Source organism: Mycolicibacterium sp. 624, from assembly GCF_040548615.1.
In the GTDB taxonomy this organism is placed as follows: Bacteria; Actinomycetota; Actinomycetes; order Mycobacteriales; family Mycobacteriaceae; genus Mycobacterium.
On sequence record NZ_JBEPRZ010000001.1, the window covers coordinates 629,309 to 744,651 of the forward strand.

Annotated in this window: 99 protein-coding genes (2 of these 99 running past the window's edge); 42 read left to right on the forward strand and 57 right to left on the reverse strand. The window is 64.9% G+C overall.

The window, feature by feature from the left end:
• The 21 genes from ABIA65_RS02815 to ABIA65_RS02915 form a co-directional block, all read right to left on the reverse strand.
• Positions 1 to 1,051, reverse strand: the start of a protein-coding gene (locus ABIA65_RS02815; protein ID WP_354522540.1) for a LuxR C-terminal-related transcriptional regulator. The gene continues 1,310 nt to the left of window position 1, outside the view; only the first 1,051 of its 2,361 coding nucleotides appear in the window; its start codon is at positions 1,049 to 1,051; the stop codon falls past the left edge of the window.
• Between the two features lie 100 nt (positions 1,052 to 1,151).
• On the reverse strand, positions 1,152 to 1,616 hold the full coding sequence (locus ABIA65_RS02820) for a CAP domain-containing protein (protein WP_241405925.1): 465 nt from the start codon (positions 1,614 to 1,616) through the stop codon (positions 1,152 to 1,154).
• A gap of 60 nt (positions 1,617 to 1,676) precedes the next feature.
• Complete coding sequence (locus ABIA65_RS02825; RefSeq protein WP_354522541.1) at positions 1,677 to 2,075, reverse strand: DUF732 domain-containing protein; 399 nt, start codon at positions 2,073 to 2,075, stop codon at positions 1,677 to 1,679.
• Entirely contained in the window at positions 2,072 to 2,629 is a 558-nt protein-coding gene (locus ABIA65_RS02830) for a hypothetical protein (RefSeq protein WP_354522543.1), read from the reverse strand. The genes ABIA65_RS02825 and ABIA65_RS02830 overlap by 4 nt, the downstream gene beginning before the upstream one ends.
• Positions 2,626 to 3,189, reverse strand: a complete 564-nt coding sequence (locus ABIA65_RS02835) for an Rv1363c family protein (RefSeq protein ID WP_354522545.1) — start codon at positions 3,187 to 3,189, stop codon at positions 2,626 to 2,628. The genes ABIA65_RS02830 and ABIA65_RS02835 overlap by 4 nt, the downstream gene beginning before the upstream one ends.
• A 4-nt stretch (positions 3,190 to 3,193) precedes the next feature.
• Positions 3,194 to 4,660, reverse strand: a complete 1,467-nt coding sequence (locus tag ABIA65_RS02840; RefSeq protein WP_354522546.1) for an MCE family protein — start codon at positions 4,658 to 4,660, stop codon at positions 3,194 to 3,196.
• A gap of 2 nt (positions 4,661 to 4,662) precedes the next feature.
• Positions 4,663 to 5,802: a virulence factor Mce family protein gene (locus ABIA65_RS02845; RefSeq protein WP_241401982.1), complete on the reverse strand. Its 1,140-nt coding sequence runs from the start codon at positions 5,800 to 5,802 to the stop codon at positions 4,663 to 4,665.
• Positions 5,799 to 7,115 carry an MCE family protein gene (locus ABIA65_RS02850; RefSeq protein ID WP_354522547.1) on the reverse strand — a complete coding sequence of 439 codons (1,317 nt, stop codon included), beginning with the start codon at positions 7,113 to 7,115 and terminating at the stop codon, positions 5,799 to 5,801. Before ABIA65_RS02850 ends, ABIA65_RS02845 begins: the two co-directional genes overlap by 4 nt.
• On the reverse strand, positions 7,112 to 8,455 hold the full coding sequence (locus ABIA65_RS02855) for an MCE family protein (RefSeq protein WP_354522548.1): 1,344 nt from the start codon (positions 8,453 to 8,455) through the stop codon (positions 7,112 to 7,114). The genes ABIA65_RS02850 and ABIA65_RS02855 overlap by 4 nt, the downstream gene beginning before the upstream one ends.
• Entirely contained in the window at positions 8,452 to 9,480 is a 1,029-nt protein-coding gene (locus ABIA65_RS02860; RefSeq protein ID WP_354522549.1) for an MCE family protein, read from the reverse strand. Before ABIA65_RS02860 ends, ABIA65_RS02855 begins: the two co-directional genes overlap by 4 nt.
• Positions 9,481 to 9,523: 43 nt before the next feature.
• Positions 9,524 to 10,984 (reverse strand): MCE family protein, encoded by a 1,461-nt coding sequence (locus ABIA65_RS02865; RefSeq protein WP_354522550.1) that lies wholly within the window; start codon positions 10,982 to 10,984, stop codon positions 9,524 to 9,526.
• 5 nt (positions 10,985 to 10,989) lie between these two features.
• Entirely contained in the window at positions 10,990 to 11,847 is an 858-nt protein-coding gene (locus ABIA65_RS02870) for an ABC transporter permease (protein ID WP_241401987.1), read from the reverse strand.
• Positions 11,844 to 12,629: an MlaE family ABC transporter permease gene (locus ABIA65_RS02875; RefSeq protein ID WP_241401988.1), complete on the reverse strand. Its 786-nt coding sequence runs from the start codon at positions 12,627 to 12,629 to the stop codon at positions 11,844 to 11,846. Before ABIA65_RS02875 ends, ABIA65_RS02870 begins: the two co-directional genes overlap by 4 nt.
• Positions 12,630 to 13,028: 399 nt before the next feature.
• On the reverse strand, positions 13,029 to 14,453 hold the full coding sequence (locus tag ABIA65_RS02880) for an aldehyde dehydrogenase family protein (protein ID WP_354522551.1): 1,425 nt from the start codon (positions 14,451 to 14,453) through the stop codon (positions 13,029 to 13,031).
• A gap of 63 nt (positions 14,454 to 14,516) precedes the next feature.
• Entirely contained in the window at positions 14,517 to 15,656 is a 1,140-nt protein-coding gene (locus tag ABIA65_RS02885; RefSeq protein ID WP_354522552.1) for a M20 family metallopeptidase, read from the reverse strand.
• Entirely contained in the window at positions 15,653 to 16,090 is a 438-nt protein-coding gene (locus ABIA65_RS02890; RefSeq protein ID WP_354522553.1) for a hypothetical protein, read from the reverse strand. The genes ABIA65_RS02885 and ABIA65_RS02890 overlap by 4 nt, the downstream gene beginning before the upstream one ends.
• 37 nt (positions 16,091 to 16,127) lie before the next feature.
• Positions 16,128 to 16,952 carry a flavin reductase family protein gene (locus ABIA65_RS02895; protein WP_241401992.1) on the reverse strand — a complete coding sequence of 275 codons (825 nt, stop codon included), beginning with the start codon at positions 16,950 to 16,952 and terminating at the stop codon, positions 16,128 to 16,130.
• A gap of 13 nt (positions 16,953 to 16,965) precedes the next feature.
• Entirely contained in the window at positions 16,966 to 18,408 is a 1,443-nt protein-coding gene (locus ABIA65_RS02900) for an amidase (RefSeq protein ID WP_354522554.1), read from the reverse strand.
• Positions 18,409 to 18,482: 74 nt separating this feature from the next.
• A complete protein-coding gene (locus tag ABIA65_RS02905; RefSeq protein ID WP_354522555.1) occupies positions 18,483 to 18,929 on the reverse strand; it encodes a YybH family protein in 447 nt (148 codons plus the stop codon).
• The gene (locus tag ABIA65_RS02910) at positions 18,926 to 20,089 is read right to left on the reverse strand and encodes an LLM class flavin-dependent oxidoreductase (RefSeq protein WP_241401995.1); all 1,164 of its coding nucleotides are present in this window, start codon (positions 20,087 to 20,089) and stop codon (positions 18,926 to 18,928) included. Before ABIA65_RS02910 ends, ABIA65_RS02905 begins: the two co-directional genes overlap by 4 nt.
• A 377-nt stretch (positions 20,090 to 20,466) precedes the next feature.
• Positions 20,467 to 20,982, reverse strand: coding sequence for an Lrp/AsnC family transcriptional regulator (locus tag ABIA65_RS02915; RefSeq protein WP_241401996.1), 516 nt, complete (start codon positions 20,980 to 20,982; stop codon positions 20,467 to 20,469).
• 173 nt (positions 20,983 to 21,155) lie between these two features.
• On the opposite strand from ABIA65_RS02915, the gene ABIA65_RS02920 reads away from it, so the two are divergent.
• Together ABIA65_RS02920 and ABIA65_RS02925 are read left to right on the forward strand one after the other, a co-directional pair.
• A complete protein-coding gene (locus ABIA65_RS02920) occupies positions 21,156 to 24,587 on the forward strand; it encodes an indolepyruvate ferredoxin oxidoreductase family protein (RefSeq protein WP_502919507.1) in 3,432 nt (1,143 codons plus the stop codon).
• 19 nt (positions 24,588 to 24,606) lie between these two features.
• Positions 24,607 to 25,704, forward strand: coding sequence for a Glu/Leu/Phe/Val dehydrogenase dimerization domain-containing protein (locus ABIA65_RS02925; protein WP_241401998.1), 1,098 nt, complete (start codon positions 24,607 to 24,609; stop codon positions 25,702 to 25,704).
• A 134-nt stretch (positions 25,705 to 25,838) separates the two neighbouring features.
• Here ABIA65_RS02925 and ABIA65_RS02930 read toward each other — a convergent pair whose 3' ends face one another.
• The 4 genes from ABIA65_RS02930 to ABIA65_RS02945 all read right to left on the reverse strand — a co-directional run bounded on the left by ABIA65_RS02930 (position 25,839) and on the right by ABIA65_RS02945 (position 30,294).
• Entirely contained in the window at positions 25,839 to 26,534 is a 696-nt protein-coding gene (locus tag ABIA65_RS02930) for a GntR family transcriptional regulator (protein WP_241401999.1), read from the reverse strand.
• A 96-nt stretch (positions 26,535 to 26,630) separates the two neighbouring features.
• Positions 26,631 to 28,346, reverse strand: coding sequence for a dihydroxy-acid dehydratase (locus tag ABIA65_RS02935; RefSeq protein ID WP_241402000.1), 1,716 nt, complete (start codon positions 28,344 to 28,346; stop codon positions 26,631 to 26,633).
• Between the two features lie 69 nt (positions 28,347 to 28,415).
• On the reverse strand, positions 28,416 to 29,390 hold the full coding sequence (locus tag ABIA65_RS02940; protein ID WP_241402001.1) for a cyclase family protein: 975 nt from the start codon (positions 29,388 to 29,390) through the stop codon (positions 28,416 to 28,418).
• A gap of 16 nt (positions 29,391 to 29,406) precedes the next feature.
• Positions 29,407 to 30,294: a carbon-nitrogen hydrolase family protein gene (locus tag ABIA65_RS02945; RefSeq protein ID WP_241402002.1), complete on the reverse strand. Its 888-nt coding sequence runs from the start codon at positions 30,292 to 30,294 to the stop codon at positions 29,407 to 29,409.
• Between the two features lie 120 nt (positions 30,295 to 30,414).
• Between ABIA65_RS02945 and ABIA65_RS02950 the strand changes: the two genes are divergently transcribed.
• From ABIA65_RS02950 to ABIA65_RS02975, 6 genes are all read left to right on the forward strand, one after another.
• On the forward strand, positions 30,415 to 31,200 hold the full coding sequence (locus tag ABIA65_RS02950; RefSeq protein ID WP_241402003.1) for an SDR family NAD(P)-dependent oxidoreductase: 786 nt from the start codon (positions 30,415 to 30,417) through the stop codon (positions 31,198 to 31,200).
• Positions 31,201 to 31,232: 32 nt separating this feature from the next.
• On the forward strand, positions 31,233 to 32,258 hold the full coding sequence (locus tag ABIA65_RS02955) for an ABC transporter permease (RefSeq protein WP_241402004.1): 1,026 nt from the start codon (positions 31,233 to 31,235) through the stop codon (positions 32,256 to 32,258).
• A 25-nt stretch (positions 32,259 to 32,283) separates the two neighbouring features.
• Positions 32,284 to 33,432: a substrate-binding domain-containing protein gene (locus ABIA65_RS02960; RefSeq protein WP_241402005.1), complete on the forward strand. Its 1,149-nt coding sequence runs from the start codon at positions 32,284 to 32,286 to the stop codon at positions 33,430 to 33,432.
• Positions 33,429 to 35,972 carry an ATP-binding cassette domain-containing protein gene (locus ABIA65_RS02965; protein WP_241402006.1) on the forward strand — a complete coding sequence of 848 codons (2,544 nt, stop codon included), beginning with the start codon at positions 33,429 to 33,431 and terminating at the stop codon, positions 35,970 to 35,972. Before ABIA65_RS02960 ends, ABIA65_RS02965 begins: the two co-directional genes overlap by 4 nt.
• Positions 35,973 to 35,989: 17 nt before the next feature.
• On the forward strand, positions 35,990 to 36,277 hold the full coding sequence (locus ABIA65_RS02970; protein ID WP_305853318.1) for a WhiB family transcriptional regulator: 288 nt from the start codon (positions 35,990 to 35,992) through the stop codon (positions 36,275 to 36,277).
• Positions 36,278 to 36,525: 248 nt separating this feature from the next.
• The gene (locus tag ABIA65_RS02975) at positions 36,526 to 37,413 is read left to right on the forward strand and encodes an LLM class flavin-dependent oxidoreductase (protein ID WP_241402007.1); all 888 of its coding nucleotides are present in this window, start codon (positions 36,526 to 36,528) and stop codon (positions 37,411 to 37,413) included.
• Here the strand turns inward: ABIA65_RS02975 and ABIA65_RS02980 are convergent.
• The gene (locus ABIA65_RS02980; RefSeq protein WP_241402008.1) at positions 37,391 to 39,223 is read right to left on the reverse strand and encodes a putative nucleotidyltransferase substrate binding domain-containing protein; all 1,833 of its coding nucleotides are present in this window, start codon (positions 39,221 to 39,223) and stop codon (positions 37,391 to 37,393) included. The genes ABIA65_RS02975 and ABIA65_RS02980 overlap by 23 nt on opposite strands.
• 199 nt (positions 39,224 to 39,422) lie before the next feature.
• Here ABIA65_RS02980 and ABIA65_RS02985 point away from each other — a divergent pair, with 199 nt between their 5' ends.
• The 9 genes from ABIA65_RS02985 (at position 39,423) to ABIA65_RS03025 (ending at position 49,246) form a co-directional block, all read left to right on the forward strand.
• Positions 39,423 to 40,313, forward strand: coding sequence for a dihydrodipicolinate synthase family protein (locus tag ABIA65_RS02985; RefSeq protein ID WP_241402009.1), 891 nt, complete (start codon positions 39,423 to 39,425; stop codon positions 40,311 to 40,313).
• A 95-nt stretch (positions 40,314 to 40,408) separates the two neighbouring features.
• A complete protein-coding gene (locus tag ABIA65_RS02990; RefSeq protein ID WP_241402010.1) occupies positions 40,409 to 41,461 on the forward strand; it encodes a proline racemase family protein in 1,053 nt (350 codons plus the stop codon).
• An 84-nt stretch (positions 41,462 to 41,545) separates the two neighbouring features.
• Positions 41,546 to 42,238, forward strand: coding sequence for a GntR family transcriptional regulator (locus ABIA65_RS02995; RefSeq protein WP_354522557.1), 693 nt, complete (start codon positions 41,546 to 41,548; stop codon positions 42,236 to 42,238).
• A gap of 235 nt (positions 42,239 to 42,473) precedes the next feature.
• The gene (locus tag ABIA65_RS03000) at positions 42,474 to 43,952 is read left to right on the forward strand and encodes an APC family permease (RefSeq protein ID WP_241402012.1); all 1,479 of its coding nucleotides are present in this window, start codon (positions 42,474 to 42,476) and stop codon (positions 43,950 to 43,952) included.
• Positions 43,953 to 44,039: 87 nt separating this feature from the next.
• Entirely contained in the window at positions 44,040 to 45,488 is a 1,449-nt protein-coding gene (locus ABIA65_RS03005; RefSeq protein ID WP_354522558.1) for an aldehyde dehydrogenase family protein, read from the forward strand.
• A gap of 75 nt (positions 45,489 to 45,563) precedes the next feature.
• The gene (locus ABIA65_RS03010; RefSeq protein ID WP_354522559.1) at positions 45,564 to 47,090 is read left to right on the forward strand and encodes an aldehyde dehydrogenase (NADP(+)); all 1,527 of its coding nucleotides are present in this window, start codon (positions 45,564 to 45,566) and stop codon (positions 47,088 to 47,090) included.
• 3 nt (positions 47,091 to 47,093) lie between these two features.
• Positions 47,094 to 47,624, forward strand: coding sequence for an acyl-CoA thioesterase (locus ABIA65_RS03015; RefSeq protein WP_502919508.1), 531 nt, complete (start codon positions 47,094 to 47,096; stop codon positions 47,622 to 47,624).
• Positions 47,625 to 47,639: 15 nt separating this feature from the next.
• The gene (locus ABIA65_RS03020; RefSeq protein ID WP_354522560.1) at positions 47,640 to 48,413 is read left to right on the forward strand and encodes an SDR family NAD(P)-dependent oxidoreductase; all 774 of its coding nucleotides are present in this window, start codon (positions 47,640 to 47,642) and stop codon (positions 48,411 to 48,413) included.
• A gap of 23 nt (positions 48,414 to 48,436) precedes the next feature.
• Positions 48,437 to 49,246, forward strand: a complete 810-nt coding sequence (locus ABIA65_RS03025) for an LLM class flavin-dependent oxidoreductase (RefSeq protein ID WP_354522561.1) — start codon at positions 48,437 to 48,439, stop codon at positions 49,244 to 49,246.
• Positions 49,247 to 49,346: 100 nt separating this feature from the next.
• Here the strand turns inward: ABIA65_RS03025 and ABIA65_RS03030 are convergent, their stop codons facing one another.
• Together ABIA65_RS03030 and ABIA65_RS03035 are read right to left on the reverse strand one after the other, a co-directional pair.
• On the reverse strand, positions 49,347 to 49,850 hold the full coding sequence (locus ABIA65_RS03030) for a hypothetical protein (RefSeq protein WP_354522562.1): 504 nt from the start codon (positions 49,848 to 49,850) through the stop codon (positions 49,347 to 49,349).
• Positions 49,847 to 51,484 (reverse strand): GMC family oxidoreductase, encoded by a 1,638-nt coding sequence (locus ABIA65_RS03035; RefSeq protein WP_241402018.1) that lies wholly within the window; start codon positions 51,482 to 51,484, stop codon positions 49,847 to 49,849. Before ABIA65_RS03035 ends, ABIA65_RS03030 begins: the two co-directional genes overlap by 4 nt.
• Positions 51,485 to 51,869: 385 nt before the next feature.
• Here ABIA65_RS03035 and ABIA65_RS03040 point away from each other — a divergent pair, with 385 nt between their 5' ends.
• The 4 genes from ABIA65_RS03040 (at position 51,870) to ABIA65_RS03055 (ending at position 55,520) form a co-directional block, all read left to right on the forward strand.
• The gene (locus ABIA65_RS03040; protein WP_354522563.1) at positions 51,870 to 53,696 is read left to right on the forward strand and encodes a putative nucleotidyltransferase substrate binding domain-containing protein; all 1,827 of its coding nucleotides are present in this window, start codon (positions 51,870 to 51,872) and stop codon (positions 53,694 to 53,696) included.
• A 53-nt stretch (positions 53,697 to 53,749) separates the two neighbouring features.
• Positions 53,750 to 54,334 (forward strand): 3'-5' exonuclease, encoded by a 585-nt coding sequence (locus ABIA65_RS03045; protein WP_354522564.1) that lies wholly within the window; start codon positions 53,750 to 53,752, stop codon positions 54,332 to 54,334.
• A gap of 155 nt (positions 54,335 to 54,489) precedes the next feature.
• Positions 54,490 to 54,960, forward strand: coding sequence for a hypothetical protein (locus ABIA65_RS03050; protein WP_354522565.1), 471 nt, complete (start codon positions 54,490 to 54,492; stop codon positions 54,958 to 54,960).
• A gap of 77 nt (positions 54,961 to 55,037) precedes the next feature.
• On the forward strand, positions 55,038 to 55,520 hold the full coding sequence (locus ABIA65_RS03055; protein WP_354522566.1) for a heme-binding protein: 483 nt from the start codon (positions 55,038 to 55,040) through the stop codon (positions 55,518 to 55,520).
• Between the two features lie 83 nt (positions 55,521 to 55,603).
• Here the strand turns inward: ABIA65_RS03055 and ABIA65_RS03060 are convergent, their stop codons facing one another.
• From ABIA65_RS03060 to ABIA65_RS03100, 9 genes are all read right to left on the reverse strand, one after another.
• On the reverse strand, positions 55,604 to 56,626 hold the full coding sequence (locus tag ABIA65_RS03060) for a hypothetical protein (protein ID WP_354522567.1): 1,023 nt from the start codon (positions 56,624 to 56,626) through the stop codon (positions 55,604 to 55,606).
• Positions 56,627 to 56,628: 2 nt separating this feature from the next.
• Positions 56,629 to 58,044: a glutamine synthetase family protein gene (locus ABIA65_RS03065; protein ID WP_241402024.1), complete on the reverse strand. Its 1,416-nt coding sequence runs from the start codon at positions 58,042 to 58,044 to the stop codon at positions 56,629 to 56,631.
• Between the two features lie 128 nt (positions 58,045 to 58,172).
• The gene (locus ABIA65_RS03070) at positions 58,173 to 59,333 is read right to left on the reverse strand and encodes an acyl-CoA dehydrogenase family protein (protein ID WP_354522568.1); all 1,161 of its coding nucleotides are present in this window, start codon (positions 59,331 to 59,333) and stop codon (positions 58,173 to 58,175) included.
• Between the two features lie 98 nt (positions 59,334 to 59,431).
• Entirely contained in the window at positions 59,432 to 60,910 is a 1,479-nt protein-coding gene (locus ABIA65_RS03075) for a flavin-containing monooxygenase (RefSeq protein WP_354522569.1), read from the reverse strand.
• A 125-nt stretch (positions 60,911 to 61,035) separates the two neighbouring features.
• Positions 61,036 to 61,773 carry an SDR family NAD(P)-dependent oxidoreductase gene (locus ABIA65_RS03080; protein WP_354522570.1) on the reverse strand — a complete coding sequence of 246 codons (738 nt, stop codon included), beginning with the start codon at positions 61,771 to 61,773 and terminating at the stop codon, positions 61,036 to 61,038.
• A complete protein-coding gene (locus ABIA65_RS03085; RefSeq protein WP_241402028.1) occupies positions 61,773 to 62,714 on the reverse strand; it encodes an alpha/beta hydrolase in 942 nt (313 codons plus the stop codon). Before ABIA65_RS03085 ends, ABIA65_RS03080 begins: the two co-directional genes overlap by 1 nt.
• A 61-nt stretch (positions 62,715 to 62,775) precedes the next feature.
• The gene (locus ABIA65_RS03090; protein ID WP_354522571.1) at positions 62,776 to 63,537 is read right to left on the reverse strand and encodes an SDR family NAD(P)-dependent oxidoreductase; all 762 of its coding nucleotides are present in this window, start codon (positions 63,535 to 63,537) and stop codon (positions 62,776 to 62,778) included.
• A gap of 5 nt (positions 63,538 to 63,542) precedes the next feature.
• Positions 63,543 to 64,823, reverse strand: coding sequence for a YlbE family protein (locus ABIA65_RS03095; RefSeq protein WP_354522572.1), 1,281 nt, complete (start codon positions 64,821 to 64,823; stop codon positions 63,543 to 63,545).
• Positions 64,820 to 65,551 carry an SDR family NAD(P)-dependent oxidoreductase gene (locus tag ABIA65_RS03100; RefSeq protein ID WP_354522573.1) on the reverse strand — a complete coding sequence of 244 codons (732 nt, stop codon included), beginning with the start codon at positions 65,549 to 65,551 and terminating at the stop codon, positions 64,820 to 64,822. The genes ABIA65_RS03095 and ABIA65_RS03100 overlap by 4 nt, the downstream gene beginning before the upstream one ends.
• 226 nt (positions 65,552 to 65,777) lie before the next feature.
• Between ABIA65_RS03100 and ABIA65_RS03105 the strand changes: the two genes are divergently transcribed.
• Positions 65,778 to 66,521, forward strand: a complete 744-nt coding sequence (locus ABIA65_RS03105) for a FadR/GntR family transcriptional regulator (RefSeq protein ID WP_241402032.1) — start codon at positions 65,778 to 65,780, stop codon at positions 66,519 to 66,521.
• Positions 66,522 to 66,598: 77 nt separating this feature from the next.
• Here the strand turns inward: ABIA65_RS03105 and ABIA65_RS03110 are convergent, their stop codons facing one another.
• Positions 66,599 to 68,170, reverse strand: a complete 1,572-nt coding sequence (locus ABIA65_RS03110; protein ID WP_241402033.1) for an APC family permease — start codon at positions 68,168 to 68,170, stop codon at positions 66,599 to 66,601.
• 322 nt (positions 68,171 to 68,492) lie between these two features.
• Between ABIA65_RS03110 and ABIA65_RS03115 the strand changes: the two genes are divergently transcribed.
• The 5 genes from ABIA65_RS03115 to ABIA65_RS03135 all read left to right on the forward strand — a co-directional run bounded on the left by ABIA65_RS03115 (position 68,493) and on the right by ABIA65_RS03135 (position 75,111).
• The gene (locus tag ABIA65_RS03115; RefSeq protein ID WP_354522574.1) at positions 68,493 to 69,239 is read left to right on the forward strand and encodes a gamma-glutamyl-gamma-aminobutyrate hydrolase family protein; all 747 of its coding nucleotides are present in this window, start codon (positions 68,493 to 68,495) and stop codon (positions 69,237 to 69,239) included.
• Positions 69,240 to 69,261: 22 nt separating this feature from the next.
• Complete coding sequence (locus tag ABIA65_RS03120) at positions 69,262 to 70,884, forward strand: AMP-binding protein (RefSeq protein WP_241402035.1); 1,623 nt, start codon at positions 69,262 to 69,264, stop codon at positions 70,882 to 70,884.
• A gap of 56 nt (positions 70,885 to 70,940) precedes the next feature.
• Positions 70,941 to 72,020, forward strand: a complete 1,080-nt coding sequence (locus ABIA65_RS03125) for an NADP-dependent oxidoreductase (RefSeq protein WP_241402036.1) — start codon at positions 70,941 to 70,943, stop codon at positions 72,018 to 72,020.
• An 84-nt stretch (positions 72,021 to 72,104) separates the two neighbouring features.
• Positions 72,105 to 72,857, forward strand: a complete 753-nt coding sequence (locus ABIA65_RS03130; RefSeq protein WP_354522576.1) for an SDR family NAD(P)-dependent oxidoreductase — start codon at positions 72,105 to 72,107, stop codon at positions 72,855 to 72,857.
• Positions 72,858 to 72,906: 49 nt separating this feature from the next.
• Positions 72,907 to 75,111: a N,N-dimethylformamidase beta subunit family domain-containing protein gene (locus tag ABIA65_RS03135; RefSeq protein WP_354522577.1), complete on the forward strand. Its 2,205-nt coding sequence runs from the start codon at positions 72,907 to 72,909 to the stop codon at positions 75,109 to 75,111.
• A 216-nt stretch (positions 75,112 to 75,327) separates the two neighbouring features.
• Here the strand turns inward: ABIA65_RS03135 and ABIA65_RS03140 are convergent, their stop codons facing one another.
• The gene (locus tag ABIA65_RS03140) at positions 75,328 to 76,203 is read right to left on the reverse strand and encodes an NmrA family NAD(P)-binding protein (protein WP_354522578.1); all 876 of its coding nucleotides are present in this window, start codon (positions 76,201 to 76,203) and stop codon (positions 75,328 to 75,330) included.
• 128 nt (positions 76,204 to 76,331) lie between these two features.
• Between ABIA65_RS03140 and ABIA65_RS03145 the strand changes: the two genes are divergently transcribed.
• A complete protein-coding gene (locus tag ABIA65_RS03145) occupies positions 76,332 to 76,598 on the forward strand; it encodes an ArsR/SmtB family transcription factor (protein WP_241402040.1) in 267 nt (88 codons plus the stop codon).
• Positions 76,599 to 76,606: 8 nt separating this feature from the next.
• Here the strand turns inward: ABIA65_RS03145 and ABIA65_RS03150 are convergent, their stop codons facing one another.
• Entirely contained in the window at positions 76,607 to 78,043 is a 1,437-nt protein-coding gene (locus ABIA65_RS03150) for a short-chain fatty acid transporter (protein ID WP_354522579.1), read from the reverse strand.
• Between the two features lie 205 nt (positions 78,044 to 78,248).
• A complete protein-coding gene (locus tag ABIA65_RS03155; protein ID WP_354522580.1) occupies positions 78,249 to 79,499 on the reverse strand; it encodes a PucR family transcriptional regulator in 1,251 nt (416 codons plus the stop codon).
• 144 nt (positions 79,500 to 79,643) lie between these two features.
• Between ABIA65_RS03155 and ABIA65_RS03160 the strand changes: the two genes are divergently transcribed.
• The 7 genes from ABIA65_RS03160 (at position 79,644) to ABIA65_RS03190 (ending at position 89,323) form a co-directional block, all read left to right on the forward strand.
• Entirely contained in the window at positions 79,644 to 81,662 is a 2,019-nt protein-coding gene (locus ABIA65_RS03160) for a fatty acid desaturase (RefSeq protein WP_354522582.1), read from the forward strand.
• 30 nt (positions 81,663 to 81,692) lie between these two features.
• Positions 81,693 to 82,406, forward strand: coding sequence for a DNA alkylation repair protein (locus ABIA65_RS03165; RefSeq protein ID WP_354522583.1), 714 nt, complete (start codon positions 81,693 to 81,695; stop codon positions 82,404 to 82,406).
• An 88-nt stretch (positions 82,407 to 82,494) separates the two neighbouring features.
• Complete coding sequence (locus tag ABIA65_RS03170; protein WP_354522584.1) at positions 82,495 to 84,528, forward strand: toprim domain-containing protein; 2,034 nt, start codon at positions 82,495 to 82,497, stop codon at positions 84,526 to 84,528.
• Between the two features lie 15 nt (positions 84,529 to 84,543).
• Positions 84,544 to 86,685: a DNA gyrase subunit A gene (locus ABIA65_RS03175; protein WP_354522586.1), complete on the forward strand. Its 2,142-nt coding sequence runs from the start codon at positions 84,544 to 84,546 to the stop codon at positions 86,683 to 86,685.
• Positions 86,686 to 86,716: 31 nt separating this feature from the next.
• Positions 86,717 to 87,424, forward strand: coding sequence for an NADPH-dependent F420 reductase (locus ABIA65_RS03180; protein ID WP_354522587.1), 708 nt, complete (start codon positions 86,717 to 86,719; stop codon positions 87,422 to 87,424).
• An 82-nt stretch (positions 87,425 to 87,506) separates the two neighbouring features.
• Positions 87,507 to 88,547, forward strand: coding sequence for an alpha/beta fold hydrolase (locus tag ABIA65_RS03185; protein WP_354522588.1), 1,041 nt, complete (start codon positions 87,507 to 87,509; stop codon positions 88,545 to 88,547).
• Positions 88,548 to 88,627: 80 nt separating this feature from the next.
• On the forward strand, positions 88,628 to 89,323 hold the full coding sequence (locus ABIA65_RS03190) for a class I SAM-dependent methyltransferase (RefSeq protein ID WP_354522589.1): 696 nt from the start codon (positions 88,628 to 88,630) through the stop codon (positions 89,321 to 89,323).
• Here the strand turns inward: ABIA65_RS03190 and ABIA65_RS03195 are convergent.
• A complete protein-coding gene (locus ABIA65_RS03195; RefSeq protein ID WP_502919532.1) occupies positions 89,274 to 89,639 on the reverse strand; it encodes a DoxX family protein in 366 nt (121 codons plus the stop codon). The two genes, ABIA65_RS03190 and ABIA65_RS03195, sit on opposite strands and share 50 nt — an antisense overlap.
• Positions 89,640 to 89,818: 179 nt before the next feature.
• Here ABIA65_RS03195 and ABIA65_RS03200 point away from each other — a divergent pair, with 179 nt between their 5' ends.
• Entirely contained in the window at positions 89,819 to 90,547 is a 729-nt protein-coding gene (locus tag ABIA65_RS03200; RefSeq protein ID WP_241405928.1) for a DUF1906 domain-containing protein, read from the forward strand.
• 30 nt (positions 90,548 to 90,577) lie between these two features.
• Here ABIA65_RS03200 and ABIA65_RS03205 read toward each other — a convergent pair whose 3' ends face one another.
• From ABIA65_RS03205 to ABIA65_RS03215, 3 genes are read right to left on the reverse strand one after another with little or no spacing between them, the layout of a single operon-like run.
• Positions 90,578 to 91,762: a M24 family metallopeptidase gene (locus tag ABIA65_RS03205; RefSeq protein ID WP_241402051.1), complete on the reverse strand. Its 1,185-nt coding sequence runs from the start codon at positions 91,760 to 91,762 to the stop codon at positions 90,578 to 90,580.
• Positions 91,763 to 91,773: 11 nt separating this feature from the next.
• Positions 91,774 to 93,243, reverse strand: a complete 1,470-nt coding sequence (locus tag ABIA65_RS03210) for an amino acid permease (protein ID WP_354522591.1) — start codon at positions 93,241 to 93,243, stop codon at positions 91,774 to 91,776.
• Positions 93,240 to 94,907, reverse strand: a complete 1,668-nt coding sequence (locus tag ABIA65_RS03215; protein WP_354522592.1) for an amidohydrolase — start codon at positions 94,905 to 94,907, stop codon at positions 93,240 to 93,242. The genes ABIA65_RS03210 and ABIA65_RS03215 overlap by 4 nt, the downstream gene beginning before the upstream one ends.
• A 127-nt stretch (positions 94,908 to 95,034) precedes the next feature.
• Between ABIA65_RS03215 and ABIA65_RS03220 the strand changes: the two genes are divergently transcribed.
• Entirely contained in the window at positions 95,035 to 95,691 is a 657-nt protein-coding gene (locus tag ABIA65_RS03220) for a TetR/AcrR family transcriptional regulator C-terminal domain-containing protein (RefSeq protein ID WP_241402054.1), read from the forward strand.
• Here ABIA65_RS03220 and ABIA65_RS03225 read toward each other — a convergent pair.
• Positions 95,688 to 96,752, reverse strand: coding sequence for a VldE C-terminal domain-containing protein (locus ABIA65_RS03225; RefSeq protein ID WP_354522593.1), 1,065 nt, complete (start codon positions 96,750 to 96,752; stop codon positions 95,688 to 95,690). The two genes, ABIA65_RS03220 and ABIA65_RS03225, sit on opposite strands and share 4 nt — an antisense overlap.
• 267 nt (positions 96,753 to 97,019) lie before the next feature.
• Between ABIA65_RS03225 and ABIA65_RS03230 the strand changes: the two genes are divergently transcribed.
• Both ABIA65_RS03230 and ABIA65_RS03235 read left to right on the forward strand, forming a co-directional pair.
• Positions 97,020 to 97,958, forward strand: a complete 939-nt coding sequence (locus tag ABIA65_RS03230) for a serine hydrolase (RefSeq protein ID WP_354522594.1) — start codon at positions 97,020 to 97,022, stop codon at positions 97,956 to 97,958.
• 1,165 nt (positions 97,959 to 99,123) lie between these two features.
• On the forward strand, positions 99,124 to 100,092 hold the full coding sequence (locus ABIA65_RS03235; protein WP_354522595.1) for an MvdC/MvdD family ATP grasp protein: 969 nt from the start codon (positions 99,124 to 99,126) through the stop codon (positions 100,090 to 100,092).
• A gap of 613 nt (positions 100,093 to 100,705) precedes the next feature.
• Here ABIA65_RS03235 and ABIA65_RS03240 read toward each other — a convergent pair.
• The 9 genes from ABIA65_RS03240 to ABIA65_RS03280 form a co-directional block, all read right to left on the reverse strand.
• On the reverse strand, positions 100,706 to 100,933 hold the full coding sequence (locus ABIA65_RS03240; RefSeq protein WP_354522596.1) for a hypothetical protein: 228 nt from the start codon (positions 100,931 to 100,933) through the stop codon (positions 100,706 to 100,708).
• 452 nt (positions 100,934 to 101,385) lie between these two features.
• Entirely contained in the window at positions 101,386 to 102,171 is a 786-nt protein-coding gene (locus ABIA65_RS03245; RefSeq protein WP_354522597.1) for a hypothetical protein, read from the reverse strand.
• A 127-nt stretch (positions 102,172 to 102,298) separates the two neighbouring features.
• On the reverse strand, positions 102,299 to 102,895 hold the full coding sequence (locus ABIA65_RS03250) for a TetR/AcrR family transcriptional regulator (protein ID WP_354522598.1): 597 nt from the start codon (positions 102,893 to 102,895) through the stop codon (positions 102,299 to 102,301).
• A 77-nt stretch (positions 102,896 to 102,972) separates the two neighbouring features.
• Positions 102,973 to 106,170: an arabinosyltransferase domain-containing protein gene (locus tag ABIA65_RS03255; protein ID WP_354522599.1), complete on the reverse strand. Its 3,198-nt coding sequence runs from the start codon at positions 106,168 to 106,170 to the stop codon at positions 102,973 to 102,975.
• A 163-nt stretch (positions 106,171 to 106,333) separates the two neighbouring features.
• Entirely contained in the window at positions 106,334 to 107,137 is an 804-nt protein-coding gene (locus tag ABIA65_RS03260) for a class I SAM-dependent methyltransferase (RefSeq protein ID WP_354522600.1), read from the reverse strand.
• 120 nt (positions 107,138 to 107,257) lie between these two features.
• Complete coding sequence (locus ABIA65_RS03265) at positions 107,258 to 107,911, reverse strand: nucleoside/nucleotide kinase family protein (RefSeq protein WP_354522601.1); 654 nt, start codon at positions 107,909 to 107,911, stop codon at positions 107,258 to 107,260.
• Positions 107,911 to 109,125 carry a nucleotidyltransferase domain-containing protein gene (locus tag ABIA65_RS03270; RefSeq protein ID WP_354522603.1) on the reverse strand — a complete coding sequence of 405 codons (1,215 nt, stop codon included), beginning with the start codon at positions 109,123 to 109,125 and terminating at the stop codon, positions 107,911 to 107,913. The genes ABIA65_RS03265 and ABIA65_RS03270 overlap by 1 nt, the downstream gene beginning before the upstream one ends.
• Before the next feature lie 374 nt (positions 109,126 to 109,499).
• A complete protein-coding gene (locus ABIA65_RS03275) occupies positions 109,500 to 110,603 on the reverse strand; it encodes a sensor histidine kinase (protein ID WP_354522604.1) in 1,104 nt (367 codons plus the stop codon).
• Positions 110,596 to 111,291, reverse strand: coding sequence for a response regulator transcription factor (locus ABIA65_RS03280; RefSeq protein WP_354522605.1), 696 nt, complete (start codon positions 111,289 to 111,291; stop codon positions 110,596 to 110,598). Before ABIA65_RS03280 ends, ABIA65_RS03275 begins: the two co-directional genes overlap by 8 nt.
• 87 nt (positions 111,292 to 111,378) lie before the next feature.
• On the opposite strand from ABIA65_RS03280, the gene ABIA65_RS03285 reads away from it, so the two are divergent.
• The 3 genes from ABIA65_RS03285 to ABIA65_RS03295 all read left to right on the forward strand — a co-directional run bounded on the left by ABIA65_RS03285 (position 111,379) and on the right by ABIA65_RS03295 (position 112,912).
• Positions 111,379 to 111,936, forward strand: coding sequence for a hypothetical protein (locus ABIA65_RS03285; protein WP_354522607.1), 558 nt, complete (start codon positions 111,379 to 111,381; stop codon positions 111,934 to 111,936).
• Positions 111,937 to 111,974: 38 nt separating this feature from the next.
• Positions 111,975 to 112,376, forward strand: coding sequence for a pyridoxamine 5'-phosphate oxidase family protein (locus ABIA65_RS03290; protein WP_354522609.1), 402 nt, complete (start codon positions 111,975 to 111,977; stop codon positions 112,374 to 112,376).
• A 116-nt stretch (positions 112,377 to 112,492) separates the two neighbouring features.
• Positions 112,493 to 112,912: a nitroreductase family deazaflavin-dependent oxidoreductase gene (locus tag ABIA65_RS03295; protein WP_241402068.1), complete on the forward strand. Its 420-nt coding sequence runs from the start codon at positions 112,493 to 112,495 to the stop codon at positions 112,910 to 112,912.
• A 297-nt stretch (positions 112,913 to 113,209) separates the two neighbouring features.
• Here the strand turns inward: ABIA65_RS03295 and argH are convergent, their stop codons facing one another.
• Together argH and ABIA65_RS03305 are read right to left on the reverse strand one after the other, a co-directional pair.
• Positions 113,210 to 114,646 (reverse strand): argininosuccinate lyase, encoded by a 1,437-nt coding sequence (argH, locus tag ABIA65_RS03300; protein ID WP_354522611.1) that lies wholly within the window; start codon positions 114,644 to 114,646, stop codon positions 113,210 to 113,212.
• Positions 114,643 to 115,343, reverse strand: the 3' portion of a protein-coding gene (locus tag ABIA65_RS03305; RefSeq protein WP_354522612.1) for an NAD(P)/FAD-dependent oxidoreductase. The gene runs 565 nt beyond the window's last position; 701 of the gene's 1,266 nt are visible here — the last part of the coding sequence; its start codon lies off the right edge, out of view — the gene reads right to left on this strand; the stop codon is at positions 114,643 to 114,645. The genes argH and ABIA65_RS03305 overlap by 4 nt, the downstream gene beginning before the upstream one ends.

The following is a 115,343-nucleotide window of genomic DNA, read 5'->3' on the forward strand; positions in this document are numbered from 1 at the left end:
AGTCGAGATGCCGGTCCCGCATCTGAGTGACCACCTCGTCACCGAGCACGATCTGCGCCTTCAACGATCCGAAGGTGCTGACTGTGTCCAAGAGCCGATACCGGGTCGCCGAGGTCTGCTCACTGATCAGAATCGACTTCGCCGTGAGCCGATCCACCGTCTTGAGAAGGTCCGCGTCCACGGTGACGCCCTGGACGGCCGCGATCACATCGGCGGCGACGGCGCCACGAAACACCGACATGGACATCCAGAGCTCTTGTTCGGCCGGCGTGCACCGCTCCCAGGTCCAGACCAGCACGGATTCCAGGCTGGCCTGGTGCGACGCGCCTCCCGGGGCATCGCTCAGAATCTCAAACCGCTGATCCAGATGCGTACGGATTTCGAGCGCGGTCATTGAGCGACTGCGCCCCGCAGCCAGTTCGATAGCCAGCGGAATCCCATCGAGGTGACGGCACAGGGCGTCGATGTCGTGGAAACTCGCCTGGGACACTGGACGCCCGGTGAGTGCCTGTGACCTCGCCATGAAGAGTTCCGCGGCGTCGCTGATCCCATCGCCGTCAGGCGACTCCGTGGACATCGGGGGCACGACGTAGATGTTCTCCCCTGCCACACCGAGTTCCGTGCGAGTAGTGACCAGAATCTTCACCCCGGGACACCACGCGATCAACTCGTCGACGATCGGCGCGAGTGCCGCGACCACGCCTTCACAGCGATCCAGGACCAGCAGGCACGCCTCCTCTTCGAGGAGGTTTCGCAGCGAGGCAGCGGGAGAGCTATCCAGGCCCAGGGCATTGAGGATGGCGTGCTCAACCAACTGGTCACTGCTGGCTACCGACAGGTCAGCGAAGTGGACACCGTCTTCGTAGTCTTCCGCCGAGCGTTTGGCGACCGCCTTCGCCAGTCTGGTCTTGCCGATCCCTCCGATTCCCACAAACGAGACGAGCCGGGCTGTGCGCAACTTGTCGGCAGCGATGGCAACTTCCGTGGAACGTCCGACAAACGGGGTGGGATCTTCGGGAAGCCGACCGTTGGCAAAGTTGCCGCCACGCATCTAGCACCTTCCGTTGGTGTCCGAGACAGTGATGATAGTCACTTCGACTCGCTTCGGACACCCGTCGCTGAAAGCCGTCTCGTTGGCGCCGAGCGGCTCCCTACGTCGCCGGTTGACCGTAGACCGCGACGACGACGGTGCGGTCGAGGCTATTCTCTGACCAGACACCGATTTCGGTGTTGGCGCAGTTGGACATGATGGCCATGTAGTCGGGCCGGTGGTACCAGCTGTTCATGATCTCGATGCCGCTGATGGCCAGCGCCGAGTTAATCGCCACGGTCTCGGAGGCGGTCCCCTTGAAACCGGCCGCACGGGCACGGTCTTGCGGGGTGGACCCGTCGGATCCGAGGTCCGCGTCGAGACGCCGATTGTTCAGTACGTCGTTGGTATGCCATTGGGCGGCCAACTGAAGTTGTGGGTTGACGCGAATATCGTTGGTACAACCCGCCTGGTGTTGGATGGTGTAGACGTTGGCAACGACGCTGTTGTTGAGTCGTTTGTTGTTCGCAGACGCCGGTGCCGCCTGCAGGACCCCGCCGACTGCGAGCATCAACACCGACGCCATCAGCCCAGTTGTTCGCGGACGCGCATTCATGTAGTCCCCTTCAGTGTGTCACCGTGAAAGTCAAAGTGGGGGCGGCTGATATCCGGCCGCAGAGGTGCGTAGCTGCCAGATCTGGGCCGGACAGATCTCATTGGCCGCCTGGCTCACCAGGTAGGAGGCTTGGAACTCGTCGGTGTTGGCGAAGTGGGCCTTGACATCGCTGATGAGATCCCCGTAGGCGGTCCCGCCGGCGATCCTCTCGCAGATTCCATGACCGTATGCCAGGGCGTCGCCGGCACTGGCGAAGTTGTAGCCAGGCCGCACGGTGACGTTGAGCAGATAGGCCACCTCGTCGGCGTGCACCGGCGCTGCACGGAGGGTCGCACCGATAGCCAAGAATCCCACGGCGCTGAGGACGGCGCCGGTGAGCGCTGCCGTGATGCCAGCAGTGGGTCGCCTGCGGCTTCGTGACGATCTCATTTGGGATCGAAACCCGATATGAGCCAACGGTCGCCAATCTTGTCGAGGGTGACTTGCACCGCCGACGATGTGGCCGATGGTGCGTCGTCACCGACGATGACGGCCTGGTCGACGAAGACCAGGACGACCGCATGATTCGCGGTCGCTGAAACCGATGCCGCGGCTGGCACGGTCGCGGTGGCCGAGATGTTTCGCTCCTTCGCCCCGGGGATGACCACCTCGTTGGTCAACGACGTGTACGAGTCCCGAAACGGGCCTGTCAGAAGGTCACTGGCGTCCGCAAGGGTTGTCTCAGCGGTGTCAGGCCGATATGACAGGAGTGCGATGGCGCCGTCAGTGGCGGCGGCCACGGAGGAGAGAGCCGCGGCTTGTGCGACCTGATCCGAGCCGTCTAGATACCTGAGGTATCCCGCCCCCGCGGCCAGGCTCATAACCACCAGCGGCAGAACGATATTGACGGAGCGATCGCGCCATCTCGAGCGCCGTGGCGGTGTCGCTGGATCGACCGCTTCGATGTCCGGGTACACCGGGTCATCGACCAACGACTCGGTCACGACACGAACTCCACGTTGGATACCAACACGTCGTCACCCACGTTCTGTACCGAGATGCGCATGCGCCATGCGCGCAATGCCGGTTCGGGCGCCTCGTTGGTGATGGTCTCGACGTTCACAGCGACGAGCACCCGCGCCTCGGTGTCGGTTGAGGACTCCAGTCCTGCTGCGGCGACGGTTCCGGTGGAGATGGACTGCACCTTCTTGACCACATCGACGAAAGGTTGTGATCGCCGGGAGAAGTCGTCGTGGAACGGGCCGGTTGCTGTGCTGAGGATGCGTTGTACGTCAACATCGGCGTGTTGCCAGTCGATGGTGGTGAGGTTGACTGCACCTTGGCGTCCGACCTGCAGGTACACCGCGCGAAGCTGCGCGTCCTCATGCGCGTGGTAGGCGCGCACCCCCAACACGCCGATGAGAACCGCGAGGCCCAGCGCCATCGTCAGACCGACCAGAAGCGCCAGTCTCAGCGGCGTGATCCGTCGCCACAAGCGTTTGGCCCGATGATCCCCTTCCGGGGGTTCGGTGGGCTCAGCGGAGTCCTGCGCTACGTCCGGCAACGGGTCACGATCCCTTCGGCGGCAGGATCATGTCCTGCCACGATTGACGCTTGTCTGTGTTCGAGCCCAGGTCGGTCTGGGTGTAGCGATGACCATCGGGTCCGATGTAGCTCCCGGTGCTGGGGTCGTACTCGGCGATAGCGATCGGCGGCTGCTGCGGCGCCGCCGCCGCCGGGAGCGTGCCGGGATCCGGTGTGCTGCCATAGGACTGGGGAATCGGTTGTCCGGACAACGTGGCGTTGGGGTCGCCCTTCCAGTTGTAGCCATCGTTGAGCGGCACATAGTTCTCGTCGCCCTCGCACATCGCCGCGGTGGGTGCGCGCTTCCCGGGTTTGGTTTCACAGGGGATGTTGCGGGCACCGCGAACGTTGAACGGCGAGTCCTGTGGCACCCGGCAGTACAGGTTGCCATCCGGTCGCGCCGGATAGTCCACGTCGGTGGGCACCCGTTGCTGTTGTGGAGGCAGGAATCCAGTGAGGCAGGCCGGTGGCAGGTTGAGGTTGAGGTTGAACGACAGAAAGGCACCCTCATAGGCCTGTTTGGTGTCTCGGTTGGCGAGGCCGGCACCCTGCAGAATCGAGATCCCCTGCGGCAGCAGCACCAGGAGCTGCTCGAGATCGGCCCGGTAGGAGAGGGCTACGTCGTTGAGGCTCACCAGGTTGTTCAGCAAGACCGGCAGCGACGGTTGGAACCGGTCGAGCAGTGCACGGCTGGCATCGACGGCACTGGGCCCCTCGTCCAACAGCTTGGACACCGCGGGATCTTGCGCCTTCAACTCCCCGGTGACGGTGGCGATGTTGGCCGCCCAGGCCGCAATCGAGTTCGACGTGTTGGTTTGGGAGTCCAGCACGGGTTGGGACCGATCGGTCAGGGCGATCAGGGCATCGAGGTTCTTGCGCGCGTCGATCGCCAGTGCGGTGGTGCCCTTGACCAACCGGGAGAGCTCGGGGCCGAGGCCGCCGACAGCGGTGTAGCCCTCATCGATGACGGTCTTGAGGTCGTCGTGCGGAATCGCCTCAATACCCCGGTTGGTGGCATCGAGCAGCGAGTTGATGTCGGGCGGGACGGAGGTCCGGTCGACGGGAATGACATCACCGTTCTGGAGCAGCGGACCGTTGTCGCTTCGCGGCCGCAAGGCGACGAACTGCTCCCCGATCGCGGACTGGCTGTGCACTTCGGCGTCCAGGTCGGCGGGAATGTCCACACCGGACTCCAACGACAGAGTCGCGTTAACACCCGTCCCGGTCAGTGCGACACTTTCGACTCGACCGACTTCGGTCCCGCGGTAGGTCACGTTGCCGCTGGGGTACAGGCCACCGGTTGTGGGCAGGTTCAGGGTGACTCGGTAGTGGCCGACTCCGAAGAGAAAATTGGGCAGCCCCATGTAGTGGAAGGCCATCACGGAGAGGGCCACCAGGGTGCCGGTGGTGAAGATCGCCATCTGAACGACGACGCGCCTGGGCAGATACATAATTAGGGTCCTTCATCGGCACGATAGGGAACGACCAACGGATTCCCAGCGGTGTAGGGGCTGGGCAGCTGCCCGATAGTGCGGCCCCACTGCAGTTCCAGCTCGGTGAGACTGCCCTCGAACCGGGTGCCGGTGAGGAACGACGAGTCCAGCCGGCTCAACGTCAGGTCGATGATTGCGGTCAGATTGGCGTAGTCGCCGCGCGCCCAGTTGGTGAGCGTCTCCTTGGGGAACGGGTAGGTGGGCAGCACGCTCAGGGCGCGGGTCAGCGCTGGGCCGGCGTCGGCCAAGGACTTCAGCACGGGGGCGAGGTCGGTCAGTTCACGGACCAGCGCAGCCTTGGTCTGGTTGATCGAATCGCCGGCCAGCGCGGCGAATTTGCCCAGCTGGGTGACGGCGTCGGCGATGGCCTGGCGTTGGTCGTTGAGCACGGCCAACGCTTCGGGAATGGTCTTGAGGGCTCTGTCGACGACCGGTTTCTGCTCGGCGATCTGGCCGATCAGGTTGTTGAGACTCTCTGCCGCGGCGATGATGTCGTGCTTCTGGTCATTGAGGTGTCCGACGTAGGTGTCGAGTTGATTGACCAGGCTACGCAGATCACCGGAGCGTCCGGCGAACGCCGAGCTGAGCGCTTCGGTGATGTCCTGGACTTGACCAACTCCCCCGCCGTTGAGTACCAGCGACACCGCCGCCAGCGTCTGCTCGGTGCTTGGGTAGGTCCCCGCGGCCGATAGGGGGATCAGCGATCCGCTGCGCAGTCTGCCTTCTGGCGGAGCGTCCGTGGGGGGCGCCAGCTCGATGTGCAGAGAACCGAACAGGCTGGTTTGGCCCAGTTTTGCTGTGCTGTTGGCCGGCAGGTCGACGTCACTGTCGAGTGAAATCGTCAGCAGCGCGTGCCAACCCTGCATGTCAATCTTCGTGACGTTGCCGACGGTGACGTCACCCACGCGAACGCGGGAATTCGGTTGCAGGTTGGTGACGTTGGGCAACTGGGCCTGGATGGTGAACGCGTCATTCCCGCCGCCGGCGGTGCCCGGTAGCGGCAGTGAGTTCAGTCCCTGCCAAGCGCAGCCCGAGGACCCCGTCACTGCGATCGCGATGGCACAACCGGCGACTATCCTGCGTGAGCGCGGAACAGTCATTGGCCACCTCCGGATGGGACCATCATTCCGGCGAGGCCGCCGGATGGATTCGTCGGCGTGGACTGCGACGGCATCGGCGCCTCGGCGGCCAACGGCGCCTGCGCATCAGTCGATGAGGCAGCAACGGCCGGCGGCTGCGGCGGCACGTAGTCCGGGCGCATCCAATCCTCGCTGTAGGTCAGTTCATTGGGCCGGGCAGTGGCACCGACGATCGGGTTGAGTCCCAGCGGCGGAAAGTTGAGCTGTCGGTTCTTGACGATCGGCGCGAGATACTGCGCGCACAATTTGGCCGATTGTTCTGCACCCATGCGAGAGGCCGCCTGGATTGCGCCGCATAGGAACGTGATCGGGTTCTGGAGGTTGTTAACGGACAACGCACCCGTCAGCGTGCCCTGGGCGGGCTGATAGATGTTGACGAAGTTCTGCAGGGTGTTGGGGGCAACGTGCAGCACTTCCTTGAGGTCGGGGATGCTCTCGTGCAATGCCTGCGACACCGAGGCGAGTTTGTCTGCCGTGATGCCCAACGACTCGCGGTTCTCGTTCACGAATCCGGCGAGATCCCCAGCGAGATCACCGAGATCACGCACGGCGTTGCCGACCTCGTTGGGATCGTTGGCCACCAGGTGCGTGACGGACGCGAGGTTCACGTTCAGCTGGGCGAGCACGTCGGAGGAGCCCTCCAGGGCAGACACCAGCAACGAGAGATTCCTCAGCGTGCCGAAGAGATCGGTGCTGTGGTCGCCTAGCGCCGAGATCGCTTGCGAGAGTTTGATAATCGCATCTCGGATGGATGCGCCTTGGCCGCGCACGTTGTTGGCGGTGGTCTTGACCAACTCGCCGAGCGGGCTGACGCCTCCCGGCTGCGTCGGCTGTAGGGCGTCGTTGAGCTTTTGGAGTTGTTGACGGAAGTCGTCGAACTCCACTGGTACGGCGGTGCGGTCACGGTCGATGACGGTGTTATCGGCCATCACCGGCCCGGAGGTGTAGGCGGGGGTCAGCTGGATGGCGCGTGAGGTCACCAACGACGGCGAGAGGATCACCGCCTTGGCGTCAGCCGGCACCTTGTACCGATCGTCGAGCCAGAAGCTGATCCTGACCTGCATCGGTTGCGGTTCGATCCTGTCGATCCTGCCGACCGGCACGCCCACGATGCGCACCTCGTCGCCCACGAAGATCCCGTTGCTGTTGTCGAAGTAGGCGACCAGGTGAGTTCGTCCGACGCCAGACCCGTCGCGCTGGATGACGAGAAATCCGGCGACGAGAACGAACACCAGCACGCCGGCCAATCCGAGCCGCCATTTACGTGAGCTCATTGGCTTGCCTCTGGGCTAGTCGGGGCCGCCGGATCGGTGGCTGCGGCAGGCACCTCATCGGGTGCCAGCTGCAAGACGGGTGTGGGTATGGGGGCGGGGGCGACGTTGGCGGGCGGCCCGGGGGGCGGACCTCCCGGTGGAGGCGCTGGCGGCGGTTCCCGGTAGGGGTAACAGCCGGGGCCGGACCCCAGGCACGGCTGGTCGCCCGGGTTGCCGGTGATCGCGTCGGGCAGCGTCACCCTCGGCTCGCCGCCCTGACCGGTCCGCGGGAACGGTATCGGCAACGCGGGGGTGCCGGGTTGTCCGATCTGCGGGTCGACGCGCTGCGAGGGAAGTAGCACGTTCGGGTCCAGACCGAGGTCAGAGAACGCGGCATCGACGAAGGGCTGCACGAGTTGGCCCGGCAGCAGGTTGGCCAGATACGCCTTGAAGAACGGGCCCGACGACACCGATTCGCCCAGTGACGTCGCGTAGTCACGCAGACCCTTGAGTGCCTCCTGCACCTTGGCCTTGCGGTTGTCGACGATGGTGAGCACACCGTTGAGCCGGTCCAGCGCGGGTTTGAGCGTCGCGCGGTTGTCGTCGATCAATGCGGTCAGCTGGTGGCTGAGGGCCGAGAAGTTGTGCGAGAGCTCATCGAGGGCGCTGCTCTGGCCCTCCAGCTGAACCAGCAGTGCGTTGGTGTTGGAGACCAGGCTGACAATGTCGTCGCTGCGTTGAGCCAGAATTTCGGTCGCTCTATTGGCGTTGCTCAGCAGCGATCGCAGGTGGGCATCGCGTTCGTTGAGGGTCGCGGAGAAGCGCGCGACGCCGGCTACGGCGGCTTGGATCTGGGGCGGGGTGTCGGCGAAGGTCTGCGCCAGCACCGACAGCGAGTCGGACAGCTGGTCGGTGTTGAGTCCGCTGATGGTCGCCGAGAGGTCACCGAGTGCGTCAGGAAGCTGATAGGGCGACGTGGTGCGTTCCAACGGAATCGTGTTGCTCTGCGAGCCGTCGCCACGTGGCGTCACCTCAAGCACCTTGGAACCGAGCAGCGCCTTGGTTTTGATCGCGGCCTCGGAGCGATCACCCACACGGATGTCGTCGTCGACGTTGAATGTGATCAAAGCCTGCGAGTCCACCAACGCGATGGACTTGACCTCCCCGACCTGGTAGCCCGCAACCTGGACCGCGGCACCGGTTTTCAGTCCGCCCGCGTCGGCGAAGTACGCCGAGTAGGTGTGTGCCCTCGTCATGGAGAGCAGGCCCCTGAACTGAAGTGCGCCAATCGCCACCGCGGCGAGTACCACCGCACCGATGACGCCGAGCACCACCGGGTTGCGTTCGGAGATGGGTTTCATCGCGGCGTGCACCTGCCCGAGTCCTGTCCGGCCAGCCTGACGTACACGGGTTGCCCACCCTTTCCGTTGAGTTTGAGCACCAGGTCGCAGAGATAGAAGCTGAAGTAGTCGCCGGTCAGCGCCTGGCGGCCGAGCACCTTGTAGGCGTCGGGCAGCGTGTTGAGGAAGTCGTCGAAGAAGTCCTTGTCGTTGAGCACCGTCGTTGCCACTCGATCGGTCTGGGTCACCGTTTCCTTCAGTGGCACGCGGGCCTGGGCAAGTAGGTCGCTGATGGACGCCGACGCTGCGTTGGCGTGCGCCAGTCCGTCGCTGAGGTCCTGTTTGCGTTCCGCCAGACCGGCCACCAGCGACGACAAGGAGTCGACCGCCTTGGCGAACTGGTCACCCTGACCGGCGAGCGAGCCGAGCACGGTGTTCAGGTTGATCACGACCTGCCCGATGAGTTCATCGCGGTCGGCCAGCGTGCTGGTCAGCGCTGCGGTCTGGGTGAGAAACGATCCGACAGAAGCGCCTTGACCCTGAAACGCCGAGATCAGTTCACCGGACAGGGCGTTGACCTTGTCGGGATCCAACGCACTGAACAGCGGCCGAAAGCCGCCGATGAGCGCGTCGAGGTCTAGAGCGGGAGTGGTGCGGTCCAACCCGATGGTGGCATTCGGCGCGAGTTGTCTGGTGCCACCTGCTCCTTCGAGCAGTTCAAGGTATCGATCGCCGATCAAGTTGTCGTAGCGGATGGCCGCGCGACTGCCCTCGGTCAGGATGACGGCGTCGTTGGCGTTGAACTGGACCGACGCCGTGTTGTCCTGGTTGACCGAGATGCGGGTGACCTTGCCGACCTCGACGCCCGCGACGCGGACGAAGTTCCCGTCGGCGAGCCCGCTGACGTTGGTGAAGACAGCCGTGTAGGTCTTGCCCGCTTGGAAGCGGAACTGCGCATATATGGCGAGGAGGGCAAAACACCCCAGCAGGCACACCGTGACGAAGACGGCGAGTCGCGCGGCGACACCAAACAGGTTGTCTTTCAAAGTGTCCTTCCTCGGTCCGAGTTGGCGGGGGACTTCAGCGCGCTCATGGAGACGGTGCCGCCGGCACCGGAGGCGGTGTCGCTGGCGGGTTCGGCTGCACTTCAGCCGGATTGGGGACCACGAAGGGCTCCGTTCCCGGTGGCGGCGGGCCAGGCTCGGGCGCCGACATGGGTGGCGGCGCTGGAGGTAGGCCGGGGTAGAGCGGGGTGCCGTCCGGGGCGTACATCGGCGCACCGTAGGCGGGAGCACCCGGATAGGGAATCGGGCCCGGCGCGGGACCTCGATCCTGACCACGCAACGTCGGGGGTTCGGGATTGCCGCGGGTGGTCGGGAGGAAGTTGTTGTAGAACGGCCGGCCGATCCCGGGGTTGGGTCGGTTGTCGACTCCGGTGCCCCATCCGGTGTTGGTGACGAGGCTGCGGACGGGGAAGTTCTTGGCGACGTCAGGTAGCGAACCGCAGCCCGGCTTTCCGCTTGGGCCACCCTTGGCGCCAATGATGGGCAGATTGTCGGGGTACCGGTACGGGTCGTCGCCGAATAGCAGTGCGGCATCGACGATCAGCGATTTTCCGTTGTCTCCGCCGGCGACTCCGTAGTAGCCGGTGTCGAGCAGGGTCTTGGCGCCGACCAGCAGGCAGGTGTAGGCAGGGTTGTACTTCGCCAGTAGGGCTGTCGTCGGCTCTAGGCTGTTGATCGCCTGGATGAAGTTGTCCCGGTTGGGCGCAAGCAGGTTCACGCCACTGTCGGAGAAGCCGATGAGGTTGATCAGCAAGGCGTCCAGCTCCTTGGCCTGCTTCGTGACGGTCTCACTGGTGGTGCTCGCCGCATCCAGAGCAGTCAGGATGTTCTGGGCCGCCGCACTGTACGTGTCGGCGAATCCCTTGAGCGAGCGGAAGTCTCCGCGGATGGTCTCCGCTCGCGGGTTGATCTCCAACAGCACTTGATTGAGCCCGGTGGTGGCCTCCCCGATACGCTCACCCTGTCCCCGCACTCCCTGTGCCAGTGCCGACAGGATTGCGTTGAGCTTCGCGGGGTCGATCCGGTCGAGCACTTCCACCAGATTCTCGAAAACCGTGTTGACTTCGGTGCTCACGTTGTCTGATCGCAGCACGGCGCCTGGGGCCAGTCGATTCGCACTGGGGCCGCTGGGATAGACAAGTTCCACGTACTTCGCACCGAAGATGGTGGTGGCTTGAATACGAGCCTCGACATTGGCCGGAACGAACTTGACTTGATCGGGGAACAACTTCAGTTGCAGGCTGACTGAGTTCTTGCCTCCGGTGACGGCGCCGACCTCACCCACTGGCACACCGCGCAACTTGACCTTGGCGCCCGTCTCCATGACCAACCCGGAGCGGTCAGACACCAGGGTCACCGGGATGTACGCGTTGAACTTGTTGGTGAACATGCCCATCGTCGTGTAGATGAACGCGGCTATCACCGTGAACAGCGCGACCGCCCACCACCTGCGGTGTGCGCGACCCTCCTCCGATTTCGTGGCCATCGCGCTCAACCCGCCAAGGTGAAGTTGCCGGACTGACCGTAGATGGCCAGTGACATGAACAGGACTACCACCGAGGCGGTGATCAGTGAGGTCCGCACCGCGCGGCCGACGGCTTCTCCGACCCCAGCAGGACCGCCTGACGCGGTATAGCCGTAATAGGTGTGCACCATCATGATCACCAATGCCATCACCAGCGCTATTGCGAACGACCACAACAGGTCCGAAGGAGAGAGGAAGGTGTAGAAGTAGTGATCGTAGACACCGGTCGACTGCCCGTACAAGAAGGTCGTGCCAAAGCGGGCGGCGAAGAACGACGCCATCACGGCAACGCAGTACACCGGGATCACCACCATGACACCGGCCACGACCCTGGTCGACGCCAGGTATGCCACCGAGCGGATGCCCATCACCTCCAGCGCATCGATCTCCTCACTGATCCGCATCGCCCCCATCTGTGCGGTCGCCCCAGCCCCGATCGTCGCCGCCATCGCCACGCCCGCAGTCAACGGTGCGATCAATCGCACGTTGAAGAACGCCGAGGCGAATCCGACTAGTGCCTCGACCCCCACTTGGGAGAACTGGTTGTATCCCTGGACTGCGACGAGGGCGCCGGTCGACAACGTCAGAAATCCGACGATCGCCGTGGTGCCGCCGATCATTACGAGTGCACCCGTGCCCAGACTCATCGCGGCCACCAGGCGGATGGTCTCAGCGGTGTATCGCGTGATCGCATCACCGATGGAGGTGACTGTCTTGAAGTAGAACTGAGCCTGCGCACCGATTCGATCCGCAGCGTCGTCGACCGCCCGAACCCACCTGCCGATCCGCGAAACCCGCGGTATACGAGCCGAACTAGCGGTCATGACGTCGCCTGGAAGGCCACGGCGGTGACGATCACGTTGATCACGAACAGCGCAACGAAGGAGAACACCACGGTCTCGTTCACGGCGTTGCCAACCCCGGCGGGACCGCCCCCCACGGAAATGCCCTTATAACAGGCGATCAACCCGGCGGTCAGCCCGAACAGGGCTGCCTTGATCAGCGCCACCACGACGTCGCTCACTCCCGTTATCAGCGTCATCCCCGCCACGAACGCACCCGGGGTGACGTTGTGAAAGAACACCGAGAAGATGAACCCGCCGGCAAGCCCGACCAGACCGACGAGTGACGACAGGAGCAGTGCCACCGTGGTCGCAGCCAGGACCCGAGGCACTACCAGCGAGTGAATCGGGTCGACTCCCATAACCCGTAGAGCATCGAGTTCGTCCCGGATGGTTCGCGCACCGAGATCGGCGCACATCGCCGTGGCGCCCGCCCCTGCAACCACAAGCACTGTCACAATCGGGCCCGACTGGTTGATGGCACCGATCGAGGCGCCAGTGCCCGAGAAGTCGGCCGCACCGAACTCGATGAGCAGCACGTTGAAGGTGAAGACGGTCAACACGATGAATGGCAGGCAGAGCATCAGTGCAGGCACCAGCGACACACGGGCGACGAACCAGGTCTGCAGCAAATACTCACGCCAGGGGAAGGGCCACCGGAACATGCGCGCAAACGTTTCGAGCGCCATCGCGACGAAGCCACCGAACCCGCGAAATGGCTTCGCGGCGACGCCACTGAGGAATGAGCGTTCGACCAGTTGCATTCGGCCTCCAAGCCATCGCAATCCACGAGTGAGTGCGTTCACGTTCGAATGATGCGGATCACACTCGCGCAAACACGTATCGCGCACATCAGTCCAACTACGGATTCTTATACGTACGTAGTTGCTTACGTATAAAACTCTTCCCTGCCTATGTCGCTTCGCCGATGCCACCGCACACGGGAGGTGGCGCTCGACATTCGGGGCTGGCAGCGGCCGCACGCCAGCACGCGAAATCCCCTGCTGCAGGCTGGAACCGCAGTCCGGCTGCGCCTTCCACTGTTCGCCCGCACATCAATCGCGGTGAGAGCGGCAGAACTCGCCGCTGAGTCATCAAGCGACACCGCCCCGGCCGCGCAGGAGCAGATACCGCGCCAGGGTTTGTCTTTTCGGTGTCGAGGACTAGGTCAGTCGCTCGGGGATGCTGATCGACACGCCGCGAGTGGCCGCGTCAAACGCGGCACGGCCACCGGTGAGGCCAGACCCACTCGCCCGCGCAGGCTCGAACATCCGCAGCAGGCCGCTGCCTTGCCACTGGTTGATCCACACCATCCCGACCGGGAGGCGCAACGCGGCGTCCACATGATTCCGATCCTCGGTGAATATGGTGGCAGCAAGGCCGAAGTCGGACTCGGCGGCCCTCGCCAGCCCCTCCTCAAAGCTCGCGACCACCTGGACCGGCAACACCGGCCCGAATGTCTCGTCTCTCATGATGAGCATGTCGGAGGTGGTATCCGAGATCACCGTGGCGGGGAAGTAGTAGCCCGGCACATCGGGGGCTTCGCCGCCAACGAGGATCCTGGCGCCCTTGGCGCGGGCGTCCTCGACGTGGTATCGAACGATGTTGCGTTGGTGGGCATCAACCATGGGTCCGAGCGAAACCTGGTCGGCTGAGGAACGTTCACCCGGGACATATCGCTGCGCCTCGGCGGTCAAAGCGGCGATCAGGGCATCCGCGATCTCCTCGACGACGTAGACGCGCTCGATCGAAGTGCAGATCTGGCCCGAGTTCACGAAGGCCGCGTACGCCAGCTGCGCCGCGACAGCGGCCACATCCACCCCGTCATCGACGACCGCGGCGTCCTTGCCGCCGAGTTCCAGTGTGGCCCGGGTGAACCGCGCAGCACAGGCCTGTGCGACTCGCTGGCCGGCGCCCACCGATCCAGTGAAGTTCACCAGCGCGATGTCGGGATGCTCAGTGAGTGACGCCCCTGTCCGGCCGTCGCCGACGACCAGGTTGATGACCCCCGGCGGAAGCGGGCAGCACTCCAGCATGTGCACTGCCGATGGCGTCGCCTTCTCGGACGGTTTGACGACGACGGTATTGCCTGCCGCGAGGATCGGTCCAAGACTCAGCAATATGGCTGCGACGGTGAAGTTCCAGGGCACGATCAGGGCCACCACACCCAGCGGAGTGTGCCTGGTCACGGTTCTGATCTCGTCGTTACCGCCGTACTGCTCTTCAAAGGGGTAGGTCAACGCCTCCCGTAGGGACTCGCGGAACACGCCGACACCCGACAGCAGGAACTGGGTACCGATATCGACCGGTTTGCCCATCTCGCGGCTCTCGGTCCCGGCCAGGTCGACCGCCGAGGCCTCGAGCGCGTCCGCAAACTGATTCAGGGCATCCAACCGGGCGGCCAGTCCCATTTCCGACCACGAGAGTTGGGCCGCGCCAGCGGACTTCACCGCCATGTCGACATCGGCGGCAGAGCTGACGGGCACCTCCAGTTGGATCATTCCCGTGAAGGGGTCGGCTCTCTGTACAGAGTCGGTACCCAGCGGTTCTACCCATGTCCCACCGATATAGTTTCTCAGCAACTCCATGACAGTCCTTTCAGAGTTCAGTCAGTCCCGTGTTTTGTCGGTCATCCGCGTCTTGACACGGTGCTATCGAAACGATTGGAAGGCGCGGAGGTAGATGTGGGCGGCGTCCGTCAAATCGGTCAGGGACACCCATTCGTCCGCGGTGTGCGCCTGGGCGATGTCTCCCGGCCCGAGCAGTACTGTCGGGATCGAAAGGGCGTTGCGGTAGAAGCGGGCATCGCTGCCCAGCATGCTGCCGACGATCTCCGAATCAGTCCGCACAGACCGTGCGATCTGGTCGATCCACTCAACGACGGGATGCGCCCGGTCGATCTCAGACGCCTCGACAAACACGATGGCCTCGGCGTCGATATCGACTGGCGGGTCGAGTGATTCGACAACATCCAGAAGTTCCTTGACTGCCGAGTCGCGCGACGCGCCCGGCAGCAGTCGGCGGTCCACCTCGATAACACAGGACTCAGCAATGACATTCGGCGCCGCACCGCCTGAGATCTTCCCGACGTTACAGGTGGTGCGGCCGAGCAGCGGATGCTCGACGCCGAAGTCACGCAGGTGTAGTGCGTCGACCACTCGCGCGGCGCCGGCGACCGCGGACACCCCGGAGTCAGGAACGCTGCCGTGGCCCCCTCGGCCGTGCACGGTGATCCTCGCGAACAGCGCGCCGCGCTCGGCCACCCCCACGTGCAATCCTGTTGGCTCGGGTACCAAACACGCGTCGGCCGCGAGGTGGCCGCGATCCATCAGCCATTGCGTTCCGAAGATCCCACCGGTCTCCTCGTCGGCGACGAGATGAAAGGCTACATTCGTACTGGGCAATGAATCATGATCGCGCAGTGCGCGAATCGCCTCGATCGCGGCGCCGATGCCGCCCTTCATGTCACACGCACCGCGGCCATACAGTCTGTCCCCACGCACCTCCGGGGTAAAGGGATCGCGCGTCCACGTCTGGCCTGTGACCGGCACGACGTCGATGTGGCCGTTGACCGCAAGGGTTCGGGTCGGGTCCTTGCCGGCTACGGTGGCGACAACCGAATCCCGGCCGTCACCAGCCGATATCAGTTCGACCCTTGCGCCGAGATCCTCCATGACGCCTGCGAGGTGTCTCGCCACCTCACTTTCCCCACCCGGCGGGTTCGACGAGTCGAGGCGGATCAGATCCTTCACCAACCCAACGAGCCGATCGGCGTCGATCACGTCGTTCATTGGGGCAACTCCACTCGCTCTCGAGATGATTGATCAGCCAGCTCCACCTGGGGATCGGTGCGGACCCGGTAACCCAGACCGTTGAGATCGCTGGCAATGCCATCCCGCATCGAGCCGGGACATGCAGTGGGCTCGTCACCCGTTATCAGAGCGCCGACGGCGATTCCCAGAAGGCTCGCATCGTGAATGAGGCTGACAATCGCGGTTTGCCGCGGCGGAAGGAAGATCTCCGTCGAGTGGGGTGCCGGGCGCGCCTCAGTCACGTGTATCCGTAGCAGCGCCGACCCACCGTCAAGCCGGTTGGCCAGCCGAGAGGCATCGCTGAGACACCCGGCATCAAGCATGACGAACTGCTCGGGCTCCTGTTCGTCGGTCAGACCTGCTGGGCTCGGCCTCACGCGATCGGGGTGTTCGACGATGAGCGCGAACCGCATGAGGAGTCCTTCGGCTTGGATGGAGCGGTTTTGGGTGTCACGAGCCGGCTATCGCACGAAACCCGCTTTCGTAGTACACGACCGGATCTGAATCCTCGGAGTTCGCACACCGCTCGATCTCCAACAGTGCGATCAGATGATCGCCGCCGCGGTGGGTCTCGACCAGTCGAGTCTGATACCAGGACACCGCGTCGCGGATGTACACCGCGCCAGTGGCTGTCCTCACATGCTCGATGCGGGAAAGGCGATCAGTGCCTTGATCGGGTGCAGCGAGTTCCAGCGCGATGGCCCCCTGGCTCCTGGCCAGAAGACTGACCCCGATGCTGGGAGATTTCGCGAGTTGCGGCCAGGTCGCCGACTCTCGCCGGATGCACACGCCAAGCAGCGGAGGTCGCATCGACACATTGGTGAACGAGCTGACGGCCATCGCCACGGGCGGCCCGTCCTCCGGTGTCCCCGCGAGGGCGATCACGCCCGAGGGCATCGTCCGGAACACGCGCTTGAGACTCGATTCAGCGGGGTGCATCGGTGCGTGCGCGGTCTCCGGGCCGGAGTCGCCACCCCTTGTGATGTGGACCCTCACCGACCCGTCGGCGACCCAACCGTGGGCGGAGGCCTTCGAGATCATCTGGTCGAAGTCGGTGGCCCAGGCCTGATCGTCGACCTGGCAAAGGTCTCGTAACGCATCGACGGTGAACCACACATGGGTGCCCGCCGGGTCGACGTCGTTGACTCCGCGTGCGTGCGCAATCTCGAAGGGGTGCACGTCCGCGGCGATCTCCAGGGACAGTCTGGTGAGATCATCGGAGGAGTCCACCGACACCTCTGGGGTCGAGTGTCCACGTTGCAGAAGGATCTTCACACCGGACCCCCGCTCAATCCAGCGCCGAGACATGGATCGACGGCCGGCGCTGAGCCCACGGCTGCGCCTCCTCGAGTTGGGCGGCCAGTGAGAGCAGGGTGCCCTCGTCGAACATACGGCCACCGAACTGAATCCCGATCGGCAAACCGTCCTTGGACGTCATGAGCGGAAGGCTCACGGCGGGTGCGCCAGTCACGTTGTAGAGGCAGCACATCGGGTACTCCTCGAGCACGGTCCGTACCCATTCGAGCGACGTCGCTGGCGAGCTCTTGGACTCCAAATGTGTTGGAGGCACATGAACCCGGTTGGCCGTGGGCTGGACGATGACGTCATAGTCCGACATGAAGGCCGCATAACGCCTGGTGATGCTGTTCATCCCGGCGTAGGCATCGGCGAGGTCGAGGGCACCAAGTGACATGCCGAACTCGTGAGACACGAGGGTGGATTCGTCGAAGTAGTCCAGTGAGATGTCGACACCACCGATCTCGGCTACCTGTTTGACGGTCGCCGCCACACCGAATCCCCATATGACATTGAAGATTTCGGTGAGTTCGTACCAGTCGATCGGATGCTGCACGGCACTGACCTCATGTCCCAGATCGGTCAGCAGCCGGGCCGTCCCATCCACCGCGTCACTCACCTCGGCATCGACAGCCACGCTCGACATCGCCTCGGAGGTGACGGCTATGCGGAGCGACGACGGGCACTGCCGAATCTCATCCCGGTACGGCCGGTTCGGTGGCACAGTGGCGTAACGATCACCGGCCTGGTAGCCGTGGACAGCGTCGAGGAGGGTTGCCGCGTCACGCACCGTCCTGGTGATGGCGAACTCAATCGCATTGCCGCTCATTATCTCTGCGTAGTCGGGGCCGGCGGAGACCCTGGCCCGAGAGGGCTTGAGACCCACGAGACCGGTTCGAGCGGCGGGAATGCGGATCGATCCGCCGCCGTCGTTCGCATGAGCCATCGGAACGGCGCCGGAGGCCACCAAGGCCGCCGACCCTCCGCTCGATGCGCCCACCGTGACCTCGGTGTTCCACGGGTTCAGTGTGGTTCCAGTCAGTCGCGAGGCGGTCACGCAGCTCAGAGCCAGCTCCGGGGTCGTCGTGTTGGCCACCAACACGAGTCCGGCGTCGAGAAACCGCTCCATCAGTGCGGTATTGGTGTCGAAGACGACTCCCTCCTTGAGCGCCAGGGTGCCCATCCGCATGGGAACGCCCTTCGCGTGGCAGACGACATCCTTGAACACGAATGGCACCCCGGCGAACACTCCGTTCGATGCCGGGGCGACGGGCGGAACCGGCCAGGGCCCCTCGACGACAGCGTTCAGCTGCTCGTTCATTCGCCCCACGGCCTCGAACGCCGTCTGGCGAACCTCCTCGGCGCTGACCTGACCACTGCGAATCGCGTCGGCCAGGGCGGTGGCGTCATGCTCTGCGTACTCGGCGAACTTCATGGAAGTCTCGACCTTCTTCTCATCTCGATGCTGGGAGAGGGCGACAGCCGGGGATCCGTGGTCCCCGGCCGTCGCTAGTAGCTCCCGTCAGTGGCACTTCCGGTTGTGGTGTTCCAGATGTCCTGGTGCATGCGCCAGACACCGTCGTCGAGAACATGGGTGACGATGCAGTTGTTCTCGGCGGAGGTCGTACCGTTGCCGCTGCGGACTGTGCCCCGCGTTCGACTCTGTTCGACGATGAGCCCATCGGCCACCACCAGACCCGTCAGCCAGGCTTCCTGCTTGACAAGTCCCGCCTCCATGAACCTCCCGATCGCGTCCTTGATCGCCTCCCGGCCCTGAATCAGCGCACCGTCCGGCGTCATCAGTACGCCGTCGACGGTGTACAGGTCAGCGAAGGCATCTGCATCGCGCTCATCCACAGCACGGGCGATCGCGGCGAAGGCGTTCTCGACGACGCGCCGTGCGTCGGCGTTGTCGATCACCGCACCGACAGTGCGGGTGATCTTGACGTCACTCACAGAACGCGATTCGCTTCGGAGTAGTCGTCGATGCTGGTCTTCTGGTGGGCGTCGCCGGGCAGAACTCCGACGGCTCCGCTGCTCAGCACTCCCTTGGGGTTCTTGAAGTGTGGGATCACGTAGCGACCGATAGTTTCGATCGTCTCCATCAGTTCGTTGTGAGGGCCGTTGTCGATTCTCATGACGACTTCGTCGGCGCCTAGGGACTCAAGCCGCTCGATCATCTGGATCAGGTGCGCCGGATCGCCGACCATGACGCTGGGTCCGCAGTCCCGCAGCCATTCCGGGTCCTCGATCTTGTCCAGGATCTCGCCGTACATCTTGAACTCGCGGTACATGTCGGACCGCTGCGCCAAGTGCTGGTACAAGTCCTTCAGAACGATGTTCGACATCATGATCATGTCGCGCTCGCCGATCTCCATCGCGCGATCATTGGTCTTGGCGCAACGAACCGTGTTCGCGATGAGACCGACTGCCTTGGTGGTCCGACGAACGATGGGCTTGAGTTCATCGTCCTTGACCGAGTTGTAGCAGGCCAACAGCCTTTCAGCCTCGTCCCATCCGAGCCACATATCCGAGGTCAGGCAGCCCATCCCAAGGACCCGCGCCTCGTATATGGAGCTACCGGTCTGGGCGATCTTGAACAGGGGCGGGTGCGGCTCCTGAACTCCCTTCGGCGTGAGCTGACGTGGCGGGAAGGTGCCCCAGTGCTTACCGTCGTGCTCGAAGACATCGTCGGACACGGCGCGGACGAACAGCTCCATACCCTCGTCAGCCCGCGCCTTCGAATCGTCCAGCGGCACTCCGAACGCATCGAGCTGAAGGAGCGTATTACCGCGCACGAAGGCCACTTCCACGCGGCCGTTGGAGAAGATGTCCTCAGACATCGTCTGCTCGGCGATCAGGACCGGGTGGACCGCCGATGCCAACCGACCCATGTGGCGCAGCCGCATGGTGTTGGTGCGCATTGCGACGGCGGTGAAGATCACCTCGGGCGAGGGCGTACACGCCATCTCACCGATGAAGTGGTGCTCGGAGGTACCCCAGGTGTCGAATCCCATCTCCTCGGCGAACACCGCCTCCTCGACGAGGTCCAGGTACCGACGCTGGTATGAACTTCCGCGTGTGACAGCGGACTCGGTGAACAGTGTGAACTTCAAGGCTTCCTCCACGATTCGGGTGTCGCCGATGCTCGCCGTGTGTGCGCCGGTCGACCGGTTGGACAACATGTCGTACGTCGAGACTGCATCAGTTGAGCGTGAGCAGATATCCGCAATGCATACCGATTTACCGCCGCTGCCAAATCTCGGTACTTCTACCGATACGGCGTGGCCGCCGGTGGACGCACTATCCGAAGCACGAGGTGGCGCTCGATGATCAGCGTCGCAACCACGACGGTATCCAGAATCTGGCAGAGACCAGCGCAAAGCTCGGGCTCAGTCGCGACTGACAGTGACAAGGGGCACCGCTCACACCCCGCGCCTCACCTTCAGGTGAGATTGGCACCTTGAAACACATTGCGGAGCAGGTGCTTTCTCTAGGCTCGATCCCGCTCGGGCCCGGGGGTCGCACGCCCGGAGCCGGCACGTTGCGTCAGCTCCTGCAGTAGGGGATCAATACGGAAGGGCAACGGTGTGGTCAGGGCGAGCGTGGTACTCGAGTGCCGCACGCCCCGCAGCGCCACCACACGCTCAATGAGCAACTGCAGGCTCGACTGGGTCTCGGTGGCCACCCTGACGAGAAGGTCCTCGCGCCCAGTGGTGGCGTGAGCCTCCAACACCTCGGGGATGTCAGCCAAAGCGCGCACGATCGACCGCAGTTGACCCTGGTCGATCTCGAGCGCCAAGAATCCCTGCACACCTATTCCGACAGCCGCGAAGTCGATGTCAGGACGGAAGCCGCGCAACAGTTTTGACTCAGTCAGTCGACGAAGGCGGGCCTGCACCGTATTTCGCGCGACACCCAGTGAGACCGACAGTTCGCCGACCCCGACGCGGGCATCCCGCGACAGCAGGCTCAGCAGCCGTGCATCGAGCCGATCGATATTGAGCAATTGGATCACCTCATAACGTGATGGCTATCACTGACTGCGCGAAATGGACAGTTGGCGAAGAAAAGGTTGAACCGATCCTTACACATGAGGATTGTTGTGGCACCAAGTCGATCAGTTGCTGCCACATAGATGAGGGGTTCCGGGACACCGTGACACAACTACTGCCAAGTTCATTGACACCGCTAGTTGATCGCTACAGCGTCGATTCGGGTGCGGTGCTGATGACTGGCGTGCAGGCGATCGCGCGGCTGCTCGTCGAGCAGCACACACGCGACCGCAGGAACGGTCGCCGAACAGCAACGTTCGTCTCGGGGTATCAGGGCAGTCCGTTGGCCGGGCTGGATACCTTGCTGGCGAGAACGTCGGTCCTGCGAACCGATCACGATGTGCACCTGGTCCCCGGACTCAATGAGGAGATCGCGGCAACATCGGTGTGGGGCAGCCAGATTGACCTTCCCGCCGGGGAGTCGACGCATGATGGGGTGATCGGCGTCTGGTATGGGAAAGGGCCAGGACTCGACCGCGCCAGCGACGCCCTTCGTCATCTGGCCATGTACGGCGCGCACCCCAAAGGGGGTGTCCTTGCGCTCGTCGGTGACGACCCCGCAGCGAAGTCGTCCTCGGTCCCGGCCGCCAGCGAGCGCTCATTGGCTGCGCTGAGCATGCCGATCATGTTCCCGCGCAACGCCGAAGAGATCATCGTGTTCGGACTGCACGCTATCACGCTGTCGCGGGCGTCGGGCTGCACAGTCGCGATGAAGCTCGTCGCCGATGTCGCCGACGGGCTGTGGACCTTCGACCGTGCACTCCACGACCTCGACATCAGTGTGCCCGACGTCAGCTGGCAGGGAGCGCCCTGGACGTACCGCCAGCGGCTCATGGCCGCACCGCCCGACAGCGTCCTCGCCGAGGCGGACTTGTACGGGCCACGATGGGAAATGGTGAAGGCCTTCACCGCGGCCAACCACCTCGACCGCATCGAGGTCGACCCTCCCCACGCCCGGCTGGGTGTCATCGCAGTCGGCTCCGCCTACGACGCCGCCCGCGGCGCGCTCGGCGATCTCGGGCTGGACGATCGCACGCTGGCGGACAGAGGAATTCGTCTCATGCGTGTCGGCATGCCGTACCCGCTGGGTGGCGAGAAGGTGCGTCGACTCGCCCGCGGAGTCGACACCGTCCTCGTCATCGAAGACAAGACCGGATTCGTCGAATCACAAGTCAAAGACGCCCTCTACGGCGTGTCTTCGGCTCCTGCCGTACTCGGTAAACTCGACAGCACCGGGCGTCCCCTGATTCCCGCCGACGGCGAACTCACCTCAGCACGCCTCATGGGCCCCCTACGCCGGATCCTGAAGGACCTGGTCACCCTCGCCGCGCCGTCCAGCGCTCCCCTGCAACTACCCCTGCTCTCCACGCAGCGCACCCCATACTTCTGCTCCGGCTGCCCCCACAACAGGTCCACCGCCGTACCTGAAGGCTCGTTGGCCGGCGGGGGAATCGGCTGCCACACCCTGGTGACCATGTCCGGCCGCACCGATTCTCAGGTCACCTGTCTGACTCAGATGGGCGGTGAAGGTGCCCAATGGATAGGCCAATCCCCTTTCACCGACGTCGAACACATCTTCCAAAACGTCGGTGACGGAACGTACTTCCACTCAGGTCAACTCGCGCTACAGGCCTGCATCGCGGCGGGCGTCAACATCACGTACAAGGTTCTCTACAACTCCGCGGTGGCGATGACCGGAGCACAAGACGCCGAGGGCGCGCTCTCGGTACCTGACCTGACCCACAAGCTCACCGCCGAGGGCGTCACCAAGATCATCGTGTGCGCCGACGAACCGCACCGTCACAGCGGCGCCCGCTTCCCCGACGGAACAACCGTGTGGCACCGGGACCGCCTTGACGAGGCGCAGCGGACCCTGCGCGATATCCCCGGCGTCACCGTGTTGATCTACGACCAGCAATGCGCCGCCGATGCGCGACGCAAACGCAAGCGTGGCGGCTTGCCGGCGCGCCGGACCCGAGTCGTCATCAACGAAGCCGTCTGCGAAGGCTGCGGCGACTGCGGCGTCAAATCCAACTGCCTGTCGGTGCAGCCGGTTGACACCGAGTTCGGCCGCAAGACACGCATTGACCAGACGACCTGCAATACCGACTACACGTGTCTCGACGGCGAGTGTCCCTCATTTGTCACGGTTGAAGTCCCCGACACTGCGGTGACGCCGAGACATCGAACCCCTCCGCCGCCGAAGGTTCCCACACCCGCGTCGCACATTCCCGACGCAGGCTTCAACGTGTTCCTCGCAGGAATCGGTGGAACCGGCATCGTGACCGTGAATCAAGTCCTCGGTACCGCAGCCCTGCGCGCAGGTCTCCACGTCGTGGGTCTCGACCAAACCGGACTGAGCCAGAAGGCCGGACCGGTCACCTCTCATCTGAAACTCAGTCACACCGCCACGCACACCTCCAACCGCATTGGCCCGGAGTCTGCGGACTGCTTCCTGGCCTTCGACCTGCTCACCGCCGTCGACAACAAACACATCGCCGTTGCGGCCAGCGCCAACACCTCCGCGATAGCCTCAACCAGCCGAACTCCGACCGGAGACATGGTGTACGACCCAGCGGTCAGCTACCCGGACACCGGCGAACTCCTCGACCGCTTGACCGCCGCCTCGCGACAGGTCCACGCTCTTGACGCACTCGCGGCGTCACAGGCGCTCTTCGGCAACAGTCTGGTGGCGAACTTTCTTCTGGTTGGAGCAGCGTTTCAGGCCGGTGCACTTCCGATCCCCGAGCATCATCTCGAAGAGGCCATTCACCTCAATGGGGTTGCGGTCGAGGCCAATCTCGCCGCGTTCCAGTGGGGACGCGTCGCAGTTGCCGACCCATCGGCGTTCGCGGCGGCCATCGCACCCCGGACCGTCGCGGAGCCGCCGGTTCTTGCGGCCAGTCACCGACTGATGCGCGATACCGGAATCGGCGGGCAGACCGCACAGCTCGTGGCACGGCGGGCAGCCGACCTCATCGACTACCAGAACGACAAGCTTGCCGAAAACTACATCCGGACGGTGCAGATCGCCTGGGAGGCAGAGCGGCTCGTGGGGGAAGACACCGCATTCAGCCAGGCAGTCGCCCGCAACCTCTACAAACTCGCCGCCTACAAGGACGAGTACGAAGTCGCCCGCCTTCTCACCGATCCGGCATTCCTCAACGCCATACAGACCGAAGTCCCCGGGGGCGAACAGCTGACATACAAACTCCATCCGCCCACGCTCAAAGTGCTCGGACGCAACAGCAAAGTCGGATTCGGCCCCCGTACGCATATCGTTCTGCGGCTCCTACAACGGGGGAAGCGTCTACGCGGCACTCCTCTCGACCCATTCGGTTACACCGCGATGCGCCGCCTCGAACGCTCACTGTTGGCCCACTACGAGGAGCTGGTGCGCGAATTCGCCAGCACCCTAAGCACAGACAACTACGCCACCGCCATCGCTGTCGCTGAAGCACCTGACCTGATCCGCGGATACGAGGACGTCAAACTGCGCAACGTCGACCGCTACCGCGCCCGCCTGCACGAACTCGGCGTGGTCGCCGAGCAATTCTGAGAACCCGAGAGGCCACATCATGTCCATCGACACCGCTCCGACCGCACACCTTCCGAACGGCGAAACAATTGGGGTATTCGGACGGCCCGACTTCGCTGACGACACCCCACACGAGCAGGTTGTCTATTGCCACGATGCCGCCACCGGGCTGCAGGCAATCATCGCCATACACTCCACGACATTGGGTCCCGCGCTCGGCGGAACCCGCTTCTACCCCTACGCCGACGAACACGCCGCACTCACAGATGTACTGCGCCTTTCGCGTGGCATGACATACAAGGCGAGTGTCTCGGGCCTCGCTCTCGGTGGAGGCAAGGCGGTGATTATCGGAGATCCCGAGACAAGCAAGACTCCAGATCTGCTCCGCGCATACGGGCGCTTCGTCGAATCCCTTCGGGGCCGCTACATCACAGCCGCTGACGTCGGGACGACTGCTGACGACATGGACATCATCGGCGAAACCACCGACCGTGTTGTCTCGCGCACTGAGGCCGCAGGCGGCTCGGGTGACAGTGCGCCCCTGACCGCACTCGGTGTATTCCGCGCAATCGAGGCTGCAGCACAACATCTCTGGCAGTCGGCCGATCTCTCCGGTCGGGTAGTGGGAGTCGAGGGCACCGGAAAAGTCGGACTCCAGCTTGCCCTGCTGTTGACAGCCGCAGGAGCGTCCGTCGTCGCATCCGACATCAACCCGCAATCGTTGCAGCGCATAAGGACGCAGCTGCCCGCCGTTCGCACTGTCGAGACACTTCACGGCCTCGACCTGGATATCTACGCGCCCTGCGCGATGGGTGGCTCGTTGACGGAACGCAGTGTGGAGTCTCTTAGCGCCAAGATCGTCTGCGGCGCCGCCAACAATCAACTGAGCCGACCGGAGGTGGAGTTGTCTCTGCGTGATCGCGACATCGTCTGGGTGCCAGACTATGTCGCGAACAGCGGTGGTCTTATTCAGGTCGCCGGGGAAATCAAAGGGCAGACTCGCCAGGAAATGACGGCGGCCGTCGACCGCATCGCCGACACTGTCACCGACATCCTCCAGGCGCGACGCGAGACTGACAACCTCGCCGGCCGGGCGGCCTCAGCGCTCGCACGGCGCAACCTAGGCTTCACGCCATAGCGCGGCAAGCCGCCTGGGAGGCAATGCTCTGGACCAGGTTGGGTCGTCGACGAGGCCCTGAACAGCGACATACCGGACGGTGTCTTTACGTCGCCGGGCATGACCGTGGTCGGACCGGCGGGTATCAGTTCGTCCTATTCGACCGGTAGTGGCGGCGGGAAGTAAGCGTCGGCGGCTGCGTCATCACCCGTGGACTGAGTCAACAGCAGCCGCACTGTCTCGACCAGGTGGTCGCGCATCCTCGTCGCGCTGGCAGAAGGATCGCGAGCCTTAATGGCATCGAGAATCCGCTTGTGCACCAGCAGGATGTCGGCGAGGGTTCTGGTCGCCGTGGTCGACAGTCCTCGGTCCATCATCTGAATCCGGGTATTCGCCGCCACCTCGGTCACTCTCCGGTTGCCGGCGGCGGCCAGAATCGCGGCGTGGAAATCGACATCTGCTGCCTGGAACACGGCCTCGTCGCCGGCTTCGGCGGCCTCACGCATCCGGTCGAAGGCTTCCTCGACGGGCCGCAGCAGCTCGTCGCTCAACAGCTCTGCGGCCCGATAGGCCGAGGGCACCTCAAGCATCATCCGCAGCGAGTAGATCTCCTCGATGTCGCGGGTGGACACCTCCAGGATGCGCACGCCACGGCTGCGTTCGAACCGGACCATGCCGTGACTCGCCATGCGCAGCAGCGCCTCGCGCACCGGCGTCCGTGACACCCCTAGCCGTCCGGCGATCTCCACCACCGAATGCATGGCGCCGGGCTGCAGTTCTCCCACCCGGACGGCGCGCATCAGCTCGTCATAGACCCGATCGGTAAGCGAAACCTGCCCAGGATCGAACACGATTTCACGTCTCCCTGATGAGCCGACATATTTCCGTCAGCATAAATGCATGCAGCATGCGCCGTGTTACTTACCGTCGATCGTGTCGGCCCGCGATCACAGGAACGACAGGTCCGCGCCCTGGCTGGCCGGCAGCACGGTGTCCTCGTACAGCCGACGCCAACCCCGCGCCGCACGCGGCGGTGGGGTGAACGATTTCAGCCGCTCGGCGATCTCCTCCTCGGATACCAGTAGATCGATCGACCGGTTCGGAACATCCAGCCTGATCAGATCACCGTTGCGGACCACCGACAGCGGTCCGCCCACAGCCGCCTCGGGGTCGCAGTGCAGCACCACTGTCCCATACGAGGTCCCGCTCATCCGCGCGTCGGAAACCCGGACCATGTCACGCACTCCCGCCTTGGCCAGTTTCCCCGGGATCGGTAGCGCACCGGCCTCCGGCATGCCCGCCGCCACCGGTCCCGAGTACCGCATCACCAGCACGTGATCGGGGGTGACGTCCAGATCGGGATCGTCGAGGATCGTCGCTGCGTCGGCGGGGTTATCCACCACCAGCGCCGGTCCGGTGTGCTGCATCAGATGCGGGCTGGCCGCCGACGCCTTGATGATCGCGCCATTGGGAGCCAACGAACCGGAAAGCACGGCCAGCGCCCCGGGCGGGCCCAACGGCTCGTCGAGGTGACGGATCGTGTTCTGCCACTCAGCCGGCGCGTCCGTGTTGTTGATCATCTCGCCCAGCGACCGTCCGCTGACGCCCCGATGGTCCCTGTGCAGCAGCGGTGCCAGCTCCGCCAGCAATGTCGGAACCCCGCCGGCCCGGTGAAAGTCCTCCATGTAACCGACGCCCGAGGGTTTGCAGTCGACGAGCAGTGGTGTGTCCGAACCGATCTTGTCAAAGTCCGACATCGTAAGCTCCACTCCGGCGCGGCGTGCCACCGCGATGACGTGGATCAGCGCATTGGTCGAACCGCCGATCGCGGCCAGTACCCGGATTGCGTTCTCGAACGCCTCGCGCGTCATCACATCACGCGGCAGTGGACCGCCGGTTCGGGCCAATTCAACTGCACGCCGACCGGTTTCGGTGGCGTGGCGCAGTCGGGCACCGCTCACGGCCGGCGGCGTCGCCCCGCCCGGCAGCATCATGCCCAGTGTCTCGGTCAATGCCGCCATGGTGGAGGCGGTCCCCATCACCGTGCAGGTTCCGGCCGTCGAGACCAGTTCCTGTCGCACCGAGACGATCTCCTCGTCGCTGAGTTCACCGCCACGGTGGGCGCCCCAGAACCGCCGGCAGTCGGTGCACGCACCTAGGCGCTCGCCGCGCCACGACCCGCTCATCATGGGGCCGACGACCTCCAGCATGACCGGGATGTCCGAGGAGGCGGCCGCCATCAACTGGGCCGGGACCGTCTTGTCGCAGCCGCCGAGCAGCACCGCCGAATCCATCGGCAGGGCCCGAATCATCTCCTCGGTGTCCATCGCCATCAGGTTGCGGAACAGCATCGTGGTCGGCGAGGTCAGGATCTCACCGAGTGAGATCGTCGGGAATTCCATCGGCAGACCACCGGCCTGCTCAACCCCGCGCTTCACCGCAGCCAGCAATGCAGGCATGTCGCGGTGACAGGTGTTGTAATCCGACTGTGTCACGGCGATTCCGACGAGCGGCCGTTCCAGGCTCTCGTCGTCGAAACCGGCCGATGCGAGGAACGCCCTGCGCAGATAGCGGCTGAACCCTGGATCCCCGTACGACGTCCGACTGTTGTCGACCGCAGAGGTACCGGATCGGTATCCGCGTGGCTCGGGCGATGAAGACATGGAAAATCCTTTCGGTGCGCAGCAATTCACGAAGAAGTGCGCGACGAATCAAAGAAACACAGGTTGCGCTCAGGCCAGCAGCGGCATCGCCAGCGGGCGCATCGGCGCGCCCGTGGCGCCGCGCACCTTCATGCACGCGCCGATGAATGCGAACTCGTAGAGTCTCTCGCCGGCGAGCTTCTCGCAGTCGACAACCTCCATGATCGGCACGCCCGCCTCTGCCAGCAGATAGGTGTGCACAACCTGCCAGTTCTCGGCATCCGGCGAAGGTGACTGCTCCAGCGCCAGGTTGTCCCCACCGATGACGGCCGCACCGGCCTGGGCGAGGTACTCCGCACCCTCACGGTTCAGCCCGGGCGCATTGTCTATGTAGCGATCGTTGTCGGGCCAGTACTGCATGCGTCCAGTTCGCACCAATGCGACGTCGCCGGGCCGGAATTCCACGTTCTGCCGCTTCAGCGCATCCGCGAGATCCTTCGCGCCGATGCCATAGTTGTCCGGCAGGACGTCGACTCCGTGCAGTCCGGCCACATCGAAGAGAACGCCACGGGTGATGATCGGCGGGAACTTGTCGGCCCCGCACTTGATCCAGTGCCGCGAGCTGATGCACTGCGCTGCTTCGTATCCGTTGAAGATCTTCCCGTTGTAGCCGAAGTGGTTCAGCGTGTCGATATGCGTGCCGCAGTGGGTGTACATCGACATCGCGTCACCGGAGTAGGCCACCAGGTGGTTCTGGTCGACGCCCACGCCGGTGATGTCGTCGAGCACGGTACCCACCGGCGTGTGGGTCATCCACTGTTGGAAGCCGGGGTCGCCGGCCTTGGTCCAGGACGGCATCCCGATGAAATAGTCGACCGACAGGTCGATCGCGGCACCGCCGTCGGCGGCCCGCATGACCTCACGCGACTTCTCGGCGCTGATCAGGTTCAGCATGCCGATCTCATCGTCCGGACCGAATGGACTCATGGTGATCTCGCGGAACTTCGCGGCGTGCGCAGCGATGAGGTTGCGGGTGCGCTCGTCGATGATGCCGGGTCCACACACGATGGCCTCCTTCTGTCTAACTGTCGATAGGGTTGGTGAGTGCCGAGTACAGCTCGGGACGACGTCCCTGGAAGACCGGCAGGGAGTACGGGGGATCATCGAACGTCAAAGTCTTGGTACGGGATTGGCGCACATCGATGGATGCCACCGAGATCCCCTCGGTGGTGCCCGCGTCGACGAGGACCTCGCCGGTGGGCGCCACCACCTGGCTGCGGCCGAAGAAGTCGGTGCCGTTCTCGCGATCGCACCGGTCCGACACCGCCAGATACACCAGGTTCTCCACCGCGCGCACCCGGGTCATGTAGTCGGCCAGGAAGCCGGCCGTGGTCGGCCAATTGGTGGGCATGGCAATGACATCGGCCCCGCCGAGCGCGATGTCTCGGGCGCATTCCGGGAACCGCAGGTCGAAGCAGATCATGATTCCGACGCGTAGCGCACCGATGTCGTACACGCGCTGGGCGGCACCGTCACCGGGGTCGACGAACCGGTCGGCCCCCAAGAGTGGCAGGTGTTGCTTGCGGTAGGTGCCGACTACGCCGTCGGGACCGATCAGGACGGCACTGTTGAAGACCTTGTCGCCATCGCGCTCGAGCAGGCCCACCACAGCGAATGTGCCGGTGTCCGAGGCGGCCTCGAGCAGCGGTGCCAACCGGTTCTCATTGGCCTCGATCGCGGCGGCCTCAGCCTCCTCGCGCGAATCCATCATGTAACCGGACAACGCGCATTCGGGGAAGACGGTCATCTGGGCCCCGCGCGCGGCGGCATCGCGCATCCAGCGGGCCGTCGAGACGATATTGGCGCCCGGATCGCCGAGCACGGCGGGGACTTGAGCGACGGCGATTGCGGGGTCGGGTGTGGCGATGTCGGTCCGGTCTACATCCGGGCTGGACTGATCTTCGGACACCTTTTCCTCGCTTCCACTGACCTCGCTTGCCACATTGACATGCTGCATGCAGCATGTCAATGTGTGTGACGTGGGATACTCTACGTGCTGCATGCAGCGTGTCGAAAGCGAGTTCGACTCATGACCGACAGCGCATCGACCACCGTGAAAACGACCCTGATCACCGGCGCTGCCAGCGGAATCGGCGCGGCCACCGCCACACTGCTGGCCCAGCGCGGCCACCGCCTGGTGCTCGCGGACATCGACGCCGACCATCTCGAGCAGGTCGCCGGCGACATTCGGGCGTCGGCCCCCGAGGGAGTCGGCATCATCACCGTCTTCGCCGACGTGTCCGACGAGAGCACCGCGGCGGCCGCCGTCGAGGCCGGTTACCAGGCCTTCGGCGGGATCGACGGGCTGGTCACGTCGGCCGCGGTGATGGTCTCCAAGCCCCTGACCGAGACCACGCTCGACGACTGGAACTCCCTTCAGTCGGTCAATGTGACCGGTGTCTTCCTGATCTGCCGCGAGTTCATCCGCCGTCTGGTCGAGAACGACCGGACCGGCGCGATCGTCAACCTGTCCTCCATCTCCGGCACCGTCGCGCTACCCAACCAAGCCGCCTACTGCGCCTCCAAGGGCGCAGTGGCCCAGCTGACCCGCCAGATCGCGGTCGAGTACGCACCGCGGGGCATCCGCGCGAACGTCGTCAGCCCCGGCACCGTCGAGACCCGGCAGCTGGCCACCTATCTCAGATCACAGCCGGATCCCGATGCCGCGCGCCGCGCCCTGTATGCCGCGCATCCCATCGGCCGGGTCGGTGAGGCCTCCGAGGTGGCATCAGCCATTGCATTCCTGCTGGGACCCGACTCCAGTTTCGTCACCGGCGCGGCCCTGGCCGTCGACGGTGGTTACACCAGCATCTGACCGGTCCAACGTCTTTCGAGGAAAGCCCCACCATGTCAACTCTCACGTCAGAGACCGGGCCGAGCAATAAGGCTGAGCCCGACCACCGCTCGCTGTGGCACCGTATCCGGACCGACAGGTTCATGCCGATCTGGCTGCTCGCCGTCGTCGTCTTCGTCATCAGCCCGCTGATCGCACCCGGCAGCATGACCGGATCCGCGCTCACCGCGATGCTGCCCTTCGCCGGTGTCATGGCGATCGCCGCCCTCGGACAGACACTGGTCATCACCCACGGCGGCATCGACCTCTCGGTGCCGGGCGTGATGGCGATCGCCGCGGTGTGCGTCACCAAGCTAGCCCAGGACGGACAGCTGCCCACCGTCGTGTGCGTTCTGCTCGGCATCAGCGCCGGCGCCATCTCCGGGTTGGTGATTGGCATTGCGGTAGTTCGATTCTCGGTGGCGGCGTTCGTCGCATCCCTGGCGGTCAACTCTTTGTTGACCGGTCTGGTGCTGGTGCTCTCCGGCGGCTTCCCCGGCACCGCCGACCCCGCCGTCAGCGCCTTCGCGGTCAGCTCGGTCGCCGGCATCCCCACACTGTTCCTCTTTGCGGTGGTGCTGGTCGTCATCGCACAGCTGGTGCTCAAGCAGAGTGTGGCCGGCCGGCGGTTCGTTGCCGTCGGCGCCGGGGTACCCGCGGCCCGCATCGCCGGGCTGCGGACATCCACCAACGGGGTGATGGCCTATGTTCTGGCTGGAATTGCCTACGCCACAGCAGGAATGCTGCTGGCCGCCTACCTGCGCACCCCCGACCTGCAGCTGGGTCAGAGCTATCAGCTGACCACCATCGCCGCGGTGGTGCTGGGCGGCACGTTGCTGCGCGGCGGCATCTCATCGATCACCGCGACCGCAGTCGCTGCGCTGTTCCTCACCCAGCTCGGCCAGGTGGTGCTAGCCGCAGGCGCGTCGACGGCCATGCAGTTGCTGATCCAGGCCCTGGTGTTGGCGGCGGCCATCATCCTGCGCGGGGTCAACTGGCGACGCTTCGTCCAGTTCCGTACCACCACTACCCAGCAATAAGTCTTTGAGCAACAGGAGAATTGGTGTGAAAACTCGTACCAGGACGACCGTCGCGGCGCTGCTGGCCGGCGTGACGCTGACGTCGTGCGCCGGTGGGCCGTTCAGCGCGCCGGCCGCGTTCCAGGTCGATCCGGTCTATCTTGACCCCAGCCTCAGCGGGTCGGTCGACCAGCTCAAGCCCATCACCGACTTCTGCGGCGACCAGCCGGTCAAGGTGGCACTCGCCGACGGCGTCGGCGACAACGCCTTCCGCAAGACGGCTCGCGCCGAATTCGAGGATGAGGCCGCCAAGTGCCCCAACATCGAGGTGCTGCCCTATGCGGACGGACAGAACAACCCGCAGAAGGCGATCGGCGACATCAAGGCGCTGGTCGCGCTCGGCGTGCAAGCCCTGGTGGTGTTCCCCGACGCCGGCCCCGCCTTGCTACCCACCCTGAGGGAAGCGTTCGAGGCCGGGGTGGCCGTCGTGCCCTACACCGCCAGCCCCGGCGGCACCCCCGGCGTCGACTACACGACGTTCGTCGGCCACAACACCGTCACCGACGGCGCCAGGTGGGCCGAGTGGGTGTGCAACGCTCTCGGACCCAAGGGTGGCAACTCCGTGTTTCTCGGCGGCACTCCCGGTAACGCCCAGAGCCTCAGTGAGATTCACGGCATCGAGGACGAGCTCGCCAAGAATCCGGACTGCAAGAACGTCACACTGCTCAACACCCCGGGCGCCCCGATCGATACCGGCTGGAACCCCGGCCAGACGCAGCGCGTGGTCGCCGGTCTGTTGGCCAAGTACCCCAAGATCGACGCCGTGATCACCGATTCAGGTGACAGTTCCCTTGGCGGCATCCGGGCGTTCCTGCAGGCCGGACGGCCGCTTCCGGTGTGGACGGCCAACGACAACAACGGTTTCGCCTGCGCCTATGTCGAGAACAAGCCGAAGCAGCCGCAGTTCCAGATCGTCGCCGTCACCTCGCGCACCTGGATCATCCGGCTCGCGTTGCGCAAGGCCGTCGCCGCCGCACAGGGCATTCCCGAGCCGGAGCCCGACATCGTCAACGTACCCATCGTCATGAACTCACTGGACCCCAAGCTCACGCCGGAGTGTGATCCCGACCTGCCGGCCAGTGCCGTCACCTCCTCCCAGCTGAGCCGAGAGAAACTCGCGGAGATCTACCGATGACCCACAACCCCACCGCACCTGCCCGAACCGAGGAAGGGTCAAAGACCTTGGTAGACAACTTCCGTCGCGGTCTGTCGGTAGCCGGCATCACCAAGACGTTCCCGGGCGTCACCGCATTGGACGATGTCAGCTTCGAAGCCGTACCCGGCGAGATACACGCGCTGGTGGGTGGCAACGGGGCCGGCAAATCGACGCTGATGGCGGTCGCGTCCGGTGCGCTGTCCCCCGACTGCGGCACCGTGCGGATCGGCAACGACGAACTGACCGCGGCCTCACCGCTGGCCGCCAAGGTGGCCGGCCTGGCCATCGCCTACCAGATCCCGGCGACCCTGCCCGATCTCACCGTCGCAGAGAACCTGGTGCTGGCGGTGCCGCCGAGCCTTCGGCCCCGACTCGGCGAAGCCAATGCGTGGGCGGTGGAGAAACTCAGGCCGATGGGTATCGAGATCGACCCGACGGTACCGGCCGGACAGCTCGGCCTGGCCGAGAAGCAGGCCATCGAGATCTGCGGTGCTCTCGCCTGCGAGCCCAGCGTGCTGATCCTCGACGAACCGACCGAACCGTTCGCCGCGGCCGAGTCCGCGCGGCTGTTCCAGCTGATCCGCAGGCTGTCCGGATCAGGGGTGGCGGTCATCTACATCAGCCACCGGTTGCCGGATGTCTTCGAACTGGCCGACCGCATCACCGTCCTGCGCGACGGCCAGATTCGTGGTCAGTTCGCCGCCGCAGACGTCACCGAGGACGAGATCATCACCCTGATCGCGGGACGGGCCGTCGAGGCACTGTTTCCCGACCGCACCGACGATCCGGGCGAACCGGCCGTGGTGGTCTCCGACTTCGGTGCCGTCGGCGCACCCGGGGTGTCCACAAAGATCCGGCGGCGCGAGATCCTCGGCCTGGCCGGCGTCGAGGGCAACGGCCAGCGGGAGTTCATCCGGGCGCTCGGCGGTGCCGTCGCCTCCCACGGCGAGTTGTCCATGGACGGTGGCCGGATCCGGCTGTCCTCGCCCCGCGCAGCCCGCGACAAGGGCATCATCCTGATGCCGCAGGAACGCGGCATCGAAGGTATCGCACCCATCCTTTCGGTCCGTGAGAATCTCTCTCTAGCTGCGTTACAACGCGTTTCGCGTGGCGGCTTCGTATCCCCTGCGGTCGAGCGGGAACTCGCCCAGGAGCAGGTCGCCGAACTCGGCGTGAAGACCGCCACCATCGACACCGAGGTGGGCACCCTGTCGGGCGGTAACCAGCAGAAGGTGGTGCTGGGCCGGGCGCTGCTCTCGGCCCCCGAGTTGCTGCTGTGCGACGAACCGACCCAGGGCATCGACGTCGGCGTCCGCTCGGAGATCTATCACCGCCTGCGTGGCGTCGCCGACTCCGGGACCCCGGTGGTGGTGCTTAGCTCCGACGACGTGGAGCTCGCCGGATTGTGCGACCGCGTGCTGGTGTTCTCCCGTGGCCGCGTGGTCAGGGAGCTCCTCGGCGACGAACTCACCGAGCACGCGATCACCGAGGCCTCACTCACCGCGGGTCGCACCGATGCCGAGGCCGAAGCCACGACCGCTCCGCGCATCGGTCGTCCCAGCCGCTGGCAGCGGCTGATCGGCAGCCAGCAGTCGCCGAGCCTGGTGCTGCTCGCGGTCATCCTGGGCCTCGGCGCGGTCACCACCGCCGTCAACGGGCGGTTCCTCTCGGAGTTCAACATCGCCAACTTGCTGATGCTGATGGCCCCGGTGCTGTTCCTGGCTGCGGGGCAGTTGATCGTCATGCTGACCGGCGGCATCGATCTGTCCGTGGGGCCACTGAGCGGGGCGCTTGTGGTGGTGGCCTCCTTCTTCATTGTGGAGGGCTACGGATTCGGCTGGTGGATATTGGGTTTCGTCCTGATGTTCGCGCTGGCTGGGGCGGTCGGCGTCGCCAACGGCGCGATGGTCCGCTATTCGCGGGTGGTGCCGGTGGTGGCCACGTTGATCACCTACACCGGGCTCCAGGGGTTGTCCCTGGTCTGGCGCGACGCGCCGGGCGGGGTCATCTCCCTCGACGTGGTCGAAGCGCTCAACACCCGCATCGGCCCGTTCCCGATCGCCGTCCTGATCGGCGTCGTGGTGCTGGTCGGGTTCGAATTCGCCTCACGCCGAACCAGCTTCGGTCTGCGTCTGCGAGCCTCCGGCTCGGATGAGGCTGCAGCCCGCAAGCGCGGAGTCGGTGTCGATGCGGTGCACATGATCGCCTACCTGGCCAGCTCGCTGTTAACCGCTGTCGGGGCACTGCTGCTGATGGCCCAGATCGGTGTGGGCGATCCCACCGCGGGCATCACGTACACGCTGGTGGCCATCACCGCGGTGGTGCTCGGTGGCGCGTCGATCTTCGGTGGACGCGGCAGCTTCATCGGCGTGCTGTTCGGTGTACTGCTGCTCCAGGTGATCAGCAACGCGACCGTCTTCCTGGCGCTGTCACAGGCGTGGCAGTACCTGTTGGTCGGCCTGATGGCCCTGGCCGCCACTGCGGCCTACGCCCAGGTGCAACGCAAGACCGCACGGTGAGAATGGGCTGAGAATCCGTGCCGGTCCCCATCCTCCGACCCAACCCGCATCAAGCCCTCGGCCCCGATGCGTGGGGTTGGCGAGTGAATGCCCGGTGCCGTGACGAAGATCCGTCGATCTTCTTCCACCCGGACGGGGAGCGCGGCAAGGCACGTCTGCACCGACGGCAACGCGCCAAGCAGATATGCGAACAGTGCCCGGTCCGAGTGGAGTGCCGAGAGCACTCGCTGACGCACCACGAGGCATACGGGGTGTGGGGCGGGTTGACCGAAGAGGAGCGAAACGCGCTGCTTCCGCCCGTCTAGCCGAGGACCGCGGCAACGCAGATCACGACTAGTTGCGCATTGTCGACAATCATCTATCATTTTTGGCACTGCCGAGCACTTCGATGCGCGGGCAGAGACTGTGTGGGCGAGACATAGAAGGCATGTGAGGGGCGTGCGCTTGGTACCGGCGCCCGCTGAGCGATCCGTAGTCGTCAGTCGCCGATTTAAGAAGATGGTTGTGAATGGTTGTGTCTGAGCCGACGACGGCAAATGGTATCCCCGCGCGCGTGGGTGTGGTTTGGCGGCCGGACTTCGATCCACGCGCGCTCGCAGCGTTCGCCAGTGAGGTCGAACAGGGCGGCATCGACGAATTGTGGCTGTGGGAGGACTGCTTTCTGCAGGGCGGGATCGCACAAGCAGCGGTCGCTCTCGCAGAGACTGAATCGCTCGTAGTCGGCGTCGGAGTACTGCCAGCCCCATTACGCAGCGTGGTCGCCACGGCGTTGGAGATCTCCACGCTCGCAACGATGTTCCCCGGCCGTGTGCAGCTGGCGATTGGCCACGGCGTGCAGCAGTGGATGCGTCAAGCGGGAGCCGCGGTGTCCTCGCCTCTAACCCTGTTGCGCGAGTATGTGACAGCGCTGCGCCGCCTGCTGGCGGGGGACACAGTCAGCATGGCCGGCGACTACGTCCAGCTCGATGCGATACGCCTCGAATTCGTACCCGATGTCCCGGTTCCCGTGTTCATCGGCGGCGCTGGCCCCAAGACGTTGACGTTGGCAGGCGAGTTCGCCGACGGTGTCATCCTGGATTGCCAGCAGACCGCTTCCAGCGTGCGTGCCGCGCTCGGCCACGTCGATCAGGGGCGACGCCTCCAAAACCCCGCGCTCTTTCGCCAAGTGATGTACGTCGCCTGTGCGCCGGGTGCACGCTCCGTTGCGCGGTTGGCCGCGGAGGCTGAGCGCTGGAACGTAACGCCCGTCTCGGAATTCGGGGTCGGTGGTTCTGTCAGCGATATCAGCGGTGGCATTGCGCCCTACAGTGCGGCGGGGCTCGACACGGTGATCCTCCAACCGATCGGCGACGAGGCTGACACACCAGACTTTCTGGCGGCCGTCAAAGATCTCGTCAGGGCGTGGAGGGGTGCGGCGTCTACGCGAAGTAGCGTCGGCTGAAGCGGTCTTGGATATGGCTGACGGCCCGGAACGCGCTGCGCAAGTGGCGGCGTTCTGAACTGTCCAAGGTTCTCGGGTCCACTCCTGACTCGGCGGAGCCTCCCGATTTGATCGCCTCGATCTGGGAATCGAACACGATCTGATAGCACAGCTGGAACGCGCCGACGAGCGTGTCGGCTTCTTCGGCGTTGAGCAGCCCCGCCTGGTGCGCGCGGGCCAAGCGTTGCGGGGTCGTTCCCACCACGTCGCCGGTGCGGTGGGCAAGTGCGCGGGCCAGCGAGGCGACGGGCCGCAGGCCGGCTCGCTTGAGATTGAGGCGGCTCTTCCGTTCGCCGAAGTGCTCGATGACGAATCCTCGAACAAACCCGCTGGGCGGGCGGTCATGCAGTGCGAAATCCATTATTGCGCGGGCGAATTGATCGCGTCCGTGTCCGGTGGTCAAGCTAGTGCGGAGCCCTTGAGTCAGCTCCGGGTGCGTCACCGGTCGCGCGTCGAGCATCGTCGAGGCCAAGAGGAGGTTATCGGTGTCGTTCGGCGCGGTGCGCCACACTTGAGCGACATCGCGCCACTGTTGGCTGGGGCGGCTGAACAGCGGGGACGATGCGTTGAGGCCTTTCGGGCACGGCTGCAGGCCGCACTGGGCCAAGGCGGCGATGAGGGGCTCGGCGCCGGCGGCGGCCTGCTCCCGTGACACCGCCGTCCCCGCCGGGCTGACCCAGGACACCGCCGTGTCGAGATCGGAGTTGGGCAGCGGTTCGCGGCGGCCTAGTGAGCCCAGCAGCATCCACGCGCAGTCGAGATCAGCCAGCGGCGTTGTGTCACTGCACAATTCGATGGCTCTGACATACACGGCCTCGATCATCGCCGCTAGCAGTCGGCCCAGATGCTCGGCCCCGACACCGGATTCCCACAGCTCCACCGTCGTCGGAGTCAAGAGCCGACAGGTTTCGGCGAGCTGGGACACGGTCATCGCCGAGGTGATCGCAGTGCGGATCATCAGCGGATTGCGCACCTCAGCGGCGGCCATGTCGACCACCCGGGTGATGCCGACCGGGGTACCGGCGGCATCGTCGATGACCAGGTGGTGAATTCCGCGTTCGACCATGAACAGGTAGGCGGTGCTGACGGTGTTCTCCGAGATCATCGAGATCGCCGGGGTGCTGCCAATGAGGGATACCGGTGCGTCCACTCCGACCTCACCGGTTGCCACGCGGCGGCGGAAGTCGTCGTCGGTGACGATTCCAATGCGGTCACGCTCGCGGTAGAGCGCACAGGAGCGTCCATCCTGCGTCATGGCCGTTGCGACGTCGCGGATCGCGTCCGAGGGTTCGCACCAGGTAATCGGGTGCATGACTTCGTGAAGTGGACGTTCGAGTCGTGCGAAGGAGGCCCCGGAGGTGATCACACGGTCGCGGGCAACAAGCGTTCCGTAGGTGGCGAATTGCAGCCGCTCGGCATGCTCGAGCAACCGTTGCGGGTTGGGAAGCCGGTAGCAGGTGGTGTCCTCACTTGCTCGGGCTTGCAGCGGCGGGGGAAGTCCGGACAACACCGAGATGTGCCCGAACGTGTCGCCAACGGTGAGTACGTCGACGGTGCGGCCACGGTCGCTGAGTTCCACGGCGCCCGAACGCACGACGTACAAGTGATCCAGCGGGGGGCCGTCTGCTTCCACGACGGTGGCGCCCTTCGGGAACGTCTCGGCGGTGGCCGCGGATGCCAGGCGTTCGACGTCTTCGGCGTCGAGTCGGTCATAGGGCGGCTGGATTCCGAGAAACGCGACAACGTCGTCGTGGTCCATCGGCTGCGCCATTGCACTGAGATTACCTGTCGCACCGGCTGATACGCGAAGCGCAGGCCGATACGTCGAACAACACCTCGAGCCCCAGGGCGCGCGTTGGCCGAGGCCGCAAGAGCATGCCTTCCCCCCACGCATGGGGTGTAGTACATTGTCGACAACACACAATGATCCACTTGTGATGTTCCCGACCCGAACCAGAGGAGATTCCAATATGAGCACGCAGCCTTGGCACGGCGTGGTGGTAGCGAGCGCACTGCCGTTCAACGCCGACCTATCGGTCGACTTCGGCGCATTCGCTGATCACGTCCGCTGGCTGGCCGAGAACGGCTGCCAGGGAATCACCCCCAACGGTTCGCTCGGCGAATACTCGTGCTTGACCGTCGATGAGCGAGCCAAGGTTGTCGAGGTCGCCGTCGAAGCCGCACCCGAGGGTTTCAGCGTGGTGCCAGGTACCGGCGCCTACGGGTCGCGGGAGGCCACGTTCTGGGCCAAGCAGGCGAAGGACGCAGGCGCTGACGCGGTGCTGTCACTGCCGCCGAACGCCTACCGCGCCGACGACGACATCGTGTTCGCCCATTACGAGGAGGTCGCTTCGGCCGGCCTGCCGGTCGTGGCGTACAACAACCCTCTCGACACCAAGGTCGATCTGTCTCCGACGTTGTTGGCCCGGCTGCACTCCGCCGGCCTGATCGTCGCCGTCAAGGAATTCTCCGGCGACGTGCGCAGGATCTACGAGCTCCAGGAGCTGGCGCCCGGACTAGACGTGCTCGTCGGTACCGACGACGTGGTGTTCGAACTCGCGCTGGCCGGTGCGAAGGGTTGGATCGCCGGATATCCCAACGCGCTCCCGGCCGCATCGGTGCAACTGTGGGAACTCTCGGTGGCCAAGGATCTGGACAAGGCCCTGCCGATGTATCGCGACCTGCACTCGCTGTTGCGCTGGGACTCCAAGCCGGCGTTCGTTCAAGCCATCAAGTTGTCGATGGACGTCGCCGGTCGCCGCGGTGGCGCATGCCGTCCGCCGCGACTGGCCCTGCCCGCCGACGTCGCCGCCGCGGTGCGCAAGGATACCGAGAAGGCGCTTGCCCACGGCTACCGCTGATCGTCGTTAGACCCGTTGGAGACCGACGCACTTGCGTTGGTCTCCAACGGACTTCGTGCCATCACCCACGATTCTAGAGAGACCGGAGTCATCCAATGCGGTTCAACAATATGGTCGACGTCGTCGGCTGCCACGCCGAGGGCGAGATCGGCAACGTCGTCGTGGGGGGCATCGGCGACGTCCCCGGGGCCACAATGCTCGACAAGCGCAACTACCTGCAGGAGCATCGCGACGATCTACGCCAGCGACTTCTGCACGAGCCGCGCGGCAACGTGGTCCGCTCCACGAACGTCGTGCTTCCCTCGAACAATCCGGCCGCCGCGATGGGCTACGTCATCATGGAGTCCACCGAATACCCGGTGATGTCGGGCAGCAACACGATCTGCGTGGCCACCGTGCTGCTGGAGACCGGCATGGTGCCGATGACCGAGCCGGTCACCACCCTGACCCTCGAATCGCCTGCCGGCCTGATCGACCTGGAATGCACCTGCCACGACGGCAAGGTCACCAGCGTCCGATTCGTCAACCAGCCAGCATTCGTCTACCACCTCGACGCCCCCATCGAGGTGCCGGGCTACGGCACCGTGACCGTCGACGTCGCATGGGGTGGCATGGCCTACGTTCTCGTCGACGCCGCCAGCGTCGGATTCGCTCTCGAACCGTCGGAAGCCCGTGATCTCTGCGTCGCCGGTCAGGTGATCAAGACAGCGGCCGCCGAACAGCTGTCGGCGGTGCACCCCGAGAATCCCGAGTTTCCCGGCATCACCCAAACCGAGTTCACCACTCCCCTGCAGCGCATCGACGGTGTGCTGACGGCCCGCAACGCGGTCATCGTCTCGCCTGGGCGGATCGACCGTTCGGCCTGCGGCACCGGAACCTCGGCACGCCTGGCAGCCATCCACGCCCGCGGCCAGATCGCACCCGGCGAGCACTTCATCCACCGCTCGATCCTGGACACTCACTTCGACGGCGTCATCGAAAGCGTGACGACGGTCGGAGGCGTGCCGGCCGTCGTGCCGAGCATCGCAGGCCAGGCCTGGATCACCGACTTCAGCAAGGTGGGGGTCGATCCGAGCGATCCGTTCCCGACCGGCTTCACCCTCTCGGACACCTGGCTGGGCCCGCAGGCAAACTCGGCGACGTCCTAATCTCCTCAACGCCTTGGCGGGTGAAACCGCGGTCGGCGCAGCGGCGCGGTGTATTGTCGACTAAATCCCACAGAGGGGAATGACGTGGCTACCTTCGTCCCGCTGGCACACCAGAAAGCGCCGACCGCGGTTCTTGCCCAGATCCGACGGGCAATCCTGTCCGGCGATCTACCCGCAGGATCGCAGTTGCGCGAGGCGCACATCGCCGAGGAGATGGGGATCAGCCGCTCTCCGGTCCGAGAGGCGCTAGGCCGCCTCGAGGAGGAGGGTCTGGTCGAGAAGGTGCCCTTCAAGGGCGCCTACGTCGCTTCGGTGTCGCCGGAAACGATCGCCGAGATCGCGGCCATCCGCGCGCTTCTCGAACCGTATGCGGTGACGCAGGCACTGCCTCGACTCGGCGATGCCGACTGGAAGCAACTACGCAAGCTCCTTGAGCAGCTCGACCGCGCGTCCGGGCGCGATCTGGTGTCCGCCATCGAGAAGCACCTGGCGTTCCACCGCTACTTCTACGAGAAGTCGGGCAACGCAACCCTTCTCGCACTGTGGCAGGACTGGGAACTGAAGCTGCGCCTGTTCTTCATCTTCGACCACGAGGCCTTCCAGTCCGCTCAAGACGTGGCCGGCGTGCACGAGGAACTCATTGCCGTCATCGAAACCGGTGACCACGACCGGATCCGCGAGGCCTTCGGTCACCACGTGCACTTCGCGCCGGGAGTCGAGGTCGGCGACCCGTTGCAGGACACTCACCTCGGTTCGGGTTCCGGCCGCTCCGCATAGTCGAATTCGCCAGCCCCGACATTGCCCAGGCGCGCCTCGGCACTGTCGGGGATTTGTCGTGTCTTCGCTGATCAGCGCGGCTTTTGTGACAGCGCCCTCTCGCTGAGATCAGTGTGCTCCAGATCGCATTTTGGTATTGCACACCTGATATAGGTGGCATATTGTCGACAACGCACAATGAACCACAGGCTTGAACCGTACTGTCCAGACCGTCCAATTCAGAAGCGAAGAGACCATGACAATTGACAACCCCCCGCCCGTCGCGCCGGGCAATGGCGAATCGTTGGCCTACGTCGCAGCCAACGACGAGAGCCATCTGCAGAAGTACGGCTACAAGCAGGAACTCAACCGAGCACTCGGCCTGTTCTCGTCCTTCGGCGTGCAGTTCACCTCGATCTCGGTGGGCTCGGTGGTGTTCACCACGATCATCGTCGGCTTCGGGTTCTTCGGTCCGGCGTCCTTCTGGCCGTTCATCATCGGCGGCACGCTGCAGGTTTTCGGCGTGGGATTGGCTGTCGCTCAGTTGGTCTCGGCGTTCCCGCTCTCCGGCGGGGTCTACCAGATCATCAGTCGCCTGGCGCCGAAGCAGCAGTGGCTGGCCTGGCAGGGCGGCTGGTGGCTGGTCATCGCCCACACCGTGGCCGTGGCCGCGCTATCGGTGAGCATGGTGCCCTTCATCGCGGGCTGGTTCGGCCTGGGTGAGCTCTCCGGCACCCAGATCACCCTGTTCGCCATCGGCATCATCGTTCTGGTCACCCTGGTCAACATCGCGGGTGTGAAGGCTGCCGCCCTGCTCAACAACATCGGTGTCGTCGCCGAAGCCGCGATCATCATCATGGTCATCGTCGCGCTCGTGGTCACCAAGTACGACCGCGCACCGGCGTCGGTGCTGTTCGACACCGCAGGCACCGTCGGACCCGGTGGCAACGTCGCCTGGATCGGCTTCCTGTTCGCGATGATCCTGCCCGCCTACACGATCTCCAGCTTCGATGCGACCGGCAACGCCGCCGAGGAGACCAAGAACGCCGCCCGCAACGCCGCGTGGGGAACCGTGCTGGCCAATACCGCAGCACTCATCGGCGGCACCATCTTCTTCTACCTGCTGGTGCGGGCCATCCCCGACGTCGGCGCCGTGATGGAGAGCGCCACCCCCGTCAAGCTGATCCTCGACTCGGCCGTGGGCAGCACGCTGACCACCATCTTCGAGGCCGTGGCGATCGTCGCCTTGATGGCGTGCATCGCCATGCTGCAGCTGACTGCGGTCCGTGTGGTTTGGTCGCAGGCCCGCGACCGCCAGATGCCTGCGGCGCACTGGTTGCACAAGCTCAACGGCAACCGCATCCCGATGAACGCCACCTTCGTGGTCACCCTCATCTCGATCCTGGTGTGCTGCTGGTCCTCACTGCTGAGCGTGCTCTCGGCCATGACAGCACTGGCGTGGGCGATGGCCTACGGCGTGGTCGTCGCAGTGGGCTTCGTCGCTGTGCTCGGCAAGAAGCTGCCCGACCATCCCTTCAACCTGAAAGGGGCCTCACCGTTCGTGTTCGCCGTGGCGATCATCTGGTCGATCGTGCTGTGCGCCCTCTTGGTGTGGTCGGACTGGCTGCGGGTCGGCGTGGGCATGCTGGTCGCTATCGCCATCGGATTCGGCATCTACGCACTCATCCCCTCCGCGCACCGCGGCAAGCTGGAACGCGAGGGTATCCACGACTGAACCGGGCGGGGTGGTGTCGACCGCAAGTCGACACCACCCCGCGCCGTTTGCAACATCACGCCACACCACCAAGGAGTAGTAAGCACCATGGCATTCACCGCCCCCACCGTGCCCACCGTCGCCAACCTCATCGATGGCCAGTGGGTCAACGGCTCCGGCACCGACACCCTGACCGTTCTGAACCCGGGCACCGGTGAGGAACTGACATCGTTCACGTCCTCCACCGCCGAGGACGTCGATCGGGCGGTGGCCGCAGCCCGCGCCGCACAACCGGCGTGGGCCGCGCTCTCAGCTCGTCAGCGATCCGAGGCGCTACACGCCATCTCCATCGAATTCGCCAGCCGCCTACCCGAATTCATCGGCTTGGAGGTGCTCGACGCGGGAAAGCCGGTCACCGCGGCCACCAAGGAGGAACTGCCCGACATCGCCGATTCGGTGCGCCACTTCGCTGGCGCCGCCCGAGTGCTGAGCGGTCAGGCAGCCGGCGAATACGTCGCGGGCACCACGAGTTTCGTGCGTCGCGAACCCGTCGGCGTCGTAGCCGGTGTCACACCGTGGAACTACCCGCTGTGGCAGGCGGTCTGGAAGATCATGCCCGCCCTGGCCGCCGGCAACACGGTGGTCATCAAGCCGGCTGAGATCACGCCGCTGTCCACCGTTGCATTCGCCGCCTTGGCTGCCCAGCACCTGCCGGCCGGGGTGCTCAACATCGTCAACGGCCACGGCAGCGTGGTGGGTGCCGCGTTGGCCGGCCACCCCGGAGTCAACCTGGTGTCCTTCACCGGGTCGACGGCCACCGGCCGCAACATCGCCGCGGCGGCGGCTCAGAATCCCAACCGGGCGATCCTCGAACTCGGCGGCAACGCGCCCGTCATCGTCTTCGACGACGTGGATGTCGACTCGGCCGCCGAGAACATCGTCGGTGCCGCCCTGTACAACGCCGGCCAGGAGTGCATGGCCGCCACCAGGCTCATCATCGCTGAATCCGTCGCCGACCGGTTCCTGGAAGCCGTCGTCGACAATCTCAAAGAGGTGACCCTGGGCGACCCGACCGACGAGAACACGACGCTGGGACCGTTGATCTCGGCCAACCAGCTCGACCGCGTCGAGAAGCTGATCGCAGGCCGGCCTGCCTCCTCGACAGTGCTACACGGCGGCAACCGCCCCGATCGGCCGGGCTTCTACCTGGAGCCCACGCTCATCACCGGCCTGAGCCAAGACGACGACCTCGTTCAGCAGGAGATCTTCGGTCCGGTCATGACCGCGCAGACCTTCACCGACGAGGCCGAGGCGGTGGCGCTGGCCAACGGCGTGGACTTCGGCCTGGCCGGATCGGTGTGGACCCGCGATATCGGACGCGGGATGCGCGTGGTCAACGCCCTCAACTACGGCAACGTCTGGATCAACAATCACCTCGTCGTCGCGCCTGACCTGCCGATCGGCGGCCTCAACTCATCCGGCTACGGCAAGGAGGGTGGACAACTCGGCATCGAGGAGTTCACCCGCGTCAAGCAGATCGGCATCAACCTCACCTGACCCGCCGCTGCTCATCGCGGCCCGCCCCGGCCCCACCGCGGGCGGGCCGCGCCAAGTTACACACGAAAGGCAATCATGACCCCCGTCGCTGGCGTTGATCCCCGCACCGCAACCCCACTCCCGGCCGTCACCGAGGAAACCCCCGATCACCAGGTCGACACCATCGCCGAGCACGCCGCGGCCGCCAGTGCAGGCCTAGAGGCCATGGGCCGCGACGGACGCGGTGAGCTACTCGACGCCATGGCCGAGGCGGTGGAGCAGCACCGCGACGAACTCGTCAGAACTGCCGCGCTCGAAACCGGCTTCGCCACAGCAAAACTCGACGGCGAGCTGACCCGCGCCGCTTATCAGCTTCGATTCTTCGCCGACGTCATTCGCGACGGCAGTTACCTCGAAGCCACCATCGACCGCGCAGGCACCACGCCGATGGGCCCGCGACCGGACCTGCGGCGAATGCTGGTGCCGATCGGACCGGTCGCGGTCTTCGGAGCCAGCAACTTCCCCTTCGCGTTCTCGGTGCTGGGCGGGGACACTGCGTCGGCGCTGGCCGCCGGAAGCCCCGTGGTGGTGAAGGCACACGCCTCCCACCCGGCCACCTCCAAACTGTCGTTCGATGTGTTGGCCGAGGCGGCCGCCCAGACACCGGCACCGGAGGGCGTCATCGGCATCGCGTACGGACGCGATGCCGGTGCTCACCTCGTTGCCCATCCCGCCATCCAGGCCGTCGGCTTCACCGGCTCCCTGAGCGGCGGAAAAGCCCTGCTGGACATCATCAACCGACGTACCGACCCAATCCCGTTCTACGGCGAGCTGAGCAGCCTCAACCCGGTGATCGTCACGCCTGCGGCTGCCGCGGAGCGCGGCGAGACGATCGGGGCGGATCTGGTCGCCTCGTTCACACTCGGAGCCGGCCAACTGTGCACCAAGCCGGGCCTGGTCCTCGTCCCCGACAACGCCGCCGGCGATGCCCTCGCCGGCGCGGTGCGGAAAGCCCTGGCCGACGTGGCCGCAGCTCCCCTGCTCAACGAGCGCATCTTCGATAGCTACCGCAGCGGAACCCGCGACCTCCGGGAGCATCGACACCTCGCCACCCTTGGTGATCCTGGCGAGGATCTCACCGATGCCGGTTTCACCGTCGAGCCGATCGCCTTCGAGACCGCCGTCGCGAATCTGCACGAAGATCTCGTCACGGAGATCTTCGGCCCGGTAACCGTTCTCGTGCGTTACCCGGCAGCCGACGTCGAGGCAGCCACCCGTTCGACCCTGGAGGTGCTACCGCACTCGTTGACGGCCACCATCCTCCACGGCGCTGACGAGGACGCCCTGGTGGCCCGGCTCACCGAGATCACGCGATCGGCGGCCGGGCGCATCGTCTACAACGGATTCCCCACCGGCGTCGCGGTGTCGTGGGCCCAGACGCACGGTGGACCGTGGCCGTCGACGAACTCATTGCACACCTCGGTCGGGGCCACCGCGATCCGCCGCTTCCTGCGGCCGGTGACCTACCAGAACGCACCGGAGTCGGTACTGCCCGAAGAGCTGCGCGACGGCTTCGGCGCCATCGTGCGCAGGCTCAACGGCGTCCTGATGCTGCCTGGCTGACCGATGACCGTCGAACACGAACACCCGGCTCAGGCACCGTCGGTCGCGGAACCTGCCACGCCCGCACATGCCATCACCATGACCGTTCTGATGTCTCCAGACATGGCGAACTTCTCGGGCAACGTGCACGGCGGCGCCATTCTGAAGATCCTCGATCAGGTCGCCTACGCGTGCGCGAGCACCTTCGCCCGCAGTTACGTGGTGACACTGTCGGTGGACCGGGTGCTCTTTCGCGAGGCCATCCACGTAGGTGAACTGGTCACGTTCTCGGCGGCCATCAACTACACCGGACGCACCTCGATGGAGGTCGGCATCAGAGTCGACACCGTCGAGCCCCGCACCGGCGTCACCCGGCACACCAACAGCTGCTACTTCACCATGATCTCGGTGGACAGCGACGGTAATCCCGTGCAGGTACCACCGTTACAGCCGCGCGACCCGCTTGCCATGCGCCGTTATGAGGACGCCCGCCGGCGTCGACGCGCTCAACGGCGCCAGTTCGAGGGCGAACACGCCTGCGAACCCATCGAGTGAAAGCTGGTACTTACCATGGCATTACCCGTAACCATCATCACTGGAGCATCCTCCGGCATCGGTGCGGCCACAGCACAGCTGCTGGCTCAGCGCGGACATGCTGTCGCGCTGCTGGCGCGCAACGAGGTAGCGCTGCGAGAGGTCGCGGCGGGCCTTCCTGACGGCACCAAGTTCTGGGTGCAGCCCTGCGACGTGACCTCCCCCGAGCAGGTCACCGATGCGGTCGGCGCCGTCGTGGACGAACTGGGAACGCCATTCGGGTTGATCAACGCCGCAGGTGTCTGCGTTCCGGGAGCGCTGCCGCAGACCACCGCGGACAACTGGCACACGACGCTGGGCGTCAACCTCACCGGCACCTTCCTCATGTGCCAGGCCGTGGTGGCAGCCATGTGTGCCTCCGGGGAAGTGGGCAGCATCGTCAACTTGGGCTCTGAAGCCGCGTCGATCGGGATGCCGCACTACTCGGCGTACTGCGCGAGTAAGGCCGGTGTCCTCGGACTCACCAGAGCCCTGGCCGCCGAATTGGCCCCCCGGGTGCGGGTCAACGCGTTGTGCCCGGGACCGGTCGACACCCCGATGCTGCACAGCGAGCTTGCCTTGGCCCCAGACCTCGATCGGGCCTACGAGGCCGAGGTCGGTCGAGTTCCGCTGCGCGCCATCGCCACCGCCGCCGAGGTCGCCGACGCCGCGGTGTGGCTGCTGCACGCCGGCACCGCCACGGGCACCGCGCTCGCGCTCGACGGAGGGACCACGGCGGCGTGCTACGGCTCGGCGCCGCACCAGCACTAGTCGATCGCGATCAGGAGACGTTCATGACCCTCAAACAGGCACTCAACGTACCCAACGTCGGAAACCCCAACGCCATCGTCGAATTGGCGATGCAGGCCGAAGAGGCGGGGTGGGACGGGTTCTTCGTCTGGGACACCCTGCAGACCGATGCGTCTCAGCGCGTCGACGTGCTTGACCCCGCTTCGCTCCTCTCGGCGATCGCCGTGTCGACCTCAAGGATCACACTCGGTCCCATGGTCATCGCGCTCCCACGTCGGCGCCCCTGGAAGGTGGCCAAGGAGATCATCACCATCGATCATCTGGCCCGCGGCCGCGTCATCGCCGGGTTCGGATTGGGTGCCCCGCCCAAGGAGGAGTTCGCCGACTTTGGCGAGCCGACCGACCTCCGGGCACGCGCCGAACTACTGGACGAGGGCCTCGGCATCATCGACGCGATGTTCGCCGGCGAAACGCTTGACCACGCGGGGCCCGCGTACACGGTGCGCGCGCATCTGAGTCCGAGGGGATATCAACATCCACGGCCGCCGATCTGGGTCGCATCCATTGGCACCAACCGTGGTCCGTTGGCGCGCGCTCGGCGATGGGACGGAGTCTTCACCCTCACCAAGGACTTTCAAGGGCTCACTCCCGCCGACGTGCACGCGTGGAGGGACAGGCTCGACCGTGATGACAACTACGTCATCACCACCACCGCCCGCGCCGGAATCCGCTCCCGCGACCTCGAAGTCGCCGGGCTGAACTGGCGCGTCAGCGAACCGCCACGCCTTCACAACGACTGGATCAGCGACCTGCGCCCGCTGGTACTCGCTGGACCCGACGCATCAGACTTCTGAGCCGGCACGGGACATCAACGAAAGAACTCAGCGCCGTGGGTGAAAACCCACGGCGCTGAGTCCATTTGGCCTTGTTGTGTCGCGGAAGGCGCTGTCGGCGCTACTCGCCGGCCGCTGAGACGTAGATGAAGCCGCGTTCCAGCACCGGGTCAAGGATTCCGCTGCCGATCTCGTCGGCGGCCAGTTCCAGCGGTGCGGGATCGCGGTGCTGGCCGGGATAGCCGATCAGTTTCATGACCTGCGGGGTCATGAAGTAGGCGCCGGCAAGTACCGCAGACAGCGGGTCGAAGATGGACTTGTCCTCAGCCGACATCTTCTTCAGCGCGTTCCACAACTCGTCCTCGGGAATCTCGGCGAGCTCGCCGGCTCCGCCAACGACGGCGTCGAACACGTCTGCCCGAGCCGCGAGTGCCAGCTGCAGATATGCCGTGTACTGCTCGGCGTCACTGGCTTTCGGGTTGGGGCCTGACGCGGGTATCAGACAGTCGGCCACGCGCAGCAGCGCCGTCAACTCGGTCTCGGTGAGTGCGCGCGGCGGTCGAGTGCTCCGTGGCGGCACCGACAGCCGTTGTTGGGTGGCGGTCGGATGTCCGTTCGAGGTCATGCATGTGCCTTTCGTGCGGCGACCTGATCAACGAGGCTCTTGGCGACGCGCAGCGCCAAGGCGCTGATGGTACAGGTCGGGTTGGCGGATCCGGAGGTGACGAAGATGCTGCCGTCGGCGATGTAGAGGTTGTCGACATCGTGGGTCTTGCCGTAGGAGTCGACGACGGAGGTCGCCGGGTCGTCACCCATGCGGGCGGTGCCCAGCAGATGACCAGGCTGATCCACCCAGATCTCCTGGGTGATGATGCGGACGGCGCCTGCCGCCTCGTGCAGCTCGACCATGCGATCGACGGTGAATTTCAGTATCTTGCGGGTGTTCTCGCTGATGCGGTACTCGACCTTGGGTGCCGGCAGTCCATCGCTGTCGACCAGATCCGGGGAGAGGGTTACGCGGTTGTGCGGCTCGGGCAGGTCCTCAGTGTTGGCGGCCCACAAGATCCCGTTCTGTGCCAGCCGGGCCACCTCGTGCACTGACGGTCCCCACAGTTCCTCGAAGTCGAGTTGGCGGTGAGCCTCGATGGCGTTGAGAGGTCCCGGGGTCGGCAGGATGTGCATCTTGCTGCCGCGCACGAAGCCACGCGATTCATCGGTTTCGTAGAACTCGAGTGAGTGGATCAGCTGCCCGGCCGGCCCGCGCCAGCTCTCCAGCGGCTCCTCGTAGAACCCGAGCGCGCTGCAATTGGGGTGCAGCATCAGGTTTCGTCCAACCATGTCCGATGAGTTGGCCAGACCGTTGGGGTGTCTGTCACTGGCGGACAGGAGCAGCAGCCTCGGCGTACCTACGCCGTTGGCGCACAGCACCACGGTGCGGGCGGGCTGAAACTGCACCACACCGTCGCGGTCGACGTACTCCGCGCCGGTGGCCAGCCCGGTGTCATCGTCGGTCACGACCCTGCGGACTCGGGCGCCGGTGACGATCTTGGCGCCAAGTTGCTGGGCCTGGGGCATGTAGATCAAGTCGAAGGACGCCTTCGCGCCCTGGGGACAGCCCCATTCGCAAGTACCCCAACGACCGCACTGCTCAAGGGTTTTGAACTTCTGACTCGCGATGGCATTCGTGCCGGGCCACCAGTGCCAGCCCAATGAGTTGGCTGCCTCCGCGCCCTTGATCCCGGCCTTCCCCAGCGGGTTCGGGGGCAGCGGGTATTCCAGCCCGTCGGGATACGCGGTGTCGCCGTCGACGCCCGATACGCCGATGAACGCGTCGACCTCGTCGTGGTAGGGCTTGAGGTCGTCATAGGAGATAGGCCAGTCGTCGCCAACACCGTCAAGTGTCTTCACCCGGAAGTCCGAGGGGACCAGACGGGGCCATTCCGCGCCGTAGAAGATGGAACTGCCGCCGACGGCGTTGAACATCACCGGCCACATATCGGACTCCGAGACGTCTACCGGATAGTCCGACGGAAGGTCACGGACGTTGGGATCGTGTGACCAGTCGTGCTGGATCAGCAGTTCCCATTCAGGGTGGTTCGCCGGGAAGTCACTCGGATTGACCCAGTCCCCCTGTTCCAACACCGTCACGCTCAGACCCGCGGCGGCGGCGGTGTGCGTAACAACTGCGCCGGAGGGACCGGCCCCGATCACGAGGACGTCGACCGTGGGATTCGCGGGACCGAAAGTTTCTGATGCCATGAGGACCTCTCTCGAAGGACACCGTCACGACGTACGGGCTGCATCGAACGGATGGGTGTCTCAGACGCCGGACACAATCCGGCGGAGATCCAACCAGTTGTGCATTGTCGACATGAGCCAATTTGATTGTGGTGCCTACCCCTCTCGACGTCAAGTATGCGCGCGAATCCGTGAGCGCCTTCGGCGCGAGACGTGGCAGCCGGCCTGCCCGCTCGCGTCGGACGAAAGCGGCGCGTGACGTGCGCTTATCGCGTCACCGCCAGCCCTGCCCGGTCGTGGGGCCGCCCAGAGGATGGATAGGTTATTGTCGACAATGCGCAACGAAGGGAGGTGCGGTGTGGTCTGCAGAGCCAACGAACGACCCCTGACCGCACCGCGCTGATCGATGCGCGAGTACGTGGACTTCCTCGGTGGTCAGCCCCCATACGACGCACTGGACGCCACCGATCTAGAGGCGCTCGCGCGGCTGGTCGAGGTCGAGTACTTCGCCGCGGGCACCGCGATCGTCACCGCTGGCGACACCATGCTGACGCACTTCTACGTCGTGCGCTCAGGGGAGGTGGAGGTCGTGGATCGCGAACGCGTGATCGATGTCCTGGGCGTCGGCGAGACGTTCGGTCAGACCTCGGTGCTCTCGGGGCTTCGTCCTGCACTCACCGTGCGCGCTTCGAGCGACACCCTGTGCTACCTATTCCCGGATCCCCGGCCCCACCTACGCCGTCCGGATCGGTTGCAGTTCAGTCATTGCGGGTCGTTGGTGACCCGCGAGCGGCTGACCCGTTCGGGCCTGGTCGATCAGGCGATGCGATCGGCGCGGGATCACATGCGGCCCGTCGTGTGGTGCCCGATGCACGGCGACGTCGCCGATGCTGCGACGGCCATGACCGAGGCCGGACAGTCCTGCGCCCTGGTCCAGGGCCGCGACGGACGAATCGGGATAGTCACCGACAGCGACTTCCGAGTCGGCCTCGCCAACGGAACCTTGACTGCCCACACGTCGATTCACAGCCTGGCATCGTTCCCCGCGGCGGGCGTCAGCGCCGACACCCTGGTCGGGGAGGCGTTTCTCAAGATGGTGGAATGCGGCTACCACCACGTCGTCGTCACCGGCGCCCGGGACGAGCCGGTCGGCATTCTGCGGGTTGTTGACCTTGCATCAGCGGAGGTCCGCAATCCGCTGATCATCAGACGGGCCATCGACGACGCCAGCACCATCGAGGACCTCGCGCGGGCAGCGGCGCTGGTCCCCGGGACCTGGTTGGACCTGTGCGACACCGGCATATCCGTCATGCACACCGCGGCGTTGTTATCGGCGGTCATCGACGCTCTCGCGGCGCGAGTCATCGACCTCACCGATGCCGGAGATGACGCCGTTCCCCACCAGACATCGTGGATGTTGCTGGGGGCAGTCGCACGACGCGAACCCCTGCCACGTTCCACTCTGAGCACAGCTCTCGTGTGGCAGGACCTGCCGAACGGCCCGCCCCCTGACTCCGCCCTGCGTCGCTGGGCGGCACGCGTGATCGAGAACATGCAGCGATGTCGCCTCAACGTCGGAGTCGAGCAGATGGGCGCCACCAACCCGGTGTTCGCGCGATCACAAGCGGAACTCGCAACCCTGGCCAGTTCGTGGATCAGCACGCCCACCCAGGACAACGCGATAATGCTCTCGACGATCATCGCCGACAGCCGGCCGGTGACCGGGATGGTCGTGGGGCGCTCCGTCTCCGATGCAATGCTCGCCACCGCGCGAAGCCGCGAATACCTCACGCGCCTGCTGCGCCACACCATAGCGGCTCGGCCGCCGGTCGGATTCGTCCGGGATTTCGTGGTCGAGCACTCCGGTGTGCACCGCGGCCACCTGGATCTCAAAGCCGGAGGTCTACTGCCGATCACGTCGCTGGGCCGGTGGATCGCCATCGTGACCAGCGACGACCGGGGAAACACGTTGACGCGCCTGCAACGCGGTCAGTCTGCTGGCCTGCTCACCGACGACGAGTCCGAGACACTGACCCGAGCCTACGAGTACATCTACGGACTACTCCTGGACAAGGAGATATCCGGCATGCGCGCCAATCACGTCAGGCAGACAACCTGGGTCTCCCCGAAAGACCTGGACACCCTTACGCGTAGATACCTACGCGAGGCATTCCGATCAGTTGCCGAGGTCCAGGACCGACTCAGTGCGGACTGGGTGGGGCGGCTCGGGTGAAGCTGAATCTGCGGCGCGGCCAGTCCCATCCACTTCGACGGCCCTGGCGAGACGTGGAGTACGCCGTCGTCGATCTGGAGACCACCGGGCTGAACCTGCGCCGAGACAGCATCGTGTCGTATGGCGCGACGATCATCCGGGGCGGACGAATCATCGCTGCTGAGAACAGATACGGACTGGTTCACCCTGACAGCGCGGTTTCGCCCGAATCGATGACCATCCATAGCCTGCTTCCCTCCGACCTACGCGACGCGCCACCGATCTCCGAGGCTGTCACGACGGTCGACCAGATGCTCACCGGCCGCGTGCTCGTCGCCCACGCCGCCTGGGTGGAGGAGGCCTTCTTGACGCGCGCTTTCAAGGCGTGTGGAAAACGGCTGCGCTGCAGCATCATCGACACCGCGGCGATGGCGCGCGCGGCCGGCACTCGCGCTTCGCGTTGTAGTGGCGAACCCGACCTGGAAATCCTGGCAACAGAAGTCGGCCTTCCTGTCGTGAGCCCGCATCACGCGCTGGGCGACGCCACGACCACCGCGCAGGTCTTCCTGGCGCTCGCCACCACATTGGTGCACCGCGGCTACTCCACCGCTCACGATCTCATCGAGCTGACCGCCGCCGATCGCCCCTGGCCACACTGAGCGACGCTGTGGCGGTTGCGGTTTCCGTAGAACTCCGATCGTGGTCCGTTGCGCGCGGATGCGACCTGACCCGTTTGCACATTGTCGACAAACAACTAATACTGGCGGGCGGCGAGCACCGGCTTCGCCAGCCCCGCCTACCGAGAGGATCGGCCATGGAACAGTGGCGTACGGCGCAGGACATTGCAGCAGAGCACGATCGCCTCGCTGCGACGCTGAGCGATTGGCATCCGCCATACGCCCACGGTGTCGGACTCATACCGGGAGACGCCCCCACTCCTTCTGCCGAACACTTCCAGGTTGTGAATGTCGGGCGAATCTCGCTGCCCGGCGTGGTCATGGCGGACGTGACCGGCTATCGGCGTGGGACTACGTCATTGACGCTTGACCGAGACGAGCTCGAACGCGCGATCACGCAGCTGGCACCCGCCGAGGCCTTTGCCGAGCACCCACACCCGAATCTCTGGACCTGGCGTGATCGCTATCTGCCCGCGCTGACAGCGGATCCGACTGCGCGGTTGGTGGCGGTCTTCTTGGCGACCGAAGAGGTCGGCAGCGACGAGACGGCTGAGGTCACCGCCTTCAGGGAAGCAGTGCAAACACACCACGATGGCCCGCGTCACTAGCGATCCCCGCATATCGTGGTCTATTGTCGACAAAGGCCCAGGCTGTGACGGGTCGCAAAACCACCTCGGAGGACAACATGCACTTGCCCAGCGATTCTTCAGGGTGGCTCGACCTATACGAGTCCGTACTGGCAGAAGAGAACACCATCGACTTCGACCGGTTCTCGTACGACGATGCATGGGCTCTCGGCAACGCTATGGCCTCGACGGCATCGGCGCAGGCCCTGCCGGTCGCGATAGCCATCCACTTTGGCGAGCAGAAGGTACTTCATCGCGCCTTGAGCGGCGCGTCGGCCACCAATGACGATTGGCTTGCCCGCAAGTTCCGGGCGGTCGCCAAGCACAACTGTTCGTCCTTTGCCACAGCCTGTAAACAGTGGGCCGGCGATTCCGACTACTTCGCCGAAGGCGGATACGACCGAGCCTTCATTGCGCTGGCAGGCGGGGCGGTACCTCTACGAGTACGCGGGTCGCTCATCGGCGCCGTCGGCGTATCAGGACTCGCCGGAGAAGACGATCACCGTTTCGTCATCGACGCGTTGACCGCGTTCGGCGCCTAGCGTATACCTGCCAGCGCCCAGTAAGGGACCCAAAGGCGCTCGAGGTCACGGCCGACCCAGCGTGGCCGGCTCGCGGCGACCACTCACCGCGGATCTCGGCGCGGCGGATCGAAACCCACCTTGGTGTACGCGTCGTCGGGAACCTTGGCGGGATCCTTGTAGATCGACCACGTGCACAACGGTTTTGATTGCCCCTGAGTGGGCGGATCTATGACTCGAAGAGGAAACCCCAGTCGTTTGATCGGCGCACGCTGCTGCAGCTGGCAGCAGTGGGTGCAGTACAGGCAGACCCCAGGTGTGTTCCAGGCCCAGTCGTGTTCTCCCGTCGTCACCGACGGGCGGCGAGCGGATTCGGAATCAGCGGAAAGTTCTGCGGCCGAGCTGGATTCATATGTCCGGCCGCCAGAGCCACACGGAGCGAAGGTGATCACCCACCGGTCGTCCTCCTCGGAGATAGCGAAGGACCCGTCTCGATCAGCGCCGGCGAGATGACCGCGCGTTGCCTCGAAGATGTCGAGGAGCAGCCGTTGCACCGACTGGTCCCATGGCAAGTTGTCAGGGTCGTAGACCGATGCCGAGCGCTCGTACATCCCGGCCAACAACGAATCCCACAAGGTACCGACGAACTCTTCGCCCAATGTCGTCGCGGCAAAATCGAAGAGTGCACACACTGTGTCACAGGCACGATCATGATGTAGTTGCCAGGCGCTTCGAGCCCGCTCCAATTGCACAGCGGCCAAGCCCGAATCGGAGCCCTGACATGCCTCGGCGAAATCGTCTACGAGTCCGCGGTAGGCTCGCCAGCCCGCATCGAGCTGATGTTCGCCGATCTCCGCGGCGATTGCCCCCAGGCGTTGATCGACGGCCTCAGGCGGCACCCCGTTGGCCGTCAGAATCCGCGGAATCTCGATCAGCCACGCGGCAAAAAGGTCGTACGCCTCTTGCGCTTCCTGGACTGTGATTCGCCCGTACGCTTCGGCGGTCTCGAAGTCGCTCGAACTCAGAGCGTCGCCCGCGCGAGCATAGCTGGAGCGGCCCTGATCCAGCCATGGTTCGGATCGCACTAGGTGTCCGAGCAACTCGCTGTAGACGAGCGGGGGCGGCATGCTCACACCCGTTCGAAGTAGCGATGGTGCTCCCAGTCCGTGACCGTCTGACTGAGGAACGCGTTGGTCTCGCCTTGACCGACGGTCAGCAGATGGGCGTGCACTTCGCTGCCCAGCGCCTTCCTCACCGACTCACTGGTCGCGAAGAGATCGATGGCATCCGTCAGCGACCGAGGCAGCTGGGGAAGATCGGTGCGTGCGTAGCCGTCACCGTCGACGAGTTCGGGGAATGGAAGGTGCTGTTCGATCCCGGTGATCCCAGCCGCGACAGCGCCGGCGATGGCGATGTAGGGGTTCACGTCGGCACCTGGGATGCGGTTCTCCACCCGACGAGTCGGGCCTTGTCCGATGACGCGAAAGGACAGGGTCCGGTTGTCGTCACCGCATGCCACTGTCGTGGGGGCAAACGAGTGAGGCTGAAAACGTCGGTAGGAGTTGAGGTTCGGTGCGTACATCAGACAGGTATCGCGAGCGTTCGCGACGAGGCCCGCGACGAAGCCATCGAAGAGTTCGCCGTCGCCTAACGGTCTCGACCCATCGCCCGACCACAGGCTTGTGTGGATGTGACACGAACTTCCGACCCCGGTGGCGTCCCACTTGGCCATGAACGTGGCCGACAACCCCATCCGCGTCGCTATGGCCTTGACGCCGAACTTGTAGATGAAGTGGCGGTCCGCCATCTCCAAGGCATTGGTGTGGGTAAGGTTGATTTCCTGCTGCCCCAGCCCATATTCGCAGGACAGTGCCTCTATCTCGACACCGGACTGTTCCATCTGCTCGACCACGGCGTTGATGAAGGGTTCGTGGTTGATCGCGACGAGCGGATCGTAGGCGGCCCGGTATCGCGACGCGGGAGTCAGTTGGCCATAGTTGGTCCGCCAGCCGTCCTCGTAGCTCTGGTCGAACAAGTAGAACTCGAGTTCGGAGGCGCACTGCACGGTCGCACCGTGTTCGGCGAGCCGCTCAAGCTGGCGCTTGAGGATCTGCCGCGGAGCGATCTCCAGCATCGATCCGTCAGCCAGGACGGGGTCGCAGATGACGAACGCGGTATCAGGAATCCACGGCAACACGCGCAGCGTGTTCAGGTCCGGCTTGAGGTAGCAGTCCGGGCCACCATTGCTGAGCCCGCCGACGTGCTCGAGATCCGGATTGGGGTCCTGCTCGATGTCGAGTTGCCACACCATCAGCGGAATGCGGAACGTCGTGTAGTCATCGACATGGTTGAGGAAGCGTCGCGCGGGAAAATGCTCACCCAGCGGCCGCCCGATATTGTCTGCGGCCACGAGGAGCACCTTCGTGATGCGGCCAGCATCTACGGCCTCCCGAAGTGCCGACAGCGACCAGATCCCCGCCGGCAGCGGTTGGTCGTTGCATCCGGCGGGGCCCGCAGCGGTGAAGTCGTCGGTACGAATTTTCATGAGGTTCTCCTCGATCATCAAGCGGATCTTGATGGCTAAGCTGAATAGCCAAAGGGCTACTGGTCCATTTTATAGACATTTTGTGACCTGGGTCAAGGTTTGGGCCAACTGTGTCGGTGCCCGACACGTCATCGCAACAATGACCGGGCCATCACCACTCGCTGGATCTGGTTGGTGCCTTCGTAGATCTGAGTGATCTTGGCGTCCCGCATGAAGCGTTCGACGGGAAAGTCGTTGGTGTACCCGTATCCACCGAACAACTGGACTGCATTGGTGGTGACCTCCATCGCGACGTCTGAGGCAAAGCACTTGGCCGCCGAGGAGATGAATCCCAGTTCGGGTTCCCCACGTTCGGCGCGGGCGGCAGCGGAGTACACCATCAGTCGAGCCGCTTCGATCTTCATCGCCATGTCGGCGAGCATGAACTGGGTGCCCTGGAAGTCGCCGATCGTCGTGCCGAATTGCCTGCGCTCCTTGACATACACGATTGCTGCTTCCAAAGCGCCCTGTGCGATACCGACGGCCTGCGCGCCGATCGTGGGGCGGGTGTGGTCGAGGGTCCGCAATGCGATCTTGAAACCGATGCCAGGCTCTCCGATGATCCTTGACTGAGGGATCGTGCAATTGTCGAAGTACAGCTCAGTGGTTGGCGACCCCTTGATGCCCATCTTGCGCTCCTTGGGCCCGACGAGGAACCCAGGGTCGTCCGCGTGCACCATGAAGGCTGAGATCCCGCGGGCGCCGGCAGAAGCATCGGTGACCGCCATAACGGCGTACCAGCGGGACTTGCCGCCGTTGGAGATCCAGCACTTCGCCCCGTTGAGGACCCAATGATCACCGTCTGCGACGGCACGCGTCCGCATCGACGCGGCGTCGCTGCCCGCCTCACGTTCGGAGAGCGCGTAGGAGGCCATGGCACCTGCCGCAATCTCGGGCAGAACCTGCTGCTTCAACTCCTCGCTGCCGTACAGCAGCAGGCCCATCGTGCCGAGTTTGTTGCAGACCGGGATCAGCGACGACGACGCGCACACCCGAGCGACCTCTTCGATCACGATGCAGCCCGCGACGGCGTCGGCTCCCTGCCCGCCGTACTGCTCGGGAATGTGAACCGAGGACATGCTGGCGTTATTCAACGCCGCGAGAGCTTCGTTGGTGTAGCGGCTCGCCGCGTCGACGTCAGCAGCATGGGGAGCGATTCGTTCGTCGCACAGCTCGCGCAGGACCTCTCGGAGTTCGTGGTGTTCGTCGCTGAGCTGCAGCACGTCAAAGGTTGGGTTACCAATAGTCATAGTTGTCCTTTCCTGGGCACAGAGGTCACAACCTGCCGGCCGAGAGGCCGAACTCCCGTGATGCGGCGTCGTCGTGGTGCTACCTCATTTGAGGCGACTCACTTGAGTGAAGTTGCCAGTCTACGAAGGAGTTTGGTTGCCAATATGTAAGTGCTGGGGCTGGCCGGCCACTGTGAGATCACCTTTCCCGACCGGTTAGCCCCGGCGCGGAAGTAGCTCTCCGTCACCGCCCAGACTGTCTTCGACAGGCGACTCTGCGCCCAGTCGTTGTAGATGTGGAAGGCCGAACGACGGACGTCGACACGCTTCTTACCGTTGCGCGCCGCCCGGGCGATGAGCTTTGCCGCGAACTCACCCTGCGCTTCGTAAAACGCGACTAGCGGAACGACATTCGTGTTGGGACCGAACATGATGAAGAAATTCGGAAACCCAGGGACCATCATTCCGAGGAATGCCTCCGCGCCATCAGTCCACGTCTCATGAAGATCAACGCCGTTCTCACCGGATACCCGATACGTGCTCAGGTATTGGTGAGCTTGGAATCCCGTGGCGAGCACGATCATGTCGAGCTGGTGTTCCTCACCATTGGAGTCCATGGCGCCGCGAGCGGACAGCCCCTTGACTGCGTGCGGAACCAGCCTGACCTTCGGACTCTTCAATGTCTCGTAGTAGGTGTCGCTGATGACGGTGCGACGTCCCTCCATCGGGAAGTCTGGGGTCAGAAGCTCCAACAGGTCGGGGCGGTCGGCCATCTGCTGATGGAGGTATGCCAGCGCGGCCTTGCGGCGTTTCCCGTTGAGGTGTCGGTCTTCTCGAGCATGACGGGCCTGGTGCTGACGCAAGTCGTAATTGACCCACAGCTTCAAACGCCGGAAGGCGTACACGGGCGCGAGGCGGTTGAGTCGGCGTTCGAGTGGACTGAAGTCGCGTGCCTTCTTGGGGAGCATCCAGTTTGGCTCGATCTGAAAGACGGTCACCGCAGAGGCCACCTTCTCTGCTTCGGTGACCACCTGCACTGCCGACGAACCCGTGCCGAGAATGCCCACCGACTTACCTGCCATGTCCAGATCTTCGCGCCACTCGGAGGTGTGACAGATCGGCCCACTGAAGTCGTGTTCTTCTCGCACGAAGGGTGGCTTGGCCGGAGTATTGAGGAATCCAACGGCGCTGATGACGTAGTCGAACTGTCCATGATCGACCTGTGAGGAGGTCGACACCGTGTACTCCTGGTGTTCGTCCGACCACGCGACGTGCTGGACTTCCTCGTTGAACCTCATGTGCGAGAGGAGATTCCACTTGTGAGTCACGTAATGCAGGTAGCCAAGCAGCTCCTGCCAGCCAGCGTGGGTCCGCGTCCAGTCATAGCGCTCGAAGGAGAACGAGTAGATGTGCGACTCCAGATCGACCTCGGCACCGGGGTAGGTGTTGTGCCGCCACGTCCCCCCTAGGCCGATCGAACGCTCGAAGATCACGAAGTCGTCGATACCGCGCTTCTTGAGCGCCACCGCTGCCGCCAATCCACTGAACCCAGCGCCGATGACCGCCACCCGCGGCGCGTACCTCACATCTGTGCTCACACAGATCACCTACTTTCGATTGTCTTGTTCTCGGCATCACGGCCGCAGATCGTCTAACTGGACTCGAGGTCCGATATGCAGTTGGTTGAAGCAGGGGACGCATGTCGTCCCAGAGGGGTGGCGCACTACTTGAGTTGGGCGGACCATCCACCGTCGATCACGAGTTCGGCGGCGGTTATGAAGCTCGCCCCGGCGGAGAGCAGGAACCTGGTCGCCTCCGCAACATCGGCGGGGATTCCGAGTCGACCCAACGGTGTTCGACCCTCCATGTTGGTGCGCCGCTGCGGAGACTCGTCGTACAACGGGGCGATCATCGGGGTGAGGATCGCACCGGGGCAGACGACGTTGCATCGGATCCCCTCGGTCGCCAGCCGCAGGGCCATGGACCGTGACAGGGACACCAAGGCCGCCTTGCTCACCTGGTAGGCGTCCAGCGGTGAGTCCATACCCCGCAAACCGGCGATGCTGGCGACGTTGACGATGCTCTTGCCCTGCCCCCTCCTGAGGTATGGCAACGCTGCGGTGGTGACACGACGCACGGCATGCAGGTTGACCCCCAGCGTCTTGTCCCACACCTCGTCGTCGTGCTTGTCGAATATCGATCCATCACGTTCGAAGAACGCCAAGCCGGCCGCATTGACTAGGTAGTCCAGGCCACCGTCACCAACCTCGGCGATCAATGGATCGAAGCTCGCTGTGTCATCGAGTAGGTCCGTGGGAACATACGCCGTCCCCGCTGCGAGTTCCGGCGACGCCGACCCGCTCACGTCGGTGGCGATGACACGGACCCCGTCCGCGCGCAGCAGGTTGACGATGGCACCGCCGATCCCGCCGTTGGCTCCCGTAACCAGTGCCGTGCGCATCAGCTGCTCCCTCCCAGCGCCGCGGCCAATCGTTCGCCCGCAAACCGCATGGCGTCGGAGGCGGTGGGAAAGATCTGGTCGAGGCCGAAGAATCCGTGAATCATGCCCGGGTACTCACGACTGCTGACGGCAACGCCAGCGTCCTCCAGAGCCTCCGCCAGCTGCGTTCCTTGCGGTTTGATCGGATCGCACTCGGCGAGGATGACCGTGGTCTCGGGCAGTCCATGGAGCTCGGCCGTCAACACCGATACCCGGGGGTCCGCTGCATTCTCCGGCGAGGCGAAGTAGTTGCGTTGGTGCCAGAGCAATTCGTCGCGCTCGAGCATCACGCCCTCGTAGTCGTCGTCGAAGCCGATCGCGAGGTCGGCCGTCGACGCCGGATACACCAACAACTGGTGGCGCAGAGCCGGAGTGAGGTCCATGTCGCGGGCAAGAACTGCGGTGACACAGGCCAGGTTTCCACCGGCGCTGTCGCCGGCAACCGCCACCCGCCCGAGATCAACACCCAGACCGTCGAGCGCGGATCCGTTAATCGCCCAAAGCAACGCATCAAGGGCATCGTTCACCGCCGTGGGGAAGCGGTGCTCCGGCCCGCGGCGGTAGTCCACGGACAACACGGCCGATCCGGAGGAGTTGGCCAGCAGCCGCGTGGTGACGTCGTGCGAGTCGATGCTGCCCAGAAGCCAGCCGCCACCGTGGTAATAGAGAGTGAGCGGAACGTCGGACGATGCCGTCGGCAGATAGAGCCGACCGCGAATGCGTTCGCCGTCTTGCGTCGGAATCTCCACGTCCACCGTACGCGCTACGTCGGGCTTGGTCAGGCCGGCGAAGACCGCTTCGAAGTTATCTCGCGCCGTTGGGATTGGCAACAGATGTGCGTTGGGCCTGCCCGACGTTCGGGCGTCGTCGAGCATCTTCTGCGCGATGGGGTCGATGGACATCAACGGTTCCTTTCGAGTCCTTGGAATGACGGGCGCTTGGGAGGTACTGCGGCAGAGGGATTCACGTCGTGGAGAACCCCCCGTCCACCCTCAGATCGGCACCGGTGATGAAGCTGGCCTGATCGCTGAGCAGGAACGCCACCGCGTTGGCGATATCGTCGGGTTCAGCCCACCAATCCAGGACCGTTCGCGCGGCCAGTTGAGCCGGCAGCGCAGAGGTGTCTCCGTGCTCCGCGGCCATGGGCGTGGCGACGAATCCGGGCGCAATGCTGTTGACCCGTACATGGGGGCCCAGAGCCCTGGCCGCGGTACGCGTCAGCATGGCCAGCGCCGACTTCGACGCTGCATAGTGCGGATTGGGGTCGGGATTGGTCAGCGCGATCACCCGACTGGCCTCCATCGACGTGATGTTCACGATGGCTGCGGGTGTACCTGCGTCGAGAAGGTCTGCGCTTGCGTCGATTACGTTGTAGGCCCCGACCAGGTTGACTTCAAGGACCGAACGCCACTCCCCGAGCCCGACACCTCGAAAGCCGCTGTGGGCCGGAATACCTGCGCAGTTGACCACGTAGTTCAGGCGGCCGTCCGGAAACGTCTGGTGCAGTGCCTCACCAACTCGTTCTGTGTCGCGCACGTCCACTGCTCTGGGCACCAGCAGCCCGGCGTCGCGCGGGCCAGGTGGTCCCGGTTCCCGCAGATCCATTGCAAGCGTGCGAATTCCGGCCCCGACCAGTAGCCGGGCGATCGCCGCGCCGATACCCGAGGCCGCACCGGTGACCACCGCGCTCGTGCCGCCGAATGTCAGCGCCAGAGATCGGCTCATGTCGGTCATGACGCACCGTAGGCAGCCCGGTGCGCACTCAGCGCGTCGGCGAAGCACTCGCGGGGTGCCCGGATGACGCCGGCGCCGATCTGTCCGCCGTCGCGACCCGCCAATCCCACGTCCATCACCGGTAGGACCGCAGTCTCGAGGACCTTGCGGGCGTCGATACCCGTGGGCGTACCGCGGAAGCCGAAATGCGGTATCCGGTAGGTGCTGTTCTCTCCATAGGTGATGGCATACATCTCGAGGTTGCGCTCAATCATCACTTCCGGCGAACCGCCCTGATATTCCTGCAGCGACAGCGCGCAGGCCTGAGCGAAGCCGCCCAACCCGATGGTCTCGGTGATGGGCGATTCCCCACCCATCCACGTGATCTCGTCCTCGGTGTGACCGGCGAACAGCTTGCCCTGATGTATCGGGGGCGGCCCCTCGAACCAGGTCTCGCCCAGGCCCGCGAGCTTGATCGCGAACCCGCGGCACGAGAACGCCATCGCCGAGACCAGCGTCGAACCCGGCACCACCATCGCATCGGCGCAGGCCTTGGCGGCCGCCATCGACAGCCTCAAGAAGAAGTAGTCGTTCTCGGCCAGGTGCAGCATCGTCTCGCGCACGCCCGCCACACCGTCCTCGACCATGTCCAGGACCGCGGGCAGGATCTCGCGGTTGAACAGAATCGACGCTGCGGCGTTACGGCTGTGCACCTCATCGCCCATCCGCAGAGCCCGCGCGATCAGCGGCTTGAGCGCGATCCCCCCGCGGCGGCGGATCGCCTCTGCGACCACGGGCGCCAGCACGGAGTTCACATGCAGCAGACGTTCGTGCACACCCTCGTCGTAACAGCCATAGTTCAGCCGCCGCGGCTCCTTGCCCTCATAGAAGTTGCAGAAGCCCACGTTGCCGTGCGTGCGGTTGGCCACCACGAACACCGGCATGGAGGCGGTGTAGATCCCGGCCAGCGATCCCACCGCGGCGTAGTCGTGGCACGCGCCCACCTCGATCTCGCCGCTGGCGAATCGGGCGATCGCGTCCTCGCGGTTGTCGGCCAACCCCTCGAACAGCGCCCCGCCGATGAGCGCCTCGCGCTGCCCGCCGGTGTAGTCGTGCCACGACATCGGCGCCCCCGAGGTGAGCACCAGATTGTCGCGGTACCCCGGCAGCACCTCGCGTGCCGGCCGCACGTCGATGACCCACGGGTCGGCGGCGTTGAGCCGGGCGAACGACTCGGCGTTGGCCTCGTCGATGGAGGTGAACTCGCGCAGAGCCGCACCGGCCTGCTCGGTGCTCACCACGCGACCACGCCCCCGTCGACCAGCAGGGTCTGGGCGGTGATGAACGACGCGCGCGGCGAGAGCAGGAACTCGACGGCCTCGGCGACCTCCTCGGGCTCACCGATGCGCTTGAGCATCGCGTAGCTGGCACTGAGCTCCTCACCGCCGGACACCCGCGCCATCGACGGGCTCATCGGTGCGCGGATCACGCCAGGGGCGACATTGTTGACCCGGATGCCACGCTCGGCGAGTTCCTCGGCCAGATACCGGGTGTAGGCCGCGATCCCGGCCTTGGTCGCGCCGTACACCGATGCACCCCGGAAGCGTCCGAAATGTCCAGTGAGACTGCCGATGTTGACGATAGCGCTGCCCTCGGTCAGCAGCGGTGCCACCGCGTCGGTGACGCGAGCCATCCCCGCAATGTTCACCTGAAACATCAACTCCAGCTTCGCCTCATCCAGCTCGCCCAGGAACGAATCACGCAGAATGCCAGCGCAGTTGACCAACCCGTACAGCGTCTCGCCGTCCTCGACCACCGACGCCACCGCGGCGGCCACGCTGTCGCGGTCACTCACATCCATCGCCACCGCCAGCGCACCCTCCATGCGGGCCGCCACCAGATCCAGCTCGCTGACCACCGACTCGACATCCGCGGCGACCGGAACGTAGCCACTCTGCAGCAGCCGGCGGCAGATGGCCTGGCCGATGACGCCGGCCCCTCCAGTCACTATGACTCTTTTTCTCAACGCCATCTCCTCCTCAAAGGGGACTGAGCTCGTTTCGTACAGGACCAGTCTGACGTTTAAAGCACTAAAGAACAACCCTTTAGCCCAAATCGACATCTGGGGACATGTGAGCTGAGTTCGACCCAAGCGTCCCGAAAGGGCCTATGGACCATTGAGTGGTTCAATTACAATTCCGCCTGACCTGATCGGTTAAGATCGAGGTCAACGACGGGAAGGACATCCACCCATGACTAGTTCTGCTGGCATAGAACTCAGCCGGGTACGGCAGGTCCCCGCTCACGAACTGGTCGTCGAGCAGATCCGTCGCGCCTTGGAGCTGGGCCGATTCAAGTCAGGCGACAAGCTGCCCTCGGAGCGCGAGTTGTCCGAGATGCTCGACGTTTCAAGAACCACCGTTCGCGCGGCGGTGACGATGCTGGAGCGAGAGGGTCTGGTCTCGGTGAAACGAGGTCGCAACGGCGGCGTCACCGTCGCCACCCACCCGCACGCCGGCGCCGCCACACGGCGGGCAATGCGCGAGAACCGCGCTTTGTTGGGCAACGCCTTCGACTACCGCGTGATCGTGGAGTCGGGTGCCGCACGCCTGGCCGCTGAGCGCCGACGCGCCGGGGACGTCGCTCAACTTCGCAAGCTGTTGTCAGCCATGGACGCCCACATCGCGCGGGCACAAGAGGGAGACCCGTCGCCGCACCTCGTCACCGAGTGGCAATCATTGGATTCAGCGTTTCACCTCAAGATCGCAGAGGCGTGTCGCAACGATTATCTGTTCGATGCCGTGGCGAACGCCCGCCGTACGATGTGGTTCCCCGTCGGAGCGATCTTTCATCACATTGAGCCCAACGCGAACGACTACCACGATGCCATCGTCGATGCCATCGAGAATCGCGACGAGGAACTCGCAGCGGGGACGATGACCGAACACATAAATACAACCCGCCACACGCTCGAGTCTTGGCTGCGCCAGCGATAGACAGTTGGCATCGGGCGTTAGCCCGGCGACCACGTCGTGGGACGCGGCCGCCGGGTGTTCTGCCTCGCACGCGAGAGCTAATCTCGGATCAGTTTGCGGGCTCCGGGTACGTCGTTGTCGTATGAAGTCTCCGCGGGTTGGTCGACTGGCTCTTCATCGAAGACCGTCCTGCCGATCCGGTTGTAGACATCCGGCTTGACCCTGCGCAGGTAGTACGCCACCGCCATGGACCCGAACAGCAGAGTCACGACGATCCACGGAATCGCCTTGAAGAGCGGAGACTCGGCCGCGCTGCCAGCCGCTGCGGCCATGTTCGAGATCATCAGATAGATCACGAAGACCATGCCCAGTCCACCGACGATCGGACACACCAGCGTTCGCCACACTCCGGCGGTCTCCGGATGCTGCCGTTTGACGTGGAAGTACGTGATGACCGAGATCGAGCACAACACCTGCACGACCAGCAAGCACAGCGTCGCGGTGATCGCCACCAGGGTGAACAGGGTCAGGTAGGGATCGGAGTTCGTCAGAATGGCGACGACCACGAGCAGGACGGTGATGGCCGACTGTACGAGGGACGCGATCCACGGCGACCCATGACGCGGATGCGCGAGTCCGAGTCGAGGCCACAGCAGCCGATCACGGCCGAACGCGAACAGATAACGGCTCGCAGCATTGTGGATGGCCAGTGCGCACGCGAATGTTCCACCGAGTACCAACAGCTTGAATACCGTCACCGCCCAGGGCCCGACGTATTCACGCGCCGGGGTGTACAGCAATTCGAAGGGGTCAGCCCCTGATGCCAGGTCGATGGACTGCTGGGACCCATTGGCGCTGATGACCGCCCACGCGATGAAGGTGTAGAACACCCCGATGCCGATGACCGCAATAAGGGTGGCCCTCGGAACGATGCGCTTGGGATCCTTCGACTCCTCGCCGTATATCGCAGTGGCCTCGAACCCGACCCAAGACCAAAAGGCCATGAGCAAGCCCAAGCCGACGGCGCCGTTCGTCACGCCGTTGGTGTCGAACGCAGCAGTGGGCAGCAGGGAACTCCAGGCGATCCCGGGCCCCCGTACGAGCCCACCGACGGCCGTGATCGTGAGGATCGCGATCTCGCACACCAACGCCACACCAAGCACCTTGGCGGCCAGCGACACATCCTTGTGCGAAAGAAGCGCGATGGCGACGATTGCGACGAAACCGTATACCCACCAGGGTCCGTTGACGTCCAGGTAGGTTGACGCTGCCTGCTGAGCAAACGCAGAGAACACGCCGATGACGCCCGCTTCCATGATCACGTAGACGAACATCGACATGACGCCGGCCGCAAGGCCAGGAATGCGGGACCATCCCCGTGAGACGAAGGTGTAAAAGGCACCGGCGGCCGTGATGTGACGCGCAAGCGCCACGAACCCCACGCTGAAGATCGTTAGCACCACGGTGGCGATGATGAAACCCGCAGGAGCCCCCGCGCCATTCCCAAAGCCAACGGCAACTGGGAGATTGGCCGTCATAGCCGAGATGGGCGCCGAGAACGCCACCACCATGAACACCACGCCGGCCAGGCCGACGGCTCCTCGCTTCAGCGTATGAGAGGTTCCCTCTCCCAAGGGCGTTGAACCCGAGCTTGTTTCCTCAACGCTCACGTTGATCCTTTCTCCGGGCTGCCACCCGTTTATGCGACTGGACTTAAAGGGTGAACTAGTAGACCATATATGTGACTCACTGCACACCCCCAAAAGATCGGCCACGCTCGACGGATCGAGACAAAGGGTTAAAACCCCATTGACTAGTCCTTTATGCTCTAGTGTGGTTGGTTGCAGTGGCCTTCGAGCCAGACGCGAACCCCACCGGCGGGTCTGCGCCACCGCCGCCTCAGGGGTGCGCGACTCTGAGACGTTGCAACCCGCCTAGACCACAACCTGCAGAGAACGCATTTGTGGCTAGCCGGTTATGGAAGGAGCTGGTGTGACAGATTCTCGGCAGCCCGCAGTCGCCGTCACCTTGGACTTCGAGGTGTTCGAGCGGTACCACCATTGGCGGGAGATGCTCGGCGGAATCGTCACCTCAGGTGCGTCTCCGTTAACCATCGACTGCCGCCACCCTCGAACGGATCTCGAGCACCTCATTGGCATGGTCGACGGCTTGATTCTGCTCGGCGGTTCTGACGTCAATCCCGAGCTGTACGGGGGCGACGGCGCAGATCCACTGGTCAATGCAGCTCCGCGCGCATTGGACGACAACGAGATGGCCGCCCTGCACATCGCTCTGCGCCGAGGCATACCGGTACTTGCGGTCTGCCGCGGCGCGCAGCTCACCAATGTCGCGTTGGATGGAACGCTGTTTGCAGATCTCGTGCGCGATCGCCCCAGCCACGTCGTCCATCGCACCAAGGAAGAGGATCTCGACGGAGCGGCCCACAACGTGGATATCCATCCGGACACGCTCTTGGCCACATGGCTAGGTGGCGCGGGGCGAATTCCGGTCAACAGCTACCACCACCAAGGCTTCGCCACCCTGGCGCCAAGCGTGCGCGCTGCGGCGACTGCCGAGGACGGACTAGTCGAAGCATTCGAGATCGCCGCGGCGAATCTCGTTGCCGTCCAGTGGCACCCCGAGATCCTGTGGCCGAGCGATGTCCACTCCGCGAACCTCATGCGCAGCTTCGTCGAATGTTGCGCCGATCGATCTCGCCTCAACACCGCACGCTCCTGAACCCCTGAAGGAAGGACCAACGATGAACGAGCTTGACGTCCCACTGACCCCGTTGCGGTTTCTCGACCGCTCCGCGTCTGTCTTTCCCGACAAGGTTGCGGTGATCGACGGCCACCGTCACCTCACCTACTCCGACCTGGCAGCGCGCGTAACCCGCTTGGCGCACGCCGTGCGAGCGTCCGGCGTACAGCCGGGCGAACGTGTCGCCTACCTGGCCTCGAACTCTGCCGAGATGCTCGCGGCGCACTTCGCGATCCCATTGGCAGGCAACGTCCTCGTGGCCGTGAATACCCGGCTTGCGCCTCCCGAGGTCAAGTACATCTGTGATCACTCTGAGGCCAGGCTCCTCTTCGCCGACGGCGCGCATCTGCAGCGAGTAGGTCTGCACGTCAACGACTTCCGCACGGTCGGTGAGATTATCGAGCTACCTGATGCCGACGGTGCCGACGGGCACACGGGGACTGCCACGACGTACTCGAGCTTTCTGGATCGCGGCACCGACGAGCCACTGCCGTGGGAGACGGACGACGAGAGCGCCACCATTGCGATCAACTACACCTCCGGCACGACTGGACGCCCGAAGGGGGTGATGTACACGCACCGCGGTGCCTACCTCAACGCACTCAACCAGGTCGTCCACAACGGGTTCACGGCCGACACCCGCTACCTGTGGACGCTGCCGATGTTCCACTGCAATGGTTGGTGCAATCCGTGGGCCGTCACCGCCACCGCAGGCGTGCACCTGTGTCTGCGCGCCGTTCGGGCGGACGCGATGTGGCAGGCCATCGACGACCACGATGTCACCCACCTCAGCGGTGCTCCGATCGTCCTCGACACCCTGACCAATGCCTCAGAAGCCCACCCGATTCACCACAACCTGACAATCACCACAGCCGGCGCGCCGCCTAGTCCGGCCACCATCGAGGCGGTGCGCTCGCTGGGGGCCACTGTGGTTCACGTCTACGGACTCACTGAGACCTACGGCCCGTACTCAATCTGTGAAATCCAGCCCAACTGGCGTGATTTGAGCCCAGACGAGCTGTCCGCTCGCCTCGCCCGCCAGGGCGTCGGCATGCTGTGCTCCGAAGCCATGCGGGTGGTCCGCACCACATCCGATCCCGAGAGCCCACTGGTCGACGTCGATCCCGACGGAACGGAGATGGGCGAGATCGTCATGCGCGGCAACATCGTCATGAAGGGCTACTACCTCGAGCCAGAACTGACCAGTCGCGCATTCGCAGGGGGTTGGTTTCACTCCGGTGACCTCGGTGTCAGACACCCCGACGGCTACGTCCAACTATTCGATAGAGCCAAGGACGTGATCATCTCCGGCGGCGAGAACATCTCATCCGTCGAAGTCGAGCAGGCGTTGATGTCTCATCCGGCCGTTCGCGACGTCGCCGTCGTCGGCATACCCGACGAGAGGTGGGGCGAGCGGCCGAAGGCGTACGTCGTCACCATGGCAGATGCTCACGTCACGCAAGACGACATGATCGACCACCTAAAGGCGCGGATCGCTGCCTATAAGGCCCCACGCGAGATTCAGTTCGTGGCGGAGATACCCAAGACATCGACGGGCAAGACGCTGAAGACGGTGCTACGGACTTCCGGATGGAGCGAGTCCACGACACGAATACAGGGCTGAGCTCGACGAACACCGCAACGAAATCAACCACTTCCCCTCTAGAACAGGACGTTGACATGACGCAGGACCAGAACCGCCGTATGTTGCTAACCACCCGCCCCGTGTGGACGCTGAAGCAGTCCGACTTCACACTCGAGACGTCGCCGGTCGCGGCTCCTGGCCCGGGGGAAGTGGTCGTGAGGGTCCTCTGGCTGGCGTTCGACCCGGCGATGCGCGGATGGATGAACGACGGTCCGTCCTACGCTCCCCCGGTACCACTGGGTGACATCATGCGGGGTCACGCCGTTGGCGAGGTCATCGCGAGCGCCGATACCGACTTCCCCGAGGGCACGCTGGTCCATGGCAACTTCGGATGGCAGAACTACGCACTATGCCGGACTGCCGGAGGCACCGTCGGCACGCTCGAACACGTCCATGGCAACACGGGTGAGCTGCCGGAGGCACACAAGGTGCCTTCCGGAATCCCCCCAACGGCAGTCCTTGGTGTCCTCGGCACCACCGGGCTGACCGCATACTTCGGGATGCTCGGGTTGGGCCGACCGAAGCCGGGCGATGTCGTCCTCGTCTCAGGTGCCGCCGGCGCGACCGGCACTGTCGCGGGGCAGCTCGCCAGGTTGGCGGGGGCGACAACGATCGGCATTGCCGGCGGTCCGGAGAAGACCCGGTGGCTGACCGAGGTCGCCCGGTTCGACGCCGCGATCGACTACAAGTCTCAGAACATCAAGGAAGCCATCGCCGAGCTGGCGCCTGGCGGTGTGAACGTCTTCTACGACAACGTTGGCGGACAAGTGTTGGAAGCCGGTATCAGTAATACCGCGCAACGCGGCACAGTCGTGTTGTGCGGCGGAATCTCGAGCGGATACTCCAACGAAGCCACCGCTTACGGGCCGACGAACCTGTCCACCATCACCGTGCGCAGCGCCACGATGCTCGGCTTCATCGTCACCGACTTCCTCGACCAGTTCGGCGAAGCGGCCGACCGCCTCGCCGCATGGGTCCGCGACGGTGACCTCGTTTGGGTCGACGACATCCAGAACGGCGCTATCGACGATGCCCCCGAGATCCTCAACCGGCTCTTCGACGGCAAGAACTTCGGCAAGCAACTATTGCAGATAGCCCAACGCTCAACACCGTGATTCCTGGAACGAAAGGACCGCCAGTAGCGGCTGATTCGTGAGCAACTGAACTGCATCCATCCTCAATCCTAGGAAAAGGCAAGTGTGTACTGCATAGACCTGAGCGGAAAGCGCGCGGTGGTTGTCGGCGGAACCTCAGGCATCGGTCGGGCCACGGCCGAGCTGCTGGCGTCCGCGGGCGCCGAGGTCATCACCCTGTCTCGGCGAGCGCAACCGGCCATCACTACTGGCGACGAGGTCCGAGCGCGGATATCGCATCGCGTACTCGACGTCGCCGATCCCGCCGCGGTAAAGCGAGTGTTCGCCGAGATTGCTGCAGAGGGGGGTGTGGATATCTCGATACACAGCGCAGCCGTCGTGATCCCCGCGGCCGCAACCGACACCGATGACGATCTCTGGCGCCACCACATGACCATCAACGTGGACGGAGTGTTCTACACAGTCCGAGAAACGTTGCACCACATGGTCACTGCCGGGCGGGGCGGCAGAGTCGTCATCATCGGGTCAGTTTCGGGCCTGGTCGGCAGCCCCGGCTTCACCGCATACTGCGCCTCGAAGGGGTTGCTCATCAACCTGACCCGACAACTCGCGGTTGAACACGCGGCGCTCGGGATCAACGTCAACTCCGTCTTACCCGGATTCACCAACACCGAGATGACCGACATCTACGACTCAAACACCAAAGCAGCAATTGCAGCGGCCATTCCTGCACAGGCATGGGCAACGCCAGATCAGATCGCACACGCAGTGCTCTTCCTGTCCTCGCGACTGGCCGACTACGTGCACGGGATCAACTTGCCGGTGGACGGTGGGTACTTGGCCGCCGGCCCGGCCTGATGGCAGGTCAAACACACGTCACTGCACTGCCAATACAGGAGATAACGCGATGCCAACCCTGGCCGTCCGGGCCTACACCGATTCTCTGTCCTACGAGCGAGGCCAGACCGTCAGCGTGCACGTGAGCGCTGATGCGCCAGTCGACATCCGACTGATTCGCCTGCAAAGCTCCAGCGCATCCGACACCAGCCTGGACCTTAACGTCGACTGGCAGCACGCGGGCCGCTATCCGGCCTCTCTCCAACAGACGTGTGTCGGTTCCTTCTTGCTTGGCGAGCTGAGCCACCTGACACCGCCGAGCAGTGGAGCAGTCACGTTGGGCGCATTCGTCTGGTCCGCGAACCATTCATCGGAGCCGGTGCAGACCCTGCTCTCTCTGTCTGGGGGCCCAGCACTTCGCCTCCATCACGGCCACGTGGCGCTCGTCGACGCCGACGACGCTCTTCTCGTACAAGGCCCCCGGCTCGCCGATCACCAATGGCACCTGGTGATGGCAACACTCACTCCGACCGAGGCCCGCATTGTCGTCACACCAGAAGATCCTCTGCGGGGCGTCGACGCGAACGCCACGGCCAGTTATGCGCCCGGCCACATCCCGCTCACAGGACCGGTTACCGTCGGCGCCCGCCAAGGCCGCGCGGTGGTCACCGCACCCGGAGGCGCCTGGGGGCTCGCCGTCGAAAGTTTCAACGGCAAGTTGGAAGATCCATTCGTCAGCACTGCCGCCCTGCAGGAAACCGACGCAAAGGCGCTGGTGCGTGGCGACATCAGCATCGAGCAGCTGGAACTGGTAGCGGGATGGCGACTGTCCTTCCAACACGGCGACGATCCCGCCGTGGCCACCGCCCTGGCACCAGGTCAAAGGCCCGGAGTGCTCGTCAACGGGCCGGGCCGCGGTGTCACGGGTAGACACTTCACCGGCCGTAGCCTCGATTTCACGGCGTCACCCGGCGAGTACGCCGCCGTGCACTTCCACAGCACCGACCTGTTCGACGCCGGGTGGGACAGCGTGCTGACCGCCGACCTACCCGAGGACCTAGCCAGCGGCGTGTATGCGATCGTCGTCGAGAACAACCACGGCAGCGACACGGTGCCGATCACTGTGGTCCCGCGGCCCACCGACCCCCGCAACAAGGTACTGGTCGTACTGCCCACGTTCACCTACCTCGCCTACGCGAACGAGACCCTGTTCAACGGACTCGACTCAAGCGCCATGACCGACAAACACGTCGCCATCGAGGAGGCCGACCTGGCGCACGTCGGCGACGCATCGTTCGGGCTGTCGATGTACGACACCCACCCAGACGGCAGCGGCGTCATGCTGTCCTCGGCACGCCGACACATCGTGAACATGCGCCGCGGCTACCGAATGTGGCTCATTGATGCCGGCCGGTCGTTCTCGTCGGACATGTACCTCATCGAGTGGCTTGCTCGACGCGGCATCGACGCCGACGTCATCACCGACCTCGAAGTCCACGAACGCGGCGCTGACTACCTCGAGCCCTACGCTGCGGTGATCTCCGGCTCGCACCCCGAATACACCTCCGAGGAGATGCTCGACGCACTCACCGACTATCGCGACAACGGCGGAGGACTTCTCTATCTCGGCGGTAACGGATGGTACTGGGTCACAGGCGTTCTCAGCACCAGCCCGCTCACAGTCGAGATTCGGCGCGGGCACGCAGGCATCCGCTGCTGGGAGTCATATCCGGGTGAAATCACGCTGATGTCGACCGGCTTACCAGGCGGATTATGGCGACACCGCGGCCGCGCCCCGCAAGAACTGGCCGGTGTCGGATTCGCAGCCCAGGGCTGGGGTCGATCCGAACCCTATTACCTCTCCAATGCAGCCGCAGATCCCACATGGGCATGGATTCTCGACGGCGTACAGGAAGATCCTATTGGCGATTACGGTGCAGTGATGGGGGGCGCTGCGGGCGACGAGATAGACAGAGTCGACGTCGCACTCGGAACGCCAGCCCATGCCGTTGTGCTCGCCTCCTCCCGCGGCCACTCGAACTTCTATCAACGTGTCCTCGAGGAGATCGGGATGAACTTGCCCGATCACGGTGGCGGTCAACAAGACCCGGAGGTCCACGCCGACATCGTCTACTTCAGGACCCCACACGGTGGAGAGGTGTTCTCCACCGGCTCTATCGCCTGGTCCGGCTCGCTGCTACACGCGAACACGAACAACGGAGTCTCAAGGATGACCGAGAACGTCATTACGGCATTCGTCAGCCGACGAAGTTAGATCTGCGCAGCACCGAACCCCTCATTCCCCGGTGGGGCGCTCAGCCCACGCCATGATCGGCAGTTCGGCATCCGGGTGCGAGCCGAGCGCAAACGACCACCGTGCCGCTGGCCGTCGCGAACGTGGTGCTGACGTAGCCGAGAAGACCGTAGTGCCGTCAATGGTCGAGACGGCGGTGACGCCTCTACGATTGTGGAATAGAGCGCACCGCCAGGCTCAGTAGGCCGTATTCGGCTCTGGCCACCAGTCGGAACGCTCGATCGGCGTGGCTGGACGACCCGTAACCCGCTCCACAACGTCCGTGAGTGCCGAGACGTCACCGCGCGCAATCGCCTGATACCACGAGATCCACGCTTCGATCTGATTGCCATCGATGCCCTGCTTCCAGCGACGGCTGAACGCCTCTTCGAGCGTTTCGGCGTGATAGCGGAACGGCCGCCCGGTCGCCGTGGCGATTCGCGCGACCGCTTGCTCCAGGGTGAGCAATTCGGGCCCGGTGACTTCAAGAATCGCGCCGTCGTGTTCGGTACTGGAGTCCAGTGCCACGGCGGCCACGACTGCGGCGATATCGCCGTGCGTGACGAACGCCGCTTGCCCAGTTCCGCCCGGCCCGCTGATCACCAGATCCTCATCTGCGAGCGCGGCCGGCGTCGCCGCGTAGAAGCCCGCGCGAAAAATGGTGTGGCGCAGACCGGTTCCGACGATGAACTGCTCGGTGAGCCAGTGGTCGCGTGCGTTGCGGTACGTCGCGACGGGCCCCGCCCCCAGCAGCGAGACATAGAGAACCCGTTCGACACCGACCGCGAGTGCCGCCTCAACCGCGCTCGCATGCTCCTCCAGGCGCCGACCGGTCGGGTGTCCCGAGATGAGCACCAGAGTCGACGCGCCGTCCAGCGCGCGCCGCATGGCCGCGGAATCGGAGTACTCGGCAGGCCCCCGGTGTTGGGCACTTGCCAGTTGCGGCAGACCGGTCGGGTTGCGCGCCACCAGCAGTTGCGGAACGTCGCGTTTGGCAAGTTCCGCCGCAATTCGGCTGCCCAACGCTCCCGTGGCGCCGGTGACGGCGACAGTCTCATTGAATTGTTGGCCCATGGGGGACTCCTCGGTCGCGGATTGGATGCCACCCGCAAGGTACGATGGCTTTCGTACACGAGGCTAGCCATGCGTCAGGTACGACGCAAGTCGTACCTGGGTGAGGGGATGTGATGACGCTAGGAGCTGTGCTGTCGGCACTGGCAGATCCGCACCGCAGAGGCGTCATCGCCGAACTGGCGGCGGCGAGCGCCGACACTGAACGCACCTGCTCGTCATTTGCGCTACCGGTCACTAAATCGACTGCTACGCATCACTTTCGAGTTCTCAACGACTCCGGGCTCATACAGTTGACCGACTACGGCAACCGCAAAGGTGTGCTACTGCGACGGGCAGACATCGACCGGGAGTTTCCGGGGCTCCTGTCCTTGTTGGTTGCCGAACGCAGCCAATAGCCCGGGGCTCACGGCGCAGGAGGGACAACCGGAGGCGCGAAGTCGAAGGTCATTCCGAGCAGCCACACCAGGGCCAGCACCACCGGCAGGTGGAAGATGAACTGTAGGAACGTGAATCCGACCAAATCACGGGCCCGCAGGCCGAGCACCGCCAACAGAGGCAGCATGAAGAACGGATTGATCAGGTTGGGCAGCGCTTCGGCCACGTTGTAGATCTGAACCGTCCAGCCCAGGTTCATCTGGACATCGGTGGCCGACTGCATGACGTAGGGTGCCTCGACCAACCACTTGCCGCCGCCGGATGGGACGAAGAGACCCAGCACCACGGTGTAGAGGGCGATGACGACCGCGAAGGCCCCGCCGCCCACGCTCGTGAACACCTGCGCCAGCTGATCCGAGACGGTGTGGCCGCCGCGGCCCTCCGCCTTGGTGAGGATCGCCGCCATGGCGGCGTACAGCGGGAACTGAACAAGGATGCCGCCTGTCGCAGGCACGGCCTTGGCGACGGCCTGCAGGAACTTGCGTGGTGTGCCGTGCAGTACCAGTCCCAGGATGAGAAAGACCAGCAGATACCCGTTGAGGCTGCTGACGACGGTCAGCACTGGCTTGGTGACCAGCTGGGAGATCAGCCACCCCAACGTCATCAGACCCGCCAGCACCGGCAGGACACGGCTGTACTCAAGCCACTCCCCCGGCCGCGAGCGTGGTGGCACCTCCTCGGTCCGGTCGTCGAGGTCCACCTCCAGATCCTCGGCGGTCTTGATGGCCGCGCCCCTCGGTGCGGAGAAGTGAGCGATGGCCACGGTCAGCGCGATGAGGATGGCGCATGTGAGGAGGGACTGCCACGTGAAGATCGTCGTGCCGAAGTCGAGAACCCCGGTGATCTTCAGTAGCTCATCGGGCAGCGAACTGGCGGTTGCCTGCAACTGAGCGGCCGAGGATGACATCCCCAGGGCCCACACCGCGCCCAGCCCCATAAAGGCCGCGGCGCCGAGCGCACGGTAGTCCACCCGCAGATCGGTTCGACGGGCGATGGCCCGGGCCAGCAGACCACCGAACACCAGGCTGAGCCCCCAGTTCAGGAACGAGACCGACATAGACAGGAACGCAACGAAACTCACCGCGGTCCTTGCCGACTGCGGCACGGTGGCGAGGCGATCGATCAGCCTGGCCACCGGCGGGCTCGTGGCGACGACATATCCGGTCAGCACCACCATGGCCATCTGCAAAGTGAAGGCGGTCAGATCCCAGAAGCCGTCGCCGAAGGCATTCGCGACGGTCTGCGGAGAGGACCCGTTGACCAGTGCGGCGACGGTGACGACGAAGACACCGGCCAGGGCGACGACGTAGGCGTCGGGGAACCACTTCTCCGTCCAACCGGCCAGCGACTGGGCGACCCGCGCCAAGCCCTTCTCGGAGCGAGAATCTGCAGTGGCAGTGGTCATCCCGCCCCATTCCTCTTCTCATCGCCCGGCCCTCCCCATCGGAGGCTGAGCTTCGGCTGCGCCAGTTGTTCAGTATCGCGCCGTGCGGTCGAGGAGGTCGGAGAAACGACGCATCGCGGCGAGCAGAGTCTCAAGCCGTGACGCGCAGTTCAGCACGCGCCGTCCGGCTGAGTTGCCGTCTGCGCGGTCCTGGGGCGTCGACGGGTCAGGCGGCGAGGACTGCCGTGCCGTACCAATGGCACAGCAACAGAGCAACTTCCACGTCGAGCCTGTCGTCGGTGATCGGTCGGCCTCGGCGCTCGATCGCACGCGCCACTCGATACTTCACCGAGTTGAAGTGCAGGTGCAGCTCCCCGGCGGCAGCCTTGTAGCTCGATCCCGCGCGCAGGAACACCCGCAGGGTCTCACGGAGGCGTTCGTCGGCCGCACTGGCCGACGCCAGCGGTCCGAGGACCTCGGCCGCCCAGACCCGCGCCTCATCCAGATTGCCTCCAGCCAGGCCGGCCAGCATCAGCCCCGACTCGGCGGCGCTGATCGCCCGAGCAGGGTAGGCACCCGCCGCGGTCAGCACCGCACGGGCAAGCTGCGCCTGTCGGTGCGAACGGCGAAACCCCGCCACCCCCGGTAGGGGCCGGCCCGCGGCGACGTGCAGCGTCGCGTCGGCGGGAGCAGGCAGTACCGGGGCGGATTCGGATTCCACCGGTATCCAGGCCCACCCCGTCAACCGGTCCGCCGAGACGAACAGGGCGCGGTCACGGGCACCCAGTTTGGCGGCATAGTCCTGCACGTACCGCTCCATGACACCGAGTTCATTCTGATCATTGGATTCCTCGAACCACAGCACCAGAGCCAGGTGGGTTCGCCGCAAGGGGTAGCGCAGCGCCGTCGAGGTCGCGTCGATGTCGACGTCGTCGTCACTCTCCAGCACACCGCGAATCACCTCGGCTTGCAGACGGTTTCGGCTCTCCTGCCAGCGGTCGTACTCGTTCTGGTAGGTGCTGAGCACCTGCTGGGTGATCCAGTCGATATAGCGGAACGTCACGGCGAGGATCTCCTCGAAGACATCGAGCTGACGTTGTGCGTCAAGATCGGAGTCGCGGATCTCCTTGAGCAGGATCTTGAGCACCTCCTGGTGGCCGATCCGGTAGGCGCGCACCAGCGCATTAGCCGACACGTCGCGCTGGGCAAGCCGCCGCGCGTACTCCAGGGCCGCCGTCGGCGCCTCCACGTGCTCCACCGGGATGCTGTGGCGGATCGCCGAGAAGACGGTGTCGATGTTCGCGGCGACGTTGTCCCGCATCAATTGCACAAGCTGCGCGTCGCCATGCAGGTCGGCGATCTCATCCATCAGGACGCGCTGGGTGTGGGCCGTGACCTCATCGAGCTTGGCGGCCAGCCGACCCACCACCGCCGCAGCGGATTCAGCCACTGAATCGCCGTCACTTCGCTGGGCCATGCCCGCAGCGTACTTGTCTCCAGGAGACAAAGGGAGAGACGCGGTTGGTGCCCCAAGGACGTCGTTTTCGGTTCACCCGGTTCATAGCGTTGTCCTGAGCGGTTCTGCGCGCCGCAGCCGTCACCGACAGCCCTGGAGCAGCTCATGTCCATCGCAGCAGAGTTCGACACGGCGACGGCACTGCCCGAGCGCCGCCCGCTGCCAGACCCGGGTGCCCCGGTGCCCGGGCTTGCCCTCCCGACCGTGGCGCTCCTCGTCGTCGGGTGGACGGCATTCCTGGGCTCGACGGTCGGGTACATCCAGGGCTGGATGCCCGCTGCGGCCACCATCGCGATCAATGCCGTGGTCACGTTCGTGATGTTCACGGTGACCCACGACGCCATCCACTACGCGATCAGCAGCACACGCTGGGTCAACGGTGTGGTCGGGCGGATGGCGTGGCTGCTGGTGGTGCCGATCATCTCCTTCCCCACCTACGCGTTCGTCCACATCGAGCACCACCGGAACTCCAACGACGACGAGAACGACCCCGATGCCTGGGCCTCACATTCGCGGTGGTGGCAGATGCCGCTGCGCTGGCCGTTCCCCGAGGTGTTGTACGGCAGGTTCATCCTGCGCACGCTGCGGAGCCGCCCGAAACCCGAGGTCGCCGAGACCCTGGGACTGTTGATCCTGTGCGTGGTTGGGCTGGGCGTCGCGATCGGCACCGGCAATCTCGCGACGCTCGCGGTGGTGTTCCTGATCCCCCAGCGCATCGGGCTCATCGTCTTGGTGTGGTGGTTCGACTGGCTGCCGCATCATGGACTGGCCGACACCGAGCGCAGCAATCGCTACGGCGCGACCCGGGCCCGCGTGGGCATGGAGTGGCTGTACACCCCGCTGATGCTCGCGCAGAACTACCACCTGGTGCACCACCTGCACCCGTCGGTGCCGTTCTACCGGTACCGGAAAACCTGGCAGCGCAACGAAGAGGCCTACCTGGAGCGCGATGCCGCGATCACCACGGTGTTCGGCCAGCACCTCAACCCCGCGGAGTACCGGGAGTGGAAGCGGCTCAACAGCAGGCTCGGCCGGGTGGTGCCGGTCTACATGCCGCCGCGGTCGAGCGCCCCGCACGCAGTGCTGCACCGCATCCCGGTGGCCTCGGTGGACCCGATCACGGAGGACAGCACCCTGGTGACGTTCGCCGTGCCCGAGACGCTGCGCGATGAGTTCCGGTTCGAGCCCGGCCAGCACGTGACCGTCCGCACCGATCTCGGTGGTGTGGGGGTTCGTCGCAGCTACTCGATCTGCGCGCCCGCCACCCGCGCTCAGCTGCGGATTGCGGTCAAACACATTCCCGGGGGCGCGTTCTCGAGTTTCGTTGCCAACGACCTGCGGGCCGGTGACGTCCTGGAGCTGATGACTCCCACAGGCAGGTTCGGCACTCCGCTGGATCCGCTGGCACGACGGCACTATGTGGGGCTGGTGGCCGGCAGCGGAATCACACCGGTGCTGTCGATCCTGGAAACGGTGCTGGAGATCGAGACCGAGAGCCGGTTCACCCTGATCTACGGCAACCGCACCAAGGACTCGACGATGTTCCGGCACGATCTCGCCCGGCTGGAATCCCGCTACGCCGACCGGCTGGAAGTCAGGCACGTGCTGAGCGACGAGCCGCTGCACACCCCCGCGTTTCGCGGCCGGATCGACGGGGACAAGCTCCAGCGCTGGCTGACCACCGACCTGCGGCCCCACACCGTCGACGAGTGGTTCCTGTGCGGCCCGATCGACATGAGTACCGCCGCCCGGGACACGCTGACCGGTCATGGCGTCGCCGTGGAGCGTATCCACACGGAACTGTTCACCGGCTACTCCCCCGGCAGCACCACCAATGGTGACTATGACGCTGCCACAGTCACTTTCACCCTGTCCGGACGGCAGGCGACGGTCGATCTTGCGCCCGGGGAGTCCATCCTGGAGGGCGCCCTGCAGACCCGGAGTGACGCCCCCTACTCCTGCATGGGCGGTGCGTGCGGCACGTGCCGCGCCAAGCTCGTCTCCGGCACGGTCGTGATGGACCAGAACTTCGCGCTCGGACCCGCCGAACTGGATGCCGGCTATGTGCTGACCTGTCAGGCGCATCCGACAAGCCCGACCGTCTCGGTCGACTACGACGCATAAAAGCCAGCTCCGTACCCATAGCCTGGGTGCGTGGACACGGACAGGGGCGGGGCTGCCGACGTCGAGCTGATCACGCGGGTGCGCCACGAGCTCGCCGCCGCGGGTGATCCGGACCGCGCACCGCTGATGCAGAGGTACATGAAATCGGCGATGCCGTTCCACGGTGTCCGCCTCCCCGAGGTGCGTCGCATCTGTCGGACGGTCTTCGACACACACCGCCTCGACTCGGAGGAGTCGCTCGATGACACCGTCGGGCAGTTGTTCACCGCGGCAGATTTCCGAGAAGAGCGTTACGCCGCAATTCAACTCGCCCGATACCGGCTGTACCGGCGATACCAGACCCCGGCCAGGTTTCCGCTGTACCGCACTCTGATCATCACCGGGGCGTGGTGGGACACCGTCGACGAGATCGCCGCGAACCTGATCGGTCCCATCCTCGCGTCGCATCCCGGTCAGGTGCGATCCACCCTCGTCGCGTGGGCGACCGACCCGGACCTCTGGCTGCGCCGAACCGCGGTCATCGCTCAGCTGGGGGCGAAGCACCACACCGACCTGGAGCTGCTCACACTCGCGATCGACGCCAACGCCGCCGACACCGACTTCTTCATCCGCAAGGCGATCGGATGGGCGCTGCGGCAATACGCCAGGACCGACCCGGCGTGGGTTCGGGCGTTCGTCGAGACGCGCGAGCATCGGCTCAGCGGGCTCTCGAAGCGAGAGGCGTGCAAGCATCTCGGACCGTGACGCGCACCTGCAGGGATGCGCTGGATGTCGCCCCGGCCGTCTACCATTCCTCCGGCACCCCTCCCGGCTTTGATTGAAAGGACGAGCAGTGAGTTACACCGCCGCCGACATCACCGAACTCGATGATGTCCAGCACACACGCCTGCGGCCGGCGGTGAACCTGGGTCTCGACGTGCTCAACACCGCACTGCGTGAGCTGGTGGACAACGCGATCGAAGAGGTCGCCGATCCCAGCCACGGCGGAACCACTGTGACGATCACCCTGCACGACGACGGCTCGGTCAGCGTCGCCGACGACGGCCGCGGCCTGCCCGTCGACTCGGACCCGGTGACCGGGAAGAACGGCATCGTCAAGACGCTGGGTACCGCGCGCGCCGGTGGCAAGTTCTCCGCGCATACCGACGCGGCCAGCACAGGCGCCGGACTGAACGGTATCGGCGCCGCGGCGGCGGTGTTCATCTCCGCACGGACCGACGTGACGGTGCGCCGGGCCGGAAAGACCTATCTACAGAGTTTCGGCAGCGGCTACCCCGGCGTGTTCGACGGTAAGGACTTCGACCCGAACGCCCCGTTCACCCGCGCCGACGCGCAGAAACTGCGCGGCGCCGGCAACCGCAAGCCCGACGCGCACGGCACGACGGTCCGCATCCTGTTCGACCCGACCGTGGTGCCGGATTCCAGCGTGGACGTCAACGAGGTGCTGCTGCGGGCGCACGCCGCGGCGCGGATGTCGCCGGGGGTGCACCTGATCGTCGCCGACGAGGGCTGGCCCGGCGAGGAGGTCCGGCCCGAGTTGATCGAGCCGTTCAGCGGCCCGTGGGGCACCGACACGTTGCTCGACCTGATGTGCGCCGCCGCCGGCACTCCCGCGCCAGGTGTGCGGGCTGTCGTGGAGGGCCGCGGTCAGTACACCACCGGGCGCGGCCCCACCCCCTTCCGCTGGTCATTGACCGCGGGACCTGCCGAACCGGCAACCGTGGCCGCGTTCTGCAACACCGTGCGCACCCCCGGCGGTGGATCGCATCTGACGGCCGCCGTCAAGGGGCTGTCCGAAGCGTTGGCCGACCGCGCCTCCCGGATCCGCGACCTGGGCCTCGCCAAGGGCGAGGATGGCCCGGAGCCACAGGACTTCGCCGCGGTGACCGCGCTTGCTGTCGATACCCGCGCGCCCGACGTGGCATGGGACTCACAGGCCAAGACCGCGGTGTCGTCGCGATCGCTGAACGTGGCGATGGCCCCGGACGTGGCGCGCGGCGTCACCATCTGGGCGGCCAACCCCTCCAATGGCGACACCGTGTCGCTGTGGACCAAGCTCGCTCTGGAGGCGGCCCGCGCGCGACGCAGCGCAGAGGGCGCGAAGGCCCGCTCCCGCGCGGCGTCGAAGGCCAAGGGGCTGGGTACGAATCTGTCGCTGCCGACGAAGCTGCTGCCCAGCAGGGAGACCGGACGCGGATCGGGTGCCGAGCTGTTCGTGTGCGAGGGCGACTCCGCGCTGAGCACCATCAAAGCGGCGCGAGACGCCACCTTCCAGGCGGCCTTCCCGCTGAAGGGCAAGCCGCCCAACGTGTACGGGTTCACCCTGAACAAGGCCCGGGTCAAGGATGAGTTCGACTCGATCGAACGCATCCTGGGTTGCGGGGTGCGTGACCACTGTGACCCGGAACTGTGCCGTTACGACCGGATCCTGTTCGCCTCCGACGCCGACCCCGACGGCGGCAACATCAACTCCAGCCTGATCTCGATGTTCCTGGACTTCTACCGGCCACTCATCGAAGCCGGGATGGTCTACGTGACGCTGCCGCCGCTGTTCGTCGTCAAGGACGGCACAGAGCGGATCTACTGCCAGGACGAGTCCGAGCGCGATGCCGCTGTGGCGCAGTTGAAGGCCACCTCCAAGCGCAAGGTGGAGGTGCAGCGCAACAAGGGACTCGGCGAGATGGACGCCGAGGACTTCTGGAACACCGTGCTGGATCCGCACCGCCGCACCGTGATTCGGGTGCATCTCGACGACGGTGAGGCCAAGCTGCACCACACTCTGTTCGGCGGGCCGCCAGAGGGTCGGCGCACGTGGATGGCCGATATCGCCTCCCGCGTCGACACCACTGCGCTCGACCTCAGCTAGGAGACTTGGAAAACCATGGCACCCGCCACCCTAGATGTTCCTGAGCAGAATCCTGACCTGGTGCTCGACCAGAGCGCCGATGACTACTGGAACCACTACCAGCTGACCTTCGCGCTCTACAGCGTCAGCGATCGCGCCATCCCGTCCGCGTTCGACGGGCTCAAGCCGGGTCAGCGACGGCTGCTCTACCAGATGCACGACTCGAAACTGCTGCCCGGCAACAAGCCGCAGAAATCCTCGAAGGTCTGCTCCGCGGTCACCGGCAACCTGCACCCGCACGGTGGCGCGTCGATGTACGGGGCCGCGGCGCTGATGGCCGCCGACTTCCAGCGCGTGAAAGTCATTGACGGGCAAGGCGCATTCCCTCGCATCCAAGGTGACATTCCCGCGGCCGACCGCTACACCGAGATGCGGTTGTCCGCACCCGGTGCCGCGCTGACCGCCGAACTCGATGATCACGCGGTGCCGATGGTGGCGACGTTCGACGGCGAGTGGACCGAGCCGACGATGCTGCCGGCTCAGTGGCCGGTGCTGCTCTGCAACGGCGCCGTGGGCATTGCCGAGGGCTGGGCCACCAAGGTGCCCGCCCACAATCCGCGCGAGATCATGGCTGCCTGCCGAGCGCTGCTGGCCAGACCCAACACCACCGACGACACATTGATGAAGCTCATTCCCGGCCCTGACTGGGGATGCGGGGCCACCGTGGTCGGCACGGCCGGGCTGCGGGAGTACATCACCACCGGCCGGGGCGCGTTCACGGTGCGCGGCACCGTGTCGATCGACGGGAAGAACGTCATCGTCACCGAGCTACCGCCCGGTGTCGCGAGTAACACGGTGCAAGAGAGAATCCGGGCGCTGGTCGAGTCCGGCGAGATGTCGGGCGTCGCCGATATGTCCGATCTCACCGACCGCCGCAACGGACTGCGCATCGTGGTCACCGCCAAGCGCGGCCACAGCGCCGAGACGATCCGCGACCAGCTGCTCGCCCTGACGCCGCTGGAATCGACGTTCGCGGCCAGCCTGGTCGCGCTCGACGAGGACCGGGTGCCGCGCTGGTGGTCGGTGCGTGAGCTCATCGGCGCGTTCCTGCGCCTGCGTGACTCCGTGGTGCTGCACCGTAGCGAGTATCGGCTGGACAAGGTCACCGCGCGGCGCCATCTGGTGGCGGGCCTGATGAAGATCCACCTGGACATCGACGCCGCTGTGGCGGTGATTCGTGGGTCCGACACCGTCGATGAGGCACGGCAGGGACTGCAGGAGCGGTTCAAGATCGACGAAGAGCAAGCCAATTATGTTTTGGCACTGCAACTTCGACGGCTGACGAAACTCGACGTCATCGAACTACAGGCCGAGGCCGACAAACTGGACGCCGAGTTCGCGGCGCTGACGGAGTTGGTGTCCAACCCCGATGCGCGCCGCAAGGTGATCGATCAGGAGTTGGTGGAGACCGCAAAACTGTTCAAGGGCCCCGAGTTCGACCGTCGCACCGTGCTGGACCTCGAGGCCACCCCCGTGACGGCCGGCTCCGACGACGACGGACCCCGCGAACGCAAGGTCAACACCGCCTGGCGCCTCGATGACCGGGGCGTGTTCTCCGATAGCCACGGTGAACTGCTCACCTCGGGTCTGGGCTGGGCGGTGTGGACCGACGGGCGAATCAAGTTCACCACCGGCGGCGGGCTGCCGTTCAAGATCCGCGACATCCCGGTGGCCCCGGACATCACCGGCCTGCTGGGCTCAGGCGTGTTGGCGCCCGGTTCCCATCTCGCGCTGGTGACCCGACGCGGGAAGGTGCTGCGCATCGACCCCGCCGCGGTGAATCCGCAGGGCGCGGCCGGAAACGGGGTGGCCGGGGTGAAGCTGGCGGCCGACGACGACGCGGTCATCGCCGCACTGCCGCTCACGTGTGAGAACGGCGAGGCGATCCTGTCCATCTCCGAAAGGGGCTGGAAGGTAACCGAAGTCGCCGATATCCCGGTGAAGGGCCGCGGCGGCGCCGGCGTCGGGTTCCACCCGTTCGTCAACGGCGAGGGCGCCCTGCTCTCGGCGTCGGTCTCCGCAACCGGGTTCGTGCGCGGCAAGAGAGCGGTGCGGGCCGAGAATCGCGCGAAGGCCTCGGTCAAGGGCTCCGGCGGGGACGTGACACCGGCCGGCTAGACCGCGCGGAATAGGTCCCGCGGGCCAGACGTTGGCCCACGCAGATGGACCCACCACACGGAGGCGACGTATGAGGATCGGAATCATCGGAGCAGGGCAGATTGGCGGCACGCTGGTGCGTCGACTGCGCGAACTCGGGCATGAGGTGAACGTGTCGAACTCGCGTTCTCCTGAGACACTGGCAGACCTCGCGGACGAAACGGGCGCGACGGCAGTATGGGCCAAGGACGCCGCCGCCGATGCGGACCTCGTCGTGGTCAGCATTCCGCAGAAGAATGTTCCCGACCTCGCCGACGGAATCGTCGATGCCCGCAAGCCGGGCGCCCCTGTGATCGAGACCAACAACTACTACCCCCAACAGCGCGACGGTGAGATCGCGGCGATCGAGGACGGTCAGGTCGAGAGCGCGTGGGTCGCGGAGCAGATCGGTGCGCCGGTGCACAAGGTGTTCAACGGGATCTGGTGGAAGCATCTGCTCGAGAAGGGCACGCCCAGCGGCACACCGAACCGCATCGCTCTCCCGATCGCCGGCGACGACGGGCCGGGCCGTGAACTGGTCCACGGCATCGTCGAACAACTCGGGTTCGAGCCCATCGATGCCGGTCCGATTTCTGAGTCGTGGCGCCAGCAGCCCGGAACACCGGTGTACGGCAAGGATTTCGATGCGGACGGCACACGCACGGCGCTCGCGGAGGCGACGCCCGAGCGGACCTCCGAATGGAGCGCGCGCACGGCGTGAGTCGGTTCCCGGCACCGCGTCGCCTGCCCCACCGTCATCGCCGCTCTTTCCCTGCTGAGGGGACGGTCGTAGGCTGGCGGTGATGCTGGACAGATCTGAGATCCGGTTCCTTCCCCTCGGCGCCCGCCGCGTGGCGTATGAGATACGCGGCAATGGTCCACCAGTCGTCGCTCCGGCGTGGTGGGTGAGCCACCTCGAACTCGACTGGCAGAGCGCAGGCTTTCGACGCTTCTGGCAGGGCATCGCGGATGAGCACACACTGATCCGCTACGACCGGCTCGGCGTTGGAATGTCCGACCGCACGGTGCGGGAGTCGGATCTGACCATCGACGGAGAGGTCGCGACGTTGCGCGCCCTCCTCGACGAGCTTGAACTCGAACGCGTGTCACTCATCGGCGGCTCCTGCGGGAGCTGCACCGCCGTCGCCTTTGCTGCAATGTTTCCGGAGCGCGTCGACCGCCTGGTGCTCTACGGGTCGTACTCCGACGGTGCGGCGATTGCGGCGCCGAGCGTGACGGACGCGATTCTGGCAGCCGTGCGCGCGCACTGGGGGCTCGGCTCACGCCTGCTCAGCGACCTCTTCCTGGGCGGTGCCGAGCCAGCGGAGCACGAGCGCTTCGCACGATTCCAGCGCGAGGCGGCGACGGCCGAGACCGCTGCCGCGTTGTTGGAGTTCGTCTATCGCCTTGACGTCCGCGGGTACCTTCCCCAGGTCCGTCAGCCGGCTCTGGTCGTGCATCGTCGGGACGACCGCGCCGTGCCCTACCGGCTGGGTCGTGAGGTCGCGGCCGCGATTCCGGGCGCGACGTTCATCCCGCTGCAGGGGAGCGCGCACTTCCCCTGGCACGGTGATGCGGACTCCGTCGTGCGCGCTTGCCGCGAAGGGCTGGCACCCGAGCAGACATCGCACGAGGAAGCCGAACCGGAGAAGGTTCTGCTGTCCAATCGTGAGCGTGAGATTCTTGCCTGCGTCGCAAGGGGTCTCAGCGATCGCGAGATTGCCGAGCACCTGGTGTTGAGTTCGCACACCGTTCACCGCCACGTCGCGAACATCCGCCGCAAGCTCGGGCGCACCTCGCGGACGGCCGCTGTCGCCGAGGCCGCGCGTCTCGGACTTCTGTGAGGTAGCCCGAAGGGGCCATCAGCCAAAGATGGCCGTTTCGGGCGATGCGCGCATCCCGCGCCCGTTCGTACGGTCGCGGTATGACCGAGATCGCAAGCACGCCATCGACCCCCGCCGTCCAGGACGGTCCCCAATCTGCGGCATGGCTGCGGATCATGGCCATCTTGTACGACCCGTTCCTCTGGTTCGGCGAGGTCGCAGGTATGCGTCGCCGACGCAGCGCCCTCGTCGGCGACGCTTATGGACGGGTCGTCGAGATCGGAGCCGGGACCGGGCTGAACATCGCGCACTATCCCGACGGGATCGCCGAGTTGGTGCTCTGTGAGCCCGAGCCGGGGATGCGCCGCAGGCTCGCACATCGCCTGAAGGGCCATGCCGGTGTCGCTCGGATTGTCGATGCCCCCGCGGAGCGACTCCCGATGGCCGATGCATCCGTGGACACCGTCGTCTCCACCCTTGTCCTGTGCACCGTCGACGACCCCGAACGCGCGCTCCGCGAGATCGCGCGCGTCCTCCGCCCCGACGGGCAGTTCCTGTTCATCGAACACGTGCGCGCGAGTTCGCGGTTCCTCGCCGCGTGCCAGGACAGGCTGTTCCGACCGTGGCGTGGCTTCGGAGGCGGGTGCTGTTGCAACCGCCCGACCGACGACCTGATGCGCGCGTGCGGGTTTGCCATCGAGGCCCACCACGACGTGTGGCGCGGGATGCCCGCGATCGTCCATCCGCTCATCGTTGGGCGGGCCACCCGCGCAGGGAAGCGTTGCGGCGCGCTTTGAGCGCTTCAGTCACCAACGGAATCTGCCAAGGGAACTGCACGATCGCAGCCACTTTCATGGCGAATGTGGACTCATCACTGCCGAACCAGTTGAGCGCCAGTTGCACCTTCGCAGGAATGACCGCGATGAAGAAGGCCGCTGCCAGGGTGGCACCCAGCCGTCTGCTCGGTGATGCCGCCAACATGCCTGCGATCACGAGCGCGACGGCTCCTGACGCCTGGGTGTACGTGCGTGCGCTACCGGGCAGCGCAGGAGGAATGATTCGGTCGAAGAAGGTCGGCGCGACGAAGTGCATCACACCGGCTGCCGCCAACATCCCCGCCAGCCGCCACGCCGGCCCCTGGGTGCTGCCCGAAGACCAAGAGCACGGCGAGGCTACGCTGATCACAGCTGTCACTCTGTTAACATCGCGCCGTGCCGGACTCGCCGTGGACTGCCAGCGGGCGGCAATCTCGCCCGATTTCCCGGCGTGACGCCCTGCGCTACGCCACCGCAATGTCGGCGCTGGCCGGGATCGGTGCCGCCGCGGCCGGTGCCGCCATGCCTACAGCCGCGGCCGCCGCTCCCACTCTGATCGACTTCGCCATGCGCCAGATTCCAGCCCAGGACATCCGAGCTGCGGGGCACTCCGGAGTGATCAACTACGTCTCGACGTCGCGGCCCGGCTCGTCCTTCGGCGCCAAGCCGATCACGCTGCCCTACGCCCAATCACTGTCCGCCGCCGGTTTGGTGATCGTCAGCAATTTCCAATACGGAAAGCCCGGCGGGACAGCCCCTTCGGACTTCACCCGCGGGTACGCCGGCGGCGTCGCCGACGCCAAGACCGCCTGGGCCCTGCATACCGCAGCAGGTGGCGGCCAGAGCGCACCGATCTTCTTCAGCGTCGACGACGACATCGACCGCAACACCTGGAACAACGTGGCACTGCCTTGGTTTCGCGGAATCAACTCGGTTATCGGCGAAATGCGCACCGGGATCTACGCCGGTATCAATCCCTGCCAGTGGGCTATCGAAGACGGCGTGATCGGCAGGTCGGGCTCGCCCGGCAAGGCGTGGATCTGGCAGACCCGGTCATGGTCCAAGGGCCAGATCCATCCGGCCGCGGTGCTCTACCAGCGGGTCATCGACACCGCCTCGAATCCGGGACCGATCGTCGGAGGCATCCGCGTTGATGTCAATGACGTGCTGGCCCAGGATTGCGGCCAGTGGAACATGCACCCCTAGAGGCTCGAGCGCCGAGCACGCCGTCGTCGCCTATCGCGTGATGAACTCCAGTGCGTCCGGAGCTTCGGTGAGACGCCGGAGTCCGGATGCCTCGACCACGAAGTTGTCCTCGATCTTCAGCACGGTCTCGACGCCATCGACGGTGACGGTCACCTCGGGTTCAAGCGCGATGACCTCGCCCTCGGTGAGGGTGACGTCGTCGTCCATCAATCCCGGGGTGAACAGCGTCGGCAATTCGCATATCCGCAGACCGACACCGTGACCAATTGCGTACGGAGTGCCGCGTAGCCCCTGGCCCTGCAGATAGTTGTTCAGTTCCGCAAGGAGCACCGATGCGCGTACACCGGGCTTGGCGAGGGATTGCACGTGCTGGTAGGCGTGGATGAGATGTTCATAGGCAGCGCGGATCTCGGGTTTTGGTTCGCCGAGGAATCCGGTACGCGCGGCGTCCGAGGCGTACCCGCCCACGCCGTAACACCCGATGTCGAAGAAGAAGGGATCACCCTCGCGGAAACGCCGGCCCGCGGCAAACCAGTCACCGCTGCCGTTGCGCAGGTTGCACACCGAGTGCGTCACGAACTCGACGCCGGCCGACTGCTGGAACGCCATCGCGGCAGCGAGCACGTCGTGGTCCGTCCCGCCTACGTGCGCGGCGGCCAGCGCGGCTTCCATCGCCCCGGCGTTCACCCGCGAGGCGGCCTCGAGCAGCCGCACCTCGATCGGGTGCTTGGCCCGGCGCAGACGGTGCAGCAGCGTCGAGACCGGACGAAACTCCACGCCTGGCAACGCTTCCTGCAGGCCGAGCAGGAGTCCCGGGTCGATGGCATCAACTCCGATGGTCCGCTGACCGCCACGTGAGAGCACGTTGGCGACGATGCGAACCCAGGTCAAGGGATTCGCGGAAGCCGCGGCCCAGGACGGGACGGGGTGTGCCCGCGTGATCCACGGTTGTGTGGCGTACGGGTCGGGGATGACCTCGTCGATGTAGGGCAGGAACACCTCCGCTTCGCCATTGCGGTCGACGGAGACGGCGAACCACTCCGACTCGTTGGTGAGATGAGCACGGAAATCGGTCGCGTACCGAATGTGGTCGGGGCCCGTCAGCAGGAGCCCGTCCAGGCCCTCGTCGCCCATCATGGCCGAGACACGCTCGAAGCGGGCCCGGTGCAGTTCCACCGCGTCGTACTCAGGCCAGCGATACATGTTGTTGGTCATATCTCTTGCTCCTATTCGTCAGCGATAGATGAGAGTTGGCGATCGACAGGGGCCGCGCCCCTACCGATCGGTGAACAGCGAAAGGCGACCACGCCGAGCAGGCCTATACCGACCGAGGCGATCAGCGGTGCGAAGTTGACCACCCAGAGCTCAGCAGCCTCGCGCGGCCAGAGCACGTTGACGATCTCCAGTGCCAGCCAGACCAGGGCGATCCAGGCGACAGCCAGCCCGAACCGGCCGAGGAACAGGGGCTCATCGGGGTGCCAGTTGCCGCGGATCCGCGCGATGGCGAGCCCGAGCACCGGGAAGGTGAACGCGGCGTAGAAGCCGACGGTGGTGAACGCGACCAACAGGGTGTTGATCTGCCCGTTCTGCAACGGCAGGAACATCAGGATCGAGACGACACCGGTCACCACAATCGCATTGACGGGCAGTCTGCCTCGGCCTGACAGTCGTTTGAGCCATGAGGCGAAGGGCAGCTCATTCTCCCGGGCATTGGCCCAGATGAGCCGGGACGCTGCCGCCTGGATACCGACGAGACTGGCGAGGAATGCGACGGCAAAGAGCATCAGAATGCCCTGGACCGCGGCGGGCGGTAGATGAGCCGCGAGCACCGCGATGATCGGGTCGCCGTCGGATGTGGCAAGCAACGCGTCGAGGTCCGGGATGGCCAGGATGATTGCGAAGCTGGTCAGCAGGATCACCAGCCCAACACCGAGGAGGGAGAACACAATGGCAAGGGGCACAGCGCGCTTGGGGTTCTTGACCTCCTCGGCGATGCTGCTGGCGCTTTCGAACCCCAGGAACGACCAGCCGGCCAGCGCCACCGTGAGGACAAACGGCGTCAGCATGAACGGGGTGCCGGGCTCGGCGGCGAGCCCCTCGAAGAGTATTGCCGGAGTCTGCTCCTGCTTCGCGATCAACAGATAGACGGCCACGCCGATCGAGCCGATCACCTCTGCTGCAATGCACGCGGTGGCAACGACTTTGACGGCGGTTCGGCCGGCCGCGTTGATCGCCGTCGTGATGATCAGCAGGACGACCGCGATGACGGTGAGGACCGAGGGCGAAGCCGTGTCGAAGCCCAACAACATCGCGACGAACACGGCGCCACTGTAGGAAACCGAGCTCAGCGCGATCAGGAGTGCCCAGGTGTACGCCCAGCCGGCGAACCAGCCGTACTTCAGCCCCACGAGGCGGCGAGACCACTGGTAGACACCGCCGGCCAGCGGCCACCGCGAGGCGAGCACACCGAGCGCGACGGCGACCGTGAGCTGGCCGAGGAGGGTCACCACCCATCCCCACCAGAAGCCCGGCCCGATGGATTGGAGTCCGAGCCCGAAGATCCCGTACATCGCGACGATGGGCGAGACGAAGACAAAGGCGAGCGAGAACGCCGACCAGAGCGTGAACTCCCGCTTCATACCGCCATCTGGGGCGGCGTCGACAACGACTGCGCTGCCTGGCATTTCGCGGGTCATGCTTCTCCTTGTCGAACGGCGGCGGCATCAGCCGTTGCCACGGCATCTCGATGGCCCCCCAGCCATGTGGCCGTCACCCTGGCTGAGATCAGTTCGGCGGCGGTCGGGTGGTCGGACAGCCCCGAGACGACCGTGAGATCAGCCAGGAAGCCCGGAGCGATGCGCCCCCGATCGTGGTCGGCGAACTGCGTGTACGCCGCTCCCTCGGTGGCGGCGCGCACGGCCAGGGCGAGATCCAACCGTTCCCCGGGTAGCCAGCCACCTGTGTCGTCGCCGCACTCGTGACGCGAGATCGCCACGCCGATCGCTTCGAGCGGGCTCGGTGTGGTGATCGGATAGTCGCTCGATGAGGCGATGCGCACACCGGAATCGGCGAGCGTGCGGAACGGGTACTGGGTTTCGGCGCGTGGCCCCTCCAACCGATCGTTGGTCAGGTAGCGCACCACCGAATCCAGCTTGGCCCAGTACGGCTGGATCGCGACCGTGATGTGGTGGCCCCGCATCGCGGCGATCTCGGGCCCATCGACGAGTTGGGCATGCGCGATGACCGGACGCCGGTCTCGGGGCCCGTTCACGTGCTCGGCGTTCATGATCGCCTCGACCGCGGCTTCGACAGCGGCATCGCCGATTGCGTGGATGTGCAGTTGGAAGCCGAGCCGATCAAACGCCGCCGCGGCCTCACGCAGCTCGCCGGCCGGCCAGGCGGGAAGCCCGCAACACGATGTGCCGTGGTACGGCTCCTTGACGTGCGCAGTGCCGCCCTCGATGATCCCGTCCGCGAAGAACTTGACGGTATCCGCTCGCAGCAGCTCGATGCCTGCGGTCTCGATCTCGAGGCGAGCCGCGACGAAGCGGTCGAGTTCGGCACGCCAGTTGTCAGGGTCTGCGCGGAAGGCGAGGTTGAGCCGCACCGGCAGACCCGCTCGTGCGGCCTGCAGATAGCTTGGCACGTCGTCGAGTTCGACCCAGGCGTCCTGCACGGACGTCACACCCGACTCCCGAAGCGTCTGGAGTCCCCGCATCAGGGCCTCGGCGGTGTCGTCGGTGGTTCGCCGCGGAAGGGCGCGCAGTACGGGGAGGAACGCACCCCATTCCCGGAGCGTGCCGGTGGGTCGGCCGTCGGCATCGCGCTCGATCACTCCGTCGCGCGGTTCCTGGCTGGCTGTCGTGATCCCGGCGGCGTTGAGGGCGGCGGTGTTGCACCACATGGTGTGGATGTCGCTGGAGCGCAGTGCGACGGGCCGGTCGGCGACCACGGCGTCGAGGTCGCGCGCGAAGTAGCTGGCCTGGCGGTCGATGCTCAGGTCGAAACCTTCCCCGACGATCCAGGGCAACTCGGGGTGTTCTGCGGCGAAGGATGCGACCGCCGCCACCGCCTCCTGCACGTCGCGCGCCTGACGCAGCTGGACACCGGCGAGTTCGAGGCCACCGATCAACGGATGCGCGTGCGCGTCGACGAAGCCCGGGAAGACGGCCGCCCCGCCGAGATCAATGACGGTCGCACCCGCTGCGGGCGGCACGGCGGCGAACTGGACCGCGGCGATGTGGCCATCCTCGATGGCGATGCTGCCGTCGACCAATCGCTCGCCGTTCCAGATGCGTCCGCCGACGAGCACTTGCCGTCCCACCTGCACATCACCCACCTTCTGCGCCTCCTCAGCCACGTCTGCCTAACGTGATTAGGAAAAGCTAGCAGAGTTAGGCAAAGCTAGTAAGATTAGGAACAATCTTTCCTTTCTGGCCGTGGTGCTAGCGTGAGGAATTTCGCTGGACGGACGCGGAAGGACGACGATGGCAGCGCCGAAGAAGATTCGGGCGCACCTGACCGAAGATCGCATTGTCGACACGGCGCTGGACATCATGCGTGACGACCCCCGGGGCACCTTCACCCTCGCCAAGCTCGCCCAACGGCTCGGTGTGCAGACCCCGTCGATCTACAGTCACGTCCCGAGCAAGCAACACATCATCGAGCGGGTGCGCTCGCGTGTTGTCTCCATGATCGACTGCAGCGCGTTTGCCACCAAGGAATGGGACGTCGCGCTCGCCGAATGGGCCCGCTCATATGCCGCGGCGTTCGTCCAACACCCCGAGACCATCCCGTTGCTCGCGACCAGTCCGGTCCAAGCCCCGGAACTGGTCTCCCAGTACGAGGTGGTGGCGAAGGCGCTACTCGCCGCCGGCTGGCCCCGATCCGAGATCATCCCGACGTTCACTGTGGTGGAGAGCTTCGTACTGGGTTCGGTGCTGGACCTGATCGCACCCGTGGAGATGGTGCAGCCCACCGAGGGGAACTACCCGGTGCTGGAGTCGTTGCTTGGCCGCGACTCCTTCGACGAGGCGCGGGCGCGGAGGACCTTCGAGTTCGGCCTCGAGACGCTCATGACCGGATTCCGAGCGCGCCTGGACGTGGTGCGGTCCGAGGACGGCGACCCTGCACTCGTCGACTAGCGGCGTGGCGTCGTGGTGATGTGGACGTGGTCGAAGTGCCCATAACCCGAGGCTTGCGGACCGGCTGGCGTGTAATACGTGCCACGCCAGATCACATCCTGTAACCCCAGCCGGGCCGAATTACTCATCGCGAACGAGAGAATTGCGTCTCCGAGCGCGATGCCCTCGGGGCTCTCGGGGTTGGGAATCATGATGTCGATCGCCAGCCCGCTCGGATGCCACGGCTTCGAGTCCGGCCGGACGCCGTCGATATCGGCGATCTGGGGAAACTGTGCGCTGACGGCCCGGGCGGCCACGATCGTGTTGGCCTGCAACCCGGCCTCGGACGCGACGCCGACGGGCAACGCCTCCGGGATGTCGACGCGGGCGGCTGCGAGGGACGGGTCTCCAGGAGCGGGCGCATTCGGCGGCGCAAGCGGGCCCGCGTTGTCGACCACCGCTTGCTGTTGCGGCGTCAATCCCGCGTACTGCGCCTCTGCGGCGGCGATCTGACGCAGCAGTTCACTCCACTTGGCCTGCAGGTCTGCGCGCACCGCGGACGCCCGCTCGGCCGCGGCGCGGGCGTCGGCCGCCGAGCTCTCCGAGGCCCCGGCAGCGGTGGCCGCACGCGCACGTGTGGTTTGAAAGGCCTTCATCTGTGCGGCCGTCTCGGCGGCCACCACCCGCTGCAGCGACAGGTGGTCGATCAGTTGTTGCGGGGAGGATGCGGTCAGCACCGCCGCCATCTGGCCGTTGCCGCCACTCATATAGGTCATCGCCGCCAGCCGGTCGGCGGCGGCCTGATAGGGCTGGAGCTGGGCGTTCGCGACCTCGAGGGCCCCCAGGTCGACGCGGTGGCGGTTTTCGGCCTCGGTCTGGGCCGCCAGCCTGGCGTCGACATTGCGTTGGGCGGTTGTGACGGCCTCGCGGCTCTGCACCGCCTGCCGGGACAACTCGTTGAGTCTGGACAGCGCGTCAGCCGCAGGGTCCGCCTTCACGTCGCTCAACGACATGGCCAGCACCAGCACCGCAGCCGCCGAACCGCACACCGTTCGCCGCAGTGAATGGCGCACCCGGGTCATTCGGCTTGTCACGATCCTTCGCTGCAAGGACCGATCCTGGCCCGGCTATCCGCTGTCTCGGACAGGCTACGAACTGGCATCGGCGATGTCCACCCGTCGATTGGTATGAATCCCGACCGGCGGGCTGTTCGGTGTCGACTTTGCCAAAGAGCGAGGCCTGCGGGCTAAGCGCACCCGACGCCGTCTGAGCCCGCCGATTAGGCTGGAGCAACCGGTGGGGCCTGTTGGCCCCGCTCCCCTGGATCAGGATTTGCTCGGAGGAGACTTATGCGTCGACGGCTGCCGAACCGGACGATGGCGAGCATGGCCATCGCCTGTGTGGCACTGCTCGTCAGCGGATGTGAGGCACAGGTCTGGGGTATGCCGCCGGCCGCTGAGGACATCCCGCAGGCGACAGTCGGCGCCCCGCCGGCCTCGCTCCCGGTACTGCCCGAGGCCCCACCCGCCCCGCCGGCGGCCCCACGCGAGGGACTCGACGGACTCGACGCCCGCGTCCGTCAAGCCACCGCCGAAGCGGCCGAGTCTGGCGCGGACATCGAGACCGTTGTGATGGACCGCGACACCGGTCAGATCGTCTCCAACGGGGTCAACACGCCCTTCCCGATCGCGTCCGTGGTGAAGCTGTTCATCGCCGACGATCTGCTGCTGCAGGAGTCGGAGGGCAAGACGACGCTGTCCGCTGCCGACCGCAAGTCACTCGACATGATGCTGCGCTCCTCCGATGACAGCGCCGCCCAGAACTTCTGGGATCGCAGCGGCGGGAACGCCGTCATCGCCCGCATCAAGGCCCGGTACGGGTTGGCGGGCACCACAGCGCCCCACAACGGGCACTGGGACGTAACCACAAGTACCGCAAGCGATCTGGTCCGCTACTACGACATGCTGCTGGACGGCACCGGTGGACTGCCACCCGAACAGGCCAACGTCATCATCAACAACCTCGCGCAATCCACTCCGACGGGCAACGACGGGTATCCGCAGCGGTTCGGCATCCCCGAGGGTCTCTATGCCGAGCCGGTTGCGGTCAAGCAGGGCTGGTTCTGCTGCTGGAGCGGCGCCAATCAATTGCATGTGTCCACAGGCACATTCGGACCCGGACACCGCTACGTGATGGCGATCAGCTCCCTAGACCCCACCAGTGAGGCCGCTGCCCGCGACAACATCACTCAGGCCGTCAAGACGATGTTCCCGGGCGGCAAGGTCTAGCGGTCGCTGGTTCTTGCAGGCCGGAGAGCGCTGTTCGGTGTCGTTACAAACGGCCCCTCTCCGATGAGGGTCGCCTGTCCCCCAATCGAACATCTAGTGGATGCGGCCTCACTGCGTGAAGCTGCGCTTCGCTGCTGGTTCGAGCTGGACTGATCCGCCCGATCCACCGCCGGTTCCTCTCGAAAGCCAAGCGTTGCAGGAACTCTCAACTCTCTGGCACACAGTGAAGAACGAGCTGTTTGCCTCCGTCCACACAATTTTGGCTCCAGAGACGACTACTGGATAGCCAACCTTTCGTCCCGTACCGACGGCTGAAGTGGCGCGCAACAGCACCGGTGAATTCCCGCATGGGACAGCGAACAACGTGCCGCAGTTTTTCTATGGTTTAGGGCGAACTCTTTCAACCGCTGGATCGCGGTGTTATTATCGCACCGCGAACAGCGTTGTGGGGGCGCTGCTCGGAGCATCAGGGGGATTCTTGATGGTGCACATTTCCAAACAATATGGCGCCGCTGGCTATTCAGCCTCGCCTTGTGTCCCGGCACGGACCGGGTTCACCACTGAATTTCCTTGTCGCAACCTGCGATTGATGCATTCATTCTCGGCCGTAAGCGCTCTGGGCAGAATCACCGCCTGGCATCGTGTGCGCTGTTCAAGACGAGGATGACACTCACATTTGGATGGCACTCAATGTGTGAAAGGGAGGGAAATACGAATGAGTACCGATGACACCAGCAAGTCCCCGGAGGAACCCGGCGTCGAGGTTCTGGAGATACCTTCTGACAAGCTTGACGAAGCGGCCGAGGCGCTGAAGCCGTTACTCGGCGATGGCGGCCCGGAACCTCGCTTGAGTGGAACTGGCTGCCGACATACGACGGGCGGGGACCTCCATTGCGGAGACACAGACCAGGTTTGAGTGGCTCAAGCGACGCGTGCAGGTGGTGCCCCTTACGGCGGCTAGATTGAAGGATCATGCCGCAGTGAACGAAGACCGACCCCTCCCGTTTGTGGCTGAAGTGGCTATTGAATGGACTGAAGCGGATGAAGGGCCGGTCCCGGGAATCGATCCTGGTCTTGTATTCAGGGCGCGAGCACCTCTGACGGGGAACGTATTGGTCACTGGCGGATACAACGACGTCCAATTTTCAGATATCGGGCTCACGGTGTGATCCTCATTCTTTCCAATGCCGTCGATGACGGACATGTCCCTGCGGTGGCTGCCGAGCTATCGCGCCGAGGAGAGGAACACCGGCTCTTCGATCCGTCAACCTATCCCTCGAGTTCGGTGGCGACAGTGCGCAGTACCCGTCTTGGCCTTCAGCAACTCTTGCTGTGGAACGAATTCGAACTCGACTTATCCGAAGTCAAAAGCGTGTGGTATCGACGGCCAGGCGACTTTGATCTTTCCGACCAACTTTTACCTGGCGAACAAAAATGGCTACATTCGGAATGCAGCCATTTGTTTCGCGCGATGTGGAATGGCATGCATTCGCTGTGGATAAGCGACCCCTCAGCAATCCGGGCAGCCAGCCTGAAGTTGATTCAGTTGAAAGTCGCTACAGAAATGGGCTTCGATGTTCCACAGTTTGTTGTAACGAACCAGGTCGATACTGCACGCGAATTCATCTCGTCGTGCCATGACGGCGCGGTGCTAAAAGTCTTGGCAGACCCAGTTTTGTTAGGTCAGCATGGGGTCGGCATGTTCTTTACGCACCTTGTATCACGCGGTGACCTTGACAAGATTGATTCGGTTCGATTTGGTCCAACATTTCTGCAAGCCTTCGTCGAAAAATCGATGGATGTGCGGGTCACCGTGTTTGGCGAAACGCTATTCGCTATTGGCATACAAACGGCTGGCGTGGAGATTGCGCGCATCGATTTTCGCCGAGCACACGCTTATGATCTCCCCCACGTCGAAATCGTCTTGCCGGACAACATCAGTACCCTCTGTATCGAACTAGTAAAGCGGCTCGGTCTCAATTTTGGTGCTATCGACCTTTTGCTGACACCCGACGGACGGTATGTGTTTCTAGAGATAAATCCAAACGGCCAGTGGTACTGGCTGGAATGGATGACCGGTGTTCCGATGACAAAGTCACTCTGCGACATGCTCTCGAAAGGCCGCGAAGGATGAACGAGCGTGAGCGACGACTTGATTGCAGCGAAGTCGAGTTCCGCAGGGGCGTTCGCCTAATCACCCATTGTTGATACGTCCACATCCCCGAGATGGACAGATAATCCGCTCTTCGTCCGTTCAATCCACACTCGTGTTGCATCCAGCGGTGGCGGGCCATGCTGTCCTGAGGATTCGAGATAGGCGGTTATGCCGGCCGAAACGTTGACGGTGTGAGTTCCGATTGGGACGCGGACGACTGGATCTTTGGATGCCGTTGCAGCTGCACCTTCATCAGTCGATTCATCAGCAGAATGCTGACCAAGTCCATCGCCAGCTTGCATTCGGCCCTCCGAGGCTTAGCGCGAAAGTTCTGTCAACCATACTGAAATCTGCCGGGGTGACTCGTCGATACGGAATTCATTCCACCGGTATGCGACAGCTTGCATCCACCCCTGCTGGCGAGCATCGACAGCTTCCCGCCTCGACTCGAGCACGCCCCATCGACGCTGGGTTGCGGCGGATCCACGATCTGCTTGTGCGGAGTCATGGCGAGTCCGCCGACTGGGAATTCCGCGGTGCCAGCGCGATATAACGGCGCCGTGGCGCCTCGCAAGGGCCGTACCACCGGCGACTAGGGCTTTGGGTACCAGCCTGGAATGTTCTCCGGCGTGCGGGGGAACGCCTTGAGATCGTCAAGGTAGAGCGCCTGGGCGAGGCCGTCGATGCCCTCCCACGCGGGCTGTTTCATCCAGTCGTAGGTGAATGCGGCTGTGCCGGTCCTGGGAATCGTGACCTGGGCGGTCAGCCAGGCGCCTCGCTGCGGGTCAGCGGTCGCTTCCCGAATAGCGAACATTGCCATCCCCGCCCGTCCTGAGATCTTCGGTCCAAACCCGCTGCTATCCCAGGACTGGGTATACCCGAGGGTGCCAACGTTGCCGCAGACATCCAGGTTGATTACTGTCCAGTCCGCGCCAGGATTGCAGTCCCTTGATGGCCTGGACGAATGCTTCTTCCTCTGCGCTCACGCTTGCTCCTAGTTTCTGGATGGTTGGGCCTGGAGTTGGCCGTTGACCTCCGTCCAGCTGTGGACGACCGGGTGCAACCCAGAGTTCAGCTGAGAACACCGATGTCGCGTGCCAGCTATAACGGCGCCTCGCTCTCGCCTATCTGCAAATCCAGGTTGAACTGCGCTCATCTTCAATGATCAAAACGTTGCCTACACGTGTAATACACTTTACGCCAACGCTTTTCGTTTGTAAGCATGTGCAGTGAGGGAGGCGCTGTCGTTCTGATCGCGATCGCGCGTGTCGTTCACGGCGCGACGAAGCAGTACGTCCGCGCCGGTTCGGGGTAGGACATCACCCGGGCCGGTGAGGGGCATCCGACAGCTTCGCTGGTGCCGTCAACGCGGCGGGCGACTCTCACGTTGGCGACGGAGACGATGCAGTCGGCTGGAGCGAAGGTACCGGCGATGGCGTAGCAGTACCCCTCATGCAAGTTGAGCGCGAAGCAGTGTGTGCGCACCTCGTTGATCAGCGCCGGGTAGAGGGAGCTGTTGCGTGAGCCGTCCGGGCACGTTGCTTCGCCGTCGCCTTTGGACACCAGCTCCATTGTGGCATCGGAGCGGCGGCAGTCGACAGGCTCGGCATCCATGCGGCCCTGCGCGTAGGCCTGCGCGGTGATGCACTGCCCGACGTCGACACTGCGCACCTCAGCTGTGGGGCGCGGCACCGCGAGTGTTGACAAGACGTGCAAGGCGCCGAGAACCAGCACCACCGCGCCCACGACGATGAACACCGTTCCCTTGCCTGGCGGTTGGGACGGCCGCGGCGCGAGATCCTCGTAGTCGTAGTCGTAGTCGGGGTCGTAGTCGTCGCGCAGGCGGGGATCGAACTCGTCGTCGAAACCGCCTTCGCCGTCGGGCGAGGCCTGCGGGTGAGGCAGCCGGTCATCGTCGCCGCTTCTCCAACGGTCGAAGGCGCGACGGCGATGGATGCCGACACGCAGCAGCAGCGCGCCGACAATCGGAAAGATCAGCGCGAAAGTGGCCCCGCCCAGCCGATAGGCCCACCATCCGTCGGCTAACACCTCGACCAACGCAACTCCCCCTGATGTGTGTTCTGCGCTGGCAGCCTAACCGCCGCCGGGAGCGGACATGCCACGTTCTCTGGATCCGAGGACAGCGACATGGCGCCCGCCGGGAAGCGTTGAGGGAACTGAGAGTTCAACCGCGGCGGCCACGCCGAGTAGCGGTAGCCGGTGTGTACGGGGCGAGAAGGACGTCGTCGATGAGTTGGCGGTAGGTCTCGTCGACGGCGCTGGGGTCGTCGGTGGTGAAGTACTCGATGACGAGTCCTTGGATCGCGGCGAGTGCCAGGCGGGATCGAGCTAGGGCGAGCTCGGGCGGCATGCCGATGGCTTCCAGACGGGCCTGTGAATTGCGGACCAGATGGGCCAGGGTCGCTGCGGTGTACTCGGCGTACGGGCTGTCCTGGCCGCACGCGGCACCAAAGACTTGCTCGAGAATCCTCACGCTAGCCCGCTTCTGGCCGCGGGTGACCACCTGCCAGTCGTCGAGGCACCATTGCCGGAACTCCTCGACGGTGGACAGCAGGACGGTCTCGACGACGACCTGTCGGCGGAGCACCGACAGGATGAGGTTCTCCTTGCTGTCGAAGTAGTAGATCAACATGCGGGCGCTGGTCCCCATCTCAGTCGCCAGTGACCGCAGTGATGTGTCGACCACGCCGGTGCGCGCCAGGACTTCGGTGGCCTCGTCGAGGAGGTTTTCGCGTTTCGCGTGGTCGATCGGGCGAGGCACGCCGATTACTGTAACAATGCTTCGCCTTCGAGACGGCGTGCCCGCGGCTCCCTCAATGTGCTCGACAAGACCGGCTTTCAGGCCCCGGTCCTGATGTGCCCCGGGCTCCACAGTCCGCTACGGGTGGCGGTGCCAAGGGTGATGTCCGCCCGCTCGGCGTCGACGACGGGCTCCAGTCGGCGCAGCGACCCCCAGTCCTGGCCCCAGTCATCGGAGAGGTAGGTCGGCATGACCTGAGCCCGCAGGAGTAGGTCGGTGATGCCCAATAGGCCGCCATTGCGGCCGTCCTGCCAGGTGTCGGTGTCATTGTGTTTGGGTCGGTAGTCCGGGGAGATCCGGTAGCGCGGTACCTCGGTGACGCCGTTGACGTGCTGCATGGGGCGCTGGCACGGGAAGACGAAACCGACCGCCCAGTCCAGCAGCACGGGTTGTTGGGAGCCGACGAACTGCTGGACTGATCGCAGCTCCGGTGCTCGAGGCGGCGTGATCGCGACCCAGTCACCGGGGTTCAACGAGTGATCCTCAACGATCACCCGCACCGCGATGGCATCGCTGGGGAAGTCGGAGCGGGCAAAGCGCAGGTTCCGCCACGACGGCGTGGGCCCGACGTCGTCAGGGACGAGACGCCCTGCGGCCGTTGGTGACCCGCCGGGACCCATGCGTGCGTATTCGAGGTCGACGCGCTGACCGTCCGTATGACCGTGGGCGACGCTGTTGCCGCTGATCGTTCCCGCCGCGGTCACCACGATGAGGGGATGGGCCTTGTCGGCGGGCGGCAACGAGTACCACGCGGACGTCAGTCGGCTCTGCTGCTGCGGACCCGCCGTGTAGCTTCCGGCGACCGGAACGCGCGCGGGGTCCAGGCCGTATGGCAGAGGGACGGTGGATCCGTTGATTCCCGGCGTGGTGAGCGTGGTGGGCGCGTCCCAGTCGTAGTCGGTGCCCGGCATCGGTTGACTCGCCCAGATCGACTCGGCCACCGAGTGAATCGGCACACCGTTCGCGGTGAAACCGGTCGACTGCTCTGCACCCACTGGGCCCAGTGGCCCGGCATTGCCCGCCAAGGGCGTGAGGAAGCCGGCGTTCGGATCGGGCTCGACGAGAACGTAGTCGGCCAGGCCGCACCCCCCGGTCAGTGACCGGGCATTGGCGAGACCGTTGGAATAGCTGGGGAATTGGCGCACCACGCCAACGGCCATGGATCCGACGAACACCATGACCATGAGCGCGGCGGCCGCCACGATGGGGGCATGGGTCACGGCCCCGGCGACCTTGCTCTCACCGCGCTCGGGTGCGAAGTGCCAGCGGGCGGCCCACACGGCGGTGAGGGCGAACAGGCCGAGGAAGATGGTGCTGATGGTGATGCCGCCGATCGAGGGCATCGAATTGCCGAATGGCACACCAAAATTTGATACGTACCACCAGCCGTTGATGGACGAGAAGCACAGTCCCAGAACCGAGCAGACGACGGCGACGAACGCCATGCGATTACGCGGTGACCGCATGACCTGACGCGACACCAGCACCGTGGCCAGGGCTGCCATGGCGGCGCCGATACCGGCGACCAGTCCGAAATGGTGGATCCACTTCGTGGGGGTGAACATCAGGGCGAAGATGGTCGCGAAGAAGATGCCGATGAGTCGCCACACCGGACCACGTGCGATTCCGGGGATCCGCTTGCGCCGCAACATGATGAAGACGGTCGTGAGAACGCACAACATCGTGACGAGGAAGCCGAACCGGCGTGCGATCGATGCGTCGGTCGTCGGCAGGATGAGGTAGTAGTACCGAAGGTTTTCGGTGTACCACGCCTGACTGGGGCCGATCGCGGTCCGAATCCGGGTGGCCTCGATGACCGAGGCCAGCGTCTGATCGGCGAATACGACCGTCAACACGACGAACCCCGCGGCAGCCAGCGGCGCCAACAGTGGCAACAGACCGGTGTTGGCCCGCCTGCGGGCCACGATGCGCAGTATGGGCCGACCGCCGGCGAGCAGTGCCGCGACCGCGATCAGTCCGGTGGGCTGAATCCCGAGGGTGAACGCCGCCGCCACGATGGCCAGCGCGGCCGGGGTGAGTCGACGCGAGATGATGGCCCGCTCGATGAGCACGTAGGTGATCAACGCGCCGGTGACGATCTGCCCCTCGGGGCGCAGCCCATTGTTGAACGGCATCCAGGCGCCCAGCAAGACCAGTGCTGCCGCCCACATCGCCGACCTGCTCGTCGCGACTGCGGGCCCCAACCGCGGCAGGACTTCTCGGGAGAGCAGCAACCAGCACACCAACCCGCAGATCAGGTCGGGGAGACGCATCCAGATGCCGACGTCGCTGACGTTGTGCATCCAGGCCAGGACACCGTAGTACCAGCCGAACGGATCCTCCGGACTGCCGAACCAACGGTGATAGTTCGACATGTAGCCCGCGTGCCCCGCGGTGCGGGCGTACTGGCTCTGGTAGCCGTCATCAGAGGAGCCCGCGCCGATCACATGCCACACCACGAAGGCCGTGATGACAACCACGTCGACGACGCTGAATGTCCGCCACCTGGTTGGGATCAGCCGCTGCATCCGGCGACCATCAGCCCGATCGAGGCGCCACAACGCAAGCAACGCGACGATCGTCGCGACGATCCCGCCCAACATCGCAGCCCGCTTGATCGGTGTCGGGGTGCTGCTGAACCGGGTGTCGATGGTCGCGGTGAGTGACAATCCCGGCGGTACGGGCCCGGACAGATCGGTGAACACTCCGACGATCGTCGGCCGCAGGTTGGGGTCGGCGAAGCCGGTGCGCAGGTCCTGCCCGGTCGCGGCCTCGGTGAGGCCGACGAACGTAGCGAACGTGCCCGCCTCCGAGGACGTGATCTCAATGCGTTGACACCCTTCCGACAACACACGATCGCGGGACACGCTGGCCACTACCACGTTTCGATCGATCACATCGACACGCTCAGCGGAGGCCGAGACGAACAATCCGTTGAGGGCAGCCTGCTTACCGTCCTGCGGCGCCGTGCCCAACACCAAACCACCAGACGGGGGCAACCGGGAGATCACGTCGCACGGCACGGTCGCCGCCACCTCGACTGGGGACTGCGAGATCAGCGGCGCCGTGACGCTGTTCAGTTGCCCGCCCTGTGGCCAGCTCAACGTCGCGGTTGTCTGCACCACCGGCAGTAGCGGCGTCACCGCCGACAGCAGGAAACCGACGATCCCCGCAATTGCCGCGATCCAGCGGGGCAGGGCGGCAGTGGACCGGGCACTGCCCGACGGGTGGTTCACCTCGAAAGGTGTTGGGCCGCCGCAATCACAGGGCTTCGATAGCCCGTCCAGACCTGAGCACCCACCGAAATCCTCACCCTCGAGTTGTAGATGAAACAACTGCTACAGTCAACTCGACAGTCCGCGCGGGCAGTTCCGGTGACTGGTCGAGCGCGGTGCAGCACTATCCCTTGGTTGCTGTCAGGACTTCTAAGGCGACAGGCTCGGTGAACTGCCCACTCGGCTCGATCGCGAGCAATGCGTCGGTGACTTCCTGTTCGAATGCCGGCCGCCTGTCGCCCAGCAGTCGGCGCAGTGGCAGTGAGGTCGAGTAGAGATAGCCGATCGCCTGTTCGATCGTCCACGCACGCGTGAATTCATAAACCTGCCGACGCACGTGGCGAAACGACGAGCGAGCCAGCAGCTCCTCGTGCGGCTCGCCGGCGTCGGACACGTTCGGGCTGCCGGCCCGCCAGTCAGTCGGCAGGAAGCGGTCTTGGAAGGCCTCGATGGCGTGCTGCCATGCCGTGGTCGGCCGGACGAGGCAGCTGTCGTTGGCGATCACCAGCCCGCCCTCGGGATCGACCATGCCACCGAGCGCCGTCAGGACGCGTTCGCGGTCCATCCAGTGGAATGAGCGACCCATGGTCACCAGCCTGAAGCGTCCGAGCTCGCCCGGAAGGTCCGCCGAACTTCCCTGCGTCCACGCCACATTGGTGACGTGCGCCGCCTGCGCTTGTCTAGCCGCTTCGGCGAGCATCTCGGGCTCGGGGTCCATGCCGACAGCTTCAGTGACGTGCTCAGCGAGCGGGAGGGTGAGTTGGCCGGTGCCGCAGCCCAGATCGAGAAGTCGCCCAGTGCCATCGAGGTGGAACCGGGCGACTAGATCGGCGAAGAACGCCGCCGGATAGCCGGGCCGGTATCGCGCGTAGTGCCAGGCCGTTCCTGTGAACAGGCCGTCACGGGGTCTGCCGAGAGAGTCGGTCACGCTCGCCACCCTGCCCTTTCCGATTCCGGGACGGAAGGGCGATATGAAGTCAGACACGGGCCGGGTTCTCTCGTTCGGACGATGAGGTCTCCGTTCTGCGCTGCAGCGGTGGCCATCAGGTCACCCTCGGATGAGCCGTGGGTGACCCAGCTCGTTGTTATCGATCAGAATGGTGGCTCGCTGTTGTGGCTGGCATTGGTCGAAGTAGCGGCGCTGGGCGTGCACGTAACGCCTCATGTCGGGGTGATCGGGATCGGCGGGCGTACCGTCACGCAGAGCCATCCGGCGTGCCGTCTCGGTGAATGCCACATCGAGGAACACGGTGACATCCCAAGCATCCACCAACTCGTCGCGATGCAAGAAGATGCCCTCGACGATGAGGACGGTGTTCGGTGGTGCTACTTGGTATCGCGGATTGACGATGGTGTCTGTGGTGTGGTCGTAGGACTTGGTGCGGTAGCGGCGTGATCCATTGGGCGCGAACGGTTCGAGGACATCGGCGCGGAAGCGCTCGTAGTCGTAGGAGTCAGCCCAAAACCCCTCTGGGGAGTGGCGGCCCTGTCGATGGCGAACCGATGTGGGGTGGTGGAAGTCGTCGATGGAGACACTCACCACCGGGTGGGACCGGTCAACGTGGAGGAACTGGGCCAAATCGTGTGCGAAGCGGGACTTGCCAGCGCCGTCGGGTCCATCGACACCGATGCGCCAGCACCGTCCATCACCCAAGATGGGGATACGGCGGGCTATAGCCTGGAAGACCTTGGGCTCACCCATCACCTGCCGCTTCTGATCGGACGCATGAGGATTCGGTATCCAACTGGGTGGCCGCCCTGGATAGTCGACCACTCTCCCGCGTCGTCAAACCCGAGGCGGCCGACCAGATTGAGGCTGCGCTCGTTCCACGCCTGGATGACGGCGCGAAACTGCTTTTCCGGGTAAGCCTCGGTGAGATACGTCAGCACGGCCTGGCCAAAGGGGACACCGTGGCCGTGACCGACCAGATCGGGCTCCATACCAAGACCGATGTCGACAACGGCAGGGTCCGCAGTCAAGCCCGGGACTCGAGCCGCTTCACCGACACAACAGAAGCCCACCAAGCGCTCCCCCGAGGTGACTGCGAAGTAGTTCACCAGATCCTCGAGAATCGGCTGCGCTGAGGACAAGTCGTAGATCGACCATCGCCCGTCGTAGCGCCAGGCCGCCACCCGGTGAGCGTCATGTTCGGTCATCGGCTGAACCTGGAACCCGCCGAGGGCTGTCACGATCTCTGGTGGAGGGCGTCGGTGAAAGCCGTCGAAGACCGGCCCGCCGAATTCCTTGAGTATCGCCAGCGCGACGCCGTGCATCCGTTTCGGATCACCTGCTGCGGCGGCGCGCATCCCATCGGTCAGGCTGGGCGCGTACCGCGTATCCGCGACGTGATCGAGGGCAACGATCTCGCGCAACAGCCACTTACCACTTCCGCTCCACCGCCGGTTAGCAGCCAGCACAAAATCGCCCACCGCCCACGTCAGAGCCACAGCCACGATCAGCATCTCGTCATCGCTTCGAGCGGCGGCCATGTCAGCGAGCATGTCGGTGATCGCGTAGCGCTGACTCTCCAAATCGGGGTCGGTCGCTGAATGTGGGCCGTCCAGGTCGAGCTGGTGCATGGCTGCCTGCAGCCGTCGGCCAGACCCGTCCCGGTCGATCAAGATGATGGACGAACCCACCAGACGCATCGTGGTCGGCCGCCGGCGACCGCGGTCCTGGGCACAGAAATGCAGGAGCGATTCCTCGGTCTGCACGAAGAACTCCACCGGCCACCCATCGAGCACTTCCGAGGACCGGAATGGCGCCGGCGGTCCGTCCAGGAGCACGGTGATGTCCAAGTCCGACGTCGAGGTCTGCTCGCCTGCCGCCACGCTTCCGCCGAGCCAGGCCGCGCGGGCCTCCGGGAACCGCTGCATCACCAGACGCTCCGCGACGACCGTCCACTGCTCACCCATGAACCCAGTGTCAACTCTGCCGGGGCATCACCGCGACGACTCCATCGAAATCATCGATGTGGAGCGTGGTCTGGCTGTAGGCGTAGCGCAGGTTGGCGTTGATGAGTTCGCCAATGCGCTGAAGCAGGTGATTTGCGAAGCGGGCAGTGTGGGCAAGGGTTCCTTGGGAGTTCCTCGCTAATCTCGCCGCTTGGAAGTCCCGGAGGTACGCATCACACGCGGGATGGTTCAACTGCCGACCGTCGTCTCATCGTCCAGACAACCGTAGGCAATATCGCCACGCCACCCGGGAGACTGTGGAGCCAACTGACTCAACTTTGCCGATGACCAAGGCGACTCGATGATGCAGCCTGCATCACCGCCGGCGTGCTGTCCTATGGCCGCGCGGGTAGTTGCACGGTGACGCGAAGACCGCCGGCAGTGCGCGGGGTCACGGTAAGGGCTCCGTCATGTGCCTCGGCGATGCTGTTCACGATTGCCAGGCCAAGGCCGACACCTTCGTGGTGCGTGCGGATGCGTTCTGCGCCGCGTTGGAATGGCTCGGCGAGCGTGGAAACCGATTGTGGGGTGAGCTTTTCGCCGGTGTTCTCGACGGTGAGCATCACGCTCTTGGAGTGAAGACTGGTCGTCACCCACACGGTGCCTTGTTCGCGCCGGTTGTGGACGATCGCGTTGTGAACGAGGTTGGTGGTCATCTGCAGAAGGAGCGCGGGCGAGCCGATCGCAGGGGTCACGTCGCCGGAGGTCTCGAAGGTGACACCATGCTTCTCCGCCAGGGGCAGGAGTGTCTCAGTGGCTTCTTCGGCGAGGAGTGACAGGTCGACGAGTTCTCGGGTAAAGGACCGCTGGTCCGCGCGGCTGAGCAGCAGCAGTGCTTCAGTGAGGTCGATCGCTCGGCTGTTGATGGCGTGGAGACGCTCGACTAGTTCGCCGGTGTTGTGGTTGCGATCGTGGCGGGCCACGTCGAGGAGAGTCTGGGTGATCGCCAGCGGCGTCCGTAGTTCGTGGGAGGCGTTGGCTGCGAATCTCCGCTGTTCGGCCACGTGAGCTTCGAGCCGTTCCAGCATGGTGTCGAAGGTGTCGGCGAGTTCGCGGAACTCATCTCTGCGGCCCGGTAACCGGATCCGGTGCGAGAGTGATCCGTTGGTGGCTACCCGGGTGGCTTCGGTGATGCGCGCCAGGGGATTGAGCATCCGGCCGGCGAGAAGCCACCCTCCGACGAGACCGAACACCAGCAGGAACGCCAGCACTGCGGCCGCAGCGGGAGCGAAGGCATGCAGGAGGTTGGATCGGATGGGAAACACACCATCCGTCATCGTGTTGTTCGTACTTCCGGGGATGATCTTCATACGGTCGGGGACGTAGCGCAGTAGGAACAGCCACACGGCGGCGAGCAGCAAGGCCCCGGCGAACATAAGGAACCCCGCGTAGCTGAGGGTGAGTTTGAGGCGGACACTCACCCCAGGGGTTCTATTCACCGACGCCTCCTTCATGTTTGGTGCCGGGTGCCGCGTCGATGCGGTAGCCGACACCGGCCACGGTGGCGATGATCCAGGGTTCGCCCAGCCGTTTGCGCAGCGCCGAGACTGTGATGCGAACGGCGTTGGTGAACGGGTCGGCGTTCTCATCCCACGCACGTTCCAGTAGCTCTTCGGCGCTGACGACACCACCCTCGGCAGCGACGAGAACTTCGAGCACCGCGAACTGCTTCCGGGTGAGCGCGACGTAGCGGCCGTCGCGGTAGACCTCGCGCCGGAAGGGATCCAGCCGCAACCCTGCGATCTCTCGCACGGGTGGTCTGGAGTTTGCGCGCCTGCGGTCGAGCGCTCTGAGGCGCAGCACGAGCTCTCGGAGTTCGAAGGGTTTGGTGAGGTAGTCGTCGGCGCCGAGTTCGAACCCGGAGGCCTTGTCGTCGAGCCGGTCGGCAGCGGTGAGCATCAGGATGGGTGTGCCGCTTCCGGACGCGACGATGCGTTCGGCGATCTGGTCACCGGAAGGCCCGGGAATGTCGCGGTCCAGGACGGCGATGTCGTAGGCGTTGATGCTCAGCAACTCCAGCGCGGTGTCGCCGTCACCGGCGATGTCAGCGGCGATCGCTTCCAGACGCAACCCGTCGCGGATAGCGGTCGCCATGTAGGGCTCATCCTCGACGACCAACACGCGCATTCTCTCAACCTACGAGCCATCGCATATCGCCGGCATATCGAAAACCGCATACGCGCTGACAACACCGCAAGACCTTGACTAGCGACCATGACACACAGCAATTCAGCACACACCGCACCCCGCAGCACACGACGGTCCCTGGTCACCCTTGCCATGGCCGCCCTGATCAGCTCGGGCGGTTTGTCCATAGCCGCCCAGGCCGGCGCCGCCCCAGACGGCGGAGGCGGCACGAATCCCGTCGCCCAAGAGCAGGCGGCGAAGTACTCCGAGTGCATGCGAGCCAACGGCGTCGCGGACTTCCCGAGCCCCAACGCACAAGGACAGGTGTCCTACGGAGGAATCTCAGTGCCGAAGGACGTGTGGGTCAGGGCGGTCGACGTGTGTGAGAACCTGCAACCGGCGCACTGGAGCGACGCAGGCCGCACCCCCGAACAGCAGGACGCCGCAGTCAAATTCGCCCAATGCGTCCGCGACCACGGCGTGCCGGACTTCCCAGACCCCGCTACCCCACGTGACCCCCTCATCGACACCACGCAGATGCGGGGCGACGTCAGCGCCCACAGCATTCCAGAGCTCAAGCCCGCGCAGGAGGCATGCAACGACCTCTTCACCGCCGCGTTACCGGGCAACGGGATGCCGGGCTGAAAACGGGAAACTCATCGGTGCCCGATCTGGAGTGAGAAATGGCCATCAAACTTGAGAAGCCACAGCTCCTGTGGCTTCTCAAGTTTCATGTCCACAGCCAGGTCCCCCACGTCCGTCCCCTTGGGTTCCGCCTCAATGCTGACGGGACCATTGACATCGGCGGTCCTAATCACCGCGCTACACAGCGATTCCGCAACGCGTTGGCACATCCGAAGGTCAGCCTGGTCGTTGACGACATGACACCTGACACACCCGATGCGATTAAGCCGGGCATGGGTCGCGGGGTCGAGGTTCGCGGCTACGCCGAAGCCGTAGTCGTCGACGAACCTCCCGTTGCGCCCGATTGGTTCAGCCACGACGTCTTGCGCATACAACCCGAGCGGGTTATCAGCTGGCATATCGATCCCGAGATCCCCGACGGCGAGGCGCGCGACATCTGAGGGCCGTCGACGCACCACGCCAGCTCGCTGCCGGTCTAGATCGGCGGTTGCCACCCGCCGAAGGCGGCCTCCAGCGCTAGCACGTTCGTGCGCGTCCGACGAGTACTGTCGGGGGCGTGGCAATCGCTCCAGGAACCTGGCCCCGCCCCCTGCTGCGTGCGGTTCGTACTTTCAACAAGTACTTCCTCAACTCGCTTATGCGCCCGCGCGCCGGCCGAGAGAATTCATATGCCGCGGCCATCCGGCATACCGGCAGAAAGTCCGGCAAACAGTACTCGACCCCGGTAGGAGCGCAGCGCATACCGGACGGGTACATCATTCCGCTGGCATACGGGACCCAAGTGGACTGGCTGCAGAACGTATTCGCCGCCGGCAGGGCCACATTGTCGGCCGATGGCGAAACACACGACGTGACCAAACCCGAACTGATCGACGCCTCGACGGCCTTGCCGATGATCTCGCCGAAGCAACGACGGACCTATGAGCGCGTCGGAATCTCGCAGTACCTGAAAGTGAAGCTCGCCGAATCGCACTGAAGAGCCGACCTCCGGAACTGATCTCAGTCCCGGAACAGTTGACTACATCTGACACTGTTCCTCACCCGCGACTGGCGGGCGGGTTCACGCGCCTACTTTATAGGGCCCGTCTTACTCCGCGGAGCGGCGCGAGCCAGCCGGATCTGCGCCTCAGCCGCACAGTTGTCGACCCGACGTCCGTTGCCGGGGTCACCCTCCGCTCCCAACTCCCGCTTCATTCAGGCGCGGGGCTGGCGGTCAACAAGCCAACATCATCGAATCCTGACGATCACCTCGGTTGCTCTACAACGCGATGCGTCAGTCCTGGTCAACGCGTTCACGCAGTGCCGTACGGCGGACCCGGATCATCTCAGTTACCGGGATGACGCCGGGTGAACCAGCAAGTTCGCGTTTTCGGACGCCGTAGTCGGGATCTAGCAGTTCTGCAACGGTCGCGGCATCTGCCGGTAGCGGTGTGCGGCACTGATCGGCGTAGCTTCGGGCGAGCGCATCGTAGAAGGCCTGCATCCCGTCGGCGGTGCGCATGTTGACTTCGTGGTTCATACACTCCCCGATCGCGCGGGCGACGACGCCGTGAGCCAGCCGGAAGGGCAGTCCGGCTGAGCCAACCAAGAAGTCAGCCACTTGGGTGACCGTGAACAGTCCGCTACGCAGACGGTCGGCGACGACCCCGTCGTTCACGGTGAAAGTGGCCACCGCACGACTGAGCAGTTCGAGTCCTTCCGCAAGCGCGTGAATGGCGTCAAGTCCGACCCCGTCGATCGAGATTGCCTCTTCGCTCATGCCGATGGTGGTGCTCTTCAGCGTTGTCGCCGAGATGGTCATCGCGCCCAGCAGTCGCGGCAGCAGTGTTTCCACGTGCTCGAGGGCGACGGGGTTCTTCTTCTGCGGCATGATGCTGGATACACCGCACAGCGAGTCGTCAAGCGTAATCAGTCCAAACTCGGTGGTGGCGTACATGATCAGCGATTCGGTGAAGCGGTTGGCGTTGAGCGCCGCAACGACTCCGACGCCAAGTGCCTCGATCTGGTAGTCGCGGATCCCGGATGCGTCCTGAGTGTTCTCGACCAGGCCTGAGAAACCGAGATGATCCGCGACTTGCTGGCGGTCGAGCGGGAAGTCCGTTCCGGCGAGCGCGGCTGCTCCCATCGGGCTCTGGTTGGTGCGTTCACGGCAGGCTTGGAGCCGATCGAGGTCGCGGCTGAAGGCATCGAAGTGAGCCAGCAGGAAGTGCCCGAGCGTGACCGGTTGCGCCTGTTGCGAGTTGTGCGTGTAACCAGGAAACGTCAGCGTCACGAACTGTGCGGCACGGTCCACCAACACCGCGTTCAAGGCCTGCAGTGCTGAGGCGAGCGTGTCGAGCGCGTCGCGCATGGCCATGCGGTTGACCGTCATGTAGTAGTCGTTGCGAGAGCGACCGGTGTGCAGTCGGCCGGCGACCTCGATGCCCAACTTGTCGACCAGTTGAGATTCGATCACCGAGAACAAGTCCTCGGCATCGGTATCGGCGCCCAGGCCTGCCGGGTCGCCGCCCAGGGCGTCGAGCGCTGCCACGATTGCTTGGGCATCGTCATGGGAGAGGATGTCCTGTTCAGCGAGCATCAACGCGTGGGCGCGATTGATCGCCAAGTGGTAGCCGAGAGTGTGCTTGAGTTCGTAGGCGATCTGCGTGTCGGCCATCCGGCGCAGAATCGGATCCTGCTGACGCTGCAGTCGATCCCGAAAGGAGCTCATCTCAGTAGTCCTCCGAACTTGCCAGAAAAGCGGAATGGGTTGAACGCATCGTCGACCACGGCGCTGGGGTCGGTGACGAGGCCGGCGACGGTCTCGGCGGTGCTGGGCGCCAACGTGAAGCCGATCATGTTGTGCCCCGCGGCCACCGACACCCGTGAGGTGATACGCCCGAGGTAGGGCAGACCGTCGGGGGTCATGGGCCGGACCCCGTGACCACTGTCGTGCACACCGGCATCGAGGACAGCCGGTAGATACCGTGCCGCCGCGTCGAGGATTCGGGTGTGGAAGACGTCGGGCTCGATGTGACGCCGGGAGAAGTTCATCTGCCCGGCCAACTGCAGCTCGTCATCGAACGGGCTGGCCACCACGTGTACATCGTTGAAGTGCAGCAGCGTGTTTCGATTCGCCAGAGCTAGATTCGTCCGAAGACTGTAGCCACGTCCATTCTCCAGAAGGAGCCGCGCTCCCAGCGGGCGTGCCAGCTCAGCCGAACGTACACCGGCGGCGATCACGACGTGGTCGGCGGCCAACCGGCGATTCGGGGTGCGCACGACGACGTGATCGGTTCCCACCTGGATCGAACGCACGGGGGCACGCTCGATCAAGCTGACCGACGACCGCTTCAAGACCGTGATCACAGACTCGGTGAACCGCTGCGGATCGAGGTACCGGTGCCCCTCTTGGAGGTAGCCGGCAG

Excerpts from the sequence above, each read along its gene's own strand:
- ABIA65_RS03005 (WP_354522558.1), top strand. The coding sequence starts at position 44,040 with ATGGCATTCACCGCCCCCACCGTGCCCACCGTCGCCAACCTCATCGAT.
- ABIA65_RS03270 (WP_354522603.1), bottom strand. The coding sequence starts at position 109,125 with ATGGGTGAGCAGTGGACGGTCGTCGCGGAGCGTCTGGTGATGCAGCGG.
- ABIA65_RS02990 (WP_241402010.1), top strand. The coding sequence starts at position 40,409 with ATGCGGTTCAACAATATGGTCGACGTCGTCGGCTGCCACGCCGAGGGC.
- ABIA65_RS03205 (WP_241402051.1), bottom strand. The coding sequence starts at position 91,762 with ATGACCAACAACATGTATCGCTGGCCTGAGTACGACGCGGTGGAACTG.
- ABIA65_RS03050 (WP_354522565.1), top strand. The coding sequence starts at position 54,490 with ATGGAACAGTGGCGTACGGCGCAGGACATTGCAGCAGAGCACGATCGC.
- ABIA65_RS03035 (WP_241402018.1), bottom strand. The coding sequence starts at position 51,484 with ATGGCATCAGAAACTTTCGGTCCCGCGAATCCCACGGTCGACGTCCTC.
- ABIA65_RS02925 (WP_241401998.1), top strand. The coding sequence starts at position 24,607 with ATGTCCATCGACACCGCTCCGACCGCACACCTTCCGAACGGCGAAACA.
- ABIA65_RS03220 (WP_241402054.1), top strand. The coding sequence starts at position 95,035 with ATGGCAGCGCCGAAGAAGATTCGGGCGCACCTGACCGAAGATCGCATT.
- ABIA65_RS02870 (WP_241401987.1), bottom strand. The coding sequence starts at position 11,847 with ATGACCGCTAGTTCGGCTCGTATACCGCGGGTTTCGCGGATCGGCAGG.
- ABIA65_RS03135 (WP_354522577.1), top strand. The coding sequence starts at position 72,907 with ATGCCAACCCTGGCCGTCCGGGCCTACACCGATTCTCTGTCCTACGAG.
- ABIA65_RS02900 (WP_354522554.1), bottom strand. The coding sequence starts at position 18,408 with ATGAAGTTCGCCGAGTACGCAGAGCATGACGCCACCGCCCTGGCCGAC.
- ABIA65_RS03105 (WP_241402032.1), top strand. The coding sequence starts at position 65,778 with ATGACTAGTTCTGCTGGCATAGAACTCAGCCGGGTACGGCAGGTCCCC.
- ABIA65_RS03195 (WP_502919532.1), bottom strand. The coding sequence starts at position 89,639 with ATGTTGGCGGCAGCCGGTGTGATGCACTTCGTCGCGCCGACCTTCTTC.
- ABIA65_RS02875 (WP_241401988.1), bottom strand. The coding sequence starts at position 12,629 with ATGCAACTGGTCGAACGCTCATTCCTCAGTGGCGTCGCCGCGAAGCCA.
- ABIA65_RS03120 (WP_241402035.1), top strand. The coding sequence starts at position 69,262 with ATGAACGAGCTTGACGTCCCACTGACCCCGTTGCGGTTTCTCGACCGC.
- ABIA65_RS02825 (WP_354522541.1), bottom strand. The coding sequence starts at position 2,075 with ATGAGATCGTCACGAAGCCGCAGGCGACCCACTGCTGGCATCACGGCA.
- ABIA65_RS02840 (WP_354522546.1), bottom strand. The coding sequence starts at position 4,660 with ATGTATCTGCCCAGGCGCGTCGTCGTTCAGATGGCGATCTTCACCACC.
- ABIA65_RS03000 (WP_241402012.1), top strand. The coding sequence starts at position 42,474 with ATGACAATTGACAACCCCCCGCCCGTCGCGCCGGGCAATGGCGAATCG.
- ABIA65_RS02885 (WP_354522552.1), bottom strand. The coding sequence starts at position 15,656 with ATGAACGACGTGATCGACGCCGATCGGCTCGTTGGGTTGGTGAAGGAT.
- ABIA65_RS03290 (WP_354522609.1), top strand. The coding sequence starts at position 111,975 with ATGGCCATCAAACTTGAGAAGCCACAGCTCCTGTGGCTTCTCAAGTTT.
- ABIA65_RS03150 (WP_354522579.1), bottom strand. The coding sequence starts at position 78,043 with ATGACCACTGCCACTGCAGATTCTCGCTCCGAGAAGGGCTTGGCGCGG.
- ABIA65_RS03020 (WP_354522560.1), top strand. The coding sequence starts at position 47,640 with ATGGCATTACCCGTAACCATCATCACTGGAGCATCCTCCGGCATCGGT.
- ABIA65_RS02935 (WP_241402000.1), bottom strand. The coding sequence starts at position 28,346 with ATGTCTTCATCGCCCGAGCCACGCGGATACCGATCCGGTACCTCTGCG.
- ABIA65_RS03210 (WP_354522591.1), bottom strand. The coding sequence starts at position 93,243 with ATGACCCGCGAAATGCCAGGCAGCGCAGTCGTTGTCGACGCCGCCCCA.
- ABIA65_RS02980 (WP_241402008.1), bottom strand. The coding sequence starts at position 39,223 with ATGGCGCAGCCGATGGACCACGACGACGTTGTCGCGTTTCTCGGAATC.
- ABIA65_RS02985 (WP_241402009.1), top strand. The coding sequence starts at position 39,423 with ATGAGCACGCAGCCTTGGCACGGCGTGGTGGTAGCGAGCGCACTGCCG.
- ABIA65_RS02890 (WP_354522553.1), bottom strand. The coding sequence starts at position 16,090 with ATGCGGTTCGCGCTCATCGTCGAACACCCCGATCGCGTGAGGCCGAGC.
- ABIA65_RS03015 (WP_502919508.1), top strand. The coding sequence starts at position 47,094 with ATGACCGTCGAACACGAACACCCGGCTCAGGCACCGTCGGTCGCGGAA.
- ABIA65_RS03175 (WP_354522586.1), top strand. The coding sequence starts at position 84,544 with ATGGCACCCGCCACCCTAGATGTTCCTGAGCAGAATCCTGACCTGGTG.
- ABIA65_RS02845 (WP_241401982.1), bottom strand. The coding sequence starts at position 5,802 with ATGACTGTTCCGCGCTCACGCAGGATAGTCGCCGGTTGTGCCATCGCG.
- ABIA65_RS02820 (WP_241405925.1), bottom strand. The coding sequence starts at position 1,616 with ATGGCGTCGGTGTTGATGCTCGCAGTCGGCGGGGTCCTGCAGGCGGCA.
- ABIA65_RS03085 (WP_241402028.1), bottom strand. The coding sequence starts at position 62,714 with ATGTCCATCGACCCCATCGCGCAGAAGATGCTCGACGACGCCCGAACG.
- ABIA65_RS02880 (WP_354522551.1), bottom strand. The coding sequence starts at position 14,453 with ATGGAGTTGCTGAGAAACTATATCGGTGGGACATGGGTAGAACCGCTG.
- ABIA65_RS03190 (WP_354522589.1), top strand. The coding sequence starts at position 88,628 with ATGACCGAGATCGCAAGCACGCCATCGACCCCCGCCGTCCAGGACGGT.
- ABIA65_RS03060 (WP_354522567.1), bottom strand. The coding sequence starts at position 56,626 with ATGCCGCCCCCGCTCGTCTACAGCGAGTTGCTCGGACACCTAGTGCGA.
- ABIA65_RS03125 (WP_241402036.1), top strand. The coding sequence starts at position 70,941 with ATGACGCAGGACCAGAACCGCCGTATGTTGCTAACCACCCGCCCCGTG.
- ABIA65_RS03080 (WP_354522570.1), bottom strand. The coding sequence starts at position 61,773 with ATGCGCACGGCACTGGTTACGGGAGCCAACGGCGGGATCGGCGGTGCC.
- ABIA65_RS03140 (WP_354522578.1), bottom strand. The coding sequence starts at position 76,203 with ATGGGCCAACAATTCAATGAGACTGTCGCCGTCACCGGCGCCACGGGA.
- ABIA65_RS02955 (WP_241402004.1), top strand. The coding sequence starts at position 31,233 with ATGTCAACTCTCACGTCAGAGACCGGGCCGAGCAATAAGGCTGAGCCC.
- ABIA65_RS03265 (WP_354522601.1), bottom strand. The coding sequence starts at position 107,911 with ATGGGTGAGCCCAAGGTCTTCCAGGCTATAGCCCGCCGTATCCCCATC.
- ABIA65_RS03280 (WP_354522605.1), bottom strand. The coding sequence starts at position 111,291 with ATGCGCGTGTTGGTCGTCGAGGATGAGCCCTACATGGCGACCGCTATC.
- ABIA65_RS03160 (WP_354522582.1), top strand. The coding sequence starts at position 79,644 with ATGTCCATCGCAGCAGAGTTCGACACGGCGACGGCACTGCCCGAGCGC.
- ABIA65_RS03040 (WP_354522563.1), top strand. The coding sequence starts at position 51,870 with ATGCGCGAGTACGTGGACTTCCTCGGTGGTCAGCCCCCATACGACGCA.
- ABIA65_RS02950 (WP_241402003.1), top strand. The coding sequence starts at position 30,415 with ATGACCGACAGCGCATCGACCACCGTGAAAACGACCCTGATCACCGGC.
- ABIA65_RS03285 (WP_354522607.1), top strand. The coding sequence starts at position 111,379 with ATGACACACAGCAATTCAGCACACACCGCACCCCGCAGCACACGACGG.
- ABIA65_RS03065 (WP_241402024.1), bottom strand. The coding sequence starts at position 58,044 with ATGAAAATTCGTACCGACGACTTCACCGCTGCGGGCCCCGCCGGATGC.
- argH (WP_354522611.1), bottom strand. The coding sequence starts at position 114,646 with ATGAGCTCCTTTCGGGATCGACTGCAGCGTCAGCAGGATCCGATTCTG.
- ABIA65_RS03155 (WP_354522580.1), bottom strand. The coding sequence starts at position 79,499 with ATGGCCCAGCGAAGTGACGGCGATTCAGTGGCTGAATCCGCTGCGGCG.
- ABIA65_RS02850 (WP_354522547.1), bottom strand. The coding sequence starts at position 7,115 with ATGAGCTCACGTAAATGGCGGCTCGGATTGGCCGGCGTGCTGGTGTTC.
- ABIA65_RS03090 (WP_354522571.1), bottom strand. The coding sequence starts at position 63,537 with ATGAGCCGATCTCTGGCGCTGACATTCGGCGGCACGAGCGCGGTGGTC.
- ABIA65_RS03055 (WP_354522566.1), top strand. The coding sequence starts at position 55,038 with ATGCACTTGCCCAGCGATTCTTCAGGGTGGCTCGACCTATACGAGTCC.
- ABIA65_RS03010 (WP_354522559.1), top strand. The coding sequence starts at position 45,564 with ATGACCCCCGTCGCTGGCGTTGATCCCCGCACCGCAACCCCACTCCCG.
- ABIA65_RS03025 (WP_354522561.1), top strand. The coding sequence starts at position 48,437 with ATGACCCTCAAACAGGCACTCAACGTACCCAACGTCGGAAACCCCAAC.
- ABIA65_RS03185 (WP_354522588.1), top strand. The coding sequence starts at position 87,507 with ATGCTGGACAGATCTGAGATCCGGTTCCTTCCCCTCGGCGCCCGCCGC.
- ABIA65_RS03240 (WP_354522596.1), bottom strand. The coding sequence starts at position 100,933 with ATGGCAATGTTCGCTATTCGGGAAGCGACCGCTGACCCGCAGCGAGGC.
- ABIA65_RS02855 (WP_354522548.1), bottom strand. The coding sequence starts at position 8,455 with ATGAAACCCATCTCCGAACGCAACCCGGTGGTGCTCGGCGTCATCGGT.
- ABIA65_RS03230 (WP_354522594.1), top strand. The coding sequence starts at position 97,020 with ATGCGTCGACGGCTGCCGAACCGGACGATGGCGAGCATGGCCATCGCC.
- ABIA65_RS03200 (WP_241405928.1), top strand. The coding sequence starts at position 89,819 with ATGTCGGCGCTGGCCGGGATCGGTGCCGCCGCGGCCGGTGCCGCCATG.
- ABIA65_RS03225 (WP_354522593.1), bottom strand. The coding sequence starts at position 96,752 with ATGACCCGGGTGCGCCATTCACTGCGGCGAACGGTGTGCGGTTCGGCG.
- ABIA65_RS02965 (WP_241402006.1), top strand. The coding sequence starts at position 33,429 with ATGACCCACAACCCCACCGCACCTGCCCGAACCGAGGAAGGGTCAAAG.
- ABIA65_RS02865 (WP_354522550.1), bottom strand. The coding sequence starts at position 10,984 with ATGGCCACGAAATCGGAGGAGGGTCGCGCACACCGCAGGTGGTGGGCG.
- ABIA65_RS03030 (WP_354522562.1), bottom strand. The coding sequence starts at position 49,850 with ATGACCTCGAACGGACATCCGACCGCCACCCAACAACGGCTGTCGGTG.
- ABIA65_RS03070 (WP_354522568.1), bottom strand. The coding sequence starts at position 59,333 with ATGACTATTGGTAACCCAACCTTTGACGTGCTGCAGCTCAGCGACGAA.